The following is a 115,343-nucleotide window of genomic DNA, read 5'->3' on the forward strand; positions in this document are numbered from 1 at the left end:
CGATCCCGACCAACCTTGTCGAGCATATGGTCAAGACCGACATGCTGCAGGTAGTGATCGCTGCCGTCATCTTCGGCCTCGCGCTCCTCAAAATGCCGAATGTGGAAGGTCGCCCGATTGTCGACCTGATGCGCGCCACCCAGCAGGTGTGCATGACCATCGTGATGTGGCTGATGAAATTCGCCCCTGTCGTGGTGTTCGGCCTGATTGCCAATACCGTGATCACCATGGGCTTCGGCGCGATCAGCGCGGTTTCGCTGTTTTTCCTGACGGTGATCCTTGGCCTTCTCGCCATGATCGGGGTCTATATGGTCATTGTCTCCGTGGTCGGCGGCCGCAATCCCGTCACCTTCATCCGCGATTGCCGCGATGTGATGGTTCTGGCTTTCTCCACTTCGTCCTCATCGGCCACCATGCCGGTGACGCTGCGGACGGTGGAAGAAGTCCACAAGATCCGGCCGACGGTCGGCCGACTGGTCATTCCGCTTGGCACCACGATCAACATGGACGGCACCGCCATCTATCAGGCGATTGCCGCCCTTTTCATCGCGCAGGCCTACGGTATCGATCTCACCACCTTCCAGATGGTGTCGATCATTGTGCTGTCGATCGCGGGTTCCATCGGCACACCGGGCATCCCGTCTGCCGGCATCCCGATCCTCGCCGCCATCCTTGAAAGCCAGAATATCCCGGTTGAAGGGATCGCGCTGATCCTCGGCGTTGACCGCTTGCTGGATATGAGCCGCACGGTCATCAATGTTGTCGGCGACATGACGGCTGCCGCCGTGCTGGACCGGCTTTTCGGCCACAAGATGGAAGACGATCCGATACCGGACAATCCAGCCTGAGGGGCCACCCTTGCCTTTTGGCTTATCATTCGCGGCGCCGGGTGCTATATGCCCCGGCGTTTCGCTTTATGTTAGTGTTTGAAGCCAGCCTTCGGAAAGGATGTCCGTGCCCATGACCGGGAAGAAAAAAGCCGTTGTTCTCCTCTCTGGCGGGCTCGATTCCGCGACGGTGGTCGCCATGGCACAAGCCGAGGGCTATGACGTGCATGCCCTGTCGTTCCGCTATGGCCAGCGCCACAGCGTGGAACTTGAGGCTGCCGAGCGTGTGGCCCGCCAGCTTGGCGTGAAGGAACACAAAGTAGCGACGCTCGATCTGCGCCTTTTCGGCGGCAGTGCGCTCACGGCCGATATCGATGTACCTAAGGACCGCGACGAAAGCGCGATGACGGCAGATATCCCGGTCACCTATGTGCCGGCACGCAACACGATCTTCCTGTCATTTGCCCTCGCCTACGCTGAAACCGCTGGGGCGCGGGACATTTTCATTGGTGTCAATGCGCTCGATTACTCCGGCTATCCCGACTGCCGTCCCGACTATATCGCGGCCTACGAGAAGATGGCGAACCTCGCCACCCGTGTTGGCGTGTCGGATACCGAGCATCCTTTGCATATCCGGACCCCGCTCATTGACCTGACAAAGGCCCAGATCATCGCGGCAGGCACCAAACTTGGCGTGGATTACAGCCTGACCATCAGCTGCTATGATCCCGATGCGGCGGGCCATGCCTGCGGCCACTGCGACAGTTGCCTTCTCCGCAAGAAGGGCTTCCGCGAAGCGGGCGTTGATGACCCGACGCCTTATCAGCAAGGGGCTTGAACGTGGCCAAGGTCTATACGGTCAAGGAAATCTTCTACACGCTGCAAGGCGAAGGCGGCAACGCCGGACGCCCCGCCGTGTTCTGCCGTTTCGCGGGCTGTAACCTGTGGACCGGCCGTGAGGAAGATCGGGCCGAGGCCATCTGCCAGTTCTGCGACACCGATTTCATCGGCACGGACGGTGAAGGCGGCGGCAAGTTCCGCAGCGCTGAAGCGCTCGCCGAAGCCGTGAAAACGGCATGGACCGGCGGCCCTGGTGGTGTGCCCCTCGTGGTTTGTACGGGCGGTGAGCCGCTCCTGCAACTGGATACCCCGATGATCAAGGCTTTTCATGCGGCAGGCTTTGAAATTGCGGTGGAAACCAACGGCACGATAGAACCGCCTGCGGGGATCGACTGGCTGTGTGTCAGCCCCAAAATCGGCTCGGAAATGGTGGTGAAAAGCGGGCAGGAACTGAAGCTCGTTTACCCGCAGGAAGGGGGCGACCCGGCCCAGTTCGAGCATCTCGCGTTCGAACGATTTTACCTGCAGCCGATGGACGGCCCCGAGGCCCTTGAAAATACCACATTAAGTGTAGACTATTGCAGGCGCCACCCGAAGTGGCACCTTAGCCTTCAGACACACAAATATCTCGGGATTCCATAATGCAGAATGAGCCGGTCGAACATTTGCCCCATGCCCCAGGCGATGAAGAGGCAGATGCCGGCATCTCGCCTTGGATCATCGGTGGTATCGGCGCCGCACTTGTCCTGTCGCTCGGGCTCTTTTTCATGGGCGGGGACGAGACAAGCGAGCCAAGCTACGACGCGGAAGCCGACATCGCCGCACTGACAGCTGTGGCAGAAGGCTTTGCCGAGGATTGCCTCGACACCGCCCCCGCCGACCTTGGCATGCGGATCAATGCCGAGCCCCGCGACTATGCCCAGATGCGTGGCGCCGGTCGCCCCGGGGAGACCCGTTACCGCCATCTCTCGCTCGAACGACTTTCCGGGCTCGACGTCACAATGCGCATCGCACCCGGCTTCTGGTGCGGCATGGCAGCAGGGCCCGACATGGCCCATCATTATGACGAATGGCGCGATGCCGTGCTGCAGGCAGTGCGCGGCTACCAGCCCGTGAAAATCGGCGAGCAGACCACTGCCTTCGGCTCGTTCGAGGAATATGACCTCGGCCGCCGCCAGAACTGGCGCCTGCGCATTTTCGATGGCCGCAATGAAACCGCCCAGTTCGTCAGCGCGCGGGTGTTCGCCTATGACCCGGCGACACAAGAACCGCGCGAGCCGCTGGCCGAGGCGACGAAGGACAATTAACCCCGGCCGCGATAGGGTACGACCCCCTGATCGGGCAGCCAGACACCTTCAGGCAATTTGCCCTTCTGCACGAACACATCAATGGGGATCCCGCCGCGCGGGTACCAGTAGCCGCCAAAGCGCAGCCATTTGGGCTTCATTTCCTCAAACAGGCGCTCGGCAATGCCCACCGTGCAATCTTCGTGGAAGGCACGGTGATTGCGGAAAGACTGCAGGAACAGCTTCAGCGATTTGCTTTCGACGAGCGTTTCACCCGGCACATAGTCCAGTACCAGATGTGCAAAATCGGGCTGGCCGGTCACGGGGCAAAGGCTCGTGAACTCGGGACATGTGAAGCGCACCAGATAATCGGTGTTCGGGCGCGGGTTCGGCACATATTCGAGGACGGCTTCCTCGGGCGTTTGCGGAGTCGCTGACTTGCCGCCGAGCTGGCTCAGGCCTTCGTAAATATTCTGCGACATCGCTAGTCTCCTTTAAAATTTCCCGACTTCCATACGCCTTGGCACGCCGCCTGTCAAAGCGCGAAACGGCAGCCATTCCAAAGCCTTGCACACCCCGTTTCACGCGACACAAAGTTGCTTCCCGTTAGGGTTTTGTGAACTTTTTGTTCAGTCGATGTTAAGGCCGAAACGTTATAGTCAAGCCATCGGATCAAGAACTGATCCCCGGCAAATCGTAGTCGAAAGTAGCCGGAAAGGAGAAGAAAGTGGAACACATTCAGACCGCACGTTTCGCCCCTGGCCAGGTGGTTCGCCACCGTCGCTTCGGCTACCGCGGCCTCATCTTCGATGTTGATGCAATGTTCAGCCAGTCTCCCGAGTGGTACGAAATGATGGCACAGTCGCGTCCCAGCAAAGATCGGCCTTGGTATCACGTCCTGGTGGACGGCGAGACCCATACGACTTATGTCGCCGAAGAGAATCTTGAGCTGTGCGGGCATACCGACGAGTTTGACCACCCCCTGCTGTCGTCCCTGTTCGATATGGCCGACAATGGCGATTTCGCCAGCCGTGTAAGCGTGAACTGACACCTTCCTCCCCCCGCAAAGTCAGTTCCAGTTGGCTGGTACGTGATGGGGATGCACCCTCCCCCGGTGCATCCCCATTCATGTTTCAAGGGCTCGCCTTGGGCTTGATTTTCTTGTGCAATTCACAACAAGTCCCCTGTTGAACCTTGGGCTGTGGCGGCCTAGTCTTTGGCATTCGCCGAAGGATGCCCGCCAATGCCGCCGAGCCTGCCCACACCGATCGTTTCGCCCGACTGGCTGATCCAGCATCTGGACCATTCCTCCATTGTTGTGATCGACGCCAGCTGGCATATGCCGGACACGGGCCGCAAAGGCGCGGACGATTTCGCCGCCCGGCACATACCCGGCGCTCGATTCTTTGATATTGATGCAATTTCCGATACCTTATCTCCCTACCCCCACATGTTGCCGGCGCCGGCCGATTTTGCCGCCACCATCGGCGCGCTTGGCATCGGCAACGACAGCCTGGTGATTATCTATGATGACAGTGCCGTGCGCTCGGCCGCGCGTCTGTGGTGGAGCCTGCGCGCTATGGGGCATGATACTGTTGCCGTGCTGTCGGGTGGGCTTGCAGGCTGGATCGCAGCCGGAGGCACGGTGACCGATATGCCAAGCCAGATCACACCCCGTACTTTCGTGCCTGATTTCCGCCCCGGCCTTGTCCGCAGCCGCACGGATGTGCTGACCGCCATCGGCAACACCCAGATTCTCGACGCCCGCGCCGCCGCGCGGTTTGAGGGCAGCGCACCCGAGCCACGCCCCGGCTTGCGATCAGGCCATATTCCCGGCGCACGCAACCTGCCTTTCGGGCAATTATTCAACTCAGACGGACATCTGAAATCTGCCGACGATCTGCAATCGGCTTTCGATGCCGCAGGGATTGATACCAGCGCACCCGTGATCACCAGTTGCGGGTCGGGCATCACGGCGAGCGTGCTGGCGCTGGGCCTCGCCACCCTTGGCAGACACGACACCGCCGTCTATGACGGCTCCTGGACGGAATGGGGCAGCGACCCCGACCTGCCCCTTGAAACGGGCGCGGCTTCGACAAAGTAGGGACTGATGAGCGACAACAAGAAATCGACAAAAATCGAAACACGGCTGATCACCGACGGCCGCCGGGACGAATGGACCCATGGCATCGTCAATCCGCCGGTGTACCGCGCCTCCACCTGCATCTTCGATAGCTACGACACCATGCGCGAGCGTGCCAAGGATCCGGCGGCACGGCACCTTTATTATGGCCGCAAGGGCACGCCGACCCAATGGTCGCTCGAGGAAGCCCTGACCGACCTTGAAGGTGGCGCCGGCACCAAACTTTACCCCTCAGGCGTTGCCGCCGTGAACAGCGCCATCCTCGCGCTTGTCTCTGCAGGCGACCATGTGCTGATGGTCGACAGCGCCTACGAGCCCACACGCGCCTTCGCCAAGGGTATCCTGAAGCGCTTCGGCGTGGAGACAAGCTTCTACGACCCGATGGCGGGCGAGAATATCGCCGCCGACTTCCGCGAAAACACCAAACTGGTGGTGGCTGAAAGCCCCGGCTCGCTGACCTTCGAGGTGCAGGATATCCCGGCGATTGCCGCCGTCTGCCGCGACAAGGGAGCGTATCTCCTTGTGGACAACACATGGGCAACACCCCTGTATTGCAATCCGCTTGCCCTTGGCGCGGACGTCAGCGTCCATGCCGTCACCAAATATATCGGCGGCCACAGCGACCTGATGATGGGCTCGGTCACCGCTAACGAGCGTGCCTATCCGCTGATTGAAAAGGCGGCCTTCTCGCTTGGGCAAACGGCATCACCCGACGATGCTTTCCTTGCCTCGCGGGGCCTGCGCACGCTTGCCGCCCGGCTGAAAATCCATGAGGAAAAAGCGCTTACTGTTGCCCGCTGGCTGCGTGAGCGCCCGGAAGTCGCCAAAGTGCTGCACCCAGCGTTCGAGGACTGCCGCGGCCATGCCATCTGGAAACGCGACTTCAAGGGCTCGACCGGGCTTTTCTCGGTGATCCTGAAGGACGGCACCGATGCCGATACAGCCCCGATGGTCGATCACATGCGCCTGTTCCGCATGGGCTTTTCGTGGGGCGGTTATGAAAGCCTGATCCTGCCTTCGAACCCTGCCGGCAGCCGCAGCGCGACCCATTGGGCAGCACCCGGCCCGCTCCTGCGCCTGCATATCGGGCTTGAAGACACCGACGACCTGATTGCCGACCTTGCCGACGGGCTTGATCGCTACCGGGAGCATATGGCGCGCAAATGATCGGCCCCATGGAAAGTGCGGCACTGATCCTCAGCCTCAAGGTCGCGGGGGCAGCAACGCTTGTCAGCCTGCCGCTCGCTATCCTTTTGGCCTACGGGATGGCGCGGCGCGATTTCCGGGGCAAGACGATTGCGGACATCCTGTTGCATGTGCCGCTTGTGGTACCGCCCGTCGTTGTCGGTTACCTGCTGTTGATTGCATTCGCGCCGAACGCGCCGGTCGGTCGCTGGCTTGAAGAGGCGGGCCTCGGCGTTGCCTTCCGCTGGCAAGGAGCGGCGCTTGCCAGCGGCATCATGGCCCTGCCCCTGATGGTGCGCAGCATCCGGCAAGCCTTCGAGGCCGAACCGCCGATCTACCGCGAAGTCGCCGCCACCCTCGGCGCTGGTGCCGTTGCTCGTTTCTGGCGCATATCCCTGCCGCTTGCCGCCCCAGCCATCGCCACCGGCACGCTTCTGGGTTTTGCCCGCGCGATCGGGGAATTTGGCGCTACCATCACGTTTGCATCGAATATTCCCGGCCTGACGCAGACCCTGCCGCTCGCACTTTATAGTGCTGCACAGATACCGGGCGGCGAGGCCGAAGCTGCCCGGCTGGCGCTTCTGTGCCTGTTGCCCGCAATTCTGGCACTTGTCGCGTCCGAAATGCTCAGCCGCCGTGCCCGCCGCCGCACGGGGCTAGCATCATGAACGCGCCACGCCTTACCGCCGATCTTGGCTGGCATACCGGCAGCGCCGAGGGCTCGGCCCGCTTCACGCTGGCTGACGGAATCACCGCGCTGATGGGTCGCTCGGGCTCTGGCAAAACCACCCTTGCCCGCGTGCTGGCCGGCCTGCATCCGGCGACGCACGGCAGCATCAGCCTTGATGGCAGCATCCTTTATGACGAACACACGGGCATCAGCCTTGCCGCCGGCAAGCGCGGCATCGGGCTGGTGCCGCAAGGGTCATCGCTGTTCCCGCATCTGACGGTCGCCGCCAATATCGATTTCGCCCACGCACCAAGGCCGGCGTGGCGGGACGACCTGATCGACCGGCTTGGGCTCGCTGGCCTGATGGACCGCCGCCCGCACCAACTTTCGGGTGGTGAAGGGCGGCGCGTGGCCATCGCCCGCGCGCTGATGGCAAGTCCGCGCCTCCTTATCCTTGACGAGCCGACCACAGGTCTCGACCCAGCCCGTCGGCGCAGCATGCTTGAAGTCGTGGGGCGCGTCGCCTCGCTCACCAAGACGCCGGTTCTGCTGATCAGCCACGAGCGTGAGGACATCCAGACGACCGCGACCCATGCCCTCCTGATGGAAGATCAGCATCTGGTGGCTGCCGGTGACGTGCCGGATGTGATTGCCCGGATGGACGCAACCCCGTAACTTTCGTTGGCTTGTCAGTGCAACCGTCATGACGGACACTGGCTGACCATAAAAAACGGGGAGGAATTCCAATGAAAAGAACAACGGGGGTCAACCGCCTGATCAGGGCTGCCCTTCTGGGGACAACACTTGCCTTCGCACCGCTGACGCACGGCACGATGGCCGAGGATGCACCGGGCCAGATCCGCTGGGACCTGAGCGACCTTTACCCGAGCGTCGAGGCATGGAATGCCACACGCGAGCAGGTACTGAAGGATGTCGCCGCCTATAGCCGCTTTCAGGGTAATCTGGGCAAGAGTGCCGCGGCCCTTGCCGATGCGCTGGATGAAGTGAACCGGATCGAGAAAGAGCTGGCGCGAATGTATATCTACAGCTCGCTCGGCTCCGACGAGGACCTGCGCGACGCCAAGGCGCAGGAACGCTTCTCGCAGGCCCGCACCACCTATGCCGAATTTGGCCGGGCTACCGCCTTCATGGCGCCTGAACTCCTGACCGTCGGCTCGAAAAAGATCGAAGGCTATATCAAACGCGAGAAACGCCTTGAGAAACACGCCTTCTTCCTGCGCGATACGCTGCGGCAGGAAAAATATACGCTCGGGCTCGAGGCTGAAGGCGTGCTCGCGAACGCGGCCGAAGTGACGGGCGGCGCCGGCAATATCTATAACCTCTTGACCTCTGCGAATATCGCCTGGCCCACGGTCAAGCTTTCAACGGGCGAGGACGCAACCCTCAGCCAGGCCGGCTATTCGAAATACCGCGCCGTGCAGAACCGCGACGACCGCAAGCTCGTTTTCGATACCTTCTGGCAGACCTGGAAGAATTATGAGGCGACCTTCGGCCAGACGCTCGACACGCTGGTCAAGAGTCATATCTTCTACGCCAAATCACGGCACTATCCGAACGCGCTTTCCTACGCTCTTTCCGGCCCAAATATCCCGGAAGAGGTGTACCGCACGCTCGTGAAATCGGTGAACGAGAGCCTGCCGTCGTTCCACCGTTATCTGAAGCTGCGCCAACGGATGCTCGGCCTCAGCGACATGCGCTATTATGACATCTATCCCGAGACCACCGCGCTCGACCGCGAATTCAGCGTAGATGACGCGAAAAAGCTGACCCTCGAATCCCTCACCCCCTTCGGCGAGGAATATCTGGGCCTCCTCAAGCAGGGCTTCGATGCCGACTGGATGCATGTCTATCCGCAGCCCGGCAAGCGGTCCGGCGCCTATATGAACGGTGCGGCCTATGACGTGCACCCCTATGTTCTCCTCAACTATAACAAGGGGTTCGAGGACGTTTCGACCTTCAGCCACGAGTGGGGCCATGCCGTCCACACGCTGCTGTCGCGCGCGAATAATCCTTACGAGACCTACAGCTATCGCACCTTCACCGCAGAGCTTGCCTCCACCACCAACGAGGTGCTGCTGCAGGAACATCTGCTGAAGGACGACCTGTCGGACAAGGAACGGCTCTATTATATCGACCGGGCGCTGGAAGGCATCCGGGGCACCCTGTTCCGCCAAACCATGTTTGCAGAGTTTGAACTGAAGATCCACGAAGTGGTGGAGGCAGGCGAGCCGCTTTCGGGCGAGAAGATGACCGCCATCTATCTCGACCTCCTGAAGCGCTATCACGGCGATGCCGAGGGCGTGATGAAGATCGACGACCTTTACGGCATCGAATGGGCCTATATCCCGCACTTCTACCGGAACTTCTATGTGTTCCAGTATGCCACCAGCATCTCAGGCGGCACCATGTTTGCCGAACGCATGCTGAACGGCGACCCGAAAGCACAGTCCGACTATCTGAATGTGCTGAAGGCCGGTGGCTCGCGCTATCCCTATGAGATGCTGAAGGAAGCCGGCGTCGATCTGGCGAGCGAGGCGCCTTACAAAACGATCGTCGCCCGCATGAACCGGCTGATGGACGAGGCAGACGCCATCCTCACCCGCATGGGCAAATAATCGCCACACTTCGGCGCGAAGGTTTCGGGGCGGCAGGGGCGTACCATCGGTATGTCTGCCGCCCCGAATACATTCGAGAGGAAGGCCTGATGAAAAGCCCCGCCCCTGCCCGTTTTGTCAGCCGTTTCGGCCTTGGCGCCCGCCCCGGCGATGCCACCGCCATCGCCGCAGACCCGCTCGGCTGGACACTGGCCCAACTGACCGGCGAGCCTGACGACAGGCGAGCCTTCGAAGGCCGCCCGGCGAGTGACAAGCTCCTTGCCGACGTTTTCCTGTTCCAGCGGGAATTGCTGAAAGCCCGCAGGGACAAGGCGGATGATGAAAAGGAGATTGCCGCCAAAGTGATGGAGCGGAAGGACTTCCGTAATATCTATCTTGCCGATGTGGAAGCGCGGCTCACGCAAGCCGTGATGACAGAAACGCCGGTGCATGAACGGCTGGTACGCTTCTGGTCCAACCATTTCACGGTATCGGCTGAAAAACTGGTGGTACTGACCGTTGCCGGCGCCTTCGAACGCGAGGCGATCCGCCCGCGCCTGAACGGCCATTTTCGCGACATGCTGCAGGCCTCGACCGCGCATCCGGCCATGATCCTGTATCTCGATAACGACCGCTCGGCGGGGCCGAACAGCAAGGTCGGGCAGCGGCGCGACCTTGGCCTCAACGAAAATCTGGCACGTGAGATACTGGAACTCCAGACGCTCGGGGTGAACGGCGGCTATACTCAGGCCGATGTCACCGCTTTCGCCCGTATCCTGACGGGCTGGACGGTCAGTCGTCCCATCATCGGCGGCACCGGACGCTTCACCTATGTCGACCGTATGCACGAACCCGGCGACCATGCTGTGCTTGGCAAAACCTATCGCGGCAAGGGCGACGCCCAGACCCGCGCTGTTCTGGCTGACCTTGCCGTTCATCCCGCCACGGCGCGCTTCATCGCCTTCAAGCTCGCCCGACATTTCATCGCCGACACACCGCCCGAAGACGCCGTCACCGCGCTTGCCCGCACCTTCATGGAAACCGACGGGCATCTGCCGAGTGTCCACAAGCGCTTGTTCGAACTGGCAGCACCCCTGCTGGACGAAACCCGCAAGATACGACCGCCCGAAGATTATGTGGTGGCAACGCTCAGGGCCCTGAAAATCGACCCGGCGGACAAGACCCGCAAGATTTTCGCCGTGCTGCGTGACATGGGCCAGCGGCCGATGGTGCCACCGGGCCCCGATGGCTGGCCAGACACTGCCGGCGAGTGGCTTTCCGGCCAATCGCTGATGACGCGGATAGACTGGGCCTCCGCCCTTGCCGAGCGTGTCGTCCGTGTCGATTCCCGCGCGCTTGCCGGGTTTCTGTGGGGAGAGGCGTTATCTGAAAGTACGCGTACATCGATCGCCCGTGCCGAAAGCGCGCATCAGGCCCTGTCGCTTCTCCTCGCGGCACCGGAGATGATCTATGCATGACAAGATAAGCCTCAACCGTCGCCGTTTCCTCGCCCTTTCCGGTGCGACCGCCGCCCTCACCCTGTTCAGCCCCCGCCTGATGGCGGTGGAGCCCGGCGAAGCACCCCGTTTTATCTTCTTCCTGCTGCGTGGCGGGATGGACGGCCTTTCCGCTGTGCCGATGGTGGCCGACCCTGCCTTTGCCGGAATACGCGGCATATTGGCCGAAGAGGAAACGGCGGGTTTGCCCCTTGATGGCGGCTTTGCCCTGCATCCGAAGCTCACCACGCTCCATGCCCTGTACGGCGCCAAGGAAGCCACGATCTTCCATGCGGTGGCTGGCCCCTATCGCAGCCGTTCCCATTTCGATGCGCAGGATATGCTTGAACAGGGTATAGCCGCCCCCGCCACCAACGACGGGTTCCTCGCCCGGATGATCAATGGCGATGCTGTCACCAAGGCCGTCGCCCTTGCCGAGACCATGCCGCTTGCGCTGCGCGGTGGCGAACGGGCCACAAGCTGGGCACCCACCCGGATACCGGAGGCAAGCCCCGATATATTCGACCGCCTCGATGACCTTTATGCCGGTGACGCACTTCTCGAGGCCGCCCTTCAGCAAATGCTGGAGAATGAAACGGTAGGAAACATGGGTAACTCGATGAATGGTGGGCGCGGTAATATCGTCACTCTGTCTGAATCCGCTGCCCGCTTCCTGACAGTCGAAGGCGGGCCGAACGTTGCCATGCTGGAATTCGGCGGCTGGGACACCCACACGGGCCAGACGGGACGCCTGAATCGCCAGTTTTCAGCGCTTGATCAGGCGATAGCCGCCCTCAAGACCGGTCTTGGAGATGCATGGCAACACACCGCCGTCGTTATCGCCACCGAATTTGGCCGAACAGCCGCCGTGAATGGCACACGCGGCACCGATCATGGCACGGCAGGTGCAGCCTTCCTGCTGGGCGGCGCCGTGGATGGCGGCCGGGTGATCGCCGACTGGCCCGGCCTTGCCGGACCGATGCTGTATGAAGGACGGGACCTGATGCCAACGCTTGACTTGCGCGCGATCCTGAAGGGCGTGATGGCGGATCATATGAAGGTGGCCGGACCGAAGCTCGATCTCGATATTTTCCCGGATTCAGGGACCGTCAAGCCGCTATCCGGCCTCATCCGGGCCTGATCAGAGGCTTTTAACGGCTGCCGCAGCCGCCGACCCGAACTCGCGCCGGGCGACGATCCCAAGGATGAAAAGGGTCGACAGAACATAGAAGACCGGGCTGATGAACCAGCCGACAGTCGCAAGCCCGAAGAAGATGGCTCGGATGCCCCGGTTGAAATGCAGGCCGCACAGCGTGTTAAGGCGAGCCGCCGCCGCGACGCGCTGCCGGTCAGCCTCGCTCGGCTCTCCCATCGGGTTCCCGAAACCGCCAAGGAGAATCGCGCAATAGTGCGACAGGCGGATCGCCCAGGCGAATTTGAAAAAGGCATAGATGAAGATGGCCAGCAGCACAGCGAGCTTCACTGTCAGTTGCTCGGGCGAGCTTGCGGCTGCAAACGGCACACGGGCCACCGCGCCCGCCAGCGCTTCGCTATAGCCCATCGCCGCGAACAGGCCACCAATCACGATGATGGACGTAGAGGCGAACATGTTCATGCCGCTCATCAGGATTTGCAGGATGCCGGTATCGAGGATGCGAAGGTCACGCCGGAAGGCTTCTTCAAACCAGCGCTGGCGCTGCCGCTCCATCGCTGCCGCAATCGAGCGCGGCCGCAGGAAGCTTGCGTCGGTGAGCAAGGTGTAGGCCGCCCAGACAAACAGGAAGAAGCCCAGCGCTTCATAATCGGATAGACTGAAAATGGCGAGCAGCCGCTCCATGGTTCGCTTTCCCCCTAATGATCAGCGCCGCAGTCGCGTCAGACTATTACGATCACATCATCCGCGTCCGACGTCGTCAAGCCCGCGAGCCGCACCCAGTCGCCGCCCCCGAGGTCGATAACAAGTCCCCACGGATCCTGCGACATGGCAGCCCTGACGGCGGCAGCGCTCGAAAAACCGTCGGCCATATCCGAGAAATCGAGGATATCGCGGCTGGTATCGAAATCCATGATCCGGTCTCCACCGGAATTGTCTGTAAAAACATAGGTGTCGGCTTCCGAGCCGCCAACCATCGTGTCATGCCCTGACCCGCCAACGAACGTGTCGCGACCCTGCCCGCCTACCAGCCGGTCGTTTCCGGCGCCACCATCCAGGAGATCGGCACCCCAGCTACCTGACAGGATGTCGTCTCCTGCATCGCCGTAAAGCTTGTCAAAGCCTTGCTGACCAAGGATGTAGTCGTCGCCGTCGCCTCCTTTCAGGATATCGCCGCTGTTGCCCCCCTGCAGCGTGTCGTCTCCGGCATTGCCCGCAAGCGTGTTGGCCTGCCTGTTACCGATCAGCGTGTCATTGCCGCCAGCGCCGGATGCCTTCTCGATCCAGGTGTCCGGTGCGATGAAGACGGTCTCGTTCTCCCGATAATTTTTGGCGCGGCCGCTGTAGGTTACGACAGTGCCGATATCGGACCATGTACCGGGGATGAGCGAGATGGTCACATCGTCAGTGCCGTTCGAGACGCTGAGGGTATCGACCCCGCCCGCGTCCCAGATTGTTGTCAGGTGGCGTTCGGAAAGATCAAAATCATAGCCATCGGCCCGGCCGGTTGTCACCGTATCCGTGCCATAAAGGGCCTGCAGCGCCATGATATCGAGATACATGTAGCCATCGGGCTCAAGATCGGTCCAGAGCGCATCATCATAGCGCGCCGATACTTCGTAACTCATCACGGTATAGTCGTTGCCGTCATAATTGGCCGCGAGCGCCGGGAATTTACCTTCCACTTCGTGCGGGTGCTTCAGCCCCAGCGCATGACCCAGCTCGTGATAAATCGTCGTCTCGAAATAGGCATCGCTTTCACTTAGCGTGCCGCTGATCAGCCAGATATCCCCCGCCACCGGTGCCGAGATCGGATAATAAGCCCAGGCAAGCGTCTCCTCGTCCACATAGTCGGTCCAGGCGATGCGTATGGTGCCGGCTTGGGCGCCTGTGTCACTGACTTCCGTGAAGGAGGCATTTGTATAGCGCTCGATATCATCCAGCGCCTGACGCAACACATTCGCCTGCGACGCAGTCACCGGATGCCAGCCGCTGTTCACCTCGGAATCAGCAGCCCCGTAACCGAGATTGACGCTCGTGGCGAACGTGCTATTGGCGCCGGGGATACTGAAACTGATCTCGACCGCGCCATTCTGGTCGGTTGAATAGCGCACACCATAAAGAAGACCATTGACCAGCGGATTGCCCGAAAGACCGACACTTTCAACAAAGGGACGCGAATTCACACTGGCATCAACCATTGACCTTGTCTTCCTTTAAATAAAATGCTGCAGACTCATTGCATCTCCTGAGCCTGCAGCACAAACATTTAAAGAAGCCTTATCTACCTCTATCAATTCCGCCGGTTCAATACCAGATGGAATCCCCATGCCCGGAGATGTTGATATAGAGATAGTCGCGTTCCTTGCCTTGCGTCTCCACCGCCGTAACACCGTGATAGCTGTTGTTGCAGCAAGGGAAGAAAACGCCTCGATTCTTCTTCGGCCGCAGTTTGGCAATAACCGGCGCATCTTCAGGCTTCGGATGGCGCTCATATTCCGTAAAGGGTTTGTCCACTTTGTGCTGGTGTATCGTCAGGTCGCCGCCGACGATCCCAGCCTCATCGGCATCTGTAAAATAGATGATCAGCGAGCACAGCCGGTTCGGGCGGTCGCAATGCACCTGTTTGGCATAACCAGTAAGCGCCTTGTGGATGTCCAGACGCGAGAAAAGCGGCACGGGCTTGCGAGCCTTTTTCGGCAGGATATGGCGCCCCAAATCGAGGATCTTGCTTTTCAGCGTTTCGTGAGCCGTCATCACATGGCGCGGTTCGATATAGTCGCGTTCATATTTGTCAGGACTGATTTCGACGCTACAGCCAGTATCGGCCAGCCGATCCCCGAACAATTCGACGAACTTCTCGACGAAGGTACGGGAATTGATATAGGCGTCAAACTCCCGCCAAGCTTCGGACTTGGCCATCAGGGCCGAATAGGCTTCGTCTCCGCGATAGATATCAAAGCCCTGACCAGTGCGGCTGCCTGACATGCCGCTGACCCCTTTCTGGCCCTCGAAGATCGAAGCATCAGGATAATCAGCCCGAAGCGCATTAAACAGGCTTTCTTCAAGAATCCGGTCGGAAACGATATGTGGGAACGGGGCTTGCTTAACTTCAGAAGCAATGAGATTCAACATGGTGCAACTCCAATTGTCGCATATTCGGAATTAAAAACTGCAAAGGGCTGCGGTTCTCTGTCCCCGCCGCAACTGCCCGGAATACGGCCCGTTCAGTGAAGAGAAAGGCTTAGTTTTCCCGGCGTCAATCAATATACTGCTTCCCCGTGTAAGGATTGAGGCGCAACAGCCGCACAACTGCTACCATACAAGAAACCTGACGCCAAGTGATCGTACAGACGATCGCAAGCGCCAGCCCCATGATGCCATAAAGCTGTACGAACACGGTCCCGGACGCCACCATCACGACTGTACCGATCATTGCATTCCGGAAAGAAACCTTCTCGTGGCCGGTCATCGCAAGCAGCATGCCCATGCACGACATAACGGCTGCAATCAGCTGCCCGACAACAAGTATTATTACCACAAGTTCGGCTCCAGCCGCTTCCGAACTGATAAAATTCAGTATGGGGCCCGCGAAGGCTGAAATAAAGATTGCGAGCGGCACGGCAACCATGGCAATGGTCATATTGGCCAGTTTGGCGAGACGACCGAGTTCTGCCCTGTCCCCTTTGTTATAAGCAGCGGCCATTTTGGGGGCAAAAACCGACCAGAGCCCAGTCGGGATGATTGCCAGCACCATACTGAGCTGCATGGCGATGCGCATCACGCCAGTCTCATGCGCGCCGAGGTAAGAGGCCGCGACCGCTATGGCAAACCATTCGGTGAAGGTCTGGGTGATGCCGACCCCAAGGAGCGGCAGACCCGAGCGCACGATGGCGCTAACCGAGACATCACCAGTGTCTTCCTTCGCCTTCTTGCGCGTCCATGCGAACAACCCACCAGCGAGCAGACATCCGATGGATGCAAAGATATTGATGACGATCACATCCTTGACATCGCCGGCAAAACCGCCAACGAGATAAAGGACGACTACAAGTGGCACCACAAGCACTTCTATGGACTGGCCCAGCACAAAATAATGCTGTGACCGCAGGACCGCGCTGATGAAGCGCCCGCCAGCCCGACCAAGCAGCATCAGCGCCAGAAGTCCGATCCACTCGATCGGCACGATATCGCCAAAGAGCCTGTTCCAGACAAGCGAACGGCTGAGCCACAACAGGCCACCGATCACGAAGCAAGCCAGCAGCACGAAGATCATCAGCTCCCCCAGAAGCCGATTGGTCAGGACATGCTTTTCCCCCTTACTGACGGTCAGAAACTTGATCAGCGAAAGGTCGGTGCCCGCAACCGCAAGCACCGAGAGCAGCATCACGGTTTGCGTGACAAGCGCATACTGGCCATTAGCCGCCGTGCCAAGCTGATGGGCAATTATGAAGGTAACGCCGAACCCCAGGAGAATAGAGGCGCCGCGCACAGCAAGCGCAGCGATGGCGGATTTGTATAGCCTCATAAGGAAAGTACCCGGACTGACTTCGTCAACGCTCGTGGAAAGCGTTCTGGAAATTGCTGAGAAGCGGTTGCAAGAGATAAAGCAGCACGGGCTGCTTCGCGGTTTCGACAATCACCTGAACGGGATAACCCGGCTGCAGGGTTTCCCCCTGCTCCAGGTTTGCGAGGCTCGAAGCATCGAAACCGATGGTGATGGGATAATAATCGGCGCCTGTGCGTTCGTCTTTCACGATGTCGGGCGAAACGGTCAGCACCTTGCCCTCGATCGTCGGTGTCGAACGGCTTTTGAAGGCGAGCACGGAAATGCGGGCATGGAGGCCGGGGCCTATATTGGCGGCATCCTTTGCCTGCAACTGGCCGGTCACCACAAGCTGCGCGCCTTCTGGCACCAGCTCCATGGCGGGGGCTGCGGCCGGCAGCACGCCGCCCACCGTATTCACTTTCAGATTCATCACGGTGCCGTTCCTCGGCGCACGCATCACCACGCGGGAGCGCTGGTCCTCGGCAAGCCGCACCGCTGCGTCAAGCGCCACAAGGTCTACCGTCACCGCCTGCATCGTCTTGGCCACTTCCTGTGCATGCTCGGACCGGAACTTGTCCAGCTCCACACGGGAAGCAAGCAGTGCCTGGGCTTGTTGCTCCTGCTGGCTCATCAGGCCAAGCTGCTCGGACGCGGCACCTTCGCGGGCACGCTTCAGGGCGAGGCTGCGCGATTTCGGTGCATATCCCTTGGCGAGCAGGCTGTCGACATCAGATATCTCTTCATCCAGAAGCTTCAACTGGCCGGCAATATTCTGCAGCTGGGCGGTTGTGTTGTCATAAACCTCCTGCGCTGCCACCACGGCATTCACATAGGCGGCTTCCTGACGGGTGTAGAGGCTGCGGCGCATCACGAACTGCCGTTCTTCGGCGGCAAGGATATCCGCCACCGATGCCTCGCTCAGTCCCGTTGTGTCAAGGCTCGAAAAGTCGGGCGCCTCAAGGCCGTCCAGCTCCGCCTGCAGGCGAACGCGCTGGGCCGCAAAGGCCAGTTGGCGGGCCTTCACCTCGGCAACGCGCGCTTCAGCCGGGCGCGGGTCCATCACCAGAAGCGGGTCACCGGCCAACACCTTGTCACCATTCTTGACAAGAATTTCGCGCACGATGCCGCCTTCAAGATGCTGCAGCGTCTCCTTGTCGCCTTCCACGATCACCCGCCCGCTGACCACCGCCCCGGTGGAAAGCGGCGCGAAGATCGACCAGGCGAGCAGGAAGCCGAAAAAAGCGAGGATCGTGACCGCGCCAATCCGCACCTTGTCCTCGACAAAGGGAAACCGGGACTGGCGGACTTCCTCGATCAGGGCCGACATATGGGAACGCGGTATGTCAGTCATCCTGCCCTCCCTGCGGCGGTTGCGGCGGTTGCGGCGGTTGGACGGGGCGGCGGGCGAAGCCTTCCGGAGTCAGCGATGCGCCGGTGTCGCCGCCATTGCCGCCCGCTCGCTCGCTCGGGCGGTTCGCACCAATCGGCCGCACGCCGGAAATACCGCTCGGGCGCGGTGCCGGACCAACCTGACGTGGAGCCACGCCCGGCTTCGCCGGTCCGGAAAGGCGGCGCAACACTTGCGCTTTCGTGCCGAACTGGCTGAGGCGACCGCGCACGATCAGCGCCAGCTTGTCGGCACGTTCGATCATCGATTTCTGGTGTGAAATCACGATCACGGTGACGCCGCGAGCCTTTTCTTCGTCAAGCGCACGGATGAGAAGCGCTTCGCTTTCATTGTCGAGATTGAGGTTCGGCTCATCAAGGACAAGAAGGCCGGGACGGCCACACAGCGCCCGCGCAATGGCAAGGCGTTGCAACTGCCCACCCGAAAGCGGATGCCCCTGATCGCCCCCGATACGGGTGTCATACCCCTTCGGCAGCTCCATGATGAATTCATGCGCACCGATCCGCGATGCCGCCTCGATCACCTCTTCGATCGGCACTTCCTGGAAGCGCGCGATATTCTCGTAGATCGTGCCCGGCAGGAATTCGAGCTTTTGCGGCACATAGCCGACAAAACCACCAAGCTCATCACGCGAGAAGTGCGAAACCTCGAAATTGCCGAGCATCACAAACCCTTCGGTCGGGTTGTATGCCCCCGAAATCACCCGGCCGAGCGTCGACTTGCCGGAAGCCGAAGGCCCGATAATGGTGAGGATTTCCCCACGCACGGCTTCAAGGCTGATTCCCTTCAGGAACGGCTGTTCAGCCCCCGGAAAAGCAAAACTCATGTCCTGCAAGGCGATGTCGACCGGACCATCGGGCCGGCGGGCGCTCACCCTGCGCTCACTTTCCGCCGGCAGTGCATCCCTGAGGCGCGAGTAGGAGCCGAGCGCGGAAATTGCCTGTTTCCAAGCCGTAATCGCCTGCTCCACAGGTGCCAGCGCGCGCGACATGATGAGCGACGCACCAACGATGGCGCCGGGGCTGAGGCTGCCTCCAAGCACCAGAAGCGCACCGGTGAACAGCACCGCCAATTGCAAAATCATGCGGAACGTCTTGAAAAGCGCCAGATTGGTCGCCGCGCGTGTGGAGCTTGTATATTGGTCCCTGAGCGCCTTGATATTGTGGGTCAGCCAGCGGTTCATCACCGCCGGCATCATGCCCATCGACTGGATCTCGTCGCTCGACCGCTGCACCGACCGCACGAAATCGCGCGAGGTTTCTGCAATATTCTGGGCGTTCGAAAGAACGGCGCGGACCGAATTTTCGTTATAGATCGCGATCCCCAGAAGCACCGCAGCCCCAATCAGCGCCAGGAGCCCCAAGGGGACCGCGATCAGGAACAGCACGATGAAATAGAAAACCATCCAGGGGATATCGAAAAGCGCCAGAAGGCCGGGGCTCGACATGAAAGACCGCAGGCGCCACAGATCCTCAAGTCCCTGCGCCTTCACCGGCATCCCGTTGTGCAGCGCCATGGCGACGTGCGGGAAAAGCTCAACCCCCAGACGCGATTCGAGCCAGCTCGCCGCCCGGTTGAGAATGTGGGAGCGCAGGACATCAAGGGCCGCCGACACGCCAAGCGCCACCACGGCGATCAGCGTCAGCAGATAAAGGCTGGCGGTATTGCCTGACCCGATCACCCGGTCCAGCAGCGTCATCATGTAAAGGGGAACGGTGAGTTGCAGCAGGTTCAGGACGAGGGAAAAAGCCGCAGCCGCCTTCACCGAACGGCGGCAGGCCTGGATCACGGTAACGAACGGCGACGTCTGTTCCGCGATCGCGTCTTCAACCACTGCGGTCTTGAGAAGTTCAGCCACAAGCGATCCCCTGAACTATCCGATGAGGCGGGCACGGCTCCCGCAAACCCTGAACAACCGGCCGCGCCGGCGAAATCCTCGCCTGAATATCAGGCAGGCCCGTCAGCCGAGGCTGGCAAGCATTAAGAGCCTATGCCCGATAAAGCCCAAAAGCAAAAACTTATTTGTTTCAGCACCGTTGCTGGCCTCTTCTTCGACAAGACTTCACCGATTTACCGTTGAATTCCCTACCTGAATACGGGATAGTATCGTGCGGGGAGCGTTAAGTGTCTGGTAAATTTCCCGAAATCACCTCAATCGCGGACCATGTATATCGTGGGCCGCCAACAGGTTCGGTAGAATGACTTGTAAAAATGCATCCTTTTTGACTGCGGCCGCAACATTCGCACTGATGATCGGCGCCGCGCCGGCAAATGCCCAACAAGCAAAAATTTCAGCTATGAGCGCCCCGCGGGTGGATGGCCTCTCGCTCGCCGCAATGGTCCAGGAAACATATTACGACAACTTCCTGCGCCTTTCCGATATCGAGATGGATGCGGACCCGAGCATCAAGACATCCGAATTCGTCACACGCGTGATGGGCGACCTGCAGGTCGGCCGCAACTTCGGCCGGCAGCAGATCAGTGCCGCAGTTCGCACCGGCTACCAGTTCCACAAGGAAAACAGCAATCTCGACAACGACTTCCTTGATGCGCGTGCTGCACTCAACTGGGCGCTCGGTTCGCGCTGTTCCGGCGCCTTTGCCGGCGACTGGGGCCGCCAGCAGAGCGAGTTCGAATCGCTCGCCGATATCGTGAAAAGCACCCTTACCGAGAAAGCCGTGTCGGCCTATGCCGAATGCGGCATTGGTGGCCGTATCTCCCTCGCTGTTGCGGGTGAACTTGGCACAGCCAGCAATTCGGCTGATCGCCGCAAACAGAACGACCATGACGACAAGGGCGCTTATTCTGCACTCCGCTTCTCTTACGCGCCCGACTCGTATATCGGGGTGGCAGCACGCTACTTCAAATACGAATATCCGGAGCGCCCCTTGATTGATGGCGTTCGGCCCGAATTCCAGACCAAGGAACTGATGGCCGAACTGCAGCATTCGCTGGGGGCGCGGATGAAGCTGAGCCTTTCGGGCGGCGCCGTGCAGGTGGATTCCAACTCGACAACCGAAGACCCGGGCACAGGCATCAGCGGCTCGGCGGGGCTGACCTACAATCTTGGCGGTCGCCACGTGATCGACCTGCAGGCCTACAAGTCATACCAGCCGCTGCAGAATCTTGAGGCCCTCTATTCGAGCACAAAGGGCGTGCAGGCAGCGATTGCCTCGAACTGGTCGCCTGCGATTTCGACCAACATTGACGTTGGCTACCTTTCGCGGTCCATCGCATATGCGGACGACTTTGTCCCGACGGTCGAAGGCCTCAATACCGGCGACGATACCTTCACGGCGAATGCCTCAGTAGGCTACACAATAGGTCGCCTGATCATGCTTGAGGTCGGCGGGCGCTATATCAAACGAGATTCCAACGTGTCCAACTTCGATTATACGGACAAATCGGTTTTCATCTCCCTACGCCTGAAGTGGGACTGACCGCTGGCCGAGTGACCGAGCCCTCCCAGACAGAAAACGTGAGACAGAAATGACTGCAAAGTTTCGATCCACCCTCCGCCGGATATGCTTGGCCCTCGCCGGACTGGCTGCAGCGGCCTTGCCTGCATCGGCACAGAGCGCGTCGTCCTATCTGATCGGGCCACGCGACCTTGTGGATATTCAGGTATTTCAACAACCCTCACTAAGCGCTCAGGCGCGGGTACAAAGCGACCAGAGTGTCTTCCTGCCAGTGATCGGGAATGTCGTGATCGGAGGCATGGACGAACCGAGTGCAGCCCGCGCTATTGCGGCCGCCCTTGAAACCGGTGGTGTGGTGCGCGACGCGGCGGTCACCGTGCGGGTTATCGAATTTGCCAGTCAGCGGATTTCTGTCCTCGGTTATGTGGGCTCACCGGGTTCCTATATTCTGGACCGCCCCTCGACCATTTCTGACCTCCTCGCCAAAGCGGGCGGCGCCACACCGGACGCCGGCGATACGCTTGTCTTCACGGACCGCCCGATTGGGGCCGGCACAATCGAGCGGATCGAACTGAATATCCAGGACCTTCTGGGTGGAGCGGACGCTTCGATCGACCGGCCGGTCAGCGACGGCGATACCATTTTCGTCCCGCGCGCCCCTGTGTTCTATATTTACGGCGAAGTCCGTTCGCCCGGTACATTCCGGGTTGAACCTGGCCTCACTGTCGAGCAGGCACTGGCGACCGCCGGTGGTGCCACCGAACTTGGCAAGTCCAACAAGATCAAACGACGCGACATGCAGTCCGGAAAGCTGGTCTCGGCGGAGCTCACTGACATCGTCAAGGGCGGCGACGTATTCTATCTGCCGCAAAGCCTGTTCTGACGATAGAAACTGGCTAATCCGCACAGAGACAGCTAGACTGAAGACAACGTGACCAGCAAGTAGCAGAGAGCGAGCGAATCGATGAGTATTTTCCAAGTGGTAGCCATCCTGAAGGCCAGGCTTTGGCTCATCATCTTATCGACGGTCGTGGCAGGGATCGTCTCGACCCTGATCGTTCTCGCCTTGCCGGAGCGCTACACAGCCTCCACGACCGTTCTTCTGGATATCGCTGAACCCGATCCGGTGACAGGCCGGGTCATGTCCACTTCGCTGGTTCGCAACCATATCCGTACCCAGATCCGGCTGATCATGTCCGAAGGGGTTGCGGGTCGCGTGGTCGACCAACTCAACCTCACGTCTTCGCCTTTCTATCTGAATGCCTTCAGCCAGCAGGAAAACCCTGGCGTCGACATCCGCTACTGGATTGGCCGGCGCCTTCTGGACAATCTGAAGGCCGAGAACGTGGCGGGTAGTGATATCGTCGCGATCAGCTACACTGCCCCGGCGCCCAATCTGGCGGCACAGCTCGCCAATGCCTTTGCCGATGCCTATATCGCCGCCGACCTTGATCTGCGCGTAGACCCCGCTCGCCGCAACGCCCAGTGGTTTGCCGGCCAGTTGAACAAACTGCGCCAGAACCTTAACGATGCCCAGCGCCGCCTGACCGAATACCAGCAGCGTACCGGCATCATCTCGGAATCGCAGGAGCTGAATGCTGAAGATACCAAGCTCGCCGACCTCACGGCCCGCGTGACGGAAGCCCGCGCCGAAGTCAGCGAGGCTCGCTCGATGGTCAGCCAAATCAACGCTTCCGATATCCAGAAGGGCGGGACCCAAAGCCTGCCTGCCTTTATCAACAGCTCGGAAATCCAGCAGTGGCGCGATGAACTGACCAAAATCGAATCGATTCTCGCGACGGTTGGCGGTCAGGTCGGCGTCAATCACCCGGAATACAAGGCCATGGTGGCCCGTCGGGAAGTCGCACAGAACCAGCTGAATACGGAAATCCAGAAGGTCCGTACCGCCATCTTCAACCGCGTGAAGATCGCCGAAGCCAAGGCCGAGACACTGGAAGCCGAACTGGAAGCCCAGAAGACCCGCGTGCTGCGCCTCCGTCAGGGCCGGGACGAACTGGATGGCCTCGCCCGCGAAGTGCAGATCCGCAAGGCTGAATATGACGATGCCTTCCGGCGCGCCGGCTCGCTGCGCCTTGAAGGCGATATTGCCCAGTCCCAGCTTGTGGTGCTGGAAGAAGCCGTTCCGCCGCTCACCCACAGCTTCCCCAAGCGCGGCCTGACCGTCGCGGTGGCGACCGTCGCTGCAGTTTTCTTTGGCATGGCGCTCGCCTTCCTTCTTGAAATGATTGATCGTCGCCTGCGGTCCCCTGAGGATCTGGAGCAGGCCACAGACCTGCCGGTTCTGGCCGTACTTGCGGCCTCCAAAACCGCGCGCAAGAACAAGAAGGCAGACAGGAAGCGGCTGAAAAAGGCAGCTTCAAGCTCGTCTTCCCAACCAACACCGGCAGCTGCCGAGTAAAGGGGCACTATAATGCCGGCTACGAATCAAGCGCTCGTCAAGCGTGAAAGCTCCCTGCCCTATGGCCTGAAGATCGGCCAGATCCTGATGGCGCAGGGCAAGATCAATGAAGATCAGGTCCGCGAAATCCTGAAAACCCAGGCCGAGCGCAGCTGCAGTTTCGGTGAAGCCGCCATTTATCTCGGCTTCCTCACCCAAGTCGATATCGATACCGCGATCTCGCAGCAGTTCAACTATGCGATCCTGTCGCCCGAGGCGGGTGCCTACTCCACCGAACTGCATGTGGCGACCAACCCGTTCGGTCAGGAAGCTGAATCCTTCCGGGCTTTGCGTTCGCAACTGATGCTCGAAAGCCTTGAAAAGGGACGTCGGGCGATCACGATCGTCGGGCCCAACGCGGAGTCAGGCTGCACCTACACAGCAGCGAACCTCGCCCTTGCCTTCGCCCAATTGGGCCTCAAGACCTGCCTGATCGATGCCAACCTGCGCAATCCTCGCATCGCCAAGCTTTTCAATATTTCGAGGGAACACGAAGGTTTGTCGGAAATCCTGATCGGCGGCCGCACGTATGATGAAGTACTGGTCAACGACACCTTCCCGAACCTCAGCATCATCACGTCAGGCCGGGTACCGCCAAACCCGCAGGAGCTTCTGGGACGTCACGAGCTGATCTGGACCCTGTCGCATGTGCTGAGGGACTTTGACACTGTCCTTTTCGACACGCCTGCGATGAACCATTGCGCTGACGCCCGCACCGTTGCAGCCCGCGTGGGCTCTGCCCTTCTGGTGGCGCGCCGTCACATGACACTCGCCAATGATGCCAGGGTGGCGGTCGAAGAGTTGCGCTCGAACGGTGTCCACCTGATCGGCACCGTGCTCAACACATACTGACAGAAACGAAAATCCCGGAAAGCTGCACAGTGACCACACAAGCCCGTAAGCCCACGATTGACCTGGACTTGCAACGTATTGCAAGCGACCTCTTCGGCAGCGGCATGTGGCTCGTGGTCGCAGCCCTGGTCGTCACCTATTTCTCAACCTACGCCATCATGGCAGAAGGCCCTTGGAACACCGATCAGGACGGTCACGGCCCCTTCATTCTGATTGTGGCACTCCTCGCTTTTCTCATCCGGTATCCGGCGATTGCCGCCGTGCCAAAGCCCGACAGAATAGTATGGGAAGGCTGGGCGCTTCTTGTCGCCAGTCTCACGGTTTTTGCCATCGGGAGCTCGCAGGAGATCCTGCTGTTCGACAGCGGATCGCAGATTCCGGTGGCCGCAGCACTCGTCCTGATTTTCAGGGGTTGGGCCGGGCTCAAGGCCGCCTGGTTTCCGATCTTCTTCCTGATCTTCTCCGTGCCCTTGCCGGGCTGGCTGATCGACGGCGCAACCCTGCCGCTCAAGGTCATGCTCTCGGACCAGGTGGTGGAACTTCTATATAACGCTGGTTATGAAATCGCCCAGAATGGTGTGATCCTCTATATCGGCCAGTATCAGCTGCTGGTGAAAGATGCCTGCGTCGGTTTGAATTCGATGCACAGCCTTGCCGCCGTCGGCGTGCTCTATATCTATCTCATCAAGCCGCAGAGCTGGCTGCATACCGCCCTTCTGGTGCTTTTCATCCTGCCGGCAGCCTATGCCGCCAACGTCCTGCGTGTGATCATTCTGGTCCTCATCACCTTTTATCTGGGAGATGAGGCCGGTCAGGGCTTCCTGCATGATTTTGCGGGGATCGTGATGTTTGCCTCTGCCCTGTTGCTGTTCTTCCTGTTCGATAATCTGATCTTCGGAGGTATGCGGTGGATTCAATCGCGGAAAAAAGCGGCGTGAAACTTCCGGGTCTCCAGGTCCTTCTGGCGGCGGCGCTGATCCTTCTCGGCGGTTTTGCCAGCTGGAGGCTGACACCCACCGAGATGACCCCCATCCTGAAGGACGGGCTGAAGATCGAGGACATTCTGCCCGAGACCTTCGGTGAATGGACCGTGGACGAACGGATCGAGGCGGTACGCCCCTTGGAGCAAAGCACGCTCGCCGATGCGATTTACGACCAGTCGGTCACCAAGGGCTACCGCAATGCCGAGGGCGATCTTGTGATGGTACTGATCGCCTATGGCGCCAACCAGAGCGACACGTTGCAGCTGCACCGGCCGGATGTTTGCTATATCGCGAACGGCTTCCGGATTACCTCGAATTTCCGGAAGGACGTGGACCTGAAGGTGCCGGGATACGATGTAGTCCTGCCCTCGGTGCGCATGATGACGATCAATGGACAGCGCTATGAGCCCGTGACCTTCTGGACGCGCGTGGGCGATGCCATCCCGGTCAAGACGCTGGAGCGGCAATGGGAAAAACTGAAATATGGCCTCAGTGGCCGTATCCCGGACGGCCTTCTGGTGCGCATTTCCACTATTTCGCGTGACGAAGAATCCGCTTATGATCTGCACGATCAGTTTGCACGGGATCTTCTCGCGGCCCTGCCGGCCAACGCGCTGCCATTATTCATCGGTGCACAAGGCGAAGAGCTCGATCTTTCCGGGCTCCGCGCAGCCGAGAAATAACGTTCCGAGCATCCAATTGAATGAACGACCAAGATTTGGGGGATAGGTGATGGGCTGGGCCACACAAAAGAACAATCTGACCAAGGCGGCTGCAATCGCATCCGTGCTGGTTCTCGCGGCCTGTGGCGGCGGTGACGATAAAGCCGAAAGCGGTGGCGGCGCACCGGAAGCTGCCAAAGAAGGCGGCGAACAAACCCCTTCGAGTCAGGTCGTTGCGAACGTAAACGGTGAGGAAGTCACCATCCACGAACTGAACAGCGAACTTTCGCGGATCAATATCCCGGCCGATGCCGACCGTCAGGCTATTGAGGAAAATGTCCTGCGCGCCATCGTGAACCGCAAGGTCCTGGAACAGAAAGCGGTGGGGGCTGGACTTGACCGCGTACCCGGTGTGATCGCCGAAATCCGCCGTTCGCGCTCGACACTTCTGGCGCAGGCCTATATGCGGTCGCAGGCGTCGGGGGCACAAACCGTTAGTCGCCAGGAAGCCGAGAAATTCATTCTCGACAATCCGAACCTTTTTGCCAACCGCACCTATTATATCTTCGATGCCATCCTCGCGCCGAGCGATGCCCTGCCCGAAGAGAAAAAAGACGCGTTTGAAGCCCTTGGCAATCTCGATGAGATCGAGCGCCAGCTCAGCAATTCGCAGATCAACAACCAGCGCAAGCCCTACACCGCCTTCTCGGAAACCATTCCTTCGGCGATGCAGGAAAAGCTGCCAGAACTGATGCGTGACCGCACCGTTTTCTTCGTCGTGCAAGGGCCGCGTACCATGATCACCCAGTTTCAGGAAAGCCGTCCGGCTTCGCTGACCGGTGAAGACGCCCTGCGCGTTGCTACCCGCATGCTGCAAGGCCGCAACAACCGCGAAACCATGATGAAGGTGCAGTCGGAAGCACTTGAACAGGCCACTGTCAGCTTCTCCGGCAAGTTTGCCTCGATGACCAAGAACCCGCCAAATCTAGTGGACGGTAAACTGCAGCGCGAGATCGATTCGAGCGTACAGCAGCCGGACGCCGGAACTGGTGCGGACGGTGATACGGATGAAGCAGGTGGCCCCGGCAGCCTTTATTGAGGTGTGACGGGAAGCCCGCACCATCCCCTGCAATAGCAATTCCAACGATGCCCGGTCTTGGGCATCGTTTCATTTCAAGGCGATTGAGATCGATGACGACCGCTGCCGTTTCCCAACCTTGCCTGAATGTCGGGCTTTTCTGGCACTCGATCAATTCCGACAATCTCGGGATCGGCGCGCTGACTGTATCGAACATTGCGCTGGTGCGGGAAGCCGCACGGCAAGCTGGTTACGCAGTCCGCTTCACGATCTTCGGTTACCTCGACAAGCGCACCCCCTATGTGGGCGGTGACGATATTGAATTCGTCGCGCTGAACGGTAAGCGCATCGCCCTGCCATGGTCCGACCTGCAAGGAAAGATCGCCGCCTGCGACCTGATGCTTGATATCGGTGGCGGCGACAGCTTTGCCAGCATCTATGGCGGCAAGCGGCTGACCTTCCTGTTGCTTTCAAAGATCCGCACCCTGCTCGCCGGTGTGCCGCTGATCATGTCGCCCCAGACGCTTGGGCCTTTCGATGGCTGGCTTGGCCGCACGGCTGCGAGCCTCGTGCTGAAGGGATGCCACACCGTTTACACGCGCGATGCGCTCTCGGAAGCCTATTTCCGGGAGGCTATGGGCGGTAAGCTAGGGAAAATCAGGCTCACCACCGATGTCGCCTTCGCCCTGCCCTTCGATGTGCCAAAGGCGAACACCAGCGGCAAACCGAAAGTCGGCCTCAACCCGTCCGGGCTCATGTTCAGCGGCGGCTACGGCAAAAAAAACGATTACAAGCTGACGCTGCCATTCGATCAACTGATGCACCGCCTGATCGGCCATTTCCGCGACAAGGGCTGCGAAGTGCATCTGATCGGCCATGTCAATTCGCTGACCCTGCCGGTGGATGACGACTATCATGTATGCGAGCAACTGAAGGCCGAATATCCGGATTGCGTGCTCGCACCCAACTTTGCATCACCCTCTGAAGCCAAATCCTATATTGCCGGGCTCGATTTCTTCACCGGTGCCCGTATGCATGCCTGTATCGCCGCAGCCTCCGCCGGTATTGCCGTTGTGCCACTTGCCTACAGCCGCAAGTTCGAGGGCCTTTTTGGTACGCTCGGCTACACGCGGACGCTCGATTGCCGTACCAGCACGCTCGACGATGCCTTTGACCGGATCGTGAAGGCCTTCGAGGACCGCGACACCCTGAAAGCAGAGGCCGGCCAGCTCGCTGCCGTTTCGCGCGAACGCCTGAAGGTTTACACCGACGGCATCGCCGATACGATGCGACAAGTGATGGCCACCCGCAAAGCCGGATAAAATGACCCAGACGCTGACCTCCATCCTGAAGCGGAACCTGTGCGCGGGCTGCGGCCTCTGCGAGAGCCTTGGTGCATCCGAAGGCATCCGCATGGATTATGATGCCAAGGGCTTCCTGCGTCCGCAGTTCAGTGGCCCGATTTCTAAAGCACTTGATGAACAGATCGGCCGCCTCTGCCCCGGCGCTAATCTTGATATGCAGGTGCCGGCTGCCGAGCAGACGATCCTCTGGGGCCCGATTCGTACAGCATGGACCGGTTATTCAACGCGCGAGGACTTGCGCCACCGCGCGTCCTCAGGCGGTGCGCTGTCGGGCATGCTGATGCATCTCCTGACCTCCGGCAAAGCCGACTGCGTGATACAAATCACCGCATCGGCCACACACCCGACGCGCAACCAGATGGTCATCAGCCGCAGCAGCCAGGAAGTACATGAAGCCGCCGGCTCGCGCTATGCCCCGTCGGCGCCGCTTGCCGATATCGTGCGCATCCTCGAGGACGGCGAACGTGTCGTCTTTGTCGGCAAGCCTTGCGATGTGGCGGGGCTGACCAACCTCCTGCGGGACAAGCCGGATCTTGCCCGGAACCTTGTCGCCAAGATCTCCTTCATGTGCGGTGGCATCCCGAGCCAGACGGGCACGGCAGAAATCCTGAAACGCCTTGGCATGGCCGACAAGGAAATCGCCAGCTTCCGCTTCCGCGGCGATGGCTGGCCGGGCGGCGTGAAGGCCGTGGCGACGACCGGCGAGGTCGGCACCATGAGCTATCCGGATTCGTGGGGCGGCATTCTGAGCGGCCGGGTGCAGTTCCGCTGCAAGATCTGCCCGGATGGCACCGGCGGTTTTGCCGATCTGGTCTTTGCCGATGCATGGCACGGCGATGATCGCGGCTATCCGAGCTTTGTCGAAGCCGAAGGTCGCAGCATGATCCTGGCCCGCACCCCTCTTGGCGAAGCCCTGCTCGCCGATGGTATCGCAGCCGGCGATATTGTCGCCGACCCGCTTGACCCCGCCGAGATCGCAGGCATGCAGCCCTCGCAGGCGAACCGCAAGCGGCTGGTGACCTCGCGCCTTGCTGCCATGACCCTGTTCGGCCGCGCCAGGCCGCGCTACAGGGGCCTGCGCCTTGGCGAAGCCTCATCGCAAGCACCGCTCAAGCTGCGGCTTCATAATTTCCTCGGCCTCGTACGTCGGCTATGGCGCGGCACCGAAGGTTGATCCGAGTACAAAACGCGCAACGAAAAAGGGCTCCCGTTCGGGAGCCCTTTTCTTGCCGGCTATCGGTGAAACCGATCAGGCAACCGAAACGCTGGTGCGCTCGCGGCGGCGGGCAGCGATGCCCACGAGGCCGAAGCCCATGATCATCATCAGCCAGGTGGCCGGCTCCGGAACGGCAGCGATGAATTTGGCGAGGATCACAAGATCGTCGTGGTTATCGTCAACGTCAGCGCCGTTGTCATCGAAGGCGAAGATCAGGCTGGTGTGGCCATTGAGGTCATTCACGCCACCGATGTGGTAGATGCCGAATTCCTGCGCGCCGAGGCCCGTGTTCTTCACGCCCTGAACCGAGTCAAACTGGAAGATCGAGCCGTTGAGCGCGGTTGCAGCACCAACGCCGAACGAACCGAGCCAGGTGTTGGTCCAGCCCTGCCAGGCGACGTTCGACTGGCCGGCGTTTTCCTGGAACAGCTGCTCGCCATTTACCGAGAAGGAGTTGCGGTAAGCACTTTCGGCACCGAGCAGGTAGAAGTGGAAGCTGCCAGCCGTGGTGGTTTCGAGCGTCGCACCCTGAACGAGGTTATCGAAACCGGCGTCGAGCAGTTTGCTCTCGAACCAGTTTTTCGGAATGTCGTTGCCGGTTTGCTCGCCATCGAAATCGTAATATTCGGTCGAACCATCAACTACGATGTTCACTGCTGCCTGCGACGGGAAGGTCAGGCCAGCGGCGAGAAGAATAGCACCAAAGAGCTTTTTCATTTTCGTCTCCCTGAACGCCCCCTGCAGGGAAGCGCCTGTTTCATTTGAGTAATCTGCAGAGGCATTTGCCCCTGCCGGTTCGGGGCTTTCCTTAGCGGGTGAAAAAACACTTAACAAGTGTTAATCATATTTTATTGCAATTTTAACTATCGGCGGCAGAGGAAAAGGGTGAAGGACAGCAATTCCGTATCAAACTGAAACGCCCCAGACCCATTTTGATACAGTCGGCTGCGCTAAAGCGCCGATGGTGTCAACGGGCATTTGACGCCGGTCACGCCGATTCCTTCGTGGCCGAATACATCGATTTTTATAGTTAACCTCAATTTAACATAAAGATCACAGGCTCATCCCCGACACGGTCGCGCAAAGACTTGAAAAGCTTTGTCAGGCATGCGACTTGATGAAAGTGAATTGAGGCGGGAGATATCAGACGTGGGATTGTTTTCGAGCAGGCGGCGAAAAACCGGTAACACCACACCGGAGTCCCCCGAAACCAAGAAAAATCAGGCTTCCGGCCCCGATGCCCCGATCCCCGGGCTCCCGCCGCGCCGCACCCTGCTGCGCGACAGTGACGGGCTGCCCCCGAAGCCCTCGACAGCAGCCGCGCCCCGCCCGGCACCGCGCAGCAGCGGCATGCCTTTCATGGATATGGGCCAGCAAGTTGCAAAACCCGGTACCGCCCAGACGGAATCTGCCGACACCTCCCCGATCGACCGCGACATTCACAAGATCCGGTTCCGCACGCTGGCATCCGACCGCCCCAACAAGAATGCGGTAGAAGACAGCCCGTTCGAGCGCGCCCGCCTTTTGCTGCGCGAAGTTTTCGCGCCAAGTGCGCCGGTTCTGGATAAAAACCATTTCGCCGGCCGCACCAATGAACTTCGCCGCGCCATCTCGGCGATCGAGAACGAGCGCATGCACCTGATCATTTACGGCAAGCGCGGGTGGGGGAAAACGAGCTTCACGAACACGCTGTGTATGATCGCCGAAGAAGCGGGATACGCCGTTTGCCGGGCATCGTGCTCCAATGCCACGACGTTCGAGGGCATTTTCCGCGATTTCCTGCGCCAGATTCCGCTGCTGCACGACCGTACCTTCCTCGCCAGCCATGGCGCCGACCAGTCCCACCTCGGGTTCGATACGCTGCTGCCTGAGGGCAGTTTCTCGCCGAAGGAACTGACGGATGTGCTATCGCGGCTCTCCACCACCCGCGTCATTTTCGTGTTTGACGAATTCGACCGCGCGGACGAGCACAAGCTGCGCCGCCCGATTGCAGATACGATCAAGAGCTTCTCTGACCGTTCCGTCCGCGCCACGCTCATTATCGTCGGTGTTGCCGATACGCTTGATGACCTTCTTGGCTACCATGAATCGATCGAGCGGAACGTCACCGGGCTGCCGATGCGACTGTTGTCATCTGGCGAGTTCGAGGAACTGATTTCCATCGGCGAAACGGTTTCGGGCGTTTCCTTCCCGCTTGCGGTGCGCGACCGGATTTCGAACCTGTCGAGGCAGATACCCTATTTCACCCGCCTCCTTTGCCTGCATGCGGCCCAAAGCGCGCTCGAAGACCAGCGCTGGGAAGTGCGCAACAGCGATGTTGATTATGCGGTTGAAAAGGCCCTTGATGACACCGCAACCCTGATCGACCGCAATCACCGCCGCCTGATCGACGAAACGGAAACCGGCCCGGCCAAGGACTTCTTCCACTGCCTGGCTTCCGTTTCCACGAACGACGAAGGCGACTTCACCATGGATTCGCTGGTGGTCGAGTACGAAGCCACCACCAAGACGCATATCTCGAAGCTTTCGATCGGTAGCAAGCTTTCGCTGCTCGCGCGTCCGGGCATTGACTTCCTGACGAAGCACGAAGACGACAACAAGATCAAATACCGGCTGCACGACCCGATGACGGGCTTCTACCTGCGCCTCATCCAGGACCGCAACCAGACCGGCCAAGTCAAGAAAAGTTGAAAAGCTAAAGGCCCCCGTCAGGATTGGACGGGGGGTTTTCCCTCCAGGAAACCTTCGATGAAGCGTGCATAGGCGTTGGGGTCAATCTCCACCGACTTGCCCTTGCCTTCACGTGCAGCCTTGATCGCCTCGCGGAGACTATCCACGTCGCGCGCCTCGAACACCAGCCCCTGATCGCGAAAGGCGCCGACGAGCTCGAACTGATGATCGTCGTAATGCTCGCCCAAGTCATGCCGGCGCGGCATGGCGATCACGGCGCAGCCGGCTCGGATCGCGCCGAGCATCGAGCCCGAGCCACCATGCACGATGGCGATGCCGCTTTCCTTCAAGTGACGATCCATATCATCCTGCGGCAGGGTCTTGTGGACCTCGATCCCCTCAGGCGCGATGTCGCTTTCGCCGGTTTGCGCCACCACCGTCTCGGTGATCACGCCTTCCTGCATCAACTGGTGCACCGAATTGATCATCCGGTCGAACGGCAACACGGTGCCAACGGTCGCAAACAGCTTGTGCGCCTTGGCGTGGGCCGGCGCCTCCGACTGGCAGAAGGGATTGCAGTAAACGGCTTTGGGGTGCTGCGACACAAGCCCCGGCCACTGCACGAGATAAAGGTCAGCAAAGCGAGCCGACAGCTTGCCGAACATGGAGATGCTCTCCACGCGGGCAATCGATTCGATATAGATCACCTTGCGGCGCGTCGCCCATGCCAGCACCAGCGTGAAGAAGGCTGCCCCTGCCCCGGTACTGATCACCACGTCCGGCCGCATCACGATGAAATGCCAGATCGACGCAAAGAAATTGCTGATCCCGGCCCATGCAAACTTCAGAAAGCCGTCGGTCTCGCGCTGGCCGAAGGCGAAGTGCGGCACAAAACGGGCCGGATGATCCTTTGCAAGGCTGAGCCCCAGGGGCGTCGCCTCCGTCAGGAAATAATAGTCATGCTTGCGGGCAAAGGGGAGCATCTGCACCAGCTGCCGGAGATGACCGCCGCCAGAGGCAGCAAGGCACACACGCAGTTTCTTCATAAGGAGAGGTCCGCCTGATAATCAGCTGTCGTCGCGCTCGTCAGGCACGCCCTGACGCCGGAGGATGAAAAGAAAGACATAACCGAGGGTCGCCGCGATCATGATCCAGGCGATGAGATCAAAGCCCTTGTTGCCGAAATAGTTGGCAAAGGCACAGCCGAGTGCCGGCCAGATATAGGCAGCGATATTCTGGTCCTCGCGCCGCGAAAACTGGAAAAACATGCCAACGATCGCCACAAAAATAGCCACCGTCACAAAATCAAAGATCGTACTCATATGGCCCTCGCCCCTCGCCTTTTTAGTCACCACTTCGGTCCGTGAAATATACAATGCCAGCCGCTGGTTGCAAGCCGACAAGTCACAGATGGAAGTCTTCCTTGATAGCGGGCCGGCATGCCCTTAACGTGCAGCTTCATTCCAACGTATCTCCTTGGGGCCTTCTGGATAGCCTTATGACCACAGCACCCGCCGCGTCCGTGATCATTCCCGCATACAATGAATCGAAGGCCCTGAAGCGCCTGCTGCCGCGACTGCATGATGCATCGCCCGACGCGCGCTTCGAGGTGATCGTCGTTTGTAATGGCTGCCACGACGACAGTTTCGAGGTGGCCTCCCGCTTTGGCGACAATATCCGGGTGATCAATCAGGTCGAAGGATCAAAAACCAAGGCACTGAATGCTGGCGACGCAATCGCCAAGGCGTTTCCCCGAATCTATCTTGACGCAGACAGCGAGGTCACGCCGGACGACCTCGCCGCCATCTGCAAGACGCTTGAAAAGCCCGGCGTACTGGCAGCCGGTGCCATGGCAGATTTCGATGCAAGTGGTTCCAGTTGGGCCGTTGCAGCTTACTATCGGGCTTGGTCTCTTCTGCCCTTCGGCCGCAATCCCTCCAGTATCGGCGGTTCCGGCATCTACGCCCTCAGTCGTGAAGGCCGCGCCCGTTTTGAGGCCTTTCCGGATGTGATCGCTGATGACGGATTCATCAATCACCTCTTCACCGCAGCCGAGAAAGCCCGGTGCACGGACTGTGTGGTGCGCATCACGCCGCCCCGTAACTGGTGGTCGCTCGTCAAGATCAAGTCGCGGGTTTACAGAGGCAATCGCCAGCTGCAGGCCATGGGTATTCACCCGCCCGCTGAATCCAACAAAACGGGATCGGGCATCGTCTCCCTGATCCTGTCGCCGCGCACGATGCTGCCAGCCACCATCTATGCCTTCACGCAAGTGGCCGCCCGGCTTTACGCCCATCTGATCCAGCCGCTGACACGGCAACGCTGGCAGCGCGATGAAACGACGCGCTAGGGCACTTCAGTGACTGCAACGTTGACGCAACCTATTGATGGTTGAATTCTTTCTCTCGCAGAAACAGGTCTTGAGCTTCTGTGGCGCCTAAACTAGTTTCCATTTGTAAAGCTTAACCATAACGGCTTTCGGGGGGATGCGTTGCTGTGACGGAAACGTCGGAAATCGGCAAAAAAAGCGGTATTGAGCCGGGCCATCAGGCCCCTGGCGACGATAACCATGATCCGCAAGCCATGGATAAACTTCTGGGATTGACCGATCTTTCGTCGGCGCGCCCCGTGCCGCCTTCGATGATCGAATATATCCTGCGCGTATCGGATGTCCTGTCGATCCTCATTGCCGGCATCGTTGTCTTCGCTGTGGTTCTTGCGAACCCCAACGCCGATATGGCGCTCTTCTATACCAATATCGTTGTTCTCGGCGCCATTCTTGCCAGCATGACCATCTATTCGGTCGGCGGCTATGATGCCGACTGCTTCTTCAATCTCATCACCTCGTTCCGGCGAGCGAGCTTCGGCTGGGGATTGACGATTGCTGCGCTGCTGGTCGTCGGGTTTGCCTTTAAATCGACCGGCAATGTCTCGCGCATCTGGGCTTCTGCATGGGCCATCGGGGCGCTCGCCACCCTTGCTGCAACGCGCGCGGTGGTCTGGGGCCTGATGGTCAATATGCGCAGCCGCAAACGGTTCGACAGCCGCGTCGCCATTGTCGGCGCCGGCGAACAGGGCCAACGCCTTTACCGCTTCGTGCGTGACAGCAAGTGGTTGACCATGCGCGTTATCGCCTTTTGCGACGACCGCGTAACCCGTGTGCCGGACGAGCTTGACCATATCCCGGTGTTACCTGGCCTTGATTCCCTTGTGGAACTGATCCGTCGCAATGCCATCGATCAGGTTCTTGTCGCCCTGCCATGGTCGGCTACCGACCGGCTGCGCGAAGTCATCGACCGGATCACCGAAACGCCGATCAAGGTGCGCCTTGCGCCTGATATGGCGTTGTTCGATTTCAGCAACCGGACCTTCTCGTCGCTAGGCGGCTTGCCGGTGCTGGATCTTTATGACCGTCCGATTTCCGGCACCAGCTGGATTCTGAAATGGCTGGAAGACAAGATTCTCGCCAGCCTCATCATCCTGCTTGTGTCGCCGGTGCTGATTGCCTGCGCCATCGCGATCAAGATGGACAGCAAAGGCCCCGTCTTCTTCCGCCAGAACAGGGAAGGCTTCAATAATCAGACCTTTCGCATCTGGAAATTCCGGACCATGCGGCCCGAAAGCTGCGAAGGCGACAATATCCGCCAGGCCACCAAGAATGATGATCGCATCACCAAGGTTGGTGCTTTCCTGCGCCGTACGAGCCTTGATGAACTGCCGCAGCTTTTCAATGTGGTCACCGGCGATATGTCACTCGTTGGCCCTCGCCCCCACGCCAAATCGACCCGTGCAGCCGGTGTGCGTTTTGAAGACGCCGTGAAGCGCTATGCGGCACGCCACCGCGTGAAGCCGGGCATCACCGGCTGGGCGCAGGTGCATGGCTGGCGTGGTGAAACGGACACGATCGAAAAGCTTGAAGCTCGCCTTCGGCACGATCTTTATTATATCGACAACTGGTCGCTCGGGCTTGATCTCTATATCCTGATCCGGACCGGCCTTGTCGTGCTTGGACAGAAAGAGGCCTATTGAATGAGGCCTACCGACATGGCATCCAGCCATTTTCCCGACCATGCGACACAATTGCGGCAGGCACCCTCGCGCCTCGCCGAGCCCGCACTTGCCATCATCATCGTCAACTGGAACGGCTGGCGCGACGTGGTGGAATGCCTTGAAACCATCTTCAACAACAAGGACCGCCGTTTCCGCGTTATCGTCTGCGACAATGCGTCTGCGGACGGCTCTGTCGGCCATTTCATCGACTGGGCGTCAGGCCTTGCCCCTGTGACAGTGACCGGGCAGCTTGCGCACCTTGCGTGCCCCAATACGCCGAAACCCTTGCGCACCGCCCTCATCGGTCCTGATGCCCCTCTGCCTTCCGCAGACGATGCTGATCTTTTCATCGTCAACACCGGCGCCAATCTCGGCTTTGCCGGCGGCAACAATGTGGGCTTGAAAATTGCCGCAAGCTGGACTGATTGCCGTCATTTCTGGCTCCTCAATCCCGATACCGTGATCGAGCCCGACGCGATTTCGATCCTCCTTGACCGGATGGACGAAGACGACAAGCCGGGCATGGTCGGCACCGACCTGCGCTTCTACCACACGCCCGATGTGATCCAGGCTTACAACGGATCCCGCTACAACAAGTGGACCGGTACGAGCCGCGGCCATTTCAATTTCTATGCAGGCACACCGACGGTTGACCGCGCGGAAATTGAAATGGCAACAGACTTTGTCTCCGGCGCTTCGCTCGCCATCTCCAAGGCCTGCTACCTCGATATCGGGCCGATGAACGAAGCCTATTTTCTTTATTTCGAGGAAATCGAGTGGGCCCTGAAGGCGAGACAGCACCATCATATCGGATATGCGCAAGGGGCGCTCGCCTACCACAAGGAAGGGACGGCCGCCGGGTCAAGCTCCAACAAGGGCGGCCGCAGCCTTGCGTCCGAGCGGTTTCTCTTGCGCAGCAAGCTGATGTTCACCCGCGATCATTTCCCATGGGCCTTGCCTGCCGTCTATGCCTTTACCTTGGTGCAGATTCTCGTCAGGATTCGCCGGGGACATTTTCACAAGGCAGGTATGATGTTCAAACTGTTGATGGGCCGGTGATGAATTTCCTGCGCTCGCTATACACACGTCTTCTTGTGCAGTACCGGCTGTACCGGATGAAACTGCCTGCTGCGCGTCCCTATATGCGCTATTCGCAGGGATCGCGGTTCATCAACCGCGCCATCCTGTATCTTAGCTTCTTTGTCGTCGCGCTCGTCGGCTCGTTCCTATATGGCTACACCGCCATCTATGGCAACCCGCAGCCCATGCTGCAATTCATGGGTATTCCGGTTGTCATCCTTGCGCTCATGTGCATCTGGGCATTGCCCGAGCGCGCCTCGTGGGGCGAAAAGGCTCTCTACCCGCTTCTCATTGCCTATTTCTTCTTTGCGCTCGTCTGGGCGCAATATGTGTCGATCATCAAGGTGCCGGGAAACCCGTGGCTCAGTCCGCAGCGCGTCCTTCTTTATATTATTTCCGGCATCGCCCTCATTTCCTTCTCGGTCTCGCGGGAAATGAAGGGCCTGATCAAGGAGCGCTATCAGGCCCACAAGCCAATTTTCGTGTGCCTCATTATCCTGATCACGATTGAGCTCCTGAGCCTCGGCCTGACATCCAACATGCGGCTGTCGCTCAGCTATATCATTCGCGAGACGATGTTGATCACCATCCCGTTTCTCCTTTGCGCCGCACTTTTCCAAGACGCTGCACGCGTCCGCCTGTTCATTGCGATAGCCATGGTGAGCATCGTCATCCTCGTCGCCTTCGCCTACCAGGAATCGCGCCTTAACCAGCCGGTCTGGGCCGTCTATATCCCTCATTGGTGGTTTGATACTTCGGATGAAACCATTCAACGGTTGCTTACAGGGAGATCTCGCTACGATCGTTTTCGAGCCAAGTCATCATCACTTACCTCTCTTGAATTCGCTGAACTGTTGGCGGTACTTTTTCCTTTCTGCCTATATTATCTATTGGAACGACGGCGCATGATCTTGCGCGGTGTCGGCGCTATCATGACAATCATATGCTTGGTTGGAATCTATTTTTCTGGATCTCGCCTAGGGTTTGTCGGTGCCATCGCAGCTTTCGGAACATACCTTTTCCTGTTTGGGCTTAGATATTGGCGGACGCATAGAAAAAGTCTGATAGGCCCGGCACTCATTGCCTTCTATCCTGCAACTATGACAACGCTTTTGGTTGGAATTGCTGTCAGCCCGCGGCTTAGTGCAATGGTGATTGGCGGCAGTTCGACAGATGCAAGTACGCAGGCGCGCTTCGATCAATGGCAAATGGGCCTCCCGATGATCATGAAAAACCCCTTCATCGGCTATGGCTATGCTAATGGTGCTTACAAACTCGGGTTCGTCAACCCTGGTGGGGAACTGACCATTGATACATTTTACCTATCTATATTGCTAGAAACCGGTGTGCCTGGTGCGCTTGCATTTTTCTTCTTCCATGCAATCGCAGCATGGGTGTCAGCCAAAGCATATCTAAATTCAACCGACACCGAAGGCAAAGACGGAACGCGTATAGGAGCGGCAATAGCTTGCGCTCTTGTTGGATTTTTGATCGTTAAACTTGTACTTTCCCAAAGAACCAATCATACGTTCTTGGCGATACTAGTTGGTTTCGCCGTTGCACTATACAGAAACAAGAAAAATGAAGTGAAACAAGAGAATGGTGCGTAACGCCATGCCCTCCTCCCAGCGCCAATATTATTTCGACGTCCTTCGTGGCTCGATGATGCTGTTTGGCGTGTTCGTGCATGCGAGCCTTGCTGACCAGCGCTCCGGTGAACTTGAGTGGATCCGGTTTCTTTCCGGAACCTTTCGCATGGCCTGTTTCTTCATGATTTCCGGTTACTTTTCAGCGATGGTTTACGGCAAGCGCCCAGGACTGCCGTTTGTGCGGCAACGGCTGGTCCTGATGCTTGTACCTGCGCTCTTTGCCATCATCGTGCTGAATCCACCTGCCATCGCCTGGATGATCGAATTCTGGGGATCGAGTGACCCGGACGCCGAAATCCGCATCAACTGGCACGTCCATGTCTGGTTCCTCCTGTCACTCGCGCTTTACACGCTGATCGTGCCATTCTTGGCGCTGGAACTGACGCGAAAGGCAAGCGAAATGACGCAACGCCTGTTCAGGCCATTACCAGCGCTGCCGGTGATCGTTGCGCTTTGCGCCGGCGCCGTGGTGCTCGTTTATGTCTGGTCGATTAGCTGGGAACATCTTCCTTACGGCGAAGCCTACCAGTTCCTGATCCGCTCGACGCTTTTCTACCTGCCATTCTTCGTTTTCGGCTACCTGATGTTTTCAGACGATGGCTTGCGCGATTATGCCCACAGACTCGACTGGCTGACCCTGGCTATCGCGCTCCTTGGCATGGCGGCCTGTGCCTATTTCAAATACTGGGACGTGCCCGTAACGCCCGCGGAAAAAATCGCCAAGTTCGCTGCCCAATATATAACGGGCTTCAGCTTGAGTTTCCTGATCCTTGGCGCCGGGCGGCGCTGGGTGCGTGGCGGCTGGTACGCAAGCTATTGTGCCAAAAGTTCCTATACCATCTATCTCGTACATTATTTCCTGATTTCGCTCATCTTCCACACGTTCGGTGCTGGCGCGCTGCCTGCCGAAGCGTTGTTCCTGCTGGCAGCCTTCACGGCCATCACCACGGGGTCGATCATTCAGTACCAGCTTGTCGAGCGGTCCAACATTGCCCGTTTCCTTCTGAATGGCCGGTATCGTTGAAAGGACCCGAGAAAATGCAGGCCCTGCCAAAGCAGTTCATGATCGCCGCGCGGCGCCACCCCGCTCCTGAAGGCTGGGGGAGCCAAGCATATGGCGGCCTTACCATCGTGAGTGCGCCTGAACTTCCCGTTACGTGGCTGACCGGACCAGACAGAGGAAAGGTCGGGTTGTTGCTCGGTTGGGCTGTCTTCGCGGGCCAGGCGCTCCAGAACGGTCAGTTCAGTCTGCCCCCCGGAGCCTCCCTCGAAGACTTTCTTGACAGAACTTGCGGCCGCTTCATGTGCCTGTTCGAACAGGACGGTGACATATTCATCATCGGGGATGCTGGCGGCCTTCTGTCGCTTGTCTATTCCCCCGAGCACAAAATCGCCTGCTCCAGCGTTACTCTGATGCAGCGAGTTGTAGATCTGGACGCGGCCCCGGAAATCGCTGAGCAATTCGACCTTCGCAACCGGCAAGGCTGGATTCCTTTCGGCCTCACGGCCTGGAAGGCGGTACATCGGCTATTGCCAGATCATGCCCTTCGGATCTCAACGTGGCAGGCCGAAAGGGTCCGTGATTTTCCCGCGCCGACCGCAGACAAGTCTGATATTGGTGCGACCATCACAAAAATCGCCGATCTGGTGGCAGACAATGTCAAAGGCTTTCTCGACATGGGAGGCACTGCTGCCCATATCACGGCGGGACGGGACTCCCGCATGTCGCTTGCATGTGCGCATCCGCACGCGGCGCAACTGACGCTCGAAACCATCCGGGCCCCGGGGGACGGCGCGATGATTGATGTGCTCGTCGGTCAGCGTCTCGCGAAAATTGCAGGTATCAAACATCGTGCAATCGACCTTGAAGAATCTTCGGTGGAAGAAAAGGCCGCCTGGCTCGAGCGCACCGGCTATTCGGTGAATGACAGCGTCGTCGGGCTGGTGCGCACGGTTGAAAAGCACGACCAGGGATTGCCCGTCCTTACCGGCACTGGCGGCGAAGTCGGACGGGCCTTCTACTGGCAAGAAAGCGACCTTGCCGAGCGAACGATCTCGCCGGATGCCCTCATCACGCGGCTCGGCTTCACAGCCACCCCGGCGCTGGTGACCGCAGCCATACAATGGTTGAACACAACACCGCACCAGAACCTGACGCAGCTTCTGGATATCGCCTATATCGAACAGCGCCTCGGTTGCTGGGCCGGCCCGTCTGTCTATGGACACCGCATACCGGTGCCAACCTTCAGCCCCTTCAACGCGCGCAATATCTACCGGCTTATGCTATCGTTGCCTGCGGACTATCGGTATACGCAACGATTGTGCGACGATCTTGTCGCGCACGCATGGCCCGCACTCGCAAGTCTTGAATATAATCGTGCGCCAGGCCTCCTGAAACTTCGCTTCCTGAAGTCCGAACTGAAACGCCTGCTGCCCGCCTCGCTGAAAAGCAGCCTGAAGCGAATCCTGTCGTCGCGTTGATAATTTTCGGCCACCGCCAGACGGGAAATAGTGACGAAAAGTAACGAATCCGAATCAGTATCGGACGAGCAACTTTCGATTCAGAGAGAAGGAAATCATGAAAAGCGGCACATTCTCTATAAAAGTCAGGCCTCCTGCCCTTTCCTTGGCCCTCTTTCAACTTGCTGAAACTACTTACAGTTTTATAAAAGTTTACAGCCTGTTTACCGTGCGAACCTGCGCTCCGCATGGGAGAAAGGACAAATTCTTCCGATTCGTTAGCTCAATCTTTATTATTCTGGTGTTCAATCTCGCCAACGAAGCCGCTCATGGCAGTGAACGGCTTTCGCAATCCACGCACATGGAGCAGGCAGACATGGCAACTACCACGATTAAAGTAACGAACGCTTCGGAACTGATGTCGGCACTGAAGTCGGCAAAAGGTGGCGAAACTATTGTTCTCGCAGACGGCCATTATGGCGAGCTTTCGCTCAACCGTATGGATTTCGGCTCGAACGTCACCATGGTTTCGGAAAACCCGGAAGGTGCGGTCTTCAGCAAGATGACCATCCTGATGACCAATAACCTGACGATCGATGGTGTATTCCTTGACTATGTGCCCGATGAAACGACGGTATCCTTCTCAACCGCGCTCAAGATCGACCAGAGCAATCACATCAAGTTCGTGAACTCGCTCCTTGAAGGCGGCCCTGCTGTAAACGGCGTCGATCCTTCGGCCGACAAGCTGGACAGCACCGGCAACGTTCTCGGCCTTCCCGCAGGTCAGGCAGTGCGCATCACCGGTTCGAACGACGTGCTGTTTGAAAACAATGTCGTCACCGAATTCCACAAGGGGATTCTCCTCGGCAATTCGAATGCCATCACGATCAACCAGAACGAGGTTTATAACCTGCGTACCACCCCGCTCAACGGCGGGGACCTAGACAATATCGTGGTCACCAACAACTATTTCCATGACTCCAATCCTTGGAATCTCGGTGGCGCCGGCGACCATGCCGACTTCATTCACTTCTGGACGGTCCCGACCAAGCAGACGACCGCGAGCGAGAACTTCCTGATCTCGAACAACGTTCTGCAGCAAGGTGCCGGCCAATCGCCCATTCCGATCTATATGGATGACAACCTCAATGGCCTCGGCTTCGAGAATGTCGATATTGTCAACAACGTCATCCAAATCGAGGACAACCAGGGCATCCGCCTTGAATTTGTCAAAAGCGGCAACATCTTGAACAACACGATGATCCAGCGCAGCGGCGACTATGGCGAGAACCCGAGCCTCGTGCTGAAAGACAACACCCAGAATCTGACCATCGACAAGAATATCCTTGGCGCCATCACCGGCCTCGATAAGGTTGTCACGTCCACGATCAAGGTTGGCGACAACCTGTTCCTGCAGGGGTGGGATCCGACCGGCGAAGATTTCGTTGGCGATTATTTCATGAATGCGCTTAACCACACTGCCGATCCGATGAGCGATCTGCTCGCCATTCCCGGCGGCATTATCGATCTGAAAAACTACGGCGCCGCGCTCACCCAGCCGATCATTGGCGCTGGCGAGAGTCTGGCCGTTGTCAATGCCAAAGGCGGCGAGAACGTTCTTGAGAAAGTCTTCAGCGTCAAAGAACTCTCGGCGCTTGGTGAAGTCGATATCTCGCAGGCCAAAATCTCCTGGGACTTCGGCGACGGCACCAAGGCGTCGGGCATGAATGTGACCCACACGTTCGCCGACGGTGGTCGCTATGATGTCACCGCTACGGTCAACACCGGCCTTGAGATCATCACCGTACACAAGACCGTTCTGGTGCAGGACCTTGTCCTTCTCGACCTCGACCTCGGCGCTGGCGGCGGTGACGCGACCATCATGAAGGCTGCAGCCGTTGAAGACGGCAATGCCAGCATGGATATCGTTTGGGTTGGCACGGCTGCCTACAGCCAGTCGGACGATCACGGCACTGTGGCGCATTTCAACGATGATGGCTCCTACATCAAGATTGGTGGCGGTTCCGACCTCAATGGCATGAAGGACCTGATGATCGAATTCGACATCCAGTTCGAAAAGGAGACCGGTGACCGTGCCCGCCCGGTTTGGGCCTCAAGCACCTATGGCGTTGAAATCAATGGCGATGCGCTGACTTTCTATCTCTATATGCAGGATGGGAGTGTTGCGAAACTGAATGGCACCCTGCCCGATGTCCAGAATGGCGACTGGCACACACTGAAGTTCGTCTACGACGGCGATGCTCAGACTGTATCCGCCATGATGGACGGCGAGGTCGTTGCCAGCATGGAAGGTGTGACGGGTGCGGTTCGCTCCAACAACACCACGAACATCTATGTGGGCGGTGATCCTTGGGGTGCAGGCTTCACCGGCAACATGTCGAACCTGACGATCCTCAATGGTACCGAGCGCGTGGAAAGCGGCACGGTTGTCACCGATCCGGTTGAGGAAGTCCCGACGCTTCCCGAGGCGATCCTGCCTGACTTCATGCTCGATAGCGTTCTGGCAACCATCGACTCGCCCTTCAAAACCGGCGACACGGCTGACGACTATTTCAGCTTCGACGGCTCGGGCCATGCAAAGCTCGGCAAGCCGGATGTCTTCTTCAATCCGGACGAACTGACCATCAGCTTCGATGTTCGCTCGAACGGTGAAAGCAGCTCGACCGCCCGCGTTCTGTGGAACCACGCACGTTATGGTGTCGAACTGACCGGCGACGACCTGAACTTTCGCCTCTATACCGACAACGGCGGATCCTACAATGTTCTGGTGAAAGACACTGGCATCACGGATGGCGACTGGCACAATGCCAGCTTCACCTTCGATGCCAACGCCGGCACGCTGAATGTCTATGTCGATGGCGATCTGGTCGGCAGCAAGTCCGGGATCACCGGCAACATTGCCGAGCCCGCCAACTGGGAAATCATGGTTGGTGGCACGCCGTGGGGCCGGAACTTCGATGGCGACATTGCAAACCTGAATGTTTATGGCGTTGCTGATGATACGCTGGTTGCCAAGGCCGCCGATTTCGTGACCGACGTGGCAGATGCCACCGACGTGATCACCGATGTCATTACCGATGTGATTGTGTCGGATGGTGCGGAAGCCCCCGCTGACACCTCGACTTCGGATGACGCTGTTGGCGACGACGTTATCACGGCAATCGATGATGCCGCTGCCGGCATCAATGTCATCCAAGCTGTCACCAGCTATACTGGCGACGCGACTGACAGCGGTGATGCCCTGCACTTCAATGGCAACGGCTACGCCTCGATCGGTCGCCCGGCGGAGCTCATGAGCATGGACGAACTGACCCTGACGCTGGACGTGAAGCCCGATGCTGACAATTCCGGCACCAGCCGCCTGTTCTGGGCCCATGGTCGCTACGGCGTCGAACTTTCCGGCGACGACATCACCTTCCGCCTCTTCACCGATGCGGGCGACAGCAAGTCGCTGACCATCAAGAACACCGAAATCCTTGATGGCGACTGGCACCAGGTGACCATGTCGTTTGACTCGGCAACCGGTACGCTCAAGGGTTTCTTCGATGGCGAGCTTGCTGGCAGCCTGACCGGCATTGCCGGCCAAATCAGCAACCCCAGCGAATGGGACGTCACCATCGGCGGCACGCCGTGGGGCCGGAACTTCAAGGGTGAGATCGATAACGTCCGCGTCTGGGGCGAAGCCTTGGAGCCAGCAGCCCATGACGGCGAATTCGTACATGATACCGGCGATGGCCTTGCCTACAACCCGGAAGACTTCTGGTCGACCCACATGCAGGATGCTGACCTGATCATGAATCTGCGCTGATTGCAGCGAGTCCAGCAAGACATGAAAGGCCCGGAACCTTCCCAGGTTCCGGGCCTTTTCTAATGCTAGGCTAGCAAGATCAATTGACCGGCACACGCCCTCTCAGTATTTCAGTGGCCTGCCGGACCGCCAGATCCGCCACGATACGGTTGCCTTCCGGTGTCCAGTGGCGGTGTCCTTCCTCGAAATAAAGCTTCTTGTCCGGGGCAGCTGCCGCCTTGAAGGCTTCTACAGGATTGACATACGGATAGCGCGCGAAGGCGCCATCGCCAAGGTCATTGCCGCTCGCCCGGTAATCCAGCCGGTTCAGGCGCACCGGCACATCAAGCACCATAAAAGCAGCCCCTGCTCCCTCTGCTTCCTTCGCCAGCGCATCCACCAGCAGGTGGCTGAGCGCAACGCCCGCGTCAGTTATCTCACCGGCCACAGTATCAGCGCCAGCAGGCGGTGCGTCGTTCGCATCATCGGCCACCGCGGTGCCTCCCCTGGCCGTCGCAAGGATATCTTTGATAATCGCAGCCGCGCGCTCGCGTATGGCGCTGTAGAAATGGCTGTTACTGATGGCCCATTCATAAAGCGGTATCTTCATCAGTTTGTCGGTCAATTCCACGCCCGGCAGATAGGTACTGGACGCCGGCTGCAGCGTGCCGTCCACCATTTTGAAAAGGCCTGAGCGCACATTGTCGTCCACGTCGGTCGTGTGCCATTCCATCAGCACAAGGTCGGGCTTGTATTTCAGGCCGCGTTCCTTCAGTGCAATCAGCTCCTCCGCCGTCCCGAAACCGGAAACGGCAAGATTGATCACCTCAACCTTCAGTCCTTCAGCCTTCAGGCCCTCCTCAAGAAGCCAGGCGAAACTGTCCTTCAGGTCGACCTCATAACCCATCATGAAGCTGTCGCCGAGGATGACGATCCGGTAGGTATCCGGCGCTTTCTCGACCGGGATTTCCCGATCGGCGCGCATGCCTTCGCTGTTGATGCGCACCTCGACATCCACCTCGGGCGTCCACTGCCGGTATACGGAGTTCGGGATATTGGCGCGGATGCCATCGGGCGCGCCCGTCACATAGCGTGGCATCATCGGCTGCGGGTCGAAAGCACGCAGGAAAAATTCACCGAATACAAGCGCGTAAAGCCCGATCAGCGCCCATTTGACGGAGATTTTGAAAAACTTCTTCACAGCCCCGTCCCCTTAGAAATCGAAATAGATGAAGGCCTGCGTTTGCAGGGCCGGAAGGAACAGCAGGCCATAAAGGACGGCAAGTGCCAGATTGAGCCGGATGAATTTCGGCATCCGCCAGAAAAACTCGAGGTCGCGCATGCGGAACTGGATGATCTGCACCAGCACCAGCGGCGCGATATAGCTCAATACCCTGACGATGCTCGGGTCCGTCCAGCCCTCGGCGCCGAAAAGCCCGACGAAATAGGTGCCAAGGCTCGCCATGTCGTTCGCACGGAAGATCAGCCAGCCGATCAGCGTGAAGCCGAACATTATGGCCATCAGAAGCCCGTTGATCGCCACCCGGCTCATCATCGCGCGGTTCTTGAAGCCCTCAAGCCAGTCATCGATATTGAAGATGCGATATATCACCAGAAGCAGCCCGTGATAGGTGCCCCACAGAACAAAGGTCCAGCTTGCTCCGTGCCAGAGCCCGCCAAGGATCATGGTCAGCGACAGGTTGCGGTAGGTGCTGACCGCGCCGCCCCGGTTGCCGCCGAGCGAGATATAGAGATAGTCGCGGAGCCAGCTTGACAGGCTGATATGCCAGCGCCGCCAGAATTCGCTTGGTGTGCGCGATACATAAGGCAGGTTGAAGTTCAGCATCAGGTCGAAGCCAAGCATGCGGGCGGAGCCCCGTGCCATATCGCTATAGCCCGAGAAATCGCAGTAAATCTGGAAGGTGAAGGCCAGAAGCCCGGCAAACAGTTGCCCCGCAGTCATCAATGACGGGTCCGTGAAGGCCTGATCGGCAATCGGCGCAATATTGTCGGCAATCACCACCTTCTTGAACATGCCCCAGGCAAACAACGCAAGGCCTGTCTGGATATTCTCCCAGTTCAGGTGCCGCAGGCGGTCGAACTGCGGCAGCAGGTGGGCTGCGCGCTCCACAGGGCCGGCCACCAGCTGCGGGAAGAAGGCAACGAAGGCAGCAAGCTCGATGAAGCGATCGGTGGGCTTCAGGTTGCCGCGGTAGGCATCGATCGTGTAGCTGAGCGTCTGGAAGGTATAGAAGGAGATCCCGACCGGCAGCACGATTTCAAGCGTCACATAATTGAAGCCGATGCCGAAGGTGTCGCCGAGTGCGACCAGCGATTCTGCAAAGAAGTTCAGATACTTGAAAACGCCGAGGATGCTGAGGTTAATGACCACGCTGGAGGTGACATAGAATTTCCGCCGGGCCGCATCGCTCATCCGGCGCGAAAGCATCTCGATGCCGACAAGGATGCCGCCTAGACCCAGGACCGCCCAGAAATATTGGCCGGATGTTTCCCACTGCGCAGCAAGTGCTACGAGCGATCCGACGAACAGATAGCCAAGTGCCGTACCGACCTGCCGGTTCGTGATCCGATTGCCAGCCGCCCCGAGCCCGGCCAGATAGTCTGTGGCCGTAGACGCAATGATGAGCACCAGGAAACGCTCATCCCAAGCGCCATAGAAAATATAGCTGCCGATCAGGATCAGGATATTCTGGAGCCGCAGGCTCTTCCGCGTCAGATAATAAAGGCCGAAGAAGATTGCGAAGAATGCAAAGAAAAGCGGCGTTTGAAACAGCATAAGTCAGTCATCCATAACGCCGCGTAGCGCGGCCGCAATGCGTTCGTATCCTAGCGGAGAATAATGAAGGGCGTCCACGAAGTTTTCCTGTCCGTATTCACCACCGTCTATCAACACCATTTCAAGGGGAAGATAGACGACGCCATCACCCTCCATGGCGGCAAGTGTCTGGTTGAGCGCCTCAACATCGGCGCCCGTATTGCCCCACATGATGGCGCGCAGGAAATCCGGGCGGACGGGCGGCGTTACCGAAGGCACGATCACCTCGATGCCTGCATCGCGGCAGGCCGCGATCATCGCCGAAAGGTTGGCTTGTGCCATGGCCACGATCCCCGCACGTTCGCCATCATCGTGCATCGCAGCGGTGTTCAGGTCATTAATCCCGGCGAAAATGACCACAGTCTGAGGCTTTCGCTCAATCACATCCTTTTGCAGCCGGGCCAGCATGTTGGGAGTGGTGTCGCCGCCGATGCCGGCATTTTCTACGCGGCGGCCGAGAAGCGCCTCGGCCTCGTTGAAGCGCGCCGCACGGCTGTCACCAAACAGGATGATGTCGGGGGATGGCAGGCTGCTGCGGTCAGCCACGCTCGCCCAGCCCGGCGTCAGATGGCCGACGCGATACTGGATATAAGCGGCGCGAGCAGCGAAGTAGGCGATAGTCGCCACCGCCAGCAGAGCAAGGACAGCCCTGAACCAGAATTTCTGCCGTTTCGTCAAGCCGCCCCCTCCCCCGGTCTGGCTTGCGCAACTGTGCGCATGTGGCGACCCCGGCAGGGCTCGAACCTGCAACCCCCTGCTTAGAAGGCAGGTGCTCTATCCAGTTGAGCTACGGGGCCCCAAAGGCCTTACGCCCGGCACGAAGGCCGGCCCGCTTCAGGCCGTATATTTGAAATTGTCGGCATAGGCCTGGATATTGCGCTTGCGCGAATGATCCGGCGCCACCGTATACTCAAGCCCCATGCGCTTGGCATAGCTTTCGGCTTCCTCGAGCGTGTCGAACTTCAGCCGCACCTGCCCTTTTGTATCTGCCGAGCCCACCCAACCCATCAGCGGGTCAAGCGTCTTGCCCTTCTCAGGTTCAAACTCCAGAAACCAATGCCGCGTGTTGCGGGTGCCGGACTGCATGGCGGTCTTGGACGGACGATAGATGCGTGCACTCATGGCTTTTCGTTCCTGTATCAAGGGTAGGCGAACTGGAGCTACCCATTAACGCATTTTTCCGGCAAGCGAAACACCCAGTTTGCAGCCGAATGTCAGAAGACGAGCGAGGCCAGCGCGTGTTTCACCGGCAGACAGCGCACGCCGCTTCTGGCGACGGCATCGACAACAGCCTTGAACTCGTCCGGGCGGCAGCCGAAGGGGCTCGGGTTTTCTGTCACCTCGTGGGTGTAGAAAATGAGCCAGCCGCCATTTGCAGCCACATCGGCAATCCGGGCTTCAAGGGCCGCTAGGTCAAATCCCTTGCTGTATATCTGGTTGGCGTGAAGGTTGCCGAGATCGGCAAGACCGCGGTTGATACCGCCCGTCACGCCGCGTGCACTGCCGAAACGGGCGCTCGCCAGCCGTTTGGCCGCAACCGACATCTTGCCGAAAGGATAGGCAAAGCTGTAGGGCGCAAGGCCGGTCAGCTCGGTGATCGCTGCCTTGTTCTTCTCGAGGTCAGCCGCAACGGAAGCCGCGCTGTTTGCTTGGCAGTCCATATGACTGAAGGTATGGCAGCCTATCTCGTGTCCCGCATCAAAGGCGTTTTTCACCGTCTCTGCGCTCGCGATCCTGTGGCCTTCCAGTTCGGTGTCCAGCAGCCCGGCGCACAGATAGAAGGTACCGGTCATGTCAGCAGCTTCCAGAATGCGGCCGCCCTGCGCGTAGGCGTCGACATGGAAATCATCGAAGCAGAAGCTGATCACGCCCCGGCCCTTCGGCAGGGTCATGCGGCGACTTGGCGCGTAGCGGGCGACACGGCGTTCGATCTTTTCAAGAAACGACATGATCGATCACCTTCACATTGACAATATCCTGATGGTCGAAAGGCTTGCCTGCCGGACGCTGCAGAATCTTGAAATCCCCGTCCATGTCGACCTCCTCGAAGCCGAGTTTCGAGAAAATCTCCGCAGGCTTGATATTGCGGTCGCTCGGCTTGAAGCGGATCTTCATGTCCGCCCCCTGATTTTCAAGGAAATGCTGAATCACCGCGTGATCCACATACTTGCCCTGGATGCGACAGCTGAACATCAGGTCTTCCAGCAGACCGGCAGGCCGGTCGAAGATCGCAAGCCCCACAATGCCGTAATTGCCGAAGCGGTCGGACGCATGCACCAACATGGCAAGCTTGTTGTCGCTCGCCGCGATTTCGGCAAGCTGCGCCTTTGTATAACGGCAGCCCGAGAAATTCATCTGGTTGGTGCGCTGCGCCAGTTCATGGGCACGCGGCAGCCGGTCCTCCGACAGCGGCTCCATCTCCACCTGCAGGTTGCAGCCGCGCAGGAACGCAAGGAAATCCGCTTCACCGTTGGTGGCCAGGAAGCTGTTGCGGCTCATCTCGTCGCGGTACATCTGGCGGCGGCCGGCGCTTTCGTCGGTCACTTCCACATCGAACGAGGGATGATCCCGCCAGCTTTCAAAATCAAGCGCATCAAAGGTGCGTACGGCCGGATGGATCGCCGCCACCTCCTCGCGCTCGAACGGCTGGTCATCGATGAAGGCGAAAGTATCGATGCCGATATTCAGGCTTTGCCGGATGATATCGATCGACTGGCTTTTCGGACCCCAGTTGATCTGCGGATACAGGAAATACTCCTCGATGCCGAGCTCGCGGAGCTTCGCAAGGCCATCGGCCTCGTTATTCTTGCTGGCGACCGAGTGCAGGATGCCCCGGGCGTCCATCGCCTTGATGAAATCGATCAGCTCGGTGCGCGCCACCAGCTTATCGGCGCCGTCCTCGATCAGCACGCCTTTCCAGAGCGTGTTATCAAGATCCCAGATGATGCATTTCACCTTGTCGGCGGGAGTTTTCTTGGCTTCTTTCTTCGCAGCGGGCTTGGCAGCAGCCGACAGGAACTTCTGCGGGTCGCGCAGTTGCACGAAATCGGCAAACAGGAAGGCGATATCGATATTACCGCCCTCTTGTGCCGGATAAACCGCCACGAAATAGTCGCCCGAAAGGTCGATCAGCGCGGAGATGGACGCAATATCGATGGCGATGCTCGTCAGGCCCGCCTCGATCGTCACATTCTTCTGGAAGACGCCCGTGCGGCCGTCCTTGTTGCGAAACTCTAGGATCAGGCTCGATGGTTTGCCCGAAAGGCTTGCAGCTTGCAGCAAAAAGGCATGCGAGGCCGTCACCGGCACGCCGCCGCTGCGACGGGCGAGCTTCGCCTTGAGGCCGTAGAATTTGCGCGCGGCCCACGTGCGGCCGCCATGCGGCACAGGCAGGCGCCAGATCAGGCCACCAACGGCGGACGAAAGCCCAAGCGCGAGGCGTGTGGCAAGCCCGCCGCGCAGCGCATGGCTGCCAATGGCTTCAAGTTTCGCCCATTTGCCATAGGCGACCCGTGCCATTTTCGCGCCTTCCGGCCCCGAGGCAATCTCGAACCCGCGGCGGAAACGAGCGCATTTGAAATCGCGGCGCGGTGCATAGAACTGGCAGGAAGTGAAACAGGCCGGCATCGTGCATTCGCTGCAATGTTCCGACCATGAAAGAAGCGACCGCCCGACGATATCGGCCGGTTGGACGAGACCTGCGAGCGCATCTGCCCCGAGGCTGTCGGGCCAGGCAGTACGTTTCACATTGCCGGATTCACTTTCAATCAGCATGGCCATCGGTCGTTTCCGTCTTCCGTCTTGCGCCGGGACGGGTGCCCCGATCGCTCGCTAACAGGTAAGTAATATCGGAAGCAACCGCAATAGGCTAGCCGCCGACAGGAAAGTGATTGTTGAAACGCGTCTCTTATCACCTGCCCTGTTGCAACGGCGGCGAATGTATCGTGAAATCATGAATGAATGATGGGAGGGAGAACCAGTCATGTCCGTTACATTCGACTTTACAGGCAAAACCGTTTTCGTGTTCGGCGGCACCAGCGGTATCAACCTCGGTATCGCGGAGGCCTTCGCGGCGCGGGGTGCACTTGTGGGCGTTGCCAGTCGCTCGGAAGACAAGGTGAAGGCAGCGGTCGCGCGGCTTGAAAGCCTTGGCGCGACCGCGGCTGGCTATCCCTTGGACGTGCGCAACGTGGAAGCGGTGCGTGATGCATTGAAGGCTTTCCACGCCACCCACGGCCAGATCGATATCCTGATCTCGGGCGCGGCCGGCAACTTCCCGGCCCCTGCCCTCGGCATGTCGGCCAATGCCTTCAAATCGGTTGTCGATATCGACCTTCTTGGCACCTTCCATGTGATGCAGAGCGCCCAGCCCTATCTCAGGGCTCCCGGCGCCTCCATTATCAATATCTCGGCACCGCAGGCGTGGATTCCGATGATGCTGCAGGCCCACGTGTGCGCTGCCAAATCAGGCGTCGATATGCTGACCCGCACACTGGCCATGGAATGGGGCCCGATGGGCATCCGGGTGAATTCGATCTCGCCCGGCCCGATCGATGGTACCGAAGGTATGAAGCGGCTGGCGCCGACACCGGCCGCTGTGAAAGCCACGGTCGAAAGCGTACCGCTGATGCGCATGGGCGCGGTCAGCGAGATTGCCGATGCCGCCATGTTCCTGTCGTCCCCTGCGGCGGCTTATGTCAGCGGTGTGGTGCTGCCCGTGGATGGCGGCTGGAGCCTGTCGGGCGCGGGCACGCTGTCGATGGCGATGGTCAAGGGGCAGATATAGGCTCGATCCGGTAGATATCGTAGAAACTGCCGTTCAGCACGGGGCGGAAATTCGCCGGGATTTCGGCGTCGCCCCGCGCACGACCACAAAGAATGGCATAGTCAAAACCCGATGCCGCCAGGGCCTTTAGCTTCTCATTCGTGAAGGGCTGGTTGAACCCATGCCGGTAGCGCGGGAACGAAGGCATCGCATCGCCCGCCGCCGCCATTTCCCCTACCGCTTGCAGAGGCTGCTGGCCGGGAATGGTGAAAAGCTGTGCGCCCACAGGGTGGGTGAGCATCAGGAGCGAATCAATCGGCTGACAACGCGGCAACGAGTCGCGGCGGCCATTGACGGGGGCGATGGTTATGGGCTTCACAAGCGCACCGGGCTCGATCACGACTGACGCCTCCGCCAGATACTCGCTGTATGCCGTCTCGCTTTCCTGCAGGAACGCCCCGAGCATCGCGCTTTGCACAACGGCCCCGAACGAGAGGATGGCCACAAATGCACGGGTCCGCACCGCAGCGGTCAGCCCGGCGGTAAGCGCGATCAGCAGCAAAAGCGGCACGCGGATTTCCAGATAGCTCGCCCCGAAAAAATTGGGGGGAATGGTGACAAGCAGCAGGAGCGAAGCAATCACCGGCATCAGCGGCGGCCAATTGCCGGCGAGCTTGCGGTGGCGTACAAAGGCATAAAGGAGTGCCACGAACAAAAGGCCATTCAGCACAAGATCCGCGACGAAGAATCCTGATTCGACCGTTGTCATTGTCACCACAATGCGTTCCTTGAGCTCCCACATCGTGCGCGCCATCAGGCTGCCGGCATCCGGATAGGTGGCGAGCACACGGTCAACCCCCACAGCATAGCTGCCGCCGGCCTCCGCCGTGCGGGTCACGAAGAAGGCCGCCACCGGCACCAGGGCGTGCCCCGCCAGCCAAAGGCCGTCCGTGATCAGGGCACGAACATTCCGGTCCTTGCGCTGCCACCATCCGGCGAAGATCAGTGTGCCCGCCATCAGCCCGTAAAAGACGAAGGCGAGCCCGTGGCAGAGGAACACCATGAAGGCGAGCGGCACCTGAATCAGATAGTGCCGCCGGACCAGCCGCCAGTCATCGTCAAGCGTCAGTCGCAGCAGAAAAAGCGAAAGCGCGAAACCGAGGAGGAAATTGATGAACCCCCAGCCAAGCACGTAATTGTGCGAGAAAAGCGCCGCAACGGGTGCGGCCAGCCGCAAATCGGCCCGCATCAGTTGCATGGCGGCAAGCCCGCCCCAATACATCAGGGATACAAGTGCGAGCACAGATATCTTTGCAGCCATCAGCGGCGGCAGCCATTTGAAGACGGGCCACGCTGCCAGATCGAACCCCAGATTGGGCATCAGGGCCCAAGCCGGCGCGTACCATTCCCTGAACCTTGGCACTTCATCAAAATGCGTCAGGACAAAAAGCCGCGCCGCGTGATTGTAAAGGTCGACAAAGGGGTAAAGCTGCACCAGCAAGAATGGCGCAAGCGCGACGGCAAAGAACAGGATGGCCCACCACCTGGACGTCACGAATTCCCCCTGATGCATCCGGTGCGATCAGCCCCCTGATCGATCATCCGGTTCGTACTCACCCTGACGATACTGCCCGCCAGCGCAATGCGCAACCTGCAGCGTTAAAGCCCAAGTGCATGAGACCGCTCGGCAATCTTTAATATATACAATTTTTACGACATGATAACACTTGATTCACGAATCATGCGATAAATATACAACCATTCACTGTATCCATCACGCGTTTACGGCGGTTGTTATGCCGGAAGGAGAGATCTGAATGGATGTCATGATCTGGGAACTGATAGGCCTTGGCCTGATCCTTGTCGCCATCCTTGGCCTGAATGGCAAGGCCCTGCCCGGCCGCAAGGGCAACCGGCCGAAACTTGTCTACAGCCGCGAGCGCCAGACCGAACGCCGCGATCCGGCGATGGATCAGTTGCAGAAGGTGATGCAAGCGAACTTTACCCGGCGGCGTATCATGAACGGCAGCGAATACGGCCTCTTCCGCATTGTGGAAAAGGAACTGCCGCAGATCAACGGCGGCTACCGCGTGTTCGCGCAAACCTGCCTCGGCGAAATCATCGGGTCGACCGACCGCGAAGCCCACGCCTGCATCAATGCCAAGCGAGTGGATATCCTGATTATCGGCAACACCGGCGAGCCGCTCGCCGCCATCGAATATCAGGGCAGCGGCCATTATCAGGGCAATGCCGCCGTGCGCGACGCGGTGAAGAAGGAAGTCCTGCGCCGCGCGGGGGTGCGCTATCTCGAGATTTTCGATGGCTATACGGATGACACCGTTCGGCAGATGCTGCGCGATGCCCTGCGCCCCATGACGCCGCGCACCGCCGCAGCAGCCTCACCTGCCGCCTGAGGCCACCCTACCCCAACTTCCGTTGCGGTTTACCCTTGCGTGTCCGCGTGCCCGGTTTGCCGCCCATGGCGCGGCCTTGCGGGCGGAGGGACTTGTCGGCGATGCCAAGCTCGCCGGCCTCGAGCCGCTTGATCTCGTCACGGATACGGGCAGCTTCCTCGAATTCCAGATCCTCGGCAGCCTTGCGCATCTTCTCCATAAGGTCCGCAAGGTGCGCCTTGAGGTTCGAGCCCACCAGATGCTTCGCATCCTCGCCGATATCGACGGTCACATAATCGGATTCCGCTACATGATCGAGGATGTCGCCGACATTCTTCTTCACCGTTTGCGGGGTAATGCCATGCTCTTCATTAAAGGCCTGCTGCTTGGCGCGGCGGCGATTGGTCTCGCCGATCGCGCGCTCCATCGACCCCGTGATCTTGTCCGCATACAGGATGACCCGGCCCTCGGCGTTTCGAGCTGCGCGGCCGATGGTCTGCACCAGCGAGCGTTCCGACCGGAGGAAACCTTCCTTGTCGGCGTCCAGAATGGCCACAAGCCCGCATTCGGGGATATCAAGCCCCTCGCGCAGCAGGTTGATGCCGATCAGCACATCGAACACGCCAAGGCGCAGGTCACGAATGATTTCGATCCGCTCCAGCGTTTCGATATCCGAATGCATGTAGCGCACCTTGATGCCATTCTCGTGCAGATATTCGGTCAGGTCTTCCGCCATGCGCTTGGTGAGCGTGGTAACAAGCACCCGCAGGCCTTTCTCGGCCATGCGGCGGGATTCGTGCATCAGGTCGTCGACCTGCGTGTCCACCGGGCGGATTTCGATTTCGGGATCGATGAGGCCGGTAGGGCGGATCACCTGTTCGGCGAACACGCCGCCGGTACGTTCCATCTCCCAGTCGCCAGGCGTTGCTGAAACGAACACGCTGTCGGGGCGCATCGCGTCCCATTCCTCGAACTTTAGGGGACGGTTGTCCGCACAGCTCGGCAGGCGGAAGCCATATTCGGCAAGGATCGACTTGCGGGCCGCATCCCCCCGGCTCATCCCGCCGATCTGACTGACGCTCACATGGCTTTCATCCACGAAAAGAATGGCGTTTTCGGGCAGATATTCAAAAAGCGTCGGCGGCGGTTCGCCCGGATTGCGGCCGGTGAGGTAGCGTGAATAGTTCTCGATCCCCGCGCAAGAGCCGGTTGCCTCCATCATTTCGAGATCGAAACGGGTGCGCTGCTCCAGCCGCTGGGCTTCAAGGATACGCCCCATCTTTTCATATTCTGCCAGCCGCTGGGTCAGTTCATGCCGGATGCCTTTCACCGCCTGATCGAGCGTCGGGCGCGGCGTCACATAGTGGCTGTTGGCATAAACCTTCACCTGCTCCAGGCCTTTGATCTTTTCGCCGGTCAGCGGGTCGAACTCGACAATTTCCTCAATCTCGTCGCCGAACATCATCAGCCGCCATGCGCGGTCCTCATAATGGCTCGGGAAAATGTCGATCACGTCACCTCGGATACGGAAGGTGCCCCGGTGGAAAGCAGCATCGTTACGCTGATACTGCAAGGCCACCAGCCGCCGGGCCAGTTCGCGCGTGTCGATCTCGTCCCCTGCCTTCAGGGCGAAGGTCATGGCCGTGTAGGTTTCAACCGACCCGATACCATAGATGCAGGAAACAGACGCCACGATGATCACGTCGTCACGCTCCAGCACGGCACGCGTCGCGGAGTGGCGCATCCGGTCGATCTGTTCGTTGATCGAGGCTTCCTTCTCCACAAACGTGTCGGTGCGCGGCACATAGGCCTCGGGCTGATAATAATCGTAATAGGAAACGAAATATTCGACCGCGTTTTCGGGGAAGAAGCTTTTAAACTCCCCGTAAAGCTGCGCCGCCAGCGTCTTGTTCGGCGCCAGGATCAGCGCCGGGCGCTGGGTTTCCTCGATGATCTTGGCCATCGTGAAAGTCTTGCCCGAGCCGGTGACCCCAAGGAGAACCTGATCGCGCTCGTGCCCCTTCAGTCCTTTGACGAGCTCCGCAATCGCCGTTGGCTGGTCACCCGCCGGTGTGAAATCGCTCGCCAGCTTGAAGGCGATACCGCCTTCCGATTTTTCAGGGCGGTCCGGCCGGTGCGGCACGAAGGGAATATTGGCGTCATTCGGGATCATTCTTATGCCTCGCTGTGTTTGGCCCGAAGGTGCCCCTTTCGGGCCGCCGCATCAAGCCCCGCACGCGAACAGAAAACCGTGAACACCACTACCTGCGACGTGATTATATTTTAATCAATGATTATAATATGTGCATATTTTGTCTCGCGCCGCAACATACGGCCACAACGAAAATCATAAATATTCATTACTTTACAATGCGTTAAAGAACATCAGGCCGATTGGCACAGGCTTTGCTGATATGGTGTCACAAAAATGAAAATTGCCAAGACCCGATATCCACGGAGGAATACTATGCCCACTTTGAAATTGCGCCGTTCCCTTGTTCCCCTTGTTCTGATTGCCTCGGCCACTGCTGTGGCCCCGAGCGCCGCCATGGCAGACGAAGAGCCCTACTTCTCGCTGTCCGCCAACGTAGCCCTGATGAGCGAGTATCGCTTCCGCGGGCTCTCGCTCTCGGAAAAAGACCCTGCCATCCAGGGCGGCTTCGACATTTCAACAAAGGACGGTTTCTACATCGGCGCCTGGGGTTCCTCGATCCAGGGCTATGGCACCGAAACCGGCGGCCTCTCCGAGCTGGAGCTTGATATCTATGGCGGCTATCGCACCGAAATCGGCGCGGGCCTGACCGCAGACGTCGGTCTCCTCGCCTACACCTATCCGGGCTCCGATGGCACCCACTATATCGAGGCCTACGGCTCGATTTCCGGTAATGCTGCCGACCTCGTCGACTGGAAACTCGGCGCTGCCTATGTCTGGGGCGGACAGGCCAACCTTTCCAACCAAGACAATATCTATCTCTATCTTGATGCCGGCGTGCCGATCAAGGACACCCCGATCACCGCAACCGGCCATATCGCGTATGAAGACGGCGCCTTTGGCGACGGCAAGTGGGACTGGAACCTCGGCCTCGCCTACGCGCTGCAGCAATATACGGTCACCGTCCAATATGTGGACACCAATGTGAGCGGTATTGGCGAAGGCGCTGTCGTTGTCGGCCTCAAGGCCGCCTTCTGACACCCGACCAACTTTCTATCGTTTCTGGACCAACTTGGGGGCGCTTCGGCACCCCCATTTTTTTTGGTTTTCTGATAGCTTTTGGCCCTTTCAGCCCTTGAAGCCGGCTGCAGCCCCGCCTATGCTGCGCCGCGTCAGTCCTGACGCCTGAAACCATGCTCTCAAGGAATTTTCCGATGTCCTTCCTGTCCCGCTCGCTCGACCGTATCAAGCCCTCGCCGACCATCGCCGTGACCACCAAGGCGGCTGAACTCAAGGCAGCCGGCAAGGACGTGATTGGCCTCGGCGCAGGCGAGCCAGATTTCGATACACCCGACCATATCAAGGAAGCCGCCATCGCCGCGATCCGCGCGGGCGACACCAAATATACGGCCGTGGATGGAACTCCGGCGCTGAAGAAGGCGATTGTCGAAAAATTCCGCCGCGAAAACGGCCTAACTTATGACGTCAGCCAGATCACGGTGAACGCAGGCGGCAAGCACACCGTCTATAACGCCATGATGGCCACGCTCAATCCGGGTGACGAGGTGGTAATCCCCTGCCCCTACTGGGTAAGCTATCCCGATATCGTGCTCCTCGCACAGGGCGTGCCCGTGTTCGTGCCGACGACGCTTGAGCAGAATTTCAAGATGTCGCCCGAAGCGCTCGAAGCCGCGATCACGCCGAAAACCAAATGGCTGATCTTCAACTCGCCCTCGAATCCGTCGGGTGCGGCTTATTCGGAAGCCGAGATCAAGGCGCTCGGTGAAGTGCTGAAACGCCATCCGCACGTCCATATCTTCTCGGACGATATCTACGAGCACCTCGTTTATGACGACTTCAAGTTCAAGACGATTGCCGCTGTGGTGCCCGAGCTTTACGAGCGCACGCTGACCATGAACGGTGTGGCCAAGGCCTATGCCATGACCGGCTGGCGGATTGGCTATGCGGGCGGGGATGCCAAGCTCGTGAAAGCCATCGCCAAGGTGCAATCGCAATCGACCTCGAACCCCTGCTCGATCTCGATGGCCGCAACGGTTGCCGCCCTCAATGGCCCGACCGACTTTTTCGCCGAGCGTGCCGCGGTATTCAAAGGCCGCCGCGACCTCGTGGTTGACATGCTGAACGCCGCCGATGGCATCACCTGCCCGAAGCCTGAAGGCGCCTTCTATGTCTATCCGTCGATTGCCGGCTGCATCGGCAAAACGACGCCCAAGGGCCAGAAGATCCTGAGTGACAGCGACTTCGTGACCTATATCCTCGAAGACTTCGGCGTTGCCGCCGTTCAGGGCGAAGCCTTCGGCACCTCACCGCACTTCCGGGTGAGCTATGCAACCTCCACCGAGGCGCTGACGAAAGCCTGCACCCGCATCCAGGAGGCTTGCGCCGCGCTCAAATGACCGGCCTGATTGCCAACGATCCCGATACATGGGCCACCCTGCTGATCCTGATCGCAGCGGTGGCCCATGCCACTTATAGCGCCCTTCTGAAAAGCGCCTCCGACAAGGTCGCGGCAGCCGTCGGCATGAATATCGTGGGCGGTGCCGCCTTCGTGCCCGCCGCCTTCCTTGTACCCCCGATGCCGCTGCATGGCTGGCTGTGGATCGCCGCCTCGGTTGCCGTGCATGTCACCTATCAGCGGCTGGCGCTTTACTCCCTGTCGCGCGGCCAGCTTTCGACGGTTTATCCCATCGCGCGCGGCACTGGGCCGCTTGTCATCGGGCTTCTCAGCTTCTTTCTACTGCCTGAGCCCCTGACAATCTGGCAGTTTGGCGGTGTTCTGGTGCTGGTGACCGGCATTTTCGCCATGTCGGGCCTCAATCCTCGCCACCTTTTTCATGCTGGCAAACGCGAGGCCGGTGTGGGCAGCGCCATGCTCACCGGTCTCACCATCGCCTCCTACAGCCTGATCGACGGGCTGGCCGTCAAGGAATTCGGCTTTTCCTATATCGTCTGGGTGAACCTTGTGTTCGCGCCCTTCTTCGTGGCAAGCGCCCTGATCCAGCGCCCCGTGAAGCCATTGATGCAGGCGGTGCGCAGCGAATGGAAGATCGGGCTGCTGACCGGGATCGTTTCCTACGGCGGCTACACAATCACCCTTTATGCCTTCCAGATCGGCGGACTCGGTGAGATTGCAGCGCTTCGGGAAACGAGTATCCTGTTTGCCGCCCTCATCGGTGCCCTTTGGCTGGGCGAACCGATGACCCGGCGCAAGACGGCAGCAACCCTCCTGATTGTATCGGGGGCGCTTGCCATCAAAATGGCAGGCTGACCCTTTAATCGATACAATCGATTACTGATATACCTTTAATCGTCTGTATAAGTCCCCATGTCTGTGGCATAACCGTTTCAACAGCAAGGAGAAATGAACATGAGCCCCAAGACGACCAAAAAATCTGCCACCGCCAAAGCAGCCGCTGCTTCCCCCGCCGTTGCTGATGACCTGAAAGTCATCCTCGCGGAAACCGTTCAGCTTTATATCCTGACCTACAACGTGCACTGGAACGTGACTGGTCCGCTTTTCCAGCCGGTGCACCTGCTGACTGAAACACAATATACCGAACTCGCACTCGCTGTTGACGAAGTGGCCGAACGCATCCGTACACTCGGACAGAAGGCGCCTGCAGGCTTCAAGGCCTACCAGAAGCTGGGCTCGATCGCGGATGGCGACGAAAACGCCTCGGCGGAAGAGATGGTCAAAAGCCTTGTGGATGCCCACGCCCACCTCGCTGCACGCATCCGCCCGGTGATCGGCAAGGCCGCAGAAGTGCATGACGAGGTAACTGCAGGCCTCCTGACGGACCGCCTGCAGGCCCACGAGAAAGCCGGCTGGATGCTCGGCGCTATGCTCGCCTGATGGCATAAACCCTCGCCTGATGGCACATATCATGCTTTGATCGGGACAATTTCAATCACCAGGAAATTGTCCCGATGACTAATCCCTACGAAACGCTGGGCCCGGAAAAATTCTGGCGGTCTGCCGTCGCAGACATCAGGCCCGGCGATGCTTTTCCCGGCATCTGGGCACCCAAATATGCGATCGACAATCAGTCCGGTTTCATTACCGCCGGATCCTGCTTCGCCCAGCATGTCGGAAAGTGGCTTGCCGCTAACGGTTTTCGCTTCAGTCCTTCAAAGATCGCGCCCGAGTTCAACTTTTCCTTTGCACTCGGCAACATCTACACGCCTGCGCTGATGCGCCAATGGCTCGAAGCCGCAACCGGCAACCGTGAACTGGACGGCCAGATTGCCGAACAGGATGGCCGTTTCCATGATCTGCTATGCCCCACCGTCTGCAAGAATGGTTACGCAAGCGAGGCTGAACTTTTGGCAGCCCGACAAGCCGCCATTACGGAAATTGCCGACCAGATAAAAGGGACTGACCTCTTTGTCTTCACGCTGGGCCTTACCGAAGCCTGGCGCCACAGCGACGGCACTGTCTATCCGATGTGCCCCGGCACGCTCGCCGGCACGTTCGACCCCGAGGCCCATCATTTCCACAATTACAGCCACGCAGAAACACTGGAGGAAATGGAGGCCGCATGCAGGCTCGCGCGGGCGCTGAACCCCGGCATCCGATTCCTTCTCACTGTTTCCCCCGTTCCGCTGACGGCAACGGCTTCGAACAGCCATGTCCTCGTTGCCACCACCTATTCGAAATCGATCCTGCGGGCTGTGGCAGGTGAGCTTGCCGCCCACCACGCCTGGATCGACTATTTCCCGTCCTTCGAGCTGATCGCCTCGCCGCCCATCGGCGGCCGCTATTTCGAGCCGAACCAGCGGAACGTCCGTCCCGAAGGTGTCGCCTTCGTGATGTCCCACCTTGAGGCCGGGCTCGGCGTCAAGAGCAAGCCCACAGTTGCAGGCGCTGCCCCGGCCGATGAAGATGCCATCTGCGAGGAACTCCTCCTCGAGAACTGGAACAGCAATCACCGGACAGACACGTCAGCCCGTTTTTGCCTCGTGGGCGATAGCCATATGCCGCTGCTGGCCCGCAGCTTCACAAGAAAGAACCTGCCAACCCTTGGCGGCATGATCATGATGGGCGCCTCATGGGCAGCCGGCAAATTTCGCCCCGATGCCGAAGATTTCTTCGTCCCGCTCGAAAGCCGGGCCACACGCCACCACTGGCTGCAAACCCTCGAGGACCTGACAGCCGCCGAAAAGGCCACTGGTCAAAAGCCGGTCATCGTGACGAACATCGGGCTCAACACCCGAGCAAGTGTCAATCAGCTGATCCAGTGGCTGCAGGCCCGCAACATGCTGCAGAATCTGGACGTCAACAAATGCTTCGACTTTTTCAATGAGGTGAAGGCCCCCCACAAAGCGGCCATCAAGGCCTTTGTGGATGCGGGATATCGGGTCCTGGTTTTCTCCGACCCGCCACTGCAGCGCTTTTACGAAAAAGGTTCGGAGATCGAGCCGTTTGTCGAACTCTATGAAAAGCTGTTTTGCCTCGTTGTCCGCTCGCTCGGCGCCGAGTTCATCCTCGTACGGGAGCGGATGGAGGCGGAAGGCCGGATCAGCGAGACGCTGTGTTCGCAGACGCTGCTCGCTGACGGCGGGCGCGACTGGATGCATGGCAGCGACGAATATTACGACATCATCCGCGACTGGCTTGTCGCCGCCTGACTGAATCGAAAAACCCGGCCACGAAGGCCGGGTTTCTTATACATGGTCGGGGAGACAGGATTCGAACCTGCGACCCTCTGTTCCCAAAACAGATGCGCTACCAGACTGCGCCACTCCCCGATGCCCGCTCCTTCTAGGGAACTGGGGCCTTGCTTGGCAAGCGGAAAGTTCGGGATTATTCGCCGGCCGCCAGAAGTCCGTGCAGGATACGGTCGCCGGGCTTGATGCCAAGCTCCGCCGCACGGCCGCCTGCAAGCTCCAGCACGCCGATCACCCGGCCTTTCGAGGGGCGGGGATCATCGGTCTGAGGCTCGGCATTGGCGATGATGTTGGCCACCCGTCCGTCGGTGCGGATGAACAGCATATCAAGCGGGATAAGCGTATTGCGCATCCAGAACTGGGCGCGCACGGGTTCCTCGAAAATGAACAGCATGCCGTGATCGGGGGCCATATGGGTGCGAAACATCAGCCCCTCGGCGCGGGAGGCATCATCAGTTGCGGTTTCCACCTGAAGTTCGATCCGGGTGCCATCGGCCTTGAGGACGGCGAGCGGCGAGAGCGGGCCTTGCTCTTCCCCCGCCGAAAGCGGCAAGGCGGCCACTGCCAGAAAGCAGAAGCCGGCCAGAAGTGTTTTGAAGATACGCAGCACAGAATACCCCCGGGCGTTAGGGATCACGCGTCCCCGGGCAGTGCGATCTGGGCTACCAGCGGGCCCCGCTCGCCCCGGCCGATCCGCACACGCACGGCCTGTCCGGGCTCAAGATCCGTCAGCCCCGCCCGGCGCAGCGTCTCGATATGGACGAAAATATCAGGTGTGCCCTCGCCGCGCGATACGAAACCGTATCCTTTGGTGCGGTTAAACCATTTGACACTGACGTCTTCATATTCACGCGCGACTTCCACCTCCATCCCCGGATGGGAGAAAGACGAGCGACCCAGATCTTCGGGCGAAACGGCAGTTGAAAGGTCGAGCGAGCTGACACGAACCGCCTGCCGCCCCTTGTCGCGGGCGACGGCTTCGCAAATCACGGTTGTCCCTTCAGGAACAGAACGGCGTCCAATTTCACGCAGTACGGAGAAATGGAGGAGAATGTCGCCATTGCCATCATCGGGGACCATGAATCCGTAGCCCTTCACGGCATCGAACCATTTTACGCGCCCGGTGACTTGTTGCGCATTCTCGACGGGCCGGTCCTCCAAACGCGCCTGATCACGGCCACTCATATCTACCCCCCTTAAATAGTCACGGACGGATATGCCTGACCGCCCAAAAATTAACCATTCATTAACTATATACCAAACATTGGCTCAAAATAAAACCGCCCGCAACTGTTTTCGTTGCGGGCGGTTTGTCGTTTCGTGGCCAGCCTGTTGCTTCAACACAACGGACCGGGACTTGTTTTAGTGGCCGGTTTTGTCCGGAACACCATGTGTACCGGCAGTGTCGCCTACATCTGCAGCTTCGCCAACGAGTTCATGATGATGCTTGATCAGCTTGGCTTCATACAAGTGCTCGGTCATCGGGATCAGCAGGTGCGCAACGGCAAGGTAGCCCACGATCGACATCGTGATCGTGTAGGGCAGCGCCATTACCACCATGCGCATGTAGCTGAGCCGGATGAGGGGCGCGAGCGCGCTCGTCAGCAGGAACAGGAATGCGGCCTGGCCATTCGGGGTTGCAACCGACGGAATGTTGGTGCCGGTGTTGATCGCCACAGCCATCATGTCGAAGGTGTCGCGGTCGATCACATGGGTCGACAGCGCCTTGGCGGCTTCGGTGATGTACACGGTTGCCACGAACACGTTGTCCGAGATCGCGGAAAGCACACCGTTCGCCACGTAGAAGGCCGTGATCTGGCCGTGACCATCAAGGCTCAGCACGAAATCGGTGACCGGACGGAACAGGTCCAGATTGCCGATCACCGCTACCACCGCGAAGAAAACAACGAGCAGCGAGGTGAAGGGTAACGCTTCCTGGAAGGCATGGCCGATCTGGTGTTCTTCGGTCACACCCGTCAGGGCCGAGGCGAGAACGATGATGCTGAGGCCAATGAGGCCGACTGCCGCCAGGTGGAACAGGAGCGCCACGATGAGCCACAGGGCAACGAAGCCCTGGATCGCGAGCGAGATCTTGTCCTTCTTGCTACGACGGCCGCTTTCGTAGGCGTCATAATCCTGCAGGATGGTGAGGACCTTCGGCGGGATTTTGCCGCCATAGCCGAACCAGCCGGTGAGCTCGAGGAGTACGCAGGTGGCAAGACCGGTGAAGAGAACCGGGATAGTGACCGGCGACATGCGGAGGAAGAATTCCGCAAAACCCCAGTTGGCGCGACTGCCTATCATCAGGTTCTGCGGCTCGCCGACGATGGTGCAAACCCCGCCAAGGGCAGTACCAACAGCGGCATGCATCATCAGGCTGCGCAGGAACGCACGGAAGCCTTCAAGGTCTTCCTGACCGAGCGGTTCGATCGTCGTGTCGTCACCATGGTCATGGTCGTGGTGGTAATCCTTGCCCGAGGCTACCTTGTGGTAGATCGAGTAGAAACCGACCGAAATCGCGATAACGACGGCGATAACCGTGAGCGCGTCAAGGAAGGCCGACAGGAAGGCACCGGCAAAACAGAACAGGAGGCCCAGAAGGACCTTGTTCTTCACCCGCACCAACAGCTTCGTGAAGACGAAAAGCAGCATGTCCTTCAGGAAGTGAATGCCCGCCACCATGAAGACGAGGAGCAGGATCACTTCAAGGCCGTGCTGGACCTCGAAATAGACCTGATCGGGCGACGCCATGCCGATGGCGATGGCCTCGATTGCCAAGAGGCCGCCGGGCTGCAGCGGATAGCATTTCAGCGCCATCGCGAGGCAGAAGATGAATTCGAGAACGAGCACCCATCCGGCGATCCAAGGATCCACAGCGAAATAGATGATCGGGTTAATTACAAGAAATGCCAGAATGGTCAGCTTGTACCATTCGGCGGAATGCCCGAGGAAAAGTCTCCCCGTCGGGTTCGCAAAAAGCGACATTGTCCACCCCTAAACTTTATTGGAAGTCCTCAATCCGGTCGCAGCTTTTCCCTGGCCAGCTCCCGGCGTGCGATTCGCTTGTACAAACCCCCCATTGCCAAATCAAGGATTACCGGTAGCGATACCGCCCTTCGGCTTAAGGCTTGCCAGCCGCACGGGCACAGCGCTACGCTCCGGCGAAATGAGGATGGGCACCTGTATATGGATCATGAACTTCAGACGCTGATCAGCTGGCACCTTGCCGGGCAGAAGGTTGCCCTTGCTATCGTGGCGGAAACCTGGGGCTCGGCCCCGCGCCCGGCCGGCAGCCTGATGGTGATCCGTAAGGATCAGGCCTTCGAGGGCTCAGTATCCGGCGGCTGTGTTGAAGGTGCGGTTATCGCCGAGGCAACCGAACTGATGCATTTCGGCGGCGCCAAGCGGCTGAATTTCAGCGTGGCGGATTCGGAAGCCTGGGGCGCCGGGCTTGCCTGCGGCGGCCAGATTCGCATCCTTCTTCTGGCGGTTGACCACGCGCTTTCCGAAATCCTGGGCGATACCCTGAAAAAGCTGCAGGCCGGCAAGGATACGCTTCTGGAAATCGACATGAAGCGCGGCACAATCAGCATTCCGCGCCATGTGGGCGACGAGATCAGCGGCAGCGATACGCCGATTATCGAAGGCGACACGCTTTTCCTGCCGGTCAAATCGAAGCCGAAGCTTGTGGTGATCGGTGCCGTGCACATCGCCCAGCATCTGGTGCAGTTTGCCAACGAATCCGGATTCGCCGTCACGGTTGTTGATCCGCGCGGCGCCTTCACCGACAGCCGTGTGTTCGGCAAGGCGGAAATCGTGCGCGACTGGCCGGACGATTACCTGAACTCTCACGAGCCCGACGGCCGCACCGCCGTTGTCACCCTCACCCACGATCCGAAGCTTGATGACGCCGCCCTCAAGGTCGCGCTCAGGAGCGACGCCTTCTATATCGGCGCCCTTGGCAGCCGGAAGACCCACGGCGCGCGGATCGAGCGGCTGAAGCAATATTCCTTCGATACGGCGACCCTCACCCGCATCCAGGGGCCCGCGGGCCTGAAGATTGGCGCGGTGACACCGGCCGAGATCGCCCTTTCCATCATGGCGGAAATCATCTGCATCATGAGAACGGGCAATGGAATTTGAAGACCGCGCCCCGGCGGATGCCGTCGGCTGGCAGCTCGCCCACTCCCTGACCTTTCCCGGCGGCAAACTGCCCAAGGGCCATTTGCTGACGAACGCCGATACCATCCGCATGGGTGACGCCGCCCGCATTCCCGTCGGCGTTTTCCGGCTGGCGCCCGATGATTGCGGCGAAGATGCCGCGGCGGCAAGGATCGCATCGGTACTTGCCGGCCCCTGCTTGCGCGCAGCGGCGCCTGTGCATGGACGGGTTGATCTGTTTGCGGTGTCTGACGGCCTGCTGCAACTTCCCCCTGAACAGCCGGGCGGCCTTGGCGGCTATCCCGCGGCCCTCGCCACTCGGCCGCAGGCTGCGCCGGTTCGCAAAGGCGACAAGGTGGCAAGCCTCAAGGTCATACCGTTCGGCCTGCCTGCCGACGAAGTGGACACGCTGACCACAGCAACCGCGCCCCTGAAGGTGGTCCCGTTTCAGCCCTTCCGCGCTGCACTCCTGAATGCCGAGGCACCGGGCGGTGAAAAGCTCCTCAAGGTTACGGAAGCCCGTCTTGCCGCTGTTGCCGGCACGCTCGCCTCCCACGCGGAATGCCGGTTCGACAAGGTGTCGCTGGCTGATGCACTGGCGGCAATCAAAGCATCGTCACCAGACGTGATCCTGATCGCCGGCAAGGCTGCCATAACCGACGCGCGGGACATCGTGCCGGCTGCGCTGATGGCTGCTGGCGGCGAAATCCTGCAGCTCGGCCTCGCGGTCGATCCCGGCAACCTCCTGATGCTTGGCCACCTTGGCGACAGTCTTGTGATCGGCATGCCCGGCTGTGCCCGCAGCCCGGCACGCAACGGGCTTGATCTGGTGCTGGAGCGCTTCGCCGCCCACTTGACGCTCGATACCACTGCCCTCGCCAGCCTTGGCGCTGGCGGCCTTCTGGAGCCCGGCCGCGGGCGTATCGAGGTTGCCGGGACCGACATGGCGCCGCGTATCGCAGCCATCATCCTCGCCGCCGGATCCGCTCGCCGCGCGGGGGGAACCAACAAGCTGACAAGCCGCCTGAACGGCGAGCCCGTCCTCGCTTGCAGCATCAGGAAAATTGCAGAAGTCATTAAAAATAAAGACCATATCATTGTTGTGACTGGCAACGAATCAGCCGCCAGCGGGTCAATCGCTGCTGCCGAAGGCGTGGCGGTACTGCATAACCCGGCCCACGCGGAAGGCATGAGCACCAGCCTGAAGGCCGGGCTTGCTGCCCTGCCCGCCTGCGACCATTTCCTTGTGGCGCTCGGCGACATGCCGTTCGTGCGCGGCGATACGATCGCCGCCCTGACCAGCGCCGCTGCGGAAGACCCGACTGCCGAGATTATCGTGCCCGTGTTCGCAGGACGGCGCGGCCATCCCGTGCTGTGGCGGGCCGACCTGAAGGCGGACCTGATGCAGGTTGAAGGCGACAGGGGTGGCAAGGCGGTAATGGCGGCACACGAAGCCGGTGTGCTGGAAGTGCCGGTCGATGACCCCGGCATCCTCATTGACCTCGACACGCCGGAGCTTCTGGCCCTGTTCGGCGCGGTTACAGAAGCTCCCTGAGCGCTTCTTCCTCCATATCAAGGATTTCCACGGCAAGGCTGTAGGAAAAGCCCGCCCGCATCATGGCACCCAATTCCTTGCGGCGGCGATCATCGCTTTGATCCTTGCCGGTCCCGAAGGCACCGAACCGGCGACGGCGCGCAAGGGCGGCGGCGGCACGACGGTCCAGCCCTGCGTTCTCGTCCGTATCGATCCTTTCAAGCGCTTCGGCCACCCCTTCCTCACCGATCCCCCGGTGGCGCAGGTCGGCGGCAATTGCCCGTCCGGGCTTGCCTTTCCTGAGGAGCGTGGCAGCACGGGCCCGCGCATAGGCAGCGTCGTCCACATAGCCCAGCTCCACGCAGCGGTCGGCCACCGCCTCAACCCAGCCTGCCTCCTCGGCGCTTGGCGGTGCATCGTCCTCGTGTCGGCGGCGCACCTTGCGGATCAACACCTCCACCAGCCGGGCGCGCGTGGCGGCATAGCGACCAAGATAATGCAACGCCGCCCGTTCCAGCCATTCCTTGCTGACCGGGCGGGCACGGCGTGCTTTGCCGGGCTCAGAGCGCACTGATCCGCTCCACAAATCGGTCGATATCTTCTTCCGACAGATAATAGTGCGGCGAGGCCCTGAGCGTGGTTTCAATCCCCCGCGCCTCAAGATCAAGCCGTGTGTGCGCCACGGACGCCACATTCACGGCGATACCTTCCGCTTCCAGCAGCGCCTTGACCGCAGCCGGGTCATGCCCCTCCTTGCGGAAGGTCACGATGGCACCATAGGCGCCCGGCGGACAGGTCATCACCACACCGGGGATCCCCGCAAGGCCCGATCGCAACCGGTCAGCAAGGCCAAGGGTACGGGCCATCAGGGCAGCAGGATCATGGCTCCTGAAATAACCGAGCGCGGCGCCGAAGCCGAGAATGGCGACCATGTTACGCTCCCACGCCTCGAACACGCGGGCGTCGTCCCTGAGCGTGAACCGGTCAGCCGCAACCCAGGCGCTGTTGTTGGTGACAAATGCAAGCTCCAGCCTGCGCCGGGTTTCTGGCCGCACATACAGGAACCCGACACCGCGCGGGCCACGCAGGAACTTGCGCGCCGTGCCGACAAGCATGTCGCAGCCGATCTCGTCCACATTCACCGGCACATGGCCAGCGGATTGGGCCGCATCCAGCAGGAAAGGAACACCATTTGCCCGCGCCACCTTGCCAACGGCAGCCACCGGGTTCACCTGCCCGCTTGACGAGGGCACATGTACAAGACTGATCAGCTTCGTGCGCGCATCGACGAGGCTTTCGAGTGCGGCGACATCCAGTTCGCCGTTCGCGCCCGGCGGCGCCACCCGGATCTCGATCCCGCGCCGCTCCACCTGATGCAAATAGGCAACATAGTTCGCACAATATTCATTGTAGCCAGTGACGAGATTGTCGCCGGGCGCAAAGGGAATGCTGTAAAAAAGCCGAGTCCAGGCATCGACCGTGCCGCTGGTCAATGCATAGTCCGCAGCCCTGCCGCCAAAGAGTGCAGCGAGCGATGCATAAACCCCTTCCATCTCGGCCGTCGTGCGCTCCTGGCCTACGTAACCGCCAACCTCTGCCTCGAGTTTCAGCTGTTTTTCCATACGTTCGATCACCGGCACAGGCATCAGGGCGGAACCGGCATTGTCCATATGCAAACGCAGCGATGCCGCTGGCGTGTGACTGCGAAATTCGTTCAGGCTATGTTCAGGCATGTCAAATGTCTTCCGCTGTCATCTTTTGGCCGCAATGGCTCTCTAATCGAACTTGCAGACTACCCGGCAGGCCAGAATTCACTTGCGCCGGAGCCGCGCAGACTGTAATTCAGCCGTAACATTCGGGACAAAACTAACTGCCTGAAATGAATAAAATGGGACCCGGGCGAATCAAGGATTTTCTTTCGGGTTTGCAAGCAAAATATCAGTTCCAGGGACGGGACCGACGGCGAATCGGAACGACCCTCGTATGTTATTTGGTACCGGTCCGTTTGTCTGGATCTATTTGGTTGAAGCGAGCGCTATGACTTCAGTAACGCCTACCCTTGACCCCACCCTGCCGCGGCGCTTTGCGGACTTCGATACTCTTGTCGACGCAATGGAATATGCGGCGCAGGGTATTCGGGGCGCCAATTTTTTTGATGCACGGGGTGATCTTGTAGAGTCGGTTACCTGGACCGAAATCCGCGACCGCGCACGGCTGATCGGCCGCAGGTTGACCGGCCTCGGCTTCGAACCCGGCGACCGCATTGCCCTCATTGCCGAAACGAGTGCCAACTTCGTGGCCTTTTTCGTCGGCTGCCAATATGCAAGCGTCCTGCCCGTGCCCCTGCCCCTGCCGACCTCGTTCGGTGGCAAGGAAGGCTATGTCAGCCAGTTGCAGGGACAGATGCAAAGCTGCGATGCCTCGGCCATCATGGCGCCTGACTTCATGGCCGGGATCATCGCCGAAGCCACCGAAGGCATGAGCCTGCGTTTCAAGGGTTCCTGCGCCGATTATGCAGCGGCAGATGCCGATGCCGACCACCGCCTGCCGACCGCCGACGATCTCGCCTATCTGCAATATTCTTCTGGCAGCACCCGCTTCCCGCACGGTGTGGCCGTCACCCACCGGTCGCTCCTTGCCAACACCTTCGGCATGGGCTTCCACGGCGTGAAGCTGCAGGACGACGACCGCTGCGTTTCGTGGCTGCCCTTCTACCATGACATGGGCCTTGTCGGCACACTTCTCACCACCCTCACCTGCCAGGTATCGGTGGACTTTATCCCGACCGAGGAATTTGCCCGCCGCCCGCTGACCTGGCTGCGCGTCCTGTCGAACAACAAAGGCACCATCTCCTACAGCCCGACCTTCGGCTTCGATGTCTGCTCGCGCCGCGCTGCCATGCGCGCCAGCGCCCTTGAAGGCCTCGACCTCTCGAGCTGGCGCGTTGCCGGTATCGGCGGCGACATGATCCGCCCCGACGTGATGCGCGACTTCCATGAGACCTTCCGGTCGATTGGTGTCCGGAAAACGATTTTCCTGCCGAGCTATGGCCTTGCCGAATGCACCCTCGGTGTCAGCTTCGGCGAAGTGGGCAAAGGGATCGAGATCGATCTCGTCGAGGAAGCCCTTCTGGGCGGCGACCGCCACCTCCTCGTCACCAATTCCAAGGATAACGACCGCAAGCGCGAAGTCGTAAACTGCGGCAAGCCCCTGCCTGAATATGAAATCGAAATCCGCGACGAAGACGACGCAGCCCTTGGCGAAGGCCATGTTGGCCGTGTGTTCGTGCGCGGCACCTCGGTGATGCGGGAATATTTCAACGATCCCGAAACCACCCGCGACGTGCTGTCGGAAGACGGCTGGCTCGATACCGGCGACATGGGCTACATGAAAAAGGAATGCCTTTATATCGTCGGCCGCGCCAAGGACATGATCATTGTCAACGGCCGTAACCACTGGCCGCAGGATATCGAATGGGCAGCAGAGCAGCTGCCCGGCGTGAAAGCCGGCGACATTGCCGCCATCTCGGTCCCCGGCGAAAATGCCGAAGAAGTGCCGATGATCCTTGCCCAGTGCCGCCAGTCAGACCCCGCTGACCGTGCCCGTTTCGCCGATATGCTGAAAAAGCATGTCCAGAAAACCACCGGCATCAATTGCCTGATCGAGCTTGTCGGCCCGCGCGCCCTGCCGCGCACCTCTTCGGGCAAGCTCAGCCGCTCCAAGGCCCGCAACCAGTATCTGTCGGGCCGCCTGCAGGCCCTCGCGAGCTGATATGACTGACCCTGTGGCGACGGCACCCGTTGTCGCCCTGACCGGGGCGACCGGTTTTCTCGGCGGTCATCTGATCGACAGCCTGCTGCGCGCGGGATACCGCGTGCGCGCCCTTATCCGGCGCACACCGACCGACATCCGCACCGGCCTTGACTGGGTCAAGGGCGACCTTGACGATGAAGACGCGCTCGAAAGCCTTTGCGAAGGCGCCGAGGCCGTCATCCATGCCGCTGGCCTCGTCAAGGCGCTCAGCCGCGATGATTATTTCGATGTCAACCTGAACGGCACCCTTGCCATGCTGAAAGCGGCGGCGGACGAAGATGTGAAGCGCTTCTTCCTTGTCTCCAGCCTGTCGGCGCGCGAGCCCCGCCTCACCCATTATGGGGCATCGAAAGCCGCTGCCGAGCTTGCCGTTTCGGCGCGTCCCTGGCCGTTCCGCTGGACCATCGTCCGCCCGCCCGCCATCTATGGCCCCGGCGACATGGAAATCCTGAAGCTTCTGAAGGCGACCCGGTTCGGGATCCTGCCCAACGGCGGATCGCGCGATAATCGCTTCTCGATGATCCACGGGGCCGATATGGCGGATGCCATCGTCGCCATGCTCAAGGGCGGTTTCGGCGGCCAACTTGTGGAAGTGGACGACGGCCGCGACGGCGGCTACCGGATCGACGATATCGCCAAGGCGCTCGGCGACGACGAAAAGATGCCCCGCGTGCTCGCCATTCCGCGCCCCGCCGTGCTGCTTGCCGGTGCTGTCGGCAGCCTTGTCGGCCGCGTGATCGGCAAGCCGCTGACGCTCAATCTCGACAAGGCGCGGCTCATCACTCACCCTGACTGGCTGGTGCGCGGGGCAAGGCGCCCGTCCATCCCCGGCTGGAGCCCCGTTTACGACCTGAAATCGGGCCTAAAAAACACAATTGAATGGTATCGCCTGAACCGCTTTTTGTGATAGGTTCCGCGTCACCCTGCCCGCGGCCCGTTTTTGCGGGCACCCGGCCCCAACCAAGAGGCGGATTTAATCTATGGCAAACGCCCAGACCCTCGACCGTATTTTCGAACTGGTCGCTCCCTTCAACAAGAAGGGCATTGAACTTCAAGCGGACACAACCTTCGCAACGGACCTTGATCTCGACAGCCTCACCGTGATGGATCTGGTGGCTGAAATCGAAGACGCGTTCGACATCATCCTGCCGCTCAATCTGCTGCCCGAGCTCGAGACCATCGAGCAGGTAGCCGCCGCCGTCGACCGCATCGTTGCCGACAACGACTGAGCCCTTTTGCCCGAGTACAGACGATGGACCTGTTTGACAAATTCGACGCGCTGATCGCCCAGAAATCCAGCCTGCCGTTCGAGAAGGCCGACCCCTTCAAAGTGGTGATGGACAAGGTTCTCTCCGAGACCGTTGCAATCATTGAGGGCCGCGAGACCATCCTTGCCGGCACCAACAATTACATGGGCATGACCTTCAACGAGGAAGCGATTGCCGCCGCCAAGGAAGCCCTGGACAATTACGGCACCGGAACAACCGGCAGCCGCGTCCTCAACGGCACCTATTCGGGCCATAAAGGCCTCGAGAAAACCATCGCCGACTTCTATGGCATGGACCATTGCATGGTCTTCTCTACCGGCTATCAGGCCAACCTTGGCATGATCTCCACCCTTGGCGGTGTAGATGATTATGTGATCATCGATGCCGACAGCCATGCCTCGATCTATGACGGCTGCGCCATGGGCAATGCCACCATCGTGCGTTTCAAGCACAATGACATCGAAAGCATGGAAAAGCGCCTGAAGCGCCTTCCGGCGGAGGCTGGCAAGCTGGTTGTCGTTGAAAGCCTCTATTCGATGCTGGGCGATGCTGCTCCGCTGAAAGAACTGCTGGAAACCGCCAAGAAATACGGCTGCACTACGCTCGTGGACGAAGCCCACTCGATGGGCTTCTGCGGTGAAAAAGGCCGCGGCCTTTGCGAGGAACTGGGTGTCGAGCATCTGGCCGATTTCATCGTCGGCACCTTCTCGAAATCGGTGGGCACGGTTGGCGGTTACTGCGTTTCGAACCATCCGAAATTCGATGTACTGCGCCTTGTGTGCCGCCCCTATATGTTCACGGCCAGCCTGCCGCCGAGCGTGGTGGCATCGGCAACGGCCTCGATCAAGGCGCTGGAGCGCAGCGGGAATCGCCGCGCCCATCTGTGGGAAAATGCCCGCCGCCTGCACGCGGGCCTGAAGGCTGCCGGCTTTACCCTCGCGACCGAAACGGCTTCGAGCCCGATCATCGCCGTCTGCCTGCCGGACCCGCTGATCGCCACCAAATTCTGGGAAAAGCTGCTGCTGAACGGCGTTTACGTGAACATGGCCCTGCCGCCTGCCACGCCGGCGGGCTACAACCTGATGCGGGTCAGCGTTTGTGCGCAGCATACGACCGAACAGATCGACGAGATCACCCGCCGCTTCATCGCAACAGCGGAAGAACTTGGCCTGAACGTCAAGGCTGCCTGATCCGGCGAACATCCGATACAGAAAGGGCCGCATTGCTGCGGCCCTTTTTCTTTGCCTATTTGAAGGCGCCCCTTTTCCTGAGGCTCCAGAAAAGCGAGATGCCGGCCAGCACCGGGTGGCGGCGCATCCAGTCGGTCACCTCGATCTCCACACCCGAGTGACGGCGGATCTTCCAGGCAAGATAATCGATGCCGCCATCGAAGGTCATGGACGCCTTCAGGAGCCGCAGAAAGCTGACCACCTTGCCGTTCCAGCGCCGTCGCGCCCAAAGGAAGCCGGGCGAGCGTGGCATCGCCTTATTGTCCGCCGCAATCACTGCCGCCAGATAGGGCGCAAACCGGTCGTAGCGGTCCTGATCGAGCAGGTAAAGCTCCAGCCCCTTGCCGGGCTTTTCAGACCGCAGCTCGGCGGCATAGGTGGCTTCAAAGGCTGCTACCCACCAGTCGCGCGGCTCGATACTTGCCGTGAGGGGCTTCGCAGCTTCAAGCATGGTCACGCCAGCTTCTGCGATAGCAGCCGCAATCCGGTCGCGCGCGGCACCATCTTTTGCCGAAAGCAGCAGTGTGGGTTGAGAGAAGCGCGCCCACACCGAGACATTCAAACAGTCGGCATGGGTGCGATACTCAAGGTCAGCGAGCGACAGGACCGCATATTTGGACCGCACGACCATGCCGCCATGGTCGAACTCATGATAGAATACGTTCGGCGGGATCAGCTTGTTGGCGACGGCCAGGAAGCGCCCTTCATAGGCTGCAGCATAGTCACTGACGATCACATAGAAATCGAGGATTTTGTCCTCGATTTCCCCCGTGCGCAGGCAGGAGCCATAGAAAAGCGTGCCGAGAGCAGCGTCGCCATAAAGGGCTGCGATCCGGCGGGCGGCTTCAACGGCTGCATCCGCCGCGGGGCGCTGCCATTCCTGAAGGATGAAATCGCGGGCGGCCGCGCGGGCTTGCTGTGCCTTGCTCATGCTTTCAGGCCGCGTGTCAGAGCCGGACGAAGGTGAGGCACTTGTCGCCCCGGAGCGTCACAGGGCGGCCCGGGATCGGGGTATAGATTTCACCGTCCAGCGTCATCGGGTCGCTGCCTTCGATGAGGATTTCGTCGCCGCAATAGGTATGCACGCCCTCGGCCGGGCGGCGGCCGAACACGCCGGTCAGCAGGTCGCGCATGCCGCGCCACACGTTGGCGCCGCCAAATTCAACAGCCGCGAAACGCAGCCCGCCAAGGCCGTCCTCGGCATAGGGCCTAAGGCCGAACAGAAGCCGGTCGAGTGTCGTGGCTGTCACGATGGCAAAACGCCCGGTCAGCGTTACCCGCCCTCGCACATCAAGCTGCATGGGTTCAGACGCCATCAGGTTGCGATCCTTGCCAAGCCCGGCGGCGGAGGAGATCAGCTTGAAAGCCGACCACAGGTGCGCCATCCAGTTGGGCAGGCCAAGGCTATAGGCATTCTCGCGACACCAGAAGATGCCCTTCACGATGCCGGCCGTGCCGAAGAAGGTACCCACCTTGGGGTGCGAGCCATCGCCCAGGTCCAGCTCGATCAGCTGGCGGCTCGTCAGATTGTCGTCCACCTTGCCGAAGGCGGCGAGGCGCAGCAATTTTTTGAGGACCGCATCCGGTCGCCCTTTGGCGCCAAGGTCTGCCGCCGTCATGTTCGTCTTGCCGCCCGGCAGGAAGGAAACCGGTGGGGTCGATTTGAAGGGGTTACGATAGAGAAGGGCTGCAAGCACAGCCCCGATTGTGCCGTCACCGCCGTTGATGACCAAGAGGCCGACGCCTGCACGGGCGAACAGCGCAAGGCCTTCATCGATGGATTCGATGCCATCAAGTTCGAAATGGATCACATGCGGGGTGGCATCCACAATGGCGCGGATGCGGGTCATACCCTCGGCGTTGGTGGAACTACGCGGGTTTGACAGGATGCCGACGAGCAAAATACCCGACCTGCCTTCTTCCACGATATGCCGCTCGTGCTGCATCGGTGCGCGTTCCAATCCCTGCTTGCTGACCGGCGTCTTCTTACCGTTTCAACGGCCGGGCTGCAAGCATCGTCGGTCAGCTACGCCGGAGCTTGCGCCGTTTGTCGGTCTGTTCCTTGTCCTTCCCGAACATATATTGAAGATCGATGGAAACCAACGTTTCTCCGGGGGGTGCGTCAAAAACGACATCTTCGTGGTCAGGTGCAGACAATCCAAGCTTGGGATTGTTGGAAAAACCGAAGCCTTCCGAGAAGAAATCGGATTTTCCGTTCGCATTGCGGTCATGCAGGATCACAAGCGCATAGCGACCGGGCGCCGGTAGCGGCACGCACATGCTGGCGTCATCTTCCAACGCCGGCACCTCGATGCGCACAAGCTTTTTGCCCTTCTTCAGGAACTCCGCCTTGTCGTTGCTGTAAATCTGGGCACGCAGGTTGCCCTCCGCCGAGCGGATATTGTGGATTTCAGCGCGCACAACGGCACCGCCGGCCGGCACTTCGCAGTCAGCCGAAGACTTTTCTTCGGCCAGGACCGGGGCCGAAACCATTGTCAGAGCAAGCAGGAAAGGAAGCGTAATGCGCTTCAAAAGACATCTCCTCTATCTTCGCCGTCGGGTCTTTTTTCTATTCTTGTCCCGATAGGCATCGCCGTCCAAGGTGGCAAAAATAAGGTAGAGCAGCACAAGCGTCGCCGAGCAAACGATTTTTCAACACAAATTGGCTTGCATCGGCGCCCGGGCCCGTGTAGCGCGGACGGATGCTGACCCTTATCGACCGCTATGTCCTGCGCCTTGTCATGACCCCGCTCATGACCACGCTCGGCATTGCGGCCCTCCTCCTTATCCTCGAGCGCATGCTGCGGCTTTTCGATTTCGTGGTGAACGAAGGCGGCCCCGTGGGCGTGGTGTTCGAGATGCTGGCGAACCTGACACCGCACTATATGGGCCTCGCGCTTCCCATCGGGCTTTTCCTCGGCATCCTTGTCGCCTTCAGGAACCTTTCACTTTCAAGTGAACTTGATTCCCTGCAAACCTCCGGTGTCGGGCTTGGCCGTTTGCTGCGCCCTGTGCTGATGCTGTCGCTTCTCCTGATGGCGGTGAATGTGGCGCTCGTTGGCTGGGTTCAGCCGCACAGCCGCTACGCTTACAGGGGCCTTGTCTATGACCTGCGCTCCGGCGCCCTTGGTGCCTCGATCCGGGTCGGCGAATTTGTCGAGATCGGAGACGATACGGTGCTCAGGATCGAGGAATCCCACAATCAGGGCAGCGACCTCCGCGGTATCTTCGTGGAGCGGCGCGACAGCCGCGGCAGTATTGCGGTTTCAGCCGACCGTGGCGGCTTCTTCGCCACCAGCGACGAACAGACCGTGATGCTCAGGCTTTATGACGGCATGCTCATTGACCTCAATGAAAGCCAGATGAAGCCGCGTGTCCTGTCGTTCGATCAGCAGGACCTAACCTTCCGTCTGCCCACGGGCTCCAGCTTCCGCGACAGGTTCGGCGAGGAACTCGAAATGACATTGCCGGAACTCTACCGGCACCAGCATGACAGCAGCCTGCCGCCCGAGAGCCGTCAGCGCATGGAAGCCAATTTCCACTGGCGCCTGATGCACAGCCTGACTTTCCTTGTGCTGCCGCTTCTGGCCGTGCCGATGGGCGTCACGAACAAGCGCGCCACCAAAGCTACCGGCTTCGTTGTCGGCCTCACGCTCGTCATCGTCTATAACGAGCTGATGGAAGCGATGGAAACGCTGGTCATCGGCGGCCACTCGCCCTTTGCCACCATATGGCTGCTGTTTGCCGGTTTCACGATACTCAGCCTGTACCTCTTCCGCGTTGCCGCCTATAAGGTAGGCGGTGATCCGCTTGCATGGATCAATGGCATATGGAGCAGTATCAAGACACCGCTGATCCGCACCACCCGCCGACTGATCGGAGTGAAAGACTGATGGCCATGACGTTCCTGCGCCCCCTGATCCCTTCGGGCACATTGGCGCGCTACATGATCCGGATGCACCTCGGTCGTTTCTTCGGCATCCTCATCGGCCTTTGCGCGGTATTGCAGCTTCTGGACCTTCTCGCCCAGTCGGACGAGATCATGGCCGCCGATGGCGCAACGTCTGCCTCACTCATCACCTATGTGGGGCTGCGGCTGCCGCAGATTATCAGCCAGTTTGTGCCCTTCGTGGCGCTTCTCGCCACCCTTCTCACCCTCGCCACGCTTAACCAGCATAGCGAGGTGATCGTGATGAAGGCTGCCGGGCTCTCGGCCCACCGCATCCTCCTGCCTGTCGGCTATGCCTCCTTCTTCATTGCGGCCGTGCACTTCACCTTCAACGAAACCGTTGTGGTGGACGCCACCGACCAGCTCGATTACTGGGCCGAACATGGCTACGCGATCGACCTGCCCCCCAAGACGGCCAACACCGGCCGCGTGTGGGTGAAGGAAGGCGACACGATCATTCTGGTGGAAGCCGTCAGCCAGGTGCAGAACCGGGTGGTGCTCGACAAGGTGAACCTCTTTGAACGCGACGGATCGGGCCGCCTCAAATCCATCGCTCGGGCCGACTTCGCCTGGCATCAGGACGGCAAATGGACCCTCCATGAGGTCCGGCGCTTCGATGCGGGCTCGCACGAGCTTTCGGTCACGCCGGTCGAGGAATGGACCATCCCTACCCGTCCGCAGCGTTTCATGGCGCTGACGGTGAAGCCGAAGCATGAATCGCTGCTATCGCTGTGGCATTCGATCGATGAACTGAGGGCCGAAGGCCTGCCGACCGAACGACTGATGACGAGCCTTCTGCACAAGATTGCTGCCCCGGCCTCGAGCCTCCTGATGCCGCTTCTGGCCGCCGTTGCCGCCTTCGGGGTGCACCGCGCCGGAAACCTGTTCATGCGGCTGGTGATGGGCATGGCACTCGGTTTCAGCTTCTTCGTTGCCGACAATTTCATGCTGGCGATGGGCGAGTTCGGGGTGGCACCGCCGCTCCTTGCCTCCTTCGCCCCCTTCCTCCTGTTCCTTGTCGTCGGCTATGCCGTGATCTTCCACACTGAAGAGGGCCACAAGCTGCCGCGCCGCAAAGAGGCCTCCGCGTGAGCGACCCTCAATTGCCGGGTGTCCAGAACGAGGAAAACCAAAGGGCCCGCGTCGCTTCCGGCGCGGGACTGGCACTGGTCGGACGCCTTGGCGCACTTATCGAAGTTGTTTCTGTCATCTTCTTCACCTGGGCTTACGGTGCGGTCACCTACGGTCTTTTCGCAGTTCTTTGGAGCTATGTGAAAGTCCTGACGGCCGTCAGCGACATCGCGATGACAACAGCCTTGCAACGCTTTGTGCCGCGTGCAGAGGGAGAGGCCGCAGATCATGCCGCCGGCTACGCCCTGAAGCTCAGCCTGATCGCATCAAGCCTGATGGCGCTTGCCCTTACGCTCGCAGCCCCCTTCCTCGGCCGCTTCATCAATGCAGGTGACGGGGACGCCGAACATCTGGTGCAGGTGATCCAGCTATATGCATGGGTGCTGCCTTTCTGGACGATTGTAGAGGTTGCCACCGCCGCCATCCGGGCGCGGCGCACCTTCGGGCCGGAAATCCGTGTGCGCATCTTTTATGAGCAGGGTCTTCGGCTCGTCGCTGCGCTGGCGTTTGCGGGGCTTGGCTTCAACACCTTCGGGCTTTTTGCTGCCCACCTCGTCAGCGTCATGCTTGCCGCGATCCTCGCGCTGCGGCTTGTCGCCAAACACTATAACTTTCGCGCGGTCATGGCGGCCCCGATGCGCGGGCTGCAGGTGCAGGCGATGCGCCGCTATGGCCGCACCGTGATGCCCGCGAACCTTGTGAAGAAGCTTTTCAGCGAATTCCCGGTCATGTATCTGAACCTACTGCTGCCCGGAGCCGCAGGCGCGGCCGCCGGTGGCTATTATGCCGTGGCCCGCAAGGTGGCAAGCGCCCTGCAGCTCGTGCGCCTGACCTTTGAATATGTGATGGCGCCACTTGCCGCAGAGCGTGACGGGCAAGGCGACCGCACGGCGCTTGGTGACATGTATGCCTTTGCCACCCGCATCTCCCTCGCCCTTGCCCTGCCCTTCGGGGTTTCGCTGATGGCGGCGCGGCACGACCTTCTCGCGGCCCTCACGCCCGAGTTTCAGGTGGCCGGTAGCGCAATTGTGATCCTGTGCGTCGCGCGTATCGTTGAGGCGGCCACCGGTCCCTCGTCTGCCATCGTTGAAATGCTCGGGCACCGCAGCCTGCCGCTTCTTAATGGCATTGCCGGGCTCGCCGTCCTGCTTGTTCTTGGCTTTGCCCTCATTCCGGAACAAGGGGTTACGGGGGCCGCCTGGGCCGCTGCCTTCGGTATGAATACGACCGCCATCCTCGGCCTTGTGCAGACGCAGGTCCTTTTCCGCCTCAATCCCTATACCCGCCTGATGATGCGGCCACTTGCGCTTGGCATCCTTCTCGGGGCGTTGCTTTTCGGCCTCGGTGACGCGCTAAACACCTTCGGCCCGCCCTTCGGCCTTGTTTCTGCCGTGTTTGGCTTTATGGTGTCGCTCCTGATTCTGGTGCGATACGGGATCGGCCCGGAAGATGCGCTGGCCCTCGGGCGCTTTGGACGCATCCTGCGGTACGGACGGGCCTGATATCTGAGTGCGGCACAGTGCCGCGTATCAGAAAATGATGTTGCGATGCGGCACTCGCGGCTAGTATGAGCGCCGATAGACAGCGAAAATGATTGCGGAGTGCAAGCGATGCGGTTCAGCTTCCTGAAGCAAAAGAGCCATTATCTCGACAAGATGACCATCAAGGAACTTGTGGTCGCGTTCTTCGGCTATTATGCCGTGCAGGTGTATCTGGTGCTGGCGGCTGTCAGCCTTTATGTCGCCTTCACCTATGGCACCAGCCTGCTCGCGGGCCTCGCGGCGGCAGCCATCGCCATCGCGCTCTATCCGCTGTCGTGGTACATCACCCACCGCTGGATCCTGCATGGGCAGTGGCTTTACAAGAACCCGCTGACCGCGCCCCTGTGGAAGCGGATCCATTATGATCACCATCAGGATCCGCACCATCTGGAGGTGCTGTTCGGCGCGCTTTACACCACGCTGCCGGCCATCGGCATCGTCACCATCCCGGCGGGCTATTATCTCGATGGCATCGGCGGTGCCGGTGCAGGCTTCGCAGCCGGTGTGCTGTGGACCTGCTTCTACGAATTCTGCCACTGCATCCAGCATCTGAACTACAAGCCCAAGAATGCGTTCCTGAAGCACATGAAGGAACAGCACATGATGCACCACTTCCATGATGAAGATGGCAATTATGGCATCACCAGCTTCTTCTGGGACAAGCTCTTCGGCACCTATTACCTGCGCAAGGATCGCCCCGTGAAAAGCGCCACCGTCTTCAACCTCGGCTATACCGAGGAAGTGGCGGCGACTTACCCGTGGGTCGCGAACCTGTCCGGCGGCGTCGATGATCGCCGCCCGCGCGAGAAGCGCGAAAGCTACAAAACCGGTGCGGACGAAACGAAGGCGGCTGAATAAGCCGCCTTTGGCGTTACCAGTACGGGGAAGCATACCGTGAGCGAACTCATTATCCGGCCTGTTGTTACAAAGGCCGACCTCAGGACATTCATCCGCGTCACCGAAACCGTCTACAAGGACGATCCGGTATTCATCCAGCCCCTGATGCTGGAACGGATGGAAAGCCTTTCGAAAGACAAGAACCCCTTCTTTCTGCATGCGGAAGGCGAATACTGGATCGCCGAGCGCGACGGCGTGGCTGTTGGCCGCATCTCCGCACAGGTTGACCCCAATCTGCAAGAAAAGTGGGGGCCAGGCCTCGGCCATTTCGGGCTTTTTGAAGCGACCGATTTCGAGGCGGCCGAAGCGCTTTTCAAAACCGCAGCCGACTGGCTGAAAGCCAAAGGCATGACCCGCATCCAGGGGCCATGGTCGCTGTCCGCCAATCAGGAATGCGGCATGCTTGTCGATGGTTTCGATACGCCGCCCGTGGTGATGATGCCGCACGGCCGCCCCGAATATGACGGCTGGCTGAAGAAGCTCGGCTTTGAAAAAGCCAAGGACCTGCTTGCATGGTATCTCGATATCCGCGACGAACCCGAAGAGCGGATCGGGCGGATCGTAGAAATGGGCAAGCGCAACAAGAAGATCAAGATCCGCGAGATCGACATGAAGCGGTTCGACGAAGAACTCGCGCTCATTCTCGATATCTTCAATGACGCCTGGGCCGACAACTGGGGCTTCACCCCCTTTACCGACGCCGAAGCCACGCACACCGCTGCGTCGCTGAAGCCCATCGTGAAGCCATACCGCACCCTGATCGCTGAATATGACGGCGAACCCGTGGGCTTCATGGTGACGATCCCCGATGTGAACCACCATATCCGTGACCTGAAAGGCAAGCTCCTCCCCTTCGGCATCTTCAAGCTCCTCGCCCGCATGCTCGGCAAAAAATCGGACGAGCGTGTGCGCGTGCCGCTGATGGGGATCCGCAAGTCGCTGCAGAAATCCAAGGTCGGCGGCATCATCCCGATCATGCTGATTGAAGCCACCCGCCCGGGTGTGCGCAAGCGCGGCGCCAACTTTGCCGAGCTTGGCTGGATCCTTGAGGACAACGACGGCATGAACAACATGCTGCGCGAAGTCGCCTGCGTGCATTACAAGACGATGCGGATTTACGAGAAGCCGATCGGCTAGGCTAACCCGATTGCATCAGGCGCACGCCCTCGTCGCGCTCGAAGAGATACAGAAGATTACGGAGCGCCTGACCGCGTTCCGTTTTCAGTTCCGGGTCCTTCGATACAAAAAGCCGGGCGTCGTCGTTCGCCATCGGGATCATGTCGCCGTGCGCTGCGAAATCGACGAGCCGGAATTCCGGCAGGCCCGATTGTTTGAGCCCAAGGATTTCGCCGCCGCCCCGAAGGCGCAGGTCTTCTTCGGCGATCAGGAAGCCGTCGTCGGTGTCGCGCATCACCTGCAGGCGGGCACGGGCAACCTCGCCAACCGACTGGGCACGAACGAGCAAGCATGTTGACTTGGCAGCCCCGCGCCCCACCCGGCCACGCAGCTGGTGCAGCTGGGCAAGGCCGAAGCGTTCGGCATGTTCGATCACCATGATGGAGGCTTCAGGCACATCAACGCCGACCTCGATCACGGTGGTGGCGACCAGAAGCTGGATATCGCCTTTCTGGAAGGCTTCCATCACCGCGTCTTTCTCCGGCCCCTTCATGCGGCCATGGACAAGCCCCACGGCACTTTCGCCAAACACGTGAGCAAGCATGCCATAGCGTTCCTCGGCGGCCGCCAGATCGCTGTTTTCGGATTCCTCCACGAGGGGGCAAACCCAATAGGCGCGCGCCCCCTGCGCCATCGCCCGGCGCAGGCCATCGATCACATCGGATAGCCGGTCTTCCGACACCACACGGGTATCAATGGGCGTGCGCCCCGGCGGCTTCTCGCGGATCAGCGACACATCCATGTCGCCGTAGGCGGTCAGCGTCAGCGTGCGCGGGATGGGGGTCGCCGTCATACCCAGCACATCGATGCCATGGGCGGCCTTGTCGGCCAGCGCCAGCCGCTGCTGCACCCCGAAGCGATGCTGTTCATCGATGATCGCAAGGCCAAGATCGCGGTAGGCCACATCATCCTGAATAAGGGCATGGGTGCCGATGAGGATATCGATCTCGCCGGCCTTCAGGCTGGCCAGCAGTGCGTCGCGCGCCTTGCCCTTGGTACGGCCGGTGAGCAGCGCGACCTTTAGGCCCGCGGCAGCGGCCAGCTTCTCGATCCCTGCCGCGTGCTGGCGCGCGAGGATTTCGGTCGGCGCCAGAAGGGCTGCCTGTGTGCCCGCTTCCACAGCGGTCGCCATCGCCAGAAGCGCCACGACCGTCTTGCCGCTACCCACATCACCCTGCAAAAGGCGCAGCATGGCGCGGTCACCACCCATGTCTGCCGTAATCTCGGCAAGCGCCTTTTCCTGATCGCCGGTAAGCGCATAGGGGAGTGCGGCCCGGATCTGTGCCGTCAGCTTGCCGTTCCCGACGATTGCCCGTCCCCGCTTCTTGCGGACCTTTTCCCGCACCAGTGCCAGCGCCAGCTGGGTTGCCAACAGCTCGTCATAGGCCAGCCGCCGCCTGGCCGGGCTATCAAGCGCGATATCATGCCCGGTTTCGGGTGAGTGCAGGTCCGTGAGCGCCGCCTTAAAGCCGGGCCAGCCCTCGCGTGCCATCAAGCCTGCGTCATGCCATTCGGGCAAGTCGGGAATTTGCCCCAAGGCATCAAGCACCGCCTTGCGGATCACCTTGCCCGAAAGGCCGGCTGTGAGCGGATAAACGGTTTCCAGAAGCGGCAAGCTGCCCTCTTCCTCGGGCTTCACCATATAGTCCGGATGGGTGATCTGCTTGACTCCCTGATATTCCTCCACCCGGCCCGAAATCAGCCGGGTTTCACCCTCCGGCAGTTGGGCGCGCAGCCAGTCGGCACGCGGATTGAAGAAAACGAGGGTCAGGAAGCCCGTCTCGTCTTTCGCGAGCACTCGGTATGGCACGCGTTTCGAAGGTGCGGGGCGGTGTTCGATGATATCAAGCGACAAGGTGGCGATACTGCCCGGCACGGCATCCGCCACGCTCGGCCGGTAGCGCCGGTCAATCAGGCCGGTCGGCAGATGCAACAGCATGTCGCGGATACGGGTGCCGGAAAGTTTATCGATAAGCGCGCGGTTACGCTTGCCGATGCCAGAGAGGCCCTCTATATCCGCAAAAAATGCATTCAAGGCTGGCGGCCGCATCGGCCCTGTCTCCCCGGAATTTCGCTTTATCGGGGGTGGACCTTAGCCTATGGTGGCGGCCCCGCCAAGAGAGCGAAACGATAAGAGAATTCCGATGAGCGACTATAACCCCCATGCCCCCCTGAGCCTTGAAGACCGGCGTCGCCGCCTTGTCTTCCGTTCGTGGCACCGGGGCATCAAGGAACTGGACCTCATCTTCGGCAATTTCGTCGAAGCGAATGTGGCGACCTTCAGCGATGACGACTGCGCCTGGTTCGAACGCCTCTTCGAGGAACAGGATCATGAAATCCTCGCATGGGTCACGGGCGGCGCGCCCGAGCCTGACGACTTCAAGGGCGAGATGATGGACCGGCTGAAAAAGCTCGATTTCATGACGCTGAAGGCACGCTGAGCCCACCTCCATGACGAACCCCGCCGCCGATGCCCTGCCCTTTTCCCACGCGCTCGACGCCCTGACGAGCGGCGACCCTGTCACGCGCATGTCCGGCGTTGTGCCGGGCTTCGATGGCATGATGCTCGGGGCACTGGCCTCGCGCGTGTACGGCAAGGATAAACGGGCGCTTGTGCATGTGGCGCGGGATGATGCGCGGCTTGCCGCCCTTGAAGCCACCGTCCGCTTCTTCTCGCCCGAAACCGAGGTCATCACCTTCCCGGCGTGGGACTGTCTGCCTTATGACCGCGTGAGCCCGGCGGGCGAGATCGTCGCGCACCGGATGGCGACGCTCGCCGAACTGGCCGCGCGCAAGCCCAAAGGACCGCTCCTTCTCCTCACCACCATCAACGCCGCCCTGCAGCGCGTGGTGCCGAAATCGGCGGTCGCGACATCCAGCCTGATAGCCGCCCCCGGCGACACGCTTTCAATGGACGATGTGATCGCCTTCCTTGTCGGCGCCGGTTATCGCCGCGCGGGGCAAGTGATGGAAGCCGGAGAGTTTGCCGTGCGTGGCGGCCTTGTCGATATTTTCCCCTCGGGCGAGGCCGAGCCAGTGCGGCTCGATTTCTTCGGGGACGAACTGGATGCCATTCGTCGCTTCGATCCCTTCACGCAGCTGACGACCCAGAAGGCCGACAAGCTGCATCTGATTTCAGCCAGCGAGATTGCCTTCACGCCCGAGGCCATCAGTCGCTTCCAGCGCACCTACACGTCCACCTTCGGCCCTGCCAAGGGTGAAGACCCGCTTTACGAAGCTGTGCTTGATGGCCGCCGCTATCAGGGCGCCGAGCACTGGCTGCCCTTCTTCCATGACCGGCTGGAGACCATCTTCGATTATCTCGACGACCCCGTCGTCACGCTGGATCACCAGACCGACGAAGCCGCCGCCGAGCGTTTCACGGCCGTAGCCGACTATTACACGGCCCGCAAGGAAGCGTGGGAAACCGCCAAGGCGACAAGAGACACCCGCATCCCGCCCTACAAGCCCGTGCCGGCAGAAAGCCTGTTTCTGGATGCTGATGGCTGGGGTGACCTCACCGATGCGCTTGGTGCCCTGCACCTGACCCCCTTCAAGGCGCCACAGGTGCCGGGCCTTGTGGCGTTCGAGGCAGCACAGGGCCGCGATTTCGCGCCCGAACGCGCGGCCCGCGAAGGCAATATCTATGACGCGCTGAAAACCCACGTCGATGCCTTGCGCGACGCTGGCAAACGCGTGGTGTTCGCAAGCTACTCGGAAGGCGCGGCTGAACGTCTGAAAGGGGTGCTTGAAGATCACGGCGTCAAGCCTGTGGGCGTTGCCGAAGGCTGGGCCGATATCCGTCACGCCAACCCGCGGCTGGTGGCCATCACCGTGCTGCCACTCGAGAGCGGGTTTGAAACCGCTGACCTCGCAATCATCAGCGAGCAGGATGTGCTGGGCGACCGGCTGGTGCGCAAGGTGCGCCGCTCGAAGAAAGCCGACAATTTCCTGACAGAAGCGGCCGCGCTCAGCCCCGGCGATCTCGTGGTGCACGCCAGCCACGGCATCGGGCGCTTCGAAGGGCTGGAGACCGTCGAGGTGACGGGCGCTGCGCATGACTGCGTGCTCCTCACCTATCATGGCGGCGACAAGCTTTATGTGCCGGTCGAGAATATCGAGGTCCTGTCGCGTTACGGCAGCGACGAGACCGGCGCCCAGCTCGACAAGCTTGGCGGCGTGGCATGGCAGGCCCGCAAGGCGAAGATGAAGGAACGCATCCGCGAGATGGCGGGTGAACTGATCAAGCTCGCCGCCGCCCGCGCACTCAAGGAAGGCCATGCCATCGCCGCCACAGACGGCGCCTATGAGGAATTCTGCGCCCGCTTCCCCTATGCCGAAACCGACGACCAGCTGCGTGCGATCGCCGATGTGGCGGCCGACCTCGCCTCCGGCCGACCGATGGACCGGCTCATTTGTGGTGACGTGGGCTTCGGCAAAACGGAAGTGGCGCTCAGGGCGGCTTTCCTTGCCGTCATGGCCGGCTATCAGGTAGCCGTGATCGCCCCCACCACCCTTCTTGCCCGCCAGCATTTCCAAACCTTCACCGAGCGTTTCAAGGGCCTGCCCGTGCGCATCGCGCAGCTTTCCCGGCTGGTATCCGCCAAGGAAGCAAACGCCACCAAGGACGAGATGAAGGACGGCAAGCTCGATATCGTCATCGGCACCCATGCCCTTCTCGGCAAGGGGATCGGCTTCCGTGACCTCGGCCTGATGATTGTGGACGAGGAACAGCACTTCGGCGTGGCCCACAAGGAACGCCTGAAAGCCCTGAAGGCCAATGTCCATGTGCTGACGCTGACAGCCACCCCTATCCCGCGTACCCTGCAGATGGCGATGAGCGGCATCCGTGATCTTTCGATCATCGCGACCCCGCCCGTTGACCGCCTGGCAGTGCGCACCTTCGTGCTGCCGTTCGACCCTGTGGTGATCCGCGAGGCCTTGCTGCGCGAGCATTACAGGGGCGGCCAGAGCTTCTTCGTGGTGCCGCGCATCGCCGATATCGCCGAAGCTGCCGACTTCCTGAAGGAACAGGTGCCCGAAGTGCGTTTCACCATCGGCCACGGCCAGATGGCAGCGTCGGAACTCGAGGACGTCATGACTGCCTTCTATGAAGGCAAATATGAAGTGCTGCTTTCGACCACCATCGTTGAATCCGGTATCGATATCCCGACCGCCAACACGATGATCCTTTACCGCGCTGACCGCTTTGGCCTGGCGCAGATGTATCAGCTCCGTGGCCGCGTGGGGCGTGCGAAGGTGCGGGCTTACGCCTACCTCACCACCCCGCCCGGCCAGATGATCAGCGACAATGCCGACAAGCGCCTGCAAGTATTGCAAACGCTGGATACGCTCGGTGCCGGCTTCACGCTCGCCAGCCACGATATGGATATCCGGGGCGCAGGGAACCTGCTGGGCGAGGAACAGTCCGGCCATATCCGCGAAGTGGGTGTGGAGCTTTACCAGAAGATGCTCGAGGAAGCCGTGGCCGAAGCCCGCGCCGGCGGGTTCGAGGAAGCCGAGACCGACTGGTCCCCCACCATCAATGTGGGGGCCACCGTGATGATCCCGGAAAGCTATGTACCGGACCTCAACCAGCGCATGGCGCTTTACCGCCGTCTTGCCGACCTCGACACGCGCGAGGAAATCGACGGGTTCGCCGCCGAACTGATCGACCGCTTCGGTCCGCTGCCACCACCGGTGAAGCAGTTGACCGCCATCATGATCATCAAGGGCCACGCCAAACGCGCCGGGATCGACAAGCTGGAAGCCGGCCCCAAGGGTGTCATCATCGGCTTCCGGAACGACAAGTTCGAAAATCCCGCGGGCCTTGTAGAGTTTATCTCGGGCAGCGGTATTCGGGCAAAACTCAGGCCGGATCATAAGCTTATTTACTTCGCGGCCGAAGCAAAGATCGGCGCGCGACTGAAGATGGTGCATGCCCTTGTAAAAGAGCTGGAAGCCCGCGCGCGGCGTTAACCTTAATTCACTTTTCTATTACATCGGATTGATATATGTTCCGCGTCCTCAACAAGGCCGGCAGCAAGCTGGCCGCTATGCGACAGTGAGGATATATCAATGCTAGCAGCACGCTTTTTCAAACTTGGGGCCTTATATGGCCTGATCGGTATCGCCCTTGGCGTTTACATGGGGGCAAGCCACGACCATAGCCAGATGCCGACCCATGCCCACCTGAACCTTCTCGGGTTCGTTTCGATGATGCTTTTCGGCGCCTATTACCGCCTGCATCCCGCTGCCAACCACACGATGCTGGCACGGATGCATTTCTGGCTGTCGAACATCGGGCTGTGGATGATGATTGTTGGCCTGTTCGTCATGTTCAGCGGCAATATGGAAGCCGAGCCGCTCACGGCCGTGGGCTCCATCATCGTGCTCATCTCGATGGCAATGTTTGTGGCCGTAACGCTGCGGACCAAAACGCCAACGGCTTACTAAGCCAGCACACTCAAACTTTCAGGCGCCCGCTGCGGCGGTCGCCTGCGCATGGTCGATCACTTTCACAAGCTCGCCATGGTCCTGCGCGCCGGATACGGCAAAGCGACCATCGAAAATGAAGAAGGGCACGCCCTGCACGCCCATCCGGTGCGCCTCAGCCACTTCCGCCTGAACGGCGTCCTTGTCCGCGTCACTCGCCAGCAGATCGGTCACCAGCGTGTGGTCCATCCCTGCCCGTTCTGCGATATCGGCGAGCAACTCGCGGTCCCCCAGAAACGCACCTTCCTCGAAATAGGCACGCATCAGCCCCTCGACGACAAGGTCCTGCTTGCCGGGCGCCAGCGCCCAGCGGATCAGGCGGTGGGCGTCCAGCGTGTTGGCGATCCTTGCCGGACGCTCGAAATCGAAGGCGATGCCCAGCGCCTCACCCCGCGCGATCAGATGCTTCCGCGCCTGTTGGAACTGCGGGCTGTCGCCAAATTTCTGCGCGTAATAGGTGGCCCGGTCCACGCCTTCGGCTGGCGTTTCGGCGCTCAACTGATAAGGCCGCCAGCGCACACCGGTGACCGCCGCCGGCCGCGCAGCGACCGCGAGGTCCAGTTCCCGTTTGCCGACGAAGCACCAGGGGCAGACCACATCGATCACCGTATCGATCAGCATCGCTTACTTCCTTCAAATTGCGCACACGCATTAAACAGAGCTTTACCCTTTCACCTTATGGTCAGCTAATCAAGGAGGAGAAGCCACCGTGATCGACGCCCTAAACATTGCCGCAAATGGCCTCATCCAGTCCGAAAAACGGGCGACGGATGTGGCGCGCAAGATCATTGACGACACAACGGCGGCGGCCAATTTCTCCCTCGATGACCTGCCCGAAGGCGCCAACACGGCTGCCGTGGCTACCGCCACCGGCGGCAGCGGCAAGCTTTCAGGCGGCCCCGGTTTCGGCGACCTGATCCAGCATATGGTAGACCTGAAGACGGAAAAGCATGTCTTTGCCGCCAACGCGAAGGTCTTCAGCTCGATCGACGAAACGCTCGATGAAGGCCTCGGTCGCCTTCTGGACGACAAGGGCTGACGAAGCCCCATCGTTCGATTCCTTCTGGAACTCCTCACCCGAACGCCTATACTCTCGCCCCGAGGGAGTATTGCTCAGTATGAAAATAGCCATCATTTCCAGCGAGTTCGGCGAAGCTGCGAAAGCAGCCGCCCGTCTGCGCAGCCACTATCCTGTGGTGGGCACCCGCGAGGCCGAGGTGATCGTCGCCCTTGGCGGCGATGGCTTCATGCTGCAAACCCTGCATGCCTATATGAACCAGAATGTGCCCATCTTCGGGATGAACAAGGGTACCGTCGGCTTCCTGATGAACGAATATGAAGAGGAAGGCCTGATCGAGCGGATCAAGGCGGCCACCAACTTCACGATCCATCCCTTGCGGATGCGCGCCACCACCTGCGACGGCGAAACGATCGAATATATGGCGGTGAACGAGGTATCCCTCCTGCGCGAAACCCGGCAGGCCGCCAAGATCCGCGTTTCCATCGACGGCACCGAACGTATCCCCGAACTGGTGGGTGACGGCATCCTCGTGGCCACGCCCGCCGGCAGCACGGCTTATAATCTTTCCGCCAATGGCCCGATCATTCCGCTCGGCGCTGATCTCATGGCGCTCACCCCCCTTGCCGCCTTCCGCCCGCGTCGCTGGCGCGGGGCATTGCTGCCGCACAATGTGTCGGTCGAGCTTGTGGTAATGGACCCGAGCAAACGGCCGGTTTCCGCGGTCGCCGATATGCATGAGGTGCGCGATGTGCGCAAGGTGGTGGTCGAGGAAGCCCGCGATATCCGGATTAATCTTTTGTTCGATAGCGAACATAACCTCGCCGAACGTATCTTCGGCGAGCAGTTTGTACACTGAGCCAACAACATAAACCAAATTGGGGGGCTAACATGAGACCCATGAAATACCTGACCGGGCTGCTGATGGCAGCGCTGGTCATGAGCGGGCCGGCTTTTGCCGACGACAAGAAAGAAGAGGCTGCAAAGCCCGTCGGTGAACCCAAGGTCTTCGAGACGACCCACAAGGGCACCTTCGGCGGCACCGCCGTCAGCTACAAGGCTGTCGCGGGAGAGACCTACCTCAAGGATGAAAACGGCGAGCCGACCGCTGCCATTTTCTCCACGAGCTATATCCGCACCGATGTGAAAGATACTGTTTCCCGCCCTGTCTTCTTCGTCTTCAACGGCGGCCCAGGCTCGGCGAGCGTGTGGCTGCATATGGGTCTTTACGGCCCCAAGCGCATCATCGTGCCGTCGGACGCCAAGGATGATGGCGCCGCGCCCTTCAAGCTTGTCGACAACCCGGATTCGATCCTCGATCAGGTCGACATGGTCTTCATCGACCCCGTCGGCACCGGCTGGTCGCGTGCCATCGGCAAGGGCAAAAGCGAGGACTTCTGGGGCGTGAAGGAAGACGCCAAGTCGGTCGCGGAATTCATCCGCATCTGGCTGCAGAAGAACAATCGCTGGAACAGCCCCAAATATCTGTCGGGCGAAAGCTATGGCACCACGCGTGCCGCCGCTCTCCTGAATGAACTTCAGGGCAGCTATACCGATATCGCCATCAACGGCGTGGCGCTGATTTCCTCGATCCTCGATTTCTCGTGGGACAGCTATGACCCCGGCCAGACACGCGCCTATATCGGCTATCTGCCGACGATGGCCGCCACCGCCTGGTATCACGGCCTTGTCAGCCACGAAGGCCGCACGCTTGAAGGCTATATCGAGGAAGTCCGCCAATTCGCGCTTGGCGACTATGCGACCGCCCTTCTCCTTGGCAACCGCCTGCCGAAGGCGAAGTTCAACGAGATTGCCGAGAAGGTGGCAGGCTACACAGGCCTGAAACTTCAGTATGTGAAAAATGCGAACCTGCGCGTTCACTATTACAAGTATCTGAAGGAACTGCGCCGCGATGAAGGCCTCACCGTTGGCCGCCTTGATGGCCGCTATCTCGGCCGCGACTATGAAGGCACGGGCGAGCATTTCGACAATGACCCGTCCTTCTATGGCATCGATTCCGCCTACAACGCCGGCACGATGCATTATTTCCAGAATGACCTGAAGGTCGATATCGAGCGCAAGTTCACCGTGATCGGCGGCGTGCGCAACTGGAAGGGCCTCGAATATGGCGGTTATGACGGCGGTTTCGTGAATGTCGCCCAGCATGTGGGCCAGGCCCAGCGCGAGAACAGCGGCATCAAGATCCTGGTAGCGAACGGCTATTACGACTTCGCAACCCCCTTCTTTGCGACCGAGAATACCTTCAACGACAATGGTATCGACACCGCGAAGGTCACTTTCACCTATTATGAATCCGGCCACATGATGTATGCCCACGAGCCGAGCTTCCAGCAGCTCGTGAAAGATGTGCGGGATTTCATCAGGAAGTAAAAAACATATGAGGCTCACCTGCTGCCTGATGGGTGAGCCTCTCTCCTCTAGAACCTCTGTGACAGAAGATTTGCATCTACCTGTTCAAAATCTGGCAATTCATTCTTGAATACTGCCTCGTACAACAGGTCTATGAACAATTTCCCCTTACCAAAAATGAAATTTATATCTTCCGATACTTGGCTCTTAACTTCTGGGTCGGAAAAATCCATCCCCTCCACCCGCCTGAAGCCATTGCCAAGATCCATAGCGATCAAACCAACCTTAGAAGAAAAACTCAAAAGTGTTCCCATTTCATCATTCTCATAGAATTTAATCTCTTCGTCACACACGGAGCCATCCTCGTATGCCCTCCTTCTAGATTCCTCCTCTTCATTATAGTTATTGAGTAATCTTACAAATATCTTTCTGTGATCGTGCAGTATTTTAAATTGAAAATTTTTTCTATTCATCTCAATTGATTTATTGACTTGATACCCAACCGCAACAACAGCCGCGAAGCCAGTCAGCATTGTCGCTAAACCCTCAAAGACAGCCTCAGCCTCAAGGCCTACTCCCTTGGTAAGTACGAGCAAGGGAAATGCGCCTAATGTTGTACCAGCCAATCCACCCAAGAAGACCAAAGATGTATCCCTATAGCCTTGAATAAGCCTATCAAGTTTGCCCCACATCTGATCTTTCTCCAGTCGCAAATTATTGCAGCCCAACCATCACCAGCTAAAAGCGAATATAGAAAGTGCGCAACCCTAAGGATACAGCAAGCCAAATAAAGAGGGGGCCTCGAAGGCTTGTCGCCTGAGGCCCCGCTCCTCCCGTCCCGATCTTGTGATCGGTGATTATCCCTGCAGTCTCAGATGAAATTGTCGTCCGCGGCGGCGCCGTCCGAAAGGGGCAGGCGCACAGTGAAGCGGCTGCCCTCGCCCACACTGCTTTCCAGCGTCAGGTCGCCGTCCAACCGCCGCGCCAATTCGCGCGAGATATGCAGGCCAAGATTTGCTCTGCTAATTGCCGGTCGGTGGAATGGCGATCAATTTCTCAGCCAAAGTCCGAGCTGCATCCAATGACGGATGATTACTGTCAAAATACATCGGGACGCCATTTCTTATCGCCCAACATGTTTGCCTGTCGCAGAATGAAGATGTCGGATCAAACAAAACAACATTACTAGGCCACACCGTCTCGCGGAACTTCTTGAGCACAAATTCATTTCTTTCTTTATAGTAGGAATAGGAACTACCAAGAAGGCCATATGAATGCATATAACTGAAGTAAAATTTCCTATCTTTTGATTCGATTAAATCACTATTTACTTCTTTATAAATAAGATTTCTGATGTCTGAACGAATCTCTGGAATTGGCAGCATTACAAAAACTCTTCTCTTTTTTTGCGCCAGAAGGGAAATCGTCCGCGCGAAATCCTGCCACAAAGCCTCACGCGGACTTATCCCGCCAGGAACGATTATGTCAGGTTGCTCATCTGGCAGAGAAAGAGGACGCCCCTTCAAACTACCAAAGAAATATAGCCCGTAACGGTATCCTACAACAACGTTCTGCAAATCAAAATTACCCATAATGTCTTCTATGGCTCTGTTATTCCACCTCACGCAATCATGGTCACTGCGACTGTCGTAATTGAGAGACGGATAACACTGACTAAACGAATATTGCTTAACCCCCTCCCCCTTTTCTCTCAATTGTTCGGCCAAAGCATATGAAAGCTCAACCACATGGCTATCCCCCCATACTGCCCAAGTAGCCTTCTCATCAAAATAAGAGCAAACTTTCTCTGGAGACCAGGTTCTAAGCGATGAAAAATGACAGGTTTCTCTATAGGGACTGATCTCTATTTTTCCTGCCAATGCGTTCGTTTCGGTCAGATAACGCTGCGGCAAGCCGTTAGTCAGTCTTACAAACCCAGCTACAGCAATGATAGCCGATACCGCAAAAGTGCTAATCAAAAACACCTGCTTCTGACGTAGTTCAATGTGGGCGCTCGCGTTTGATTTCGCCCCCTTTCGTAATTTACGAAACGGCGTCTCTACGTATTTCCAAGTTAGGTGAGAAAGAAAGAACACCAACAATAGGAGGACAACATAATCAAACTCCGAAACAGCAACGCTCGACGAGAGTCTATAGAAGGCAAAAATTGGCTGGTGCCAAAGGTAGGCGCTGTAACTAATCAATCCAACCCATACCATGGGCCGAATGCCCAACACGCGAGAAGCGATAGAACCTTCCGCGCCGAACAGTATGACTAGCGTAGCTCCCCCGACTGGCAATAGCGTCAATAAAGATGGATTCGGAGTATGCTCATCAAAAAAAATGACCGCTGCAGCAATTGCACATAGGCCCAGAAACGCGATCCAGTCATTTGGCTTAGGCAACCCAACACGTGTCACATAGACAGCTGCCAAGGCTCCCGCCAGTAGCTCCCACGCCCTTGTTATAGGCATATAGAATGTAGCTGCAGGATGACTTCTAACGAGCCATTCTGCCAAGCCAAGACTAACAAAAAAACCAATCACGAGACATGGCACGAACAACCTTGGTCGATACTTAACCAAAAAATACACAAGAATAGGGAAAACAATATAAAATTGCTCCTCGACACCTAAGCTCCACGTATGAAGCATTGGCCTTTCACCTGAGTCAAATCCGAAATAGTCCCCTTTTTCGTAGAAGAAAACATTAGCAATAAACAGCATTACAAAAATAATACTATTTACAAATTCCAACATTCTATCGGGTTCTAACAAAAAAAATGCAATAATTAAGCTAAAAAACAAAACAAAACAAAGAGATGGTAATATTCTTCGTGCCCTAGCTTCATAAAAATTCAGAACAGAATAACTGCCATTCAAAACATCTCTATACAGAATGGACGTGATCAAAAATCCGCTTATCACAAAAAAAACATCAACCCCCACAAATCCTCCATGAAAATAGGGAAACTTGGCGTGGTTAAATAAAACTGCGAGAACTGAAATCGCTCTTAGTCCGTCAATTTCTCTACGATATGCAATTGCCATACTTTTTCTCTCAGTTAGAAATCAGCTACACGAGCTGACAACCATTAATTTGGATAATCTCAAAAAACGAAGACCAATCAAGAACAAAGAGGGGGCCTCGAAGGCTTGTCGCCTGAGGCCCCGCTCCTCCCGTCCCGATCTTGTGATCGGTGATTATCCCTGCAGTCTCAGATGAAATTGTCGTCCGCGGCGGCGCCGTCCGAAAGGGGCAGGCGCACAGTGAAGCGGCTGCCCTCGCCCACACTGCTTTCCAGCGTCAGGTCGCCGTCCATCCGCCGCGCCAATTCGCGCGAGATATGCAGGCCAAGGCCGGTGCCTTCCTGTTTGCGCGAATAGACGTCGTCCGTCACCTGATGGAATTTCTCGAAAACCTTCGGCTGGTTTTCCTCCGAAATACCGATGCCAGTATCCCAGATCGTCAGCTCCACGATATTTTCGTCGCGGTTTTCAGCAATTTCGCAGCCGATGGTGCCGCCCTCGGGTGTGAACTTCACGGCGTTCGAGAGAAGATTGACGATGATCTGAGTGGTGCGCCGGTCATCCGCCTTGATGACAACATCGGTGGTGGTGGCCAGAAGCCCTTCCACATCGATCTGCTTCTTGCGGGCGGCTTCCACATTCATCTGCACGGCCTTCATCAGCACGCGCTCAAGCGGCAGTTCATCGATCAGCAGCGACAGGCCACCGCTTTCAATGACCGCCACATCCAGAATGTCGTTTATGAGGCCAAGCAGATGCTGGCCTGATTTGCGAATATCCGCCGCATAGGCGAGATAGGCATCTTCAAGCTCGCCAAAGGCCTTGCGCTCGAAGCTTTCGGCAAAGCCGATGATGGCATTGAGGGGCGTGCGCAGTTCATGGCTCATGGCCGCCAGGAATTCGTTCTTGGCGCGCAGTGCAGTGGTCGCCTGCGCAGTTGCGTCATCAAGCGCGATATTCTTGCGGGTCAATTCGGTCAGAAGCTTTTCAAGCCGTTCCTGGTTCTGCCGCGCGTCGTTCGCCTGCTTGTAGCGCTCGGTCACATCCATGCCGACGCCGCGATAGCCACGGAATTCGCCGCTCGCGCGCTCGAACACCGGCACAGCGGACAAGTGGAATTTCAGTTCGTGCCCGTCATGGGTTTCCACCACGAAAAGCTGGTCCCGGAAGGGCTTGCGCATCTTGATGGCGCGCGGGCCATCGGAATGGCCTTCAAGATTGGCCTCAAAGCGGCCGAACTGATGGAACTCGGCGCCCACAAACAGCTGGGCCGGCTGGCCGACAAGCGCCGTGAAGCGATCGGAAAGCGTGGTGATCTTGAGGTCCGCCCCGCATTCGAAGAACCAGTCAGAGCTCGCGCGGGCGAAATCCTGGAAGCGCGCCTGCGTTTTCGAGGCTTCCTCAATACCGCGCACCTGCACGGTCACATCCTCGTAGGTGCCGGCAATGGCGATAATCTCGCCCTTTTCGTTGCGCACCGGCATGTGGCGACCAAGATAGACCCGCTCCTTGCCGCCGATCACGGCAACTTCTTCGGCGCGCACCGTGGCGCGGGAGGCCAGGATATCGCCGATGATGGGGGCAAGCATCGCACTGCCACGCTTGCCGCGCGTATCGGCACCGCCGGGCGCCAGAGCGGCATCGCCCAGCATATGGTCGAGCTGGCGATAATGGCTGTTCATATGGATGACGGTGCCATCAAGCGCCGCCACATAAAGGGGCAGGCTGTCGTCCACGACGATACGGTCAATGAGGCCCAGCGCCTGTTCGTTCGCCGGCAGGCCGGCGCGGGCGGCACGGGTGATGGAAGCGCCAAAGGCCGCATCCGCTGCGTCCCCGCGGCGGCCGGTCAGATCAACGACATTCGCTGCCGCTTCAATCGTCCCTTTATCGACCTTCATAAGCGTTCACTACCCTGTTCAGCGGCACTCTTTTGCCGGTGCCTGCCACTTTACCCGGTTCAACCGACCCGGTCCAATTCCTCGATCGCTGCCTGATAAGCGCTGTCGCGCTGCCAGACCTGCAAGGCCCCCTTCGCATTCTCTTCCGTGATGGCATCGAAAAGCGCCAGGATTTCTTTCAGGAAACCCGGCGACTTCACGGTCGCGCCTTCGCGCGCCTGCACCACCAGAAGGAAGATGCTGGTAAACTGGCTGCGGTCCACACCCACGGCTTTTGCAAGGATCGCGAAGCTTTCACCGCCGCGGTCTGAAAAGATGCGCCAGGCGGTGCGGAAATCCACATTGCCAAGCTCGCCCATGCCCGCCACAAAAACGGCGATCCGCTGCTGGCGGAGCGAATTGATCAGGAACTGGATCGAAAGCTCGCCGTTTTCCGCCATGCGGCGCACCAGTTTCTGGGCACGTACATAGGCGCTTTCATTCTGCTGGTGGTCGACAATCGTCGTGCTGACGGCGCGTTTCACAGCCTGCTCGAGCACCACCGGGTCGATGTCAAACTCGGTAAGGATACGCTTGCGGAGAGCTGCCGATACCCACCAATACATGCGATAGGCAAGGTCACCCGGCAGGTCGGCACGCAACAGGAGCGGCTCCTGGAACCGGTCGACCCGGCGGCTTTCCGCCACCAGATACTCCATCGCACGCTTCGAGATATTGGCATCGTGATTGTTGAGAAGCGTCTCGATCACGTCCTCAGAGCCATATTCGACAAGCGCGTTCGACACGGCCTCCGAAAGCTCGTCGCGCATCGCAATGGACATGCGGTGCTCATCGGTGCGCATGCGGATGATTTCAATCAGGTCCGGGTCCTGCAGCAGATGGCTGCGTTCCAGAAGCGGGCGGGCGATCTCGACCTCGTCATTGGCCAGCAACCGCGCAATATCGGGGAAATCGACCCCTGCACGCACCATCGTCTCGGCCAGTTCCTTGCGGATATCGGCTTCCACCTGCCCGATGAGCTTGCCAAGAATGTCAGACATCAGCGCGCGTTCATGTTCACTGAGACGGCCCTGATCGGAGAGGAAAAGATCGGTAATATTCTCGACAAGACGCGCCCGGGCATCGACGGACTTGCTCCGCGCCAGCAACAGAAGCTGCTTCAACTGCTCACCAGACACCCATCTTCTCCCGTCGAGAAATTCTTCTCAGCCCGCATGAAAATTTCGAGCATGCGTTTCCCAACTCAGAACCCTTGGCCCTTAGAATATAGATTCCAGACCAAGAATCAACAATTTAGAAGAAATCGTTAACTATTTGGCCCTAGGCTACCGCCTTTTCCACCATATATCGACTCGCACTGAGTCTCCGATTCTATATCTTGTGATTCGGTTTGCGGCGGATTTTGGCGAAAAATGCATCAAAGCGGCGTCAGGGTCGACCAGGTGCCGTCGATATAGGCGAGCGGGTCTTCAAACTGTTCCCCTTCGGCTTCGATACCCTGCACCTGCCCGATCACGATGCCATGGCTGCCAACATCAAGGATATTGTCAACGGTGCAATCGAACGTGGCGAGCGCGCCCTTGAGCGCCGGCGCACCCGTTACAAGCGATGCCCACAGGCCCTGCTCGAACCGGTCGCACTCGGGTTCGCCGCTCATGCCAGCGAAACGCTTGGCAAGCTCGAGATGCGAGGCACCAAGCACATTGATGCACAGCGTGCGGCCACGCGAGATGATGTCATAGGTACCGCCCTGCCGGTTGATACAGGCGAGAAGCCGCGGCGGCTCGGCCGAGAGCGAGGTAACGGCGGTGGCGGTGAGCCCGGCCCAGCGTCCCTTGCCGTCAGCAGCGGTGACGATGGTGACAGCCCCGCCCAGCCGGCGCATACCCTTGCGGAAAAGATTTTCGGTGACGCGCACAAACATTCCCCGGTCGCTTCAGAAACGTCCCGACTGTAGCCAGCGCGCCCCGGAAAGCAAGGCCGATCGGTCAGATATAGCGCAGAAGCGAGAGGTCCGAGAGGATCGACACGGCCTGATAGGAGGCTTCAAGCGCCACCTGGTTGTTATTGAGCCGCGTCACGGCCTCGGCCATATCCACGTCTTCAAGGTCTGCCACGAAGACCTCAAGGAACACTGCCGTATCGGAATGCTGCTCGTTAATCAGGTCGAGGCGTTCATAAACAAGGCCGTTCTTCACCTGGTTTTGGCGCAGGCCATCGATGGCCGAGGTGATGTTCGACAGCATGCCCTGCAGGTAATCCCACTGCGTCTGGTCCAGTTCGCCATTCAGCGGGCCACCCGCACCCTGATCGTAATTATAGAGATCCAGAAGCACCTGGAAGCTCTCTTCCGCCACATCGTCCGCCACCAGTCCGAAATCGAGATCGACATTATCGGCAATCTTGGCCTTGAAGCCGATATCCGAATTGTCGAAGGCGTCAGCCACGGTCGGCAGCGCGGCGAGGTCGGAAAGCGTGTTCACATTCACCGGCACGGTGCTGGTTTTGGCGCCCGAGAAAAGATAGGTGCCGTCGAAATTCGTATTGAGGCCATTGACCATGAATTTGAAGGTCTGGTCCAGAAGCTCCGAAAAGCCCTCCGCCTGATTGTTGGCAAGTGCCACCTGGATATTGTCCTTCAGCGCTTCCATCGATGACAGCATACCCTCGATCTGCACATCGTTGGCGTCGAGCTTGCCGCGCACGGTCTTGATCGTCGTCTGGAAGGTATCGACCCGCGCCATGAAGGACCGCGAACTGAGCACCGTGTTGGTCGCGCTCTTGAGGCCCGCATATTCGTCGGTCTTTTTGCCGGTTGCCACCTGGCGCTGACCTTCGAACACCCTTTTCTGGTTTTCCATCAGGGTGTTGACCATCAGCGACTGCTGGCCGAAACTGGATACGCGCGTCATGCCATTGCCTCCGTTACACCGAATTCAGGAGCGTGTCGTAAAGCTCCTGAACGCTTGAAAGAACCCGCGCTGCTGCATTGTAGGCATTCTGATAGACGATGAGGTTTGAAAGCTCCTCGTCCATGTTCACGCCCGTCACATCCGAAAGGCGCACGCCAAGCTCGGTCTGCAGCGCCATATTGTCTTCCATCATATTGTTCGCCCGGTTGGCCATCAGGCCGGTATTTCCGAGGAAGCGGGCAGTATATTGGGTCAGCGTCACGGCAGTTGCGTTCAACTCGCCAGCGTCGTCAAAGCTGACAAGCTTGGCCTCAAGCTCCTGAAAAGCGAGCGCCCCGCTCTGGTCACCGTTAGTAAGCCCCACCTGCCCTACCGCTGCAGTGAGGTCAAACTGGCTGAGGGCCAGGAGGTTCTGGTTATTCTGCAGCCGGTCCACCACCTTCACATCGCGGGCAGCGTTCGCCTGATAGCCATCGCCGATACCGAAGGCTTCGGTGAAGCTGATGCCGGTGGTGCCGATTTCGCTATTGTCGGTCAGCACTTCAAGCTCGAGCCCCGTGCGCGGCGGGTTGACCGTCCAGTCTAGGCCGCCATCCGAATTGAGCGAGAAGTTGAAATAGGCACCAAGGCCGGCGACGTTATTCAGCTCGGCCACCATATCGCCGTAGGTCGTGCCGGTTGAATTCACGGTCACCGTAGTCAGCACGCGCCCCTGCGCGTCCCGCACCCGGAAAGTCATGGTGTCGCCAGCACCCAGATTGTGCAACGTGGTCGGGGCCACACCGGTTTCATAGATGCCGGGCTGCGATGCCTCGACAATATCGTTCATGCCGAAATAATGGCTGAAGCCGCGACCCCCGCGGTCGCTGGGCGCTGCCGGGTCATCCGCGATCGCAACACCATGGGTCGGGTCGGTGGCCGTCAGGCTCATTACGCCGTTATTGAGGGCAAGCGTACCGGCGCCACCGAGGCCCGCGTTCACCTGTGCGATGAGGGCGGCATAATCAGCCGGTGGAGCACCATCGAAATCGACGGTCGTTTTGGCGACCACATTGCCGGCCGCATCCACCACTGCAAAGTTCACGATGCCTGTAAAGCCGGGCTCGTTGTTAGCCGAAACGGGCTTTGCCTTGCCCACGAGGCTATTGGGCGCCGGAATGGCGCTGAACTGGTTGTGGACCGCGTTGAATTCGTCCGCCGCGTGGGCGGCCAATTCGCCAAGGCTCAGCGACAGGTCACGCAGCTGGCCGTCGCGCATATCCAGAAGGCCCCGCAGCTCGCCAGAACGGACAACCGCCGACAGATCAAACGCCGACGAGGTCGGATTCAACTGCTCATCCACCCGGTAAAGCTCGACTGCGCCGAATTTGGTGTCGGCATTCACGATGCCGGCAGCAGAATAGGAAAGCTGGCTGAGCGAGGTATCGACAAGCGGCAGCCCACTCGAGGTGAAGACGCTGATCCCCCCATCGCCGCGCGGCCGCACCACGATATCCATCAGTTGCGAAAGTTCACTCAGCGCCTGGTCCATCTGGCCAGAAATACCGCCGGTTTCGCCGCCTACCACATTCTGGCGGATCAGGATGGGGTTCAGGTTATCGATCACACGCAGCAGTTCGTTCGCCTGATCCACCACATCCTCGATCTTCGCGCTCACATCGGCGCGCAGGTCCTGAATCTGGTATTGCAGGGCGCTGATCTGGCCAAGATAAGTGTCGATCTCGGTGATAAAATCCTGCCGGCGCAGCGAATCCGCCGGGTTGATCGAAAGATCGGCAACCGAGGCAAAGATGTCATCAAGTTGGGCGGTGAGTGATGCCTCGGAATCAGGCTTGCCGAGCAGCCCCTGCAGGCGCGAATGGAATTCCGACTGGATGCTGTATTTCGCGGTATCCGAGTTTGACGTCCGCAGCGCCGAGGAGAGGAATTCATCAACCACGCGGGTGATCCCCGAAATCGAGGTCCCGACCGATTGGCCCTGCAGCACCAGCGGCGACTGCTCCACGCGCACCCGGGAATAGTTGGGTGTGTTGACGTTCGCGATATTGTTGGACGTTACCCGAAGCGCCGACTGGTTGGTGAAAAGCCCCGTCAGCGAGGTATTCAGGATGGCGTTAAGCGTCGACATGACAGCCCTTCCTTTCAGCGGCAGCATCTGCCGGGCAGCAAGCGGCAAAATTCGCCCTGCGCGCCGCACGGGCACTCATGGAGATACTGAAAAACTCTTTCATCCGCATAGGCTTGACCAACTCTTGCTTTGCGTCTCGGCAGTTTCCACCCGGCGCGGGCGGCCTGCCTGTCCGCCTTTAAAGCAGCAAACATCGTGCCAAGCAGCCCGCGCCCGGCGAGCCTTGCATTGCATGAATGCGGAGCCCTATTCCCATGGTTGTTTTTAACAACAAAAGTTGTTAGATTTCTGTCGCGTTTGAAGGAGCAGGAAATGACATTGATCGGTCAGGCCGTATCCCGCCTCAGGAAAGAAAAAGGCTTTTCGCAGCAACAGCTTGGTTCGATGGTGGGGATGAGCCAGCAGGCCATCGACCGGCTCGAATCAGGGCGCACCGGGCACCCCCGCAAAATTGTGCAGCTCGCTCGCGTCCTGGGTGTCAGCCCCGACGGGCTGGAACGGGGCGAAATCCTGCCGGCGACGCAGGCCGCCGCCGGGCCTTCCGAACAGTCGGTCATCCCCTTGCCCGCCCCTGCCTTTTCGCTGGGGCGCGACCTGCCGGTGCTTGGCCGGGCGCAAGGCGGCGCCGAGGGTAATCTGGTGATGGAAGAAGGCGCGATCGACTGGACCTTCCGCCCCGCTGACCTCGCTGGCGTACGCGATGCCTTTGCCGTTTATGTCACGGGCACCAGCATGGTACCCAAATACCAGGACGGTGATCTTGTCTATGTCCATCCGTCGCGCCCGCCCCGGCGGGATCGTTTCGTGCTTGTTGAAACGTCCGACCACCGCGGCCTGATCAAACAATTCATCAAATGGGACGAGGATATCCTCGTGCTGCGGCAACTGAACCCTGAGGACACGGTCCGCCTGCCGCGGGCTCGTGTCCTCAGGGTCATGCTGATCATCGGCAGCATGGATGGCTGAAAGCCTAGTCAGCCAGCGCCTTGTGGACAGCCCGCTCAAACGCCGCGCGGCGGTCCCAAAGCTCGGTGGTGCCGGCAACCGGCCATGACGACTGGGTAACGATCACGATGCCGCCTTCCATATCGATCTGGAAAGCCTGGCCGTGGATGCCCCAAGCGCCGAGCTGGTTGATTTCAGGGTCGAGATACCACTGGCTGACATAGGAACGCTCATCGCCGCCCGGCCGCTGCGACTTGAACTTTGTCGGGTCGCCGCCTTGCTTGATCTTCTTCACCACGTCCGCCGACACGATCTGCTGGCCGTTGAACTTGCCGTCGTTCGCGATCATCTGGGCGAACCGGGCGCCGTCGCGCGCCGTGATGCTCATGCCCCCCGCCGCGAAGGTAATGCCATGCGGATCGACAATCACGCTCGCGTCGCGGTCGGCCCCGAGCTTGCTGTAGATGCGCTGCTCGAAAAGCTCACCCCATGACTGGCCCGACGCACGCGACATGACCCAGGCCAGCACCTCGGTGGTGGCACTGATATAGCGCCATGCCTCGCCGTGATTACCCTGCTTCTTGATCGTCGGCAGATAGTCATACATGGAAGGATAAACCTTCACGCCTTCGGGCGCCGGGGCAAGGCCCGCCGAATAGGCAAACTGGCTGATGCTCGAATAGGGATCACCGTAGGTTTCGGTGAAATCGAGGGCGACCAGCATGTCCAGCACCTGCCGCACCGTGGCGTCGCCGTAGCCGCTTTCTTTCAGCTCCGGCACATAGTCGGTGACAAGTTTGGTATCGTCGAGCTTGCCTTCGGCGATCAGCATTTCGGCAAGCGTCCCGCCAACTGATTTAGTCACCGAATACATGATGTGCCGCGTCTCGGCTGTCTGGCCGTTAGCATAATGCTCGGCCACCAGCTTGCCGTCCTTCAGCACAACAATGGCATCCACATAATTGTCGCGGATATAGGCTTCGAGATCGAAACTGCCGCCCTCACCCATCGCCGCCTGGTAGCGGGCCACGACCTTCTTTGATGCTGTTGGCAACGGCACAGTGGGCCCGCTGCCGCGATAGATCGGCCGACTTGGCAACAGGCTTTCCACATGCTGGAAAGCCCAGCGGTTATAGGGCGGCAGGACCCAGTTGGAGAAAGTCACCTGCGCTTCCGCGGGCGGCGGAAAGCCCTGCATCAGCGCCGGCGCCTTGGCGGCATCCTCCGCCATCGTTGATGCAGCCAGAACCAGCGACAGGGCCAAAGCCCCGCCATACCAACGGGATCGTGCGATCATGAATTTCCTCCCCTCAAGTCTCTCCCGCCAGCATCATTAACCATACTGGCGGGTTTGACAATGGGGAGACAATGGATCGCCTCAGGTGCGGAATTGGCTCCAGGGGCCAGTGATCGCCAGCGTCTTTGTCGGGCTATAGACATTGACAAACATGGTGGCACCATCGGGCGAGAAGCAGACACCGGCCATTTCCGACTGCGTTCGCACTTGCGCGAAGGTATAGACCTTGCCGTCAGGCGTTACCCCGCGCAGGTGGTTTTCGGTGAAGGTCGTGTACTGGTCCTCGCAGACGATCAGGTGGCCGTTCGGCCCAACCGTCAGGTTATCACCGAAATCGAAGACATCCGGACCGGGCGATTCCAGGAAAAGCTGGATGCGGCCGGGCTCGTCGCCTTCCTTCGCTGTCCCTTCGAACGACGATGGCCGGTAGCGCATGATCTGGCCGTAGCCTTCAACGCCGCCTGCCGTGCAACAGAAGTAAAGCTCGTCCTTGCCCCAATGGATGCCCTCGGCCCGCGCGAAGGTGACGGCGCCCTTGGCGGCACCCTGTTCGCGCAGGTCGTCGTTCGGGCTGTGGACGTCTTCAAGGTCGATCCAGAAAGCCTGCTGCCATTGACCGACACCCCAGTCCTGACCATTCCAGTTGCGGCTGTCGCCGCCCGCCGGTTTCGCCACAAAGGCCAGCGCCTGCAGGCGGCCTCCCTTGGCAAGCTCGCCCGGCACCTCGGGAATGAAGCGATAGAAAAGCCCGTCGTCGCGGTCTTCGGTGAGGTAAACGATGCCGGTGCGCGGATCCACGGCGGCTGCTTCATGGTTGAAGCGTCCCATGGCTTTCAGCGGCACGGGCTCGACCGGCCCTTCGGCGCGCGAAGGCACCTCGAAGATCCAGCCATGGTCCTTGGCGCCGGGGTCGCCCGGCAGGCTCATGTCTTCCTCGCAGGTGAGCCAGCTGCCCCACGGCGTCTGCCCGCCAGCGCAATTGCGGATGGTGCCGACAAGGCTGATGAACTGGCGGTCGACCCGGCCGGTTGCGAGATCATAGATGATCGTCGTGGTGCCACCCGGCAGGGGAGCGCCATTGTCGAAACGGTCATAGGCCGGCATGCCGGCGGACGCTGCCTTGCGTGCGAACGGGCCGGTGCCGGTGTTCGACGGCTTCATTTCATGGTTGCGGACGAGCGCGACCTTGGTGCCTTCATAAGGGAAACAGCCCATGCCGTCAGCCTTGTCCGGCACCGTGAAACCATCGCTCATCATATCGCCGAACTTCGAGACAACACGGTAGGAGAAGCCCTTGGGCAGGTCCAGCAGTCCGTCCGGATCGGGGATCAGCGGCCCGTAACCTGCCACCATCGGCGAAAGTCCGTTGGCAGCTGTCGCGATCCGCGAGGCTACGCCTGCAAAGGCGAGCGAACCGAGGCCGATGGCGAACTGGCGTCTGCTGAGTTTCATGTATGCTGTCTCCTCTGTTTGTCGGCACCCTAGCGCATATGGATGCCATTTGTGGAGCCGCTTACAGCCTGCACAGTGACATTTTGATGAAGCGCGGAAATTTTGACGGGGATTTCACCTTGCATCGGCGTGACAGGAACGTCCGGCTCCGCTACGGTCGCGCCAGTCAAACGGAAGGTATCGTACAATGGCGCGGCTCATTCTTTTCAACAAACCCTATGACGTGCTGTCGCAGTTCACCGACCGCGGCACCGACAGCCCGCGCGCGACACTTTCCGATTTCATCAGGGTGCCGGGCGTCTATCCGGCTGGCAGACTGGACCGCGACAGCGAAGGACTGTTGCTGCTGACCGACAACGGCAGGCTGCAGGCGCAGATTTCGAGCCCTAAATTCAAGATGCCGAAAAGTTATCTTGTACAGGTGGAAGGCGACCCGGCGGACGAAACCATTACCGCGCTGCGGAGGGGTGTTGAACTGAAAGACGGCATGACCCTGCCCGCCGGCGCTGAACGGATCGAGCCTCCCGCCCTATGGCCACGCAACCCGCCCGTTCGCTTCCGCAAGAGTGTGCCCGATACATGGTTGAAGCTCACCATCCGCGAAGGCCGCAACCGGCAGGTCCGCCGCATGACGGCAGCTGTCGGCCACCCCACCCTGCGGCTGGTGCGCTGGAGCATCGGGGACTGGACGCTTGATGGCATCGCGCCGGGTGAATGGCGGGAAGTCGAGGTCAGGAATTGACAGGCTGCAGGCCCAGAAGGCTTGTCAGCCGCTCAGGCTTTGCGATCAGGTCCGCGAGCGTATAGCGGTCCAGCACCGCGAGGAACGCGAGCAGCGCTTCCGACAGGATGCCGCTCAGCCGGCAATCGGGTTTCACCCTGCAGCAGTTTTCCGCCATGAAACATTCAACGATGGCCATGTCGGGTTCCACTTTGCGAACAAGCATGCCAAGGCTGATGGCCTCGGGCTCCCTGCCCAACCGGACACCGCCGTTTTTGCCCCGGATAGCTTCCACATAGCCAAACTGGCCAAGCTGGTGCACCACCTTCATCAGGTGATTGTTCGAAATGCCATAGCAGTCCGAAATCTCCCGGATCGTCGCCAGCCGCTGCCGATTGACGCCCAGATACATCAGGACCCGAAGGGAATAGTCGGTCTGCAGCGTCAATCGCACCTGTCGTCTCCGATGATGGCGGGCGACCTCATCTAAACAGGTATTCCAGATATTGCAATTTCGACCTATTCCAGATCGGCGCGGTAAGGGGCGATAACACTGGCGTCGAAGCCTTCCTTTTCCATCTGCGCGACGGCGGCCTCCAGCCGGGCACGGCCTTCCGCTTGCCGGCCCTGCCGTATCAGGACACGGGCTTCCAGCCCCTTGATGCGTGACGCCCATGTTTCACCCGGTGTCGCAGCCTCCATGACCGATGCCTCCAGCCCCGGCAGCAAGGCTGCGGCCTCATCTGCCTGCCCACTTGCCAGATAGGCCGTTGCCAGATGGAAGCCCATCACCTGCACACCCGGCGAGGCCGGTCCCATCATGCGGGCGAAACCATCGCGCGCCGTCACAAGCTGCGGCACGGCACCATCAGCATCCCCAAGCTGCAAGCGGATGACGCCTTCGTTCCCAAGCTGCATCAGGCAGGACAGATGCTCGGCTCCGTTGCGGGCGCACATGCCCTCCCGCACGCGAGTGATCAGCGGCAAGGCCTCCGCCCAGCGCCCGGTGGAACCGTAAAGATTGACAAGCGCCCCCCGCGCTTCCTCGACCTGGAACGAGTCCGGGCCGTAGCTTGCCGACAGGTCCTCGATGGCCGCGAGCAAAACGGGCTCCGCATCCGCATGTCGCCCGGCATAGAGCAGCGCCGCCCCCAGAAACAATCTCGCACTTGCCTGCCGTGCGGGCGTCACGCCGGCTTCGGTGAAAGCGGGGTGATCGAGGCCCTCCAGAAGGGTGACCGCTTCTTCCTGACGGCCCAACCGGCTGTAGCTTTGGGCGAGATCCATACGCAGGCTATGCAGAAGGCTCAGGTCTTCCACTCCCACCCTATCGTAATGCGCGATTGCCTGTTCATAGGCATTGGCTGCCGGCTCCATCTGAGCCTGCAACAGATGATAGCGCCCCCGCGCATAGGCGGCGCGGATCGCCAGCGGATCGCCAGTCGAAATCAGCGGTGTAGCGTCTGCATCGGCTGCATCCAGTATGGGCGCAGCCTCCGCATACCGGCTGGCGTTGGACAGTGCCTGCGCCAGCGCATAGCGCGCCTCAAGGCTTTCGGGCGAGGCCTTGCCCGACCGCGCCGTTTCAAGGCTCACCAGCCGGGTCAGATGCTTTACCGCCCCTTCAAAATCGGCAAGGCCTTCGTGAATGCCAGCAATGCTCCGGTGCAGGGAAGTCTGTGTGGCCGGATCATCGCCGAAGCGCTCGTCGATGCGGTCGGCGGCAAGGGCAAGCGCTTCGCGCACCGATGCATCCGCACTGGCCCCCGGGCTGCGCGGATCCGCCGCCAACAATACCTCTCGCAGGAAACCGGTCGCGGCCTCGGCGCGGCTGGCTTCGGCAATCGCCTGATCGCGGGCGGCCTCCGCCCCCCGGTACAGCCACAGGCTGGCAACAAGGCCGAGCGTGAGGACAGCTCCTGTCGCCCAGATCCAAGGGCGACGGGCGGCAATCCGGTCAAGCTCACGGGCCATCCGCTCGCCCTGCTGTCGCACCTCCCGTGCTTCCTCCGCCTCGCGGTGCCGCCGCGCGAGGTTACGTAGGCTCCCGGCCAGAATATCCGCAGCCGGCGTGCGCGCTGCTGGATCGCCCGCTGTGGCAGCGGCGACATCGTCTCGCAGAAGATCATCTTCCACATCCTGTTCCCAGCCGGTGGTCAGGGGCTTGCGCATATCGCCCGCGAGCAGCTGATAAAGCAGGATGCCAAGTGCATAGATATCACTGCGCACCGAAGGCGCCTGTCCGGTCACCACCTCGGGGGCGAGATACAGCGGTGTGCTGCGCCCCGTGTCGCTGGAGCCTGTATCCTGTGTCAGCCCCAGCGGCGTAACGCCAAGATCCGCGAGCTTGTCCGCTGCAAAAACACCACCGCTGCCAAAATCGGTCAGCTTGACCTGCCAACCTTTGTCAGGATTTCCGCTAATGAGGATGTTGGCGGGCTTGAGGTCCTTGTGCAGTACCCCGGCGCGGTGCGCGGCGGCAACCGCGTCCACAATCTGCAAGGCGATGGCGAGCCGGGCGCCCGGCGTCATCTGCTTCAGCCGGTCGCCTTCTTCTGCCCAGTCGCGAAGCTGCTGTCCGCCGTCCTCAACTTCCAGAAAGAAGGGCGGCTCCTCGAAATTCCAGTCGTGGATACGAACGATATCCACCCGCTCGCCCAGGCTCATCCGCAGGATACGCGACAAGGTGACTTCCCGCTTGAGGGCGGAAAGCTGCACGCCGTCGGCGCTGAATTTGAAAATGCGGGTTTCGGGTGTTTTGAAATGACGGGCCCGCCAGACCTCGCTGCCCTCGGTGCCGGCAAGCTGCGCCTCCAGCCGGTAATGCGGCCGGCCCGGAACCTGTTCACCCTCAACGAGCGAAAGGCGATTGACGAGCCGCCGCCCGGTGGCCACGCGCTCGACCGGCCCCTTAAAACGGTAGCCGACCCGCGCCTGTGTCACGATCCTGTCGGCATGGTCCGGCCCCAGTGCCTTGCGCAGTTTCGCCATCGCATTGGCGAGCACATTTTCAACGGTGGTACGCCCGGCCCAGACCTGGTCAAGGAGCTCGTCCTTGGTCATCACCTCGTCAGCATGGGCCAAGAGCACAGCCAACAGTTCCAGCGGCTTGCGCTCCAGCTCCACCGGCTGGCCATCAAGGCTCAGCTGGAACCGCGCCTCGTCGAACTCGACGGCGCCGAAGCGGTAGCGGAACTGGGTTCCGCCCGATGTGTCCGGTGTTTCCACCATGATCCGACCCCCATGGCGGTTGATGCCCCAAGTCCTTGATCAGGCGAAAGGTTAGACTTTCGTTAGGGTTCCGTGAAGACTGAAAATGCCCCCAGCCCCTATCGTTGGCACATTCATGCCGCATTGGGGAGCCTTCAGCCATGATACCAAACCATCCTTCGTTCCGCACTTCATCCCGTACCGCCATTCTCGCAGCCGCCGGCTTGATGATTGCAGCCTGCGGGGGCGAGGAGGACACATCCTCCGCTGCGGCTGCCACAGATGGCAGCAGGCCCGTCGCCGAAACACGGGCCGGAGCCGCGAAGCCTGCAGCCGCTGATCCAAACGCCCTGCCCGCACCCAAATGTCCGGCGAAAACGGACAAGGGGCTGCCCGGTCCGGATATCCTTGGCCTCAAGCTCGGCATGAGCAAGGACATGGCGCTCAATATCGTGCGGTGCCATCTGGGCGCCGATGCCTTTATCGACCCGCAGCGCAACTGGATCCATGGCCTGAAAAGCCATCAGTTGGAGCTCGGGCCGCAAGCCTTCATGGTGCAGCAAGGTGAGACCTCGGCCTGCAACTTCCGCACCTTCAACGACATGCAGAAGTGCGGCCCCGGCAATCGTGTCTGGGCGCACGTTTCAGAAAAGATAACCCTCGCCACCCCCGGCGTGCCCGGGCGCGAAACGCTGGTTGGGGTCTGGCGCACCCAGAATTTCAAACCGGACGAAATGCCTGCGGTCGAAAGCCTTGTCTCTGCCCTCACCCAAAAGTACGGCGCGCCGCAATTCCGCGACAAGCGCGAAAACCGGCGCGGTGACCTCAGCCGTCTGCGCTGGATCACCGATGTGAACGGCCAGCCCGTCACGGACCCCAACCCGCTGCTTCGGCGCTGCGGCTTCAATATCGACGGGCGGATGAACAGCCTGTCGTGGAGTGAGGGCTGCGGCCTCAATCTCGCGGTCGAGATCATGCACAGCCCGGACAATCCGGCTCTCGCCAAGGAATTGAGCATCGGGATGCTGCATCAGGACAATCTTTTCCAGTATGGCAACGACCTGCAAGCCGAACTGAACGAGATCGAAGAAAAACGCCGCGCTGAAGAGCTCGAACGGGCCAAAAAGTCCGGCAGCGACATCGCACTTTAGGAGCAGATCATGACCAGACCAGCTATCGCTGCGCTCTCCCTTCTCCTAGCCGCCTGCGGCGGCGAGGGAACCTCGGAAGGACAATCGGATCAGGAAGCCAACCAGACCCGCGCCACCTATGGCAGTTCGCGCAGCCAATCGGGGGGCAGCTCTGCCCTCCCCGGCAATACCAGCACATCATCGGGCGTCGACAAACTGAAGCTCGGAGGCGGCACCCTAGCCTATCCCGACTATCTGCAGATGATTGCACTTGGCTACCGTCTGCGAGGCGAACCTCTGCCCGCCGAAGAATGGGCTGGCTGGAACGTCAAGGTCAGGACCGCCAACGAATTTGAGCGTTCGGCGCGCGAAGCCGAGGTAATAGCCGAGTATCGGGCCATCGATGCGTCCACGGTGGGCGTGGGGCACCTGCGCATCCTCGTGCGCTCGCGGCTCGGGGAATATGACATGGCCCGCCAGGGCTTCCCGCTTGAATCCATCGGCCCCGGCACGACTTATGAGTATGAGGCGCAAATCGGCAAGCCTCACAAGGTAGGCCTCCGGCTCGAGAATGCGACCGAGGCCGGCTTCTGGCCCGTGTCCCCGGCCGAAGCGCAAGCCCTGATCAACCGGATCAGATCGGTCCGCATGGTGGACGCCCACCTCGATCTCGATATCACCGGCATCGACACGCGCGGCAAGGTCCCGGTCATTCTGGCAAATGTCACGGAATACCGGCTCAATCTCGAAAAGATTTTCAACAGCGCGGAAATCGCCCACGTAAGGGTGAATTGAGCCCCAAAGGATCAGGAAGGGGCCAGCTCGCCGCGCGCGACGGGATAGCCCATATTCATCCAGCCGAAAATGCCTTCATACAGCACGGCGGTGCGGGTATAGCCGCGCCGCCGCAACTGGTTCACCACATGTTCGGCCGCTGCGCGTGGGCAGGAACAATAGGCCACGATCTGCACATCCTTCGGCAGGTCGCGCACCACTTCATCAAGCCTTGTATAGTAAGGCAGCGGGATCGAGCCTTCGATATGCACGCGCTGCCACACGGATACGACCCGCGTATCGAGAAGGACCATCCGTTTGCCTGCCTGAATAGCCGCCAGCAGATCCTTGGACGACACATGCATACCGTCCCTGAGTTCGAAGCCCGGGTCTTCACCATCCTTGTTCAGCACATACTGATCGGGCGTCGGCAATGGCTTCAGCGCAATCTTCTGCGCCTTCCAGCCATCCGCACGGCTCCTGAGGAATGCGGTCAGGTCATCGATATCCTTGGGCGACAGGATATCCTTCCATGCCACCATCGGCGTGTCTTCACGGCCGTTCGCGATGGCATAGCGAATGAATTCATCGGAATTGTGGGCAAGGGCCGACCGGTTGCCGATGGCAGGCGCCGTCACACCCTGCCCTTCATCACCATGGCAACTGGTGCAGTTTTCCTTGAAAAGCGCCTCGCCGTGCACCGCATCGCCGGCGATCAGGTCCTTCTGGATGTCAACACGGTCTCCTGCACCCGATTGCCAGAAAAGCCAGTAGGTGAGGTCCCACGTTTCATCGAGCGTCAGGGGGCCGCCTACTTCATCCAGATAGCCGCCCATCGCTGTGCCTTCGCGCCCGTAGGAAAGGGCACGGAGCACCTCATGCGGCACGCCGGTGCGCATCAGGCTCTTGCTCCTCAGCGACGGAGCGTGATCGTTCACATAGCCTTGCCGATCCACGCCGTGGCAAAGGGCACAATAGCGCTGGTAATTGGCGGCAGCGACGCGGGACTGTTCGTCGGTCAGCCTGCGCGGCGGGTCGATGGTGCCGCGCTCCTCGGCCCGGAGCACCCCGCCCGCAAACAGCATGAGCGCCATCAACGCCACAGCCCGCGTCACATTTTGCATAATTGCCTCCCTGCCCATGCCACTCGCCACCCTTAGCTAGACGCTGTTCGGCACCAAAAGCAAGGCCCCTGGAAGTTTATGCTGCCCGGTCCCTGCCGCCTAGAATCTGGCGGCGGCAACGAGCCAGAATTTGGTCGTATCGGTGGCAAAGCCGTCGGCGTTATAGAAGGCCGCCTTGGCGGTGAGCGTTAGATAGCTTGTCACCTGTTTTTCAACCTGAAAATCCCACTCGCTGCCATAGTCGGTGTCGCCAGTGTCCGACTTGAATTCATGATAGACGGCCAGAAGACTTGTACCCGAAAAGGCCGCATCGCCCGGCACTTTGTAGCCGAGTGTGGCATAGATATCTTTCAGGCCAGCAACTGGCGTGGACAGGAACTTGT

The 115,343-nt window shown here is 59.7% G+C and carries 99 protein-coding genes and 2 tRNA genes (2 of these 101 only partly in view); 57 read left to right on the forward strand and 44 right to left on the reverse strand.

Annotation, left to right across the window (positions count from 1 at the left end):
• The 4 genes from OU694_RS06465 to OU694_RS06480 form a co-directional block, all read left to right on the forward strand.
• Positions 1-848 carry the 3' portion of a dicarboxylate/amino acid:cation symporter gene (locus tag OU694_RS06465; protein ID WP_308910157.1) on the forward strand. 463 nt of this gene lie to the left of the window's left edge, so only the last 848 of its 1,311 coding nucleotides appear in the window; its start codon lies off the left edge, out of view; it ends in the stop codon at positions 846-848.
• Between the two features lie 112 nt (positions 849-960).
• Positions 961-1,665, forward strand: coding sequence for a 7-cyano-7-deazaguanine synthase QueC (gene queC / locus OU694_RS06470; protein WP_308910158.1), 705 nt, complete (start codon positions 961-963; stop codon positions 1,663-1,665).
• Between the two features lie 2 nt (positions 1,666-1,667).
• Positions 1,668-2,309 (forward strand): 7-carboxy-7-deazaguanine synthase, encoded by a 642-nt coding sequence (gene queE / locus OU694_RS06475; protein WP_308910159.1) that lies wholly within the window; start codon positions 1,668-1,670, stop codon positions 2,307-2,309.
• Positions 2,309-2,974, forward strand: coding sequence for a hypothetical protein (locus tag OU694_RS06480; RefSeq protein ID WP_308910160.1), 666 nt, complete (start codon positions 2,309-2,311; stop codon positions 2,972-2,974). The genes queE and OU694_RS06480 overlap by 1 nt, the downstream gene beginning before the upstream one ends.
• Here the strand turns inward: OU694_RS06480 and queF are convergent.
• Positions 2,971-3,435: a preQ(1) synthase gene (gene queF / locus OU694_RS06485; RefSeq protein ID WP_308910161.1), complete on the reverse strand. Its 465-nt coding sequence runs from the start codon at positions 3,433-3,435 to the stop codon at positions 2,971-2,973. The two genes, OU694_RS06480 and queF, sit on opposite strands and share 4 nt — an antisense overlap.
• A gap of 245 nt (positions 3,436-3,680) precedes the next feature.
• Here queF and hspQ point away from each other — a divergent pair, with 245 nt between their 5' ends.
• From hspQ to OU694_RS06525, 8 genes are all read left to right on the forward strand, one after another.
• Entirely contained in the window at positions 3,681-4,001 is a 321-nt protein-coding gene (gene hspQ, locus OU694_RS06490; protein ID WP_308910162.1) for a heat shock protein HspQ, read from the forward strand.
• A 195-nt stretch (positions 4,002-4,196) separates the two neighbouring features.
• The gene (gene sseA, locus OU694_RS06495) at positions 4,197-5,057 is read left to right on the forward strand and encodes a 3-mercaptopyruvate sulfurtransferase (protein WP_308910163.1); all 861 of its coding nucleotides are present in this window, start codon (positions 4,197-4,199) and stop codon (positions 5,055-5,057) included.
• Positions 5,058-5,063: 6 nt separating this feature from the next.
• Entirely contained in the window at positions 5,064-6,263 is a 1,200-nt protein-coding gene (gene metC, locus OU694_RS06500; protein WP_308910164.1) for a cystathionine beta-lyase, read from the forward strand.
• Positions 6,260-6,949, forward strand: coding sequence for a molybdate ABC transporter permease subunit (modB, locus tag OU694_RS06505; RefSeq protein ID WP_308910165.1), 690 nt, complete (start codon positions 6,260-6,262; stop codon positions 6,947-6,949). The genes metC and modB overlap by 4 nt, the downstream gene beginning before the upstream one ends.
• Positions 6,946-7,626 carry an ATP-binding cassette domain-containing protein gene (locus OU694_RS06510; protein WP_308910166.1) on the forward strand — a complete coding sequence of 227 codons (681 nt, stop codon included), beginning with the start codon at positions 6,946-6,948 and terminating at the stop codon, positions 7,624-7,626. Before modB ends, OU694_RS06510 begins: the two co-directional genes overlap by 4 nt.
• Before the next feature lie 71 nt (positions 7,627-7,697).
• Entirely contained in the window at positions 7,698-9,587 is a 1,890-nt protein-coding gene (gene pepF / locus OU694_RS06515; protein WP_308910167.1) for an oligoendopeptidase F, read from the forward strand.
• Positions 9,588-9,676: 89 nt separating this feature from the next.
• The gene (locus OU694_RS06520; protein WP_308910168.1) at positions 9,677-11,044 is read left to right on the forward strand and encodes a DUF1800 domain-containing protein; all 1,368 of its coding nucleotides are present in this window, start codon (positions 9,677-9,679) and stop codon (positions 11,042-11,044) included.
• On the forward strand, positions 11,037-12,203 hold the full coding sequence (locus OU694_RS06525; RefSeq protein ID WP_308910169.1) for a DUF1501 domain-containing protein: 1,167 nt from the start codon (positions 11,037-11,039) through the stop codon (positions 12,201-12,203). Before OU694_RS06520 ends, OU694_RS06525 begins: the two co-directional genes overlap by 8 nt.
• On the opposite strand, the gene OU694_RS06530 is transcribed toward OU694_RS06525, so the two are convergent.
• From OU694_RS06530 to OU694_RS06555, 6 genes are all read right to left on the reverse strand, one after another.
• Positions 12,204-12,899 carry a DUF599 domain-containing protein gene (locus OU694_RS06530; protein WP_308910170.1) on the reverse strand — a complete coding sequence of 232 codons (696 nt, stop codon included), beginning with the start codon at positions 12,897-12,899 and terminating at the stop codon, positions 12,204-12,206.
• A gap of 38 nt (positions 12,900-12,937) precedes the next feature.
• Entirely contained in the window at positions 12,938-14,416 is a 1,479-nt protein-coding gene (locus OU694_RS06535; protein ID WP_308910171.1) for a M10 family metallopeptidase C-terminal domain-containing protein, read from the reverse strand.
• A 106-nt stretch (positions 14,417-14,522) separates the two neighbouring features.
• Complete coding sequence (locus OU694_RS06540) at positions 14,523-15,350, reverse strand: 2OG-Fe(II) oxygenase (protein WP_308910172.1); 828 nt, start codon at positions 15,348-15,350, stop codon at positions 14,523-14,525.
• A 124-nt stretch (positions 15,351-15,474) separates the two neighbouring features.
• Complete coding sequence (locus OU694_RS06545; protein WP_308910173.1) at positions 15,475-16,743, reverse strand: lipopolysaccharide biosynthesis protein; 1,269 nt, start codon at positions 16,741-16,743, stop codon at positions 15,475-15,477.
• A 25-nt stretch (positions 16,744-16,768) separates the two neighbouring features.
• Complete coding sequence (locus tag OU694_RS06550) at positions 16,769-18,115, reverse strand: HlyD family type I secretion periplasmic adaptor subunit (protein WP_308910174.1); 1,347 nt, start codon at positions 18,113-18,115, stop codon at positions 16,769-16,771.
• Positions 18,108-20,030, reverse strand: coding sequence for a type I secretion system permease/ATPase (locus OU694_RS06555; protein ID WP_308910175.1), 1,923 nt, complete (start codon positions 20,028-20,030; stop codon positions 18,108-18,110). The genes OU694_RS06550 and OU694_RS06555 overlap by 8 nt, the downstream gene beginning before the upstream one ends.
• Positions 20,031-20,469: 439 nt before the next feature.
• On the opposite strand from OU694_RS06555, the gene OU694_RS06560 reads away from it, so the two are divergent.
• From OU694_RS06560 to OU694_RS06600, 9 genes are all read left to right on the forward strand, one after another.
• Positions 20,470-21,612, forward strand: coding sequence for an outer membrane beta-barrel protein (locus OU694_RS06560; RefSeq protein ID WP_308910176.1), 1,143 nt, complete (start codon positions 20,470-20,472; stop codon positions 21,610-21,612).
• Between the two features lie 49 nt (positions 21,613-21,661).
• Positions 21,662-22,474: an SLBB domain-containing protein gene (locus OU694_RS06565; protein WP_308910177.1), complete on the forward strand. Its 813-nt coding sequence runs from the start codon at positions 21,662-21,664 to the stop codon at positions 22,472-22,474.
• A gap of 81 nt (positions 22,475-22,555) precedes the next feature.
• Positions 22,556-24,010 (forward strand): Wzz/FepE/Etk N-terminal domain-containing protein, encoded by a 1,455-nt coding sequence (locus OU694_RS06570; RefSeq protein ID WP_308910178.1) that lies wholly within the window; start codon positions 22,556-22,558, stop codon positions 24,008-24,010.
• A 12-nt stretch (positions 24,011-24,022) separates the two neighbouring features.
• Entirely contained in the window at positions 24,023-24,901 is an 879-nt protein-coding gene (locus tag OU694_RS06575) for a polysaccharide biosynthesis tyrosine autokinase (RefSeq protein WP_308910179.1), read from the forward strand.
• 29 nt (positions 24,902-24,930) lie between these two features.
• The gene (xrtB, locus tag OU694_RS06580) at positions 24,931-25,839 is read left to right on the forward strand and encodes an exosortase B (RefSeq protein WP_308910180.1); all 909 of its coding nucleotides are present in this window, start codon (positions 24,931-24,933) and stop codon (positions 25,837-25,839) included.
• Entirely contained in the window at positions 25,836-26,567 is a 732-nt protein-coding gene (epsI, locus tag OU694_RS06585; protein ID WP_308910181.1) for an exosortase-associated protein EpsI, V-type, read from the forward strand. Before xrtB ends, epsI begins: the two co-directional genes overlap by 4 nt.
• A 49-nt stretch (positions 26,568-26,616) precedes the next feature.
• The gene (locus OU694_RS06590; protein WP_308910182.1) at positions 26,617-27,645 is read left to right on the forward strand and encodes an EpsD family peptidyl-prolyl cis-trans isomerase; all 1,029 of its coding nucleotides are present in this window, start codon (positions 26,617-26,619) and stop codon (positions 27,643-27,645) included.
• Positions 27,646-27,737: 92 nt separating this feature from the next.
• Positions 27,738-28,946 (forward strand): polysaccharide pyruvyl transferase family protein, encoded by a 1,209-nt coding sequence (locus OU694_RS06595; RefSeq protein WP_308910183.1) that lies wholly within the window; start codon positions 27,738-27,740, stop codon positions 28,944-28,946.
• A 1-nt stretch (position 28,947) separates the two neighbouring features.
• The gene (locus OU694_RS06600) at positions 28,948-30,162 is read left to right on the forward strand and encodes a Coenzyme F420 hydrogenase/dehydrogenase, beta subunit C-terminal domain (RefSeq protein WP_308910184.1); all 1,215 of its coding nucleotides are present in this window, start codon (positions 28,948-28,950) and stop codon (positions 30,160-30,162) included.
• A gap of 75 nt (positions 30,163-30,237) precedes the next feature.
• Here the strand turns inward: OU694_RS06600 and OU694_RS06605 are convergent, their stop codons facing one another.
• A complete protein-coding gene (locus OU694_RS06605; RefSeq protein WP_308910185.1) occupies positions 30,238-30,921 on the reverse strand; it encodes a PEPxxWA-CTERM sorting domain-containing protein in 684 nt (227 codons plus the stop codon).
• Between the two features lie 432 nt (positions 30,922-31,353).
• Between OU694_RS06605 and OU694_RS06610 the strand changes: the two genes are divergently transcribed.
• Positions 31,354-32,895: an ATP-binding protein gene (locus tag OU694_RS06610; protein WP_308910186.1), complete on the forward strand. Its 1,542-nt coding sequence runs from the start codon at positions 31,354-31,356 to the stop codon at positions 32,893-32,895.
• Between the two features lie 17 nt (positions 32,896-32,912).
• Here the strand turns inward: OU694_RS06610 and welK are convergent, their stop codons facing one another.
• Positions 32,913-33,920 (reverse strand): beta-1,4-glucuronosyltransferase WelK, encoded by a 1,008-nt coding sequence (gene welK / locus OU694_RS06615; RefSeq protein ID WP_308910187.1) that lies wholly within the window; start codon positions 33,918-33,920, stop codon positions 32,913-32,915.
• 21 nt (positions 33,921-33,941) lie between these two features.
• Entirely contained in the window at positions 33,942-34,196 is a 255-nt protein-coding gene (locus OU694_RS06620; RefSeq protein ID WP_308910188.1) for an XrtV sorting system accessory protein, read from the reverse strand.
• 176 nt (positions 34,197-34,372) lie between these two features.
• Between OU694_RS06620 and OU694_RS06625 the strand changes: the two genes are divergently transcribed.
• The 7 genes from OU694_RS06625 (at position 34,373) to OU694_RS06655 (ending at position 45,942) form a co-directional block, all read left to right on the forward strand.
• Positions 34,373-35,224, forward strand: a complete 852-nt coding sequence (locus OU694_RS06625; protein WP_308910189.1) for a glycosyltransferase family 2 protein — start codon at positions 34,373-34,375, stop codon at positions 35,222-35,224.
• Between the two features lie 146 nt (positions 35,225-35,370).
• Complete coding sequence (locus OU694_RS06630) at positions 35,371-36,903, forward strand: undecaprenyl-phosphate glucose phosphotransferase (protein ID WP_308910190.1); 1,533 nt, start codon at positions 35,371-35,373, stop codon at positions 36,901-36,903.
• A 15-nt stretch (positions 36,904-36,918) separates the two neighbouring features.
• Positions 36,919-37,983, forward strand: coding sequence for a glycosyltransferase family 2 protein (locus OU694_RS06635; RefSeq protein ID WP_308910191.1), 1,065 nt, complete (start codon positions 36,919-36,921; stop codon positions 37,981-37,983).
• Positions 37,983-39,614, forward strand: a complete 1,632-nt coding sequence (locus tag OU694_RS06640) for an O-antigen ligase family protein (RefSeq protein WP_308910192.1) — start codon at positions 37,983-37,985, stop codon at positions 39,612-39,614. Before OU694_RS06635 ends, OU694_RS06640 begins: the two co-directional genes overlap by 1 nt.
• Positions 39,604-40,677, forward strand: coding sequence for an acyltransferase family protein (locus tag OU694_RS06645; protein ID WP_308910193.1), 1,074 nt, complete (start codon positions 39,604-39,606; stop codon positions 40,675-40,677). Before OU694_RS06640 ends, OU694_RS06645 begins: the two co-directional genes overlap by 11 nt.
• 38 nt (positions 40,678-40,715) lie before the next feature.
• Positions 40,716-42,134, forward strand: a complete 1,419-nt coding sequence (locus tag OU694_RS06650; RefSeq protein WP_308910194.1) for a hypothetical protein — start codon at positions 40,716-40,718, stop codon at positions 42,132-42,134.
• A gap of 355 nt (positions 42,135-42,489) precedes the next feature.
• Positions 42,490-45,942: a LamG-like jellyroll fold domain-containing protein gene (locus tag OU694_RS06655; protein ID WP_308910195.1), complete on the forward strand. Its 3,453-nt coding sequence runs from the start codon at positions 42,490-42,492 to the stop codon at positions 45,940-45,942.
• Between the two features lie 79 nt (positions 45,943-46,021).
• On the opposite strand, the gene OU694_RS06660 is transcribed toward OU694_RS06655, so the two are convergent.
• From OU694_RS06660 to OU694_RS06690, 7 genes are all read right to left on the reverse strand, one after another.
• Positions 46,022-47,122, reverse strand: coding sequence for an SGNH/GDSL hydrolase family protein (locus tag OU694_RS06660; RefSeq protein ID WP_308910196.1), 1,101 nt, complete (start codon positions 47,120-47,122; stop codon positions 46,022-46,024).
• Positions 47,123-47,134: 12 nt separating this feature from the next.
• Positions 47,135-48,718, reverse strand: coding sequence for an MBOAT family O-acyltransferase (locus tag OU694_RS06665; RefSeq protein WP_308910197.1), 1,584 nt, complete (start codon positions 48,716-48,718; stop codon positions 47,135-47,137).
• A gap of 3 nt (positions 48,719-48,721) precedes the next feature.
• Positions 48,722-49,435, reverse strand: coding sequence for an SGNH/GDSL hydrolase family protein (locus tag OU694_RS06670; RefSeq protein ID WP_308910198.1), 714 nt, complete (start codon positions 49,433-49,435; stop codon positions 48,722-48,724).
• Positions 49,436-49,477: 42 nt separating this feature from the next.
• A tRNA-Arg gene (locus tag OU694_RS06675) sits at positions 49,478-49,554 on the reverse strand.
• A 37-nt stretch (positions 49,555-49,591) separates the two neighbouring features.
• Complete coding sequence (locus OU694_RS06680) at positions 49,592-49,879, reverse strand: ETC complex I subunit (RefSeq protein ID WP_308910199.1); 288 nt, start codon at positions 49,877-49,879, stop codon at positions 49,592-49,594.
• 92 nt (positions 49,880-49,971) lie between these two features.
• On the reverse strand, positions 49,972-50,706 hold the full coding sequence (locus tag OU694_RS06685) for a polysaccharide deacetylase family protein (RefSeq protein WP_308910200.1): 735 nt from the start codon (positions 50,704-50,706) through the stop codon (positions 49,972-49,974).
• Complete coding sequence (locus OU694_RS06690; protein ID WP_308910201.1) at positions 50,693-52,537, reverse strand: HAD-IIIC family phosphatase; 1,845 nt, start codon at positions 52,535-52,537, stop codon at positions 50,693-50,695. The genes OU694_RS06685 and OU694_RS06690 overlap by 14 nt, the downstream gene beginning before the upstream one ends.
• A gap of 202 nt (positions 52,538-52,739) precedes the next feature.
• Here OU694_RS06690 and OU694_RS06695 point away from each other — a divergent pair, with 202 nt between their 5' ends.
• The gene (locus OU694_RS06695) at positions 52,740-53,543 is read left to right on the forward strand and encodes an SDR family oxidoreductase (protein ID WP_308910202.1); all 804 of its coding nucleotides are present in this window, start codon (positions 52,740-52,742) and stop codon (positions 53,541-53,543) included.
• Here the strand turns inward: OU694_RS06695 and OU694_RS06700 are convergent.
• Complete coding sequence (locus tag OU694_RS06700) at positions 53,527-55,077, reverse strand: hypothetical protein (protein ID WP_308910203.1); 1,551 nt, start codon at positions 55,075-55,077, stop codon at positions 53,527-53,529. The genes OU694_RS06695 and OU694_RS06700 overlap by 17 nt on opposite strands.
• 262 nt (positions 55,078-55,339) lie before the next feature.
• Between OU694_RS06700 and OU694_RS06705 the strand changes: the two genes are divergently transcribed.
• A complete protein-coding gene (locus tag OU694_RS06705; protein ID WP_308910204.1) occupies positions 55,340-55,936 on the forward strand; it encodes a DUF2726 domain-containing protein in 597 nt (198 codons plus the stop codon).
• Positions 55,937-55,943: 7 nt separating this feature from the next.
• On the opposite strand, the gene uvrB is transcribed toward OU694_RS06705, so the two are convergent.
• A complete protein-coding gene (gene uvrB, locus OU694_RS06710) occupies positions 55,944-58,088 on the reverse strand; it encodes an excinuclease ABC subunit UvrB (protein ID WP_308910205.1) in 2,145 nt (714 codons plus the stop codon).
• A 294-nt stretch (positions 58,089-58,382) separates the two neighbouring features.
• Here uvrB and OU694_RS06715 point away from each other — a divergent pair, with 294 nt between their 5' ends.
• From OU694_RS06715 to OU694_RS06735, 5 genes are all read left to right on the forward strand, one after another.
• Complete coding sequence (locus tag OU694_RS06715; protein WP_308910206.1) at positions 58,383-59,105, forward strand: TorF family putative porin; 723 nt, start codon at positions 58,383-58,385, stop codon at positions 59,103-59,105.
• Positions 59,106-59,281: 176 nt separating this feature from the next.
• A complete protein-coding gene (locus OU694_RS06720; RefSeq protein ID WP_308910207.1) occupies positions 59,282-60,484 on the forward strand; it encodes a pyridoxal phosphate-dependent aminotransferase in 1,203 nt (400 codons plus the stop codon).
• Entirely contained in the window at positions 60,466-61,356 is an 891-nt protein-coding gene (locus OU694_RS06725; protein WP_308910208.1) for an EamA family transporter, read from the forward strand. Before OU694_RS06720 ends, OU694_RS06725 begins: the two co-directional genes overlap by 19 nt.
• A gap of 99 nt (positions 61,357-61,455) precedes the next feature.
• On the forward strand, positions 61,456-61,941 hold the full coding sequence (locus tag OU694_RS06730; RefSeq protein WP_308910209.1) for a Dps family protein: 486 nt from the start codon (positions 61,456-61,458) through the stop codon (positions 61,939-61,941).
• A 74-nt stretch (positions 61,942-62,015) separates the two neighbouring features.
• Positions 62,016-63,716, forward strand: coding sequence for a GSCFA domain-containing protein (locus OU694_RS06735; protein ID WP_308910210.1), 1,701 nt, complete (start codon positions 62,016-62,018; stop codon positions 63,714-63,716).
• 43 nt (positions 63,717-63,759) lie between these two features.
• Here the strand turns inward: OU694_RS06735 and OU694_RS06740 are convergent.
• From OU694_RS06740 to nhaB, 4 genes are all read right to left on the reverse strand, one after another.
• Positions 63,760-63,836, reverse strand: a tRNA-Pro gene (locus OU694_RS06740).
• A gap of 55 nt (positions 63,837-63,891) precedes the next feature.
• The gene (locus OU694_RS06745; RefSeq protein ID WP_308910211.1) at positions 63,892-64,365 is read right to left on the reverse strand and encodes a DUF192 domain-containing protein; all 474 of its coding nucleotides are present in this window, start codon (positions 64,363-64,365) and stop codon (positions 63,892-63,894) included.
• A gap of 23 nt (positions 64,366-64,388) precedes the next feature.
• Complete coding sequence (locus tag OU694_RS06750; protein ID WP_289502721.1) at positions 64,389-64,940, reverse strand: cold-shock protein; 552 nt, start codon at positions 64,938-64,940, stop codon at positions 64,389-64,391.
• Positions 64,941-65,117: 177 nt separating this feature from the next.
• Positions 65,118-66,740, reverse strand: a complete 1,623-nt coding sequence (gene nhaB / locus OU694_RS06755; protein ID WP_308910212.1) for a sodium/proton antiporter NhaB — start codon at positions 66,738-66,740, stop codon at positions 65,118-65,120.
• A 201-nt stretch (positions 66,741-66,941) separates the two neighbouring features.
• On the opposite strand from nhaB, the gene OU694_RS06760 reads away from it, so the two are divergent.
• Complete coding sequence (locus OU694_RS06760) at positions 66,942-67,898, forward strand: XdhC family protein (RefSeq protein WP_308910213.1); 957 nt, start codon at positions 66,942-66,944, stop codon at positions 67,896-67,898.
• Positions 67,888-69,471 (forward strand): NTP transferase domain-containing protein, encoded by a 1,584-nt coding sequence (locus tag OU694_RS06765; RefSeq protein WP_308910214.1) that lies wholly within the window; start codon positions 67,888-67,890, stop codon positions 69,469-69,471. The genes OU694_RS06760 and OU694_RS06765 overlap by 11 nt, the downstream gene beginning before the upstream one ends.
• Here OU694_RS06765 and OU694_RS06770 read toward each other — a convergent pair.
• Together OU694_RS06770 and OU694_RS06775 are read right to left on the reverse strand one after the other, a co-directional pair.
• Positions 69,455-70,021 (reverse strand): regulatory protein RecX, encoded by a 567-nt coding sequence (locus OU694_RS06770; RefSeq protein ID WP_308910215.1) that lies wholly within the window; start codon positions 70,019-70,021, stop codon positions 69,455-69,457. The two genes, OU694_RS06765 and OU694_RS06770, sit on opposite strands and share 17 nt — an antisense overlap.
• Complete coding sequence (locus OU694_RS06775) at positions 70,011-71,183, reverse strand: aminotransferase class V-fold PLP-dependent enzyme (protein ID WP_308910216.1); 1,173 nt, start codon at positions 71,181-71,183, stop codon at positions 70,011-70,013. Before OU694_RS06775 ends, OU694_RS06770 begins: the two co-directional genes overlap by 11 nt.
• A gap of 304 nt (positions 71,184-71,487) precedes the next feature.
• On the opposite strand from OU694_RS06775, the gene OU694_RS06780 reads away from it, so the two are divergent.
• The 4 genes from OU694_RS06780 to spt all read left to right on the forward strand — a co-directional run bounded on the left by OU694_RS06780 (position 71,488) and on the right by spt (position 75,721).
• Positions 71,488-73,221, forward strand: coding sequence for a fatty acyl-AMP ligase (locus tag OU694_RS06780; RefSeq protein ID WP_308910217.1), 1,734 nt, complete (start codon positions 71,488-71,490; stop codon positions 73,219-73,221).
• Position 73,222: 1 nt separating this feature from the next.
• Positions 73,223-74,170 (forward strand): NAD-dependent epimerase/dehydratase family protein, encoded by a 948-nt coding sequence (locus OU694_RS06785; RefSeq protein WP_308910218.1) that lies wholly within the window; start codon positions 73,223-73,225, stop codon positions 74,168-74,170.
• 73 nt (positions 74,171-74,243) lie between these two features.
• Entirely contained in the window at positions 74,244-74,492 is a 249-nt protein-coding gene (locus OU694_RS06790; RefSeq protein WP_308910219.1) for an acyl carrier protein, read from the forward strand.
• Positions 74,493-74,515: 23 nt separating this feature from the next.
• Positions 74,516-75,721: a serine palmitoyltransferase gene (gene spt, locus OU694_RS06795; protein ID WP_308910220.1), complete on the forward strand. Its 1,206-nt coding sequence runs from the start codon at positions 74,516-74,518 to the stop codon at positions 75,719-75,721.
• 55 nt (positions 75,722-75,776) lie between these two features.
• Here spt and OU694_RS06800 read toward each other — a convergent pair whose 3' ends face one another.
• From OU694_RS06800 to OU694_RS06810, 3 genes are all read right to left on the reverse strand, one after another.
• Complete coding sequence (locus OU694_RS06800) at positions 75,777-76,691, reverse strand: hypothetical protein (protein ID WP_308910221.1); 915 nt, start codon at positions 76,689-76,691, stop codon at positions 75,777-75,779.
• Positions 76,692-76,707: 16 nt separating this feature from the next.
• Complete coding sequence (locus tag OU694_RS06805; protein WP_308910222.1) at positions 76,708-77,706, reverse strand: diacylglycerol/lipid kinase family protein; 999 nt, start codon at positions 77,704-77,706, stop codon at positions 76,708-76,710.
• 76 nt (positions 77,707-77,782) lie between these two features.
• Positions 77,783-78,292, reverse strand: a complete 510-nt coding sequence (locus tag OU694_RS06810) for a DUF2141 domain-containing protein (RefSeq protein WP_308910223.1) — start codon at positions 78,290-78,292, stop codon at positions 77,783-77,785.
• Between the two features lie 170 nt (positions 78,293-78,462).
• Here OU694_RS06810 and OU694_RS06815 point away from each other — a divergent pair, with 170 nt between their 5' ends.
• From OU694_RS06815 to OU694_RS06835, 5 genes are all read left to right on the forward strand, one after another.
• Positions 78,463-79,653, forward strand: coding sequence for an LptF/LptG family permease (locus OU694_RS06815; protein WP_308910224.1), 1,191 nt, complete (start codon positions 78,463-78,465; stop codon positions 79,651-79,653).
• Entirely contained in the window at positions 79,653-80,801 is a 1,149-nt protein-coding gene (lptG, locus tag OU694_RS06820; RefSeq protein WP_308910225.1) for an LPS export ABC transporter permease LptG, read from the forward strand. The genes OU694_RS06815 and lptG overlap by 1 nt, the downstream gene beginning before the upstream one ends.
• Entirely contained in the window at positions 80,798-82,342 is a 1,545-nt protein-coding gene (locus OU694_RS06825) for an oligosaccharide flippase family protein (RefSeq protein ID WP_308910226.1), read from the forward strand. Before lptG ends, OU694_RS06825 begins: the two co-directional genes overlap by 4 nt.
• Positions 82,343-82,450: 108 nt before the next feature.
• Positions 82,451-83,239 carry a sterol desaturase family protein gene (locus OU694_RS06830; RefSeq protein ID WP_308910227.1) on the forward strand — a complete coding sequence of 263 codons (789 nt, stop codon included), beginning with the start codon at positions 82,451-82,453 and terminating at the stop codon, positions 83,237-83,239.
• Positions 83,240-83,275: 36 nt separating this feature from the next.
• Positions 83,276-84,415 (forward strand): GNAT family N-acetyltransferase, encoded by a 1,140-nt coding sequence (locus tag OU694_RS06835; RefSeq protein ID WP_308910228.1) that lies wholly within the window; start codon positions 83,276-83,278, stop codon positions 84,413-84,415.
• A gap of 1 nt (position 84,416) precedes the next feature.
• Here OU694_RS06835 and recG read toward each other — a convergent pair whose 3' ends face one another.
• Positions 84,417-86,504, reverse strand: a complete 2,088-nt coding sequence (gene recG / locus OU694_RS06840) for an ATP-dependent DNA helicase RecG (RefSeq protein WP_308910229.1) — start codon at positions 86,502-86,504, stop codon at positions 84,417-84,419.
• A gap of 94 nt (positions 86,505-86,598) precedes the next feature.
• Between recG and OU694_RS06845 the strand changes: the two genes are divergently transcribed.
• The 3 genes from OU694_RS06845 (at position 86,599) to OU694_RS06855 (ending at position 90,910) form a co-directional block, all read left to right on the forward strand.
• Positions 86,599-86,895: a succinate dehydrogenase assembly factor 2 gene (locus tag OU694_RS06845; RefSeq protein ID WP_308910230.1), complete on the forward strand. Its 297-nt coding sequence runs from the start codon at positions 86,599-86,601 to the stop codon at positions 86,893-86,895.
• A 10-nt stretch (positions 86,896-86,905) separates the two neighbouring features.
• The gene (gene mfd / locus OU694_RS06850; protein WP_308910231.1) at positions 86,906-90,433 is read left to right on the forward strand and encodes a transcription-repair coupling factor; all 3,528 of its coding nucleotides are present in this window, start codon (positions 86,906-86,908) and stop codon (positions 90,431-90,433) included.
• 99 nt (positions 90,434-90,532) lie between these two features.
• A complete protein-coding gene (locus tag OU694_RS06855) occupies positions 90,533-90,910 on the forward strand; it encodes a hypothetical protein (RefSeq protein WP_308910232.1) in 378 nt (125 codons plus the stop codon).
• An 18-nt stretch (positions 90,911-90,928) separates the two neighbouring features.
• On the opposite strand, the gene OU694_RS06860 is transcribed toward OU694_RS06855, so the two are convergent.
• Entirely contained in the window at positions 90,929-91,570 is a 642-nt protein-coding gene (locus OU694_RS06860; protein WP_308910233.1) for a DsbA family oxidoreductase, read from the reverse strand.
• An 88-nt stretch (positions 91,571-91,658) separates the two neighbouring features.
• Between OU694_RS06860 and OU694_RS06865 the strand changes: the two genes are divergently transcribed.
• The 3 genes from OU694_RS06865 (at position 91,659) to OU694_RS06875 (ending at position 94,358) form a co-directional block, all read left to right on the forward strand.
• Complete coding sequence (locus OU694_RS06865; protein ID WP_289502746.1) at positions 91,659-91,988, forward strand: hypothetical protein; 330 nt, start codon at positions 91,659-91,661, stop codon at positions 91,986-91,988.
• A 79-nt stretch (positions 91,989-92,067) separates the two neighbouring features.
• Complete coding sequence (locus OU694_RS06870) at positions 92,068-92,826, forward strand: NAD kinase (protein ID WP_308910234.1); 759 nt, start codon at positions 92,068-92,070, stop codon at positions 92,824-92,826.
• Between the two features lie 32 nt (positions 92,827-92,858).
• Positions 92,859-94,358 carry a S10 family peptidase gene (locus OU694_RS06875; RefSeq protein ID WP_308910235.1) on the forward strand — a complete coding sequence of 500 codons (1,500 nt, stop codon included), beginning with the start codon at positions 92,859-92,861 and terminating at the stop codon, positions 94,356-94,358.
• 47 nt (positions 94,359-94,405) lie between these two features.
• Here OU694_RS06875 and OU694_RS06880 read toward each other — a convergent pair whose 3' ends face one another.
• The 8 genes from OU694_RS06880 to flgK all read right to left on the reverse strand — a co-directional run bounded on the left by OU694_RS06880 (position 94,406) and on the right by flgK (position 104,307).
• Positions 94,406-95,029 carry a hypothetical protein gene (locus OU694_RS06880; RefSeq protein WP_308910236.1) on the reverse strand — a complete coding sequence of 208 codons (624 nt, stop codon included), beginning with the start codon at positions 95,027-95,029 and terminating at the stop codon, positions 94,406-94,408.
• A gap of 179 nt (positions 95,030-95,208) precedes the next feature.
• Positions 95,209-95,313, reverse strand: coding sequence for an ATP-binding protein (locus tag OU694_RS16385; RefSeq protein WP_373460217.1), 105 nt, complete (start codon positions 95,311-95,313; stop codon positions 95,209-95,211).
• Between the two features lie 46 nt (positions 95,314-95,359).
• A complete protein-coding gene (locus tag OU694_RS06885) occupies positions 95,360-97,387 on the reverse strand; it encodes an acyltransferase family protein (RefSeq protein ID WP_308910237.1) in 2,028 nt (675 codons plus the stop codon).
• 167 nt (positions 97,388-97,554) lie between these two features.
• A complete protein-coding gene (locus tag OU694_RS06890) occupies positions 97,555-99,267 on the reverse strand; it encodes a sensor histidine kinase (RefSeq protein ID WP_308910238.1) in 1,713 nt (570 codons plus the stop codon).
• Between the two features lie 59 nt (positions 99,268-99,326).
• Positions 99,327-100,445, reverse strand: coding sequence for a DUF2336 domain-containing protein (locus tag OU694_RS06895; RefSeq protein ID WP_308910239.1), 1,119 nt, complete (start codon positions 100,443-100,445; stop codon positions 99,327-99,329).
• Positions 100,446-100,684: 239 nt separating this feature from the next.
• Positions 100,685-101,185: a flavin reductase family protein gene (locus tag OU694_RS06900; protein WP_308910240.1), complete on the reverse strand. Its 501-nt coding sequence runs from the start codon at positions 101,183-101,185 to the stop codon at positions 100,685-100,687.
• A 70-nt stretch (positions 101,186-101,255) separates the two neighbouring features.
• Entirely contained in the window at positions 101,256-102,179 is a 924-nt protein-coding gene (locus OU694_RS06905; RefSeq protein ID WP_308910241.1) for a flagellin, read from the reverse strand.
• A 13-nt stretch (positions 102,180-102,192) separates the two neighbouring features.
• On the reverse strand, positions 102,193-104,307 hold the full coding sequence (gene flgK, locus OU694_RS06910) for a flagellar hook-associated protein FlgK (RefSeq protein WP_308910242.1): 2,115 nt from the start codon (positions 104,305-104,307) through the stop codon (positions 102,193-102,195).
• Between the two features lie 312 nt (positions 104,308-104,619).
• Between flgK and OU694_RS06915 the strand changes: the two genes are divergently transcribed.
• Positions 104,620-105,273, forward strand: coding sequence for an XRE family transcriptional regulator (locus tag OU694_RS06915; protein ID WP_308910243.1), 654 nt, complete (start codon positions 104,620-104,622; stop codon positions 105,271-105,273).
• A 4-nt stretch (positions 105,274-105,277) separates the two neighbouring features.
• Here the strand turns inward: OU694_RS06915 and OU694_RS06920 are convergent, their stop codons facing one another.
• Both OU694_RS06920 and OU694_RS06925 read right to left on the reverse strand, forming a co-directional pair.
• Positions 105,278-106,549: a serine hydrolase domain-containing protein gene (locus OU694_RS06920; RefSeq protein WP_308910244.1), complete on the reverse strand. Its 1,272-nt coding sequence runs from the start codon at positions 106,547-106,549 to the stop codon at positions 105,278-105,280.
• Positions 106,550-106,630: 81 nt separating this feature from the next.
• Entirely contained in the window at positions 106,631-108,001 is a 1,371-nt protein-coding gene (locus OU694_RS06925; protein WP_308910245.1) for an alkaline phosphatase PhoX, read from the reverse strand.
• A gap of 187 nt (positions 108,002-108,188) precedes the next feature.
• Here OU694_RS06925 and OU694_RS06930 point away from each other — a divergent pair, with 187 nt between their 5' ends.
• Entirely contained in the window at positions 108,189-108,743 is a 555-nt protein-coding gene (locus OU694_RS06930) for a pseudouridine synthase (protein ID WP_308910246.1), read from the forward strand.
• On the opposite strand, the gene OU694_RS06935 is transcribed toward OU694_RS06930, so the two are convergent.
• Both OU694_RS06935 and OU694_RS06940 read right to left on the reverse strand, forming a co-directional pair.
• Complete coding sequence (locus OU694_RS06935) at positions 108,733-109,176, reverse strand: RrF2 family transcriptional regulator (protein ID WP_308910247.1); 444 nt, start codon at positions 109,174-109,176, stop codon at positions 108,733-108,735. The genes OU694_RS06930 and OU694_RS06935 overlap by 11 nt on opposite strands.
• 65 nt (positions 109,177-109,241) lie before the next feature.
• Positions 109,242-111,953 carry a protein kinase domain-containing protein gene (locus OU694_RS06940; RefSeq protein WP_308910248.1) on the reverse strand — a complete coding sequence of 904 codons (2,712 nt, stop codon included), beginning with the start codon at positions 111,951-111,953 and terminating at the stop codon, positions 109,242-109,244.
• Between the two features lie 140 nt (positions 111,954-112,093).
• On the opposite strand from OU694_RS06940, the gene OU694_RS06945 reads away from it, so the two are divergent.
• Both OU694_RS06945 and OU694_RS06950 read left to right on the forward strand, forming a co-directional pair.
• Entirely contained in the window at positions 112,094-113,083 is a 990-nt protein-coding gene (locus OU694_RS06945; RefSeq protein ID WP_308910249.1) for a hypothetical protein, read from the forward strand.
• 9 nt (positions 113,084-113,092) lie between these two features.
• A complete protein-coding gene (locus tag OU694_RS06950; protein WP_308910250.1) occupies positions 113,093-113,857 on the forward strand; it encodes a hypothetical protein in 765 nt (254 codons plus the stop codon).
• 11 nt (positions 113,858-113,868) lie between these two features.
• Here the strand turns inward: OU694_RS06950 and OU694_RS06955 are convergent, their stop codons facing one another.
• Together OU694_RS06955 and OU694_RS06960 are read right to left on the reverse strand one after the other, a co-directional pair.
• Positions 113,869-114,960, reverse strand: coding sequence for a c-type cytochrome (locus tag OU694_RS06955; RefSeq protein WP_308910251.1), 1,092 nt, complete (start codon positions 114,958-114,960; stop codon positions 113,869-113,871).
• 99 nt (positions 114,961-115,059) lie between these two features.
• Positions 115,060-115,343, reverse strand: the 3' portion of a protein-coding gene (locus OU694_RS06960; protein WP_308910252.1) for an alginate export family protein. The gene runs 937 nt beyond the window's last position; 284 of the gene's 1,221 nt are visible here — the last part of the coding sequence; its start codon lies off the right edge, out of view; its stop codon occupies positions 115,060-115,062.

This window comes from Pseudokordiimonas caeni, assembly GCF_026719705.1.
Lineage (GTDB): Bacteria > Pseudomonadota > Alphaproteobacteria > Sphingomonadales > Kordiimonadaceae > Gimibacter > Gimibacter caeni.

Bases quoted from the DNA above. Each gene is read 5' to 3' on its own strand.
- queC (WP_308910158.1), top strand. From the start codon at position 961: ATGACCGGGAAGAAAAAAGCCGTTGTTCTCCTCTCTGGCGGGCTCGAT.
- OU694_RS06480 (WP_308910160.1), top strand. From the start codon at position 2,309: ATGCAGAATGAGCCGGTCGAACATTTGCCCCATGCCCCAGGCGATGAA.
- queF (WP_308910161.1), bottom strand. From the start codon at position 3,435: ATGTCGCAGAATATTTACGAAGGCCTGAGCCAGCTCGGCGGCAAGTCA.
- sseA (WP_308910163.1), top strand. From the start codon at position 4,197: ATGCCGCCGAGCCTGCCCACACCGATCGTTTCGCCCGACTGGCTGATC.
- metC (WP_308910164.1), top strand. From the start codon at position 5,064: ATGAGCGACAACAAGAAATCGACAAAAATCGAAACACGGCTGATCACC.
- modB (WP_308910165.1), top strand. From the start codon at position 6,260: ATGATCGGCCCCATGGAAAGTGCGGCACTGATCCTCAGCCTCAAGGTC.
- OU694_RS06510 (WP_308910166.1), top strand. From the start codon at position 6,946: ATGAACGCGCCACGCCTTACCGCCGATCTTGGCTGGCATACCGGCAGC.
- pepF (WP_308910167.1), top strand. From the start codon at position 7,698: ATGAAAAGAACAACGGGGGTCAACCGCCTGATCAGGGCTGCCCTTCTG.
- OU694_RS06520 (WP_308910168.1), top strand. From the start codon at position 9,677: ATGAAAAGCCCCGCCCCTGCCCGTTTTGTCAGCCGTTTCGGCCTTGGC.
- OU694_RS06525 (WP_308910169.1), top strand. From the start codon at position 11,037: ATGCATGACAAGATAAGCCTCAACCGTCGCCGTTTCCTCGCCCTTTCC.
- OU694_RS06530 (WP_308910170.1), bottom strand. From the start codon at position 12,899: ATGGAGCGGCTGCTCGCCATTTTCAGTCTATCCGATTATGAAGCGCTG.
- OU694_RS06535 (WP_308910171.1), bottom strand. From the start codon at position 14,416: ATGGTTGATGCCAGTGTGAATTCGCGTCCCTTTGTTGAAAGTGTCGGT.
- OU694_RS06540 (WP_308910172.1), bottom strand. From the start codon at position 15,350: ATGTTGAATCTCATTGCTTCTGAAGTTAAGCAAGCCCCGTTCCCACAT.
- OU694_RS06545 (WP_308910173.1), bottom strand. From the start codon at position 16,743: ATGAGGCTATACAAATCCGCCATCGCTGCGCTTGCTGTGCGCGGCGCC.
- OU694_RS06550 (WP_308910174.1), bottom strand. From the start codon at position 18,115: ATGACTGACATACCGCGTTCCCATATGTCGGCCCTGATCGAGGAAGTC.
- OU694_RS06560 (WP_308910176.1), top strand. From the start codon at position 20,470: ATGAGCGCCCCGCGGGTGGATGGCCTCTCGCTCGCCGCAATGGTCCAG.
- OU694_RS06565 (WP_308910177.1), top strand. From the start codon at position 21,662: ATGACTGCAAAGTTTCGATCCACCCTCCGCCGGATATGCTTGGCCCTC.
- OU694_RS06570 (WP_308910178.1), top strand. From the start codon at position 22,556: ATGAGTATTTTCCAAGTGGTAGCCATCCTGAAGGCCAGGCTTTGGCTC.
- OU694_RS06575 (WP_308910179.1), top strand. From the start codon at position 24,023: ATGCCGGCTACGAATCAAGCGCTCGTCAAGCGTGAAAGCTCCCTGCCC.
- OU694_RS06590 (WP_308910182.1), top strand. From the start codon at position 26,617: ATGGGCTGGGCCACACAAAAGAACAATCTGACCAAGGCGGCTGCAATC.
- OU694_RS06595 (WP_308910183.1), top strand. From the start codon at position 27,738: ATGACGACCGCTGCCGTTTCCCAACCTTGCCTGAATGTCGGGCTTTTC.
- OU694_RS06600 (WP_308910184.1), top strand. From the start codon at position 28,948: ATGACCCAGACGCTGACCTCCATCCTGAAGCGGAACCTGTGCGCGGGC.
- OU694_RS06605 (WP_308910185.1), bottom strand. From the start codon at position 30,921: ATGAAAAAGCTCTTTGGTGCTATTCTTCTCGCCGCTGGCCTGACCTTC.
- welK (WP_308910187.1), bottom strand. From the start codon at position 33,920: ATGAAGAAACTGCGTGTGTGCCTTGCTGCCTCTGGCGGCGGTCATCTC.
- OU694_RS06620 (WP_308910188.1), bottom strand. From the start codon at position 34,196: ATGAGTACGATCTTTGATTTTGTGACGGTGGCTATTTTTGTGGCGATC.
- OU694_RS06625 (WP_308910189.1), top strand. From the start codon at position 34,373: ATGACCACAGCACCCGCCGCGTCCGTGATCATTCCCGCATACAATGAA.
- OU694_RS06635 (WP_308910191.1), top strand. From the start codon at position 36,919: ATGGCATCCAGCCATTTTCCCGACCATGCGACACAATTGCGGCAGGCA.
- OU694_RS06640 (WP_308910192.1), top strand. From the start codon at position 37,983: ATGAATTTCCTGCGCTCGCTATACACACGTCTTCTTGTGCAGTACCGG.
- OU694_RS06645 (WP_308910193.1), top strand. From the start codon at position 39,604: ATGGTGCGTAACGCCATGCCCTCCTCCCAGCGCCAATATTATTTCGAC.
- OU694_RS06650 (WP_308910194.1), top strand. From the start codon at position 40,716: ATGATCGCCGCGCGGCGCCACCCCGCTCCTGAAGGCTGGGGGAGCCAA.
- OU694_RS06655 (WP_308910195.1), top strand. From the start codon at position 42,490: ATGGCAACTACCACGATTAAAGTAACGAACGCTTCGGAACTGATGTCG.
- OU694_RS06665 (WP_308910197.1), bottom strand. From the start codon at position 48,718: ATGCTGTTTCAAACGCCGCTTTTCTTTGCATTCTTCGCAATCTTCTTC.
- OU694_RS06680 (WP_308910199.1), bottom strand. From the start codon at position 49,879: ATGAGTGCACGCATCTATCGTCCGTCCAAGACCGCCATGCAGTCCGGC.
- OU694_RS06685 (WP_308910200.1), bottom strand. From the start codon at position 50,706: ATGTCGTTTCTTGAAAAGATCGAACGCCGTGTCGCCCGCTACGCGCCA.
- OU694_RS06690 (WP_308910201.1), bottom strand. From the start codon at position 52,537: ATGGCCATGCTGATTGAAAGTGAATCCGGCAATGTGAAACGTACTGCC.
- OU694_RS06695 (WP_308910202.1), top strand. From the start codon at position 52,740: ATGTCCGTTACATTCGACTTTACAGGCAAAACCGTTTTCGTGTTCGGC.
- OU694_RS06705 (WP_308910204.1), top strand. From the start codon at position 55,340: ATGGATGTCATGATCTGGGAACTGATAGGCCTTGGCCTGATCCTTGTC.
- uvrB (WP_308910205.1), bottom strand. From the start codon at position 58,088: ATGATCCCGAATGACGCCAATATTCCCTTCGTGCCGCACCGGCCGGAC.
- OU694_RS06715 (WP_308910206.1), top strand. From the start codon at position 58,383: ATGCCCACTTTGAAATTGCGCCGTTCCCTTGTTCCCCTTGTTCTGATT.
- OU694_RS06720 (WP_308910207.1), top strand. From the start codon at position 59,282: ATGTCCTTCCTGTCCCGCTCGCTCGACCGTATCAAGCCCTCGCCGACC.
- OU694_RS06730 (WP_308910209.1), top strand. From the start codon at position 61,456: ATGAGCCCCAAGACGACCAAAAAATCTGCCACCGCCAAAGCAGCCGCT.
- OU694_RS06735 (WP_308910210.1), top strand. From the start codon at position 62,016: ATGACTAATCCCTACGAAACGCTGGGCCCGGAAAAATTCTGGCGGTCT.
- OU694_RS06750 (WP_289502721.1), bottom strand. From the start codon at position 64,940: ATGAGTGGCCGTGATCAGGCGCGTTTGGAGGACCGGCCCGTCGAGAAT.
- nhaB (WP_308910212.1), bottom strand. From the start codon at position 66,740: ATGTCGCTTTTTGCGAACCCGACGGGGAGACTTTTCCTCGGGCATTCC.
- OU694_RS06760 (WP_308910213.1), top strand. From the start codon at position 66,942: ATGGATCATGAACTTCAGACGCTGATCAGCTGGCACCTTGCCGGGCAG.
- OU694_RS06765 (WP_308910214.1), top strand. From the start codon at position 67,888: ATGGAATTTGAAGACCGCGCCCCGGCGGATGCCGTCGGCTGGCAGCTC.
- OU694_RS06775 (WP_308910216.1), bottom strand. From the start codon at position 71,183: ATGCCTGAACATAGCCTGAACGAATTTCGCAGTCACACGCCAGCGGCA.
- OU694_RS06780 (WP_308910217.1), top strand. From the start codon at position 71,488: ATGACTTCAGTAACGCCTACCCTTGACCCCACCCTGCCGCGGCGCTTT.
- OU694_RS06785 (WP_308910218.1), top strand. From the start codon at position 73,223: ATGACTGACCCTGTGGCGACGGCACCCGTTGTCGCCCTGACCGGGGCG.
- OU694_RS06790 (WP_308910219.1), top strand. From the start codon at position 74,244: ATGGCAAACGCCCAGACCCTCGACCGTATTTTCGAACTGGTCGCTCCC.
- spt (WP_308910220.1), top strand. From the start codon at position 74,516: ATGGACCTGTTTGACAAATTCGACGCGCTGATCGCCCAGAAATCCAGC.
- OU694_RS06800 (WP_308910221.1), bottom strand. From the start codon at position 76,691: ATGAGCAAGGCACAGCAAGCCCGCGCGGCCGCCCGCGATTTCATCCTT.
- OU694_RS06805 (WP_308910222.1), bottom strand. From the start codon at position 77,706: ATGCAGCACGAGCGGCATATCGTGGAAGAAGGCAGGTCGGGTATTTTG.
- OU694_RS06815 (WP_308910224.1), top strand. From the start codon at position 78,463: ATGCTGACCCTTATCGACCGCTATGTCCTGCGCCTTGTCATGACCCCG.
- lptG (WP_308910225.1), top strand. From the start codon at position 79,653: ATGGCCATGACGTTCCTGCGCCCCCTGATCCCTTCGGGCACATTGGCG.
- OU694_RS06830 (WP_308910227.1), top strand. From the start codon at position 82,451: ATGCGGTTCAGCTTCCTGAAGCAAAAGAGCCATTATCTCGACAAGATG.
- recG (WP_308910229.1), bottom strand. From the start codon at position 86,504: ATGCGGCCGCCAGCCTTGAATGCATTTTTTGCGGATATAGAGGGCCTC.
- OU694_RS06845 (WP_308910230.1), top strand. From the start codon at position 86,599: ATGAGCGACTATAACCCCCATGCCCCCCTGAGCCTTGAAGACCGGCGT.
- mfd (WP_308910231.1), top strand. From the start codon at position 86,906: ATGACGAACCCCGCCGCCGATGCCCTGCCCTTTTCCCACGCGCTCGAC.
- OU694_RS06855 (WP_308910232.1), top strand. From the start codon at position 90,533: ATGCTAGCAGCACGCTTTTTCAAACTTGGGGCCTTATATGGCCTGATC.
- OU694_RS06860 (WP_308910233.1), bottom strand. From the start codon at position 91,570: ATGCTGATCGATACGGTGATCGATGTGGTCTGCCCCTGGTGCTTCGTC.
- OU694_RS06870 (WP_308910234.1), top strand. From the start codon at position 92,068: ATGAAAATAGCCATCATTTCCAGCGAGTTCGGCGAAGCTGCGAAAGCA.
- OU694_RS06875 (WP_308910235.1), top strand. From the start codon at position 92,859: ATGAGACCCATGAAATACCTGACCGGGCTGCTGATGGCAGCGCTGGTC.
- OU694_RS06880 (WP_308910236.1), bottom strand. From the start codon at position 95,029: ATGTGGGGCAAACTTGATAGGCTTATTCAAGGCTATAGGGATACATCT.
- OU694_RS06885 (WP_308910237.1), bottom strand. From the start codon at position 97,387: ATGGCAATTGCATATCGTAGAGAAATTGACGGACTAAGAGCGATTTCA.
- OU694_RS06890 (WP_308910238.1), bottom strand. From the start codon at position 99,267: ATGAAGGTCGATAAAGGGACGATTGAAGCGGCAGCGAATGTCGTTGAT.
- OU694_RS06905 (WP_308910241.1), bottom strand. From the start codon at position 102,179: ATGACGCGCGTATCCAGTTTCGGCCAGCAGTCGCTGATGGTCAACACC.
- flgK (WP_308910242.1), bottom strand. From the start codon at position 104,307: ATGTCGACGCTTAACGCCATCCTGAATACCTCGCTGACGGGGCTTTTC.
- OU694_RS06915 (WP_308910243.1), top strand. From the start codon at position 104,620: ATGACATTGATCGGTCAGGCCGTATCCCGCCTCAGGAAAGAAAAAGGC.
- OU694_RS06920 (WP_308910244.1), bottom strand. From the start codon at position 106,549: ATGATCGCACGATCCCGTTGGTATGGCGGGGCTTTGGCCCTGTCGCTG.
- OU694_RS06925 (WP_308910245.1), bottom strand. From the start codon at position 108,001: ATGAAACTCAGCAGACGCCAGTTCGCCATCGGCCTCGGTTCGCTCGCC.
- OU694_RS06930 (WP_308910246.1), top strand. From the start codon at position 108,189: ATGGCGCGGCTCATTCTTTTCAACAAACCCTATGACGTGCTGTCGCAG.
- OU694_RS06940 (WP_308910248.1), bottom strand. From the start codon at position 111,953: ATGGTGGAAACACCGGACACATCGGGCGGAACCCAGTTCCGCTACCGC.
- OU694_RS06945 (WP_308910249.1), top strand. From the start codon at position 112,094: ATGATACCAAACCATCCTTCGTTCCGCACTTCATCCCGTACCGCCATT.
- OU694_RS06950 (WP_308910250.1), top strand. From the start codon at position 113,093: ATGACCAGACCAGCTATCGCTGCGCTCTCCCTTCTCCTAGCCGCCTGC.
- OU694_RS06955 (WP_308910251.1), bottom strand. From the start codon at position 114,960: ATGCAAAATGTGACGCGGGCTGTGGCGTTGATGGCGCTCATGCTGTTT.